The following is a 113841-nucleotide window of genomic DNA, read 5'->3' on the forward strand; positions in this document are numbered from 1 at the left end:
GGAAAGGAAGATGATCATGTTTAAGATCAGTGAATTCTCTAAATTGAGTCAAGTTCCGGCCAAAACATTACGCTTTTATGACCAGCTTGAACTACTCAAACCTGCCTATACAGATCAACAAAGTGGCTATCGTTATTACACGAGTGATCAGCTGCTTCGTTTGCATCGGATTTTAGCGTTTAAGGATCTTGGCTTTACACTGGAGCAAATTAAGCCGCTTCTGAGTGATGATGTGTCTCCTACGGAAATTCGCGGTATGTTTCGACTCAAGCAGGCAGAAGTACAGTCGCTGATTCAGTCGGAAATGGAGCGTTTGAGACGTATAGAGGCAAGGCTGGAACAGATTGAACGGAGAGGAGACGGTGTGCCCCGTCATGAAGTTCTGGTTAAGAAGGTCGAACCGTTACTGGCTGTATCGATTAGAGAGACTACAAGCAGAGCAAATATCCCCAGGTTGTTCGAAGAGATCGATGAATATTTAAAGTGGAATGGGCTACCGTTTCCAGTTTCTTACATGGTGGTATGGCACAGTTGTCCAGAATGCGAAAGCAGCATCCATCTGGAAATTGCCTGCCAAACTCCACGCACATTGCCGGACACAGCCCGGTTTCAGACAAAAATACTCCCGGAAATGACCGTTGCGTCAGTGACTCACATGAGTCGTCCAGACTCCGATTCGCCAGTGAGTATTGATCTTGGTTCATGGATTGAGAGGAATGGCTATCAAATAAGTTCAGAAATGCCAAGCAGGGAAGTTTATTTATCGCCCCAAGAAGGTAGCGAATTTCTGTATGTAACCGAAAGTCAAATGCCGATTGTCGGAGGCAACAAATGATGCCGGGTCAAAGGATCTGTACGACTGACAGGATAAATGATCTTACCAGCCGAGAAAGAACGTTTGCGTTATGGCTCTTAATGCTAGCTGTATTTGCGATTGGCACCGCTGAGCTGCTCCCGATGGGGCTCTTGTTGCCTATTGCAAACGAGACCGGTGTATCGATTTCGACTACGGGAATGCTTGTTACTGGGTACGCACTTGGCGTCGTATTTGGCGGACCGATTTTAACAGCTGTGACCAGCACGCTTCCTCGTAAGACACTGCTGAGCCTGTTTTTAGGTATATTCATTGTTGGTGGTATCCTTTGTACGTTAGCCCCTTCTTATGAGGTACTGCTAATAGGGAGAATCATTAGTTCTTTCGCACATGGGACTCTTTTCGGCATCATCGTCGTCACCGCTAAGGACTTGGCTGAGCCCGGTAAGGAGGGAAGAAGCATCGCGATGATTGGAGCAGGGCTGACAGTAGCGGTGATACTTGGTGCTCCGCTCGGTACGTTCATTGGTCAACAGCTCGGCTGGCGCTTTCCTTTTCTTTTGATCACGTTGCTTTCAGCTGTGGTATTGCTAGGGATTATAAAACAGATTCCAGAACTGCCGCGTGCGAGAGGTGTTTCTTTGCAAGAACAAATGGGCATTGTAAGCCGTCCTGCCTTCCTTTTGATTCTTCTGGTGACAGTGTTCGGAACCGGAGGAACATTTGCTGGGTTTACCTACATTACGCCCATTTTAGAGCGGATATCGGGCTTTTCTAGTGGGTCAATTTCCGTCATTTTGCTTATTTTCGGTGTTGGCTCTATGATCGGCAACTTACTAGGAGGTAAGTTGGCTGATAGAAAGCTTTTACCCACTTTATTTGGCGGTATGGCATTACTTTCGGTGTCTATGGCGATTTTTACTTTGACGAGTCATCACAAAGCCGCTGCTGTTGTCACTGTATTCGTCTGGGGTATTGGCGCTTACAGCATTATTGCGCCGCTCAACATGCGAGTGCTACAGAAAGCGGGGGACGCACAAGAGCTAGCGTCAACGCTTAATATTTCTGCCTTCAATATGGGTAACGCAATCGGCGCTTTCGTCGGTGGATTGGTGGTTGATAGTCCTCTAGGGTTATCGGCTATACCATGGTCAGCTTCGCTTATTACGCTCGTTGGTATTATACTGACTGTTTGGAGCGTGATGCTGGATCGACGTACTGCACGTACGGTGTGATTCTCTGAATAAGAATGAGGTATCAGCTATCCTTTTGTGAAGGTTCACAGAAAGGATAGCTGATTTTTATTATGATTTGCACAGCTCCGTGTATATTGGAAACGTGGCGCAAAGTTCCGTGACATGGTTACGAACGTTATGTTTAATCGTGTCATTACATGGATTCTTAAGAGCTTGCTCCATTAAACTAGCAATTTCCTTCATAGCTTGCTTGTTCATTCCTCGTGTTGTTACAGCTGGTGTACCAACACGTATTCCGCTTGTTACGGATGGGCTTAGTGTATCAAACGGTACTGAATTTTTATTAGTGGAAATCCACACCTCATCTAATATCTTTTCTGCCTCTTCACCTGTGAGGTGGTAGTTTCGTAAATCAATAAGAATGAGATGATTATCAGTACCTCCAGATACCAAATTAAAATCTCTTCCTGTTAATTCTTCAGCTAATGTTTGAGCATTAACGATGATATTTTTTGCATATTCCTTAAAGCTTGGCTGTGATGCTTCGCCAAGTGCAACAGCTTTACCAGCAATGACGTGCATTAAAGGACCACCTTGCATCCCAGGGAAAATAGATTTATCAATCGCTTTCGCGTGTTCTTTTTTACAGAGAATCATTCCCCCGCGAGGCCCGCGCAATGTTTTATGTGTTGTGGTTGTTACAAAATCTGCGAAGGGAACAGGACTTGGGTGAAGTCCTGCCGCAACAAGCCCAGCAATATGAGCCATATCTACTAGTAAAAGTGCTCCGGATTCTTTTGCGATTGAACCAAATATTTCAAAGTCAATAATCCGAGAATATGAGCTTGCTCCGGCAACAATTAACTTTGGTCGATGTTTTAGCGCTAAATGTCGTACTTGATCATAGTCGATTCGCATCGTTTCTGGATGTAGGCCATATTCGATGAAGGTAAATTGCTTACCAGAAAAGTTTACAGGGCTGCCATGTGTAAGGTGGCCGCCATGGGACAAATTCATTCCTAACACCGTATCTCCTTGTTGTAAACATGCGAAGTAAACGGCCATATTTGCCTGTGATCCGGAATGTGGCTGGACGTTTGCATATTCGGCACCAAACAAATCTTTTGCTCTTTCCTGTGCTATATTCTCGATCACGTCTACAAATTCGCATCCCCCATAATAACGCTTGGCTGGATACCCTTCTGCATACTTATTCGTTAAAATACTTCCTACAGCTTCTAATACAGCTTTACTAACAAAGTTTTCTGAGGCAATTAATTCAATACGAGATTGCTGGCGTTCAAATTCTTTTTGGATGATTTCTGAAACCTGTACATCACATGAAGTAAGTGTATTCATGATTGGCCCCCCTGTTTTGTAGATTTATGTGCAATATAGCATTTGGGGTAGCAGAACAGTAAACTATAAAATAGAACAGTGGTGGGGAGATTACTATGCATATACCTATTAACCGAGAAGACAGTGAATCCCTGATTAGTCAAATTGTATCGGGATTTCAGGATCGCATTCGATCGAATATGATAGCTCCTGGACAAAAGCTTCCATCAGTAAGACAACTTGCTAAGCAGCTGCATGTCAGTCAGATGACCGTAGTAAACGCTTATCATCAATTACAAGCGGAAGGCTGGATTGTTCAGCATCACGGAAAAGGCACATACGTACAATCCAATATAGAAGATCGCTCTACGCCTAATGAATGGGACTGGCAAAGTATGTTGGTAGATTATGTTCCGCGGGCGCAATTTCACAAAACTAGCAGGCTGCTTGTTCCTGATCAATTAATTTCGCTATCTTTTTCTTCTCTTCATCCTGATCTTCTTCCGTCTGACGATCTGATAAAAGGAGTTCAGGAAGAACTGATACAAAATCCATCCATGTTGTTGTCGTATGGGAATGTTCAAGGGGAGGAACAGGTTCGAAATATTGTTGGTGATTATTTGAATCAAAATCCGCAAGAAATTATATTAACGGGAGGATCACAACAAGCTATAAATCTTTGTGCCCGCACATTTGTTGGTTCAGGAGATGTTGTTTTCATGGAGGCTCCGACTTATCCGGCAGCGATCGATGTTTTCCGCGTGCAGGGGGCTAGAATTATACAGATCCCTACGGATAACAAGGGGATTCAATTTAATAAATTAATTAAATTATGTGACAAAGTGACGCCGAAGTTATTTTATATCATCCCTTCTTTTCATAATCCAACTGGAAGAGTCATGAGTGAAGCTGAACGAGAAAAATTATTACATATTGCTGAATCGTATCAATGCCTCATACTTGAAGACGATCCCTGGAGTGATATTTATTATAATGCTCCACCTCCTGTACCTATTTATGAAATGGATACGAGAGGCACTGTTATTTATATTAAGGGCTTCAGTAAAACGATTGCTCCCGGCGCTCGTATTTCAACCCTTTCGGCGAAGGGGCGAATATTTGATCGGTTATTAGCGATGAAATCACTACATGATTCAGGTACATCATTGTTATCGCAATATACATTAGCTGCCTACTTACGATCAGGTTTAGCAGATAAAAATTTCAGTATTGTAAGAGAAAAATTAGGGCAGCGCCTGAAAGTAGCTCTGAATACTTTGGATAAATATGGGCCTTGCGATCTGAAGTGGGGAAATGTAGAAGGGGGTCTTAATATTTGGCTAACATTGCCGAAAGGGAAAAATGCTGATGAGGTTGTAAGAAAATCTTACGAAAAAGGTGTTTCTGTTCTATCTGGTACTGCTTTCTTTCCTAATGAAGTAACACAACAACATATTAGAATGACTTTTTCGTATACAAGTATAGAAGATATGAAAACCGGAATTAAAATACTTTGCGATACGGTAATGTGAACGTGATTTTTAGAAACGAAGGTGGAAGGCATCTTTAATTTGGATAAGTGAATGAGGAGGGAAAATGATGCCGTACATAAACATTAAACTGGCTAAAGGCCGAACAGTAGAGCAAAAACAGGCGTTTGCAGAAACAATTACAAGGGAAGCAGCTCGTTTGCTCGATGTCGCGCCGGAATGGGTAACAGTCGTATTTGATGAATATGATCGGGAGAACTGGGCAACCGGTGGGAAGCTGCATTCAATTAAGTTCGGTGAGGGATGTGGCAAGCAAGGAACAGCAGGGAAATAAGGTTACGATTACAAAAGTAGGGATACAATTATTTACAAAGCAACAGGATGCAATAAGGCTCCATTTATTTTATAATGATTATGACAGAAAACTTTTTTTGGGGGGTGTAAAGATGGCAAATCAGATTAGATTGCCAGAGTCTGCAGCGTCTCATGCAAAGCCCAGTATTGGAAAGGCGATACTTTGCATGGGGTGGATAAAATAAAATCGCCCAGGTAAGCTTATATCAAATTTCTAGTATTCGGCTTTGCACCTTATTTTTATTCTAAAAAAAGAATAAGGGGCGAGCAGAAATGAAATATGTAAAAGCAACCGCTATTTTACCCGAAAAGCTACTAGTAGAAATTCAAAAGTATGTTCAAGGACAAACCATATATATTCCTAAACCAGAAACAACTTATCAAAAGTGGGGTGCGCGTTCTGGTGGGAGAAAGTTAATTGATGACAGAAATACCTTGATTAAAAGCGCGTTTAAAAGTGGCAGCACGATTCATCAATTAGCGGAGGAACATTGCCTCGCAATCGAAACGATTAAAAAAATTGTTTATTCTAAATAAGTAGGGACTGTAGCACTGATGATGTAAGAATAGATCATCAGTGCTTTTTATATGGTGATTTCATTTCCTAATCATTTTCTACATTTCATAAAATAAGCGAATTCGTTAAAGTAAAGTGAATAGGAGTGATGAACATGGAACCTTTTATTCGAAATCATCAATATAACTTTATTAAGCAACAGACGAAGTTACTACGACATGCTTCCAATACAGTTCTTGATCCAGCGGTAATTGAAGCAGTAAAGTCTAGTGCAGGGTCTAAAATAGTACAATTGTTTCCTGATGCTACGGATATCCAAAAACAAATGATGGAGAAAATTTCTACATTAAAGATCGAGGAAGAGTTTCGGGAGTATCTAGGCTCCTTAGTACCATATTTGGTAGAATTTCCACGAGTTACAGAGAAACAGATCAAGAAATTATTCCCCAAGAATAAGAAACTAAAGATGCCAGATTTAGGAACGATCGATTTCCGTTCGTTAACGTACCTTGGTTGGATAGATATATCTACAAACAAATTGTTCATTATTTATAACTTGAATGGAGAAATAATTGGTGTGGAGGGTAAATACACCCTCACAAATAGGAAAGACATGTGCTCGTTATGTAAAGGATACGGAGAAGTTGCTTTAGTCTCAGCGATATCCAAAGCAAGAGTATCTAATTCGCCTGATTATTATAAAGCCGTTGGTAATTATATGTGTATTAACAGTCATGAATGTAACAAGAATATTACCGATGTTACTGATTTAGAAAGATTTATTCAGAATGTGTTAGGGTGAAAAGGATCTGCGTTTGCAGGTCCTTTTTTTATGAAAATTCTGCATGATCAATGAGAGTAAATTTATTTAGCTTCGTTATATAAGGTGTAAAAGCTTTTACAAAGAAGAAGGGGAACTGTTACATGAGGTCTAATGAAACGAATTTCATAAAACGATTGCAGCTCGGAAAAGAAGATGCTCTAGAGTTTATCGTGGATAAGTATTTACCCTTAGTAAAGGGAGTTACGCACAAGATCCTCTTTCCCATCAAACAGGATGGTGTCATAGAGGAGTGTATCAACGACGTCTTTCTCTCCATTTGGAACAATGCGAACAAGTTTCACGGAGATGCCACCGATTTCAAAAAATGGGTATGTGCCATCACAAAATTTAAGGCAATTGATTACTACAGAAAAGCGACGAAACGCGTAGAGTTGATTTCAGAGCATGTTGAGACAAGTGAAGCAGCATCCATTGAGGACGAGTTGATTGAGCGCGAAGATCGCACCGAGCTTATTCGGCTCATTAACCAGATGGAGCCCGTGGGTCGGGACATTTTTATCATGAAGTATTTTTTAGGATTAAAATCTGAAGAAATATCTGCAAGGCTTGGACTGACAGTCGCTTCTGTGCATAACAGAATCTATCGAGGTAAAAAGAAATTAAAGCAAGAAATCACCAATTTTAAGATGGGAGGCCATCTCGCATGAAAGACATTTATGAATTACTGAATAATATCGATCTCAACGATCAGGATTTTGAAGAGATGGAAGTTAGCGAACTTGAAAAGGCGAAGGTCAAAAAAGCTTTAAGAAGTTCAATCCATAAAAAGCAAACAATTTGGAAGAAGAAGGCTGCAATTGCTTCCATCGCGATGACTCTTTCCGCAACTTTGGCCTGCTTTGCCTATCCTACTTATGCTGAGCGTATTCCATTGATCGGGAATATTTTTAAATTCTTGGACGAGGGGCGGAGCGGTTTATACGACAACTATCAAGAGAATGCACATGAAATGAATATGACTAAGGAAAGAAACGGTATTGGCATCACGATCAAGGATGCTGTTTTTGACGGAAAAACTGTATTTGTAACATATTCCATTGAGAGCGATAGAGATTTAGGCGAGCATCCAAATCTTCTAAATCATTCAGAGATAAAGGGTGCAAATGGAATGACAGGAAGCTCAAAGGTTTCAAGGGTTGATAAGAATTCTTATGTTGGTATAGATACCTACACGAATCAGAACAGTGAGGAAGATAAAGAGATCCATCTTAATTGGAATGTAGAGGGGATCATACCAGATACACAGACAAAGGCCGATGAAATTAAAGGTCCTTGGAACTTCAATCTCTCCGTAAAAGCAAGTCAGAAGAAGATACAACTGGTAAACGATAGCGCTGAGCAAGCTGGCATAAGAGTTAATATTGAAAAGGTAGCCGTGACGCCAATGTCCTTCACTGTGTATTATGACCAAAAAGTCCAACAAGAGATGCAGAGGGATTGGGATGATGTGTATGTGGACTTGACCGTTACAGATGATTTGGGCAACGTTTATGCGGGTCAGGGAAATGGCGGAGGAGGAAAAAGCAAATATGATTTGGCCTGGACAAAAACGTTTCAAAAGCTTGATGAAAAAGCAACAAAACTTATTGTTACTCCTCATATCGAGCTACGGAACTACACCCCTGAAAATCATGGGGAATGGAGAGAGTCAGGAGAGTCCATGGAAAAGAGTGCAACCTCTTCAGCTAAAATACCTGGCGCAGTGAAAAATATTACGTTGCCGGAAATTAAGATTCCGTTGGAGAAATAATCTTCTCATAAGTACAGAACGAGCCAATAATAAAAGAACGCCTGAAACCAGGCGTTCTTTTATTATAAGTTGGATACAAAATCCACGTTGGATGCTTATAAGATATTCAGTTTTGCAATAAGAGCAGCCAGGATTTGTGCGAGCAGTTGGATGTTAACTGAGATATCGGTATCGATTGTATGGACAGTTACCCCTTTGGAATTTTCAACGAGTGTTCTGTGGTGGCTTGCTTGCTTCATGAATGATTTCTGGAACAGCTCTTGCGAGATTTCGTTCGCTACATTACCATCTGCGATTGATACACTAAGGACAGCTGCGATCGCGAATTGGAGAGAGGCTTGCAGGTTGAGAGCGGCTTTTGTGTCGCGAGTTGTTACTTTAACATCGCAGGAATTGCGGACGACAATCACTTCATCAGATGTTTGAATCGTATCGGATTCCTGAACAGCCGCCTGCTCTACTTCTGCTCTTTCACGCTCAAGCGGGTGGAAGCAGTCGCGAAGTGCATTGAATCTACAATCACGTACTACCTCTACAGAACGAATAGCGCGACGATGGCGACGACGGCGGCAAACCGCTTTACGTCTTCTTTTCATTTTTTATCTTCCTCCTTGTTTGGATTTGTTATATCCTATGGGAGTTTTATAGAGTTGGTATAGACAAACAGACTGAGGAAAACGCACAAAAATTACTAGAGTTTACGAAGCAGGGTAATGAGAAAAGCCAGACCTATCAAATTTGATAAGTCTGGCTTTTTTCATTAGGTAGTCTTGTTGTTTGCTTCTTTTTCTTTCTCGATAAACTCGTTAACTTGCTGCTGTAGAACTTCCACCATCCGCTTCATCTGCTCTTTTTGTTCATCCGGAATTTCTCGGTCCGGGCGAATGCCATGCCTCTTGAATATATCTGTTACAAGCAGATCAGCGATCGAGCGTGTAAAATCCATATTCTCGCCTGACGGTTTCTGTTCGTCCATATCGATTCCTCCCTGCATTCGTGTACTACTGTCACGATATGCGAGAGCAGGCAAGAGGTGAAGAGAATAGGCCAGTGCGGAATACTTAGTTGTATTCTACTTCGCCATGCTTCATATCAATCAAAGAGCCGCGGGATAATGACATCATAAGAACAGCGATCATTTCGTGCATAATAATCGTGTGATTGTTGTTAGATTCCTGCATAAAGGTGCGAAGCTGTTCGCGTACAGCAGGAACGCCGGTTACTTCAATAATAATATCCACTTCTTCTCCGCGTGCTACAAGGTCCATAAAGTTCGTTGTAGTCGGGATGTTTTGATTGCGAGCAAATACGATGCCTGGTGCATCTTCTTGCAGGTCTGCCACGCCAAGTACTGTAACAAATGGAGCTTCGGCAAGTTGTTTTAAAAGTGGACTCCCTGTTTCTCCGCCTCCGATGACTACAATGTTAATTTTCCCGTTTTTCATTTTGTTTCCTCCCCTGTAAGTACCTATCTAAATCCCTAAAACATTATATATCCAAGAAGTACCATGCGCAATATGCAAAAAGCGGGTGAGACTCCTAAGAATCTCACCCGCTTTTTTATAATCTGCTATCGCAGATATACAATTACAGTTTTACAACGTTAGCTGCTTGTGGTCCGCGGTTGCCTTCAACGATGTCGAATTGAACGCTTTGACCTTCTTCAAGGGATTTGAATCCTTCGCCTTGGATCGCAGAGAAGTGAACGAATACATCGTTGCCACCTTCAACTTCGATAAATCCAAAACCTTTTTCAGCGTTAAACCATTTTACTGTACCTGTATTCATGTACAAAACCTCCAAAGTGATAACTAGTAGTATGTAGTTCTTTTATCTACCGGAGCAAATAAAAAATTCACATACTTATAAAGAGTGTCTTCCCAAAAATCTCACCCTTTATAAGATGTGAATTGGAAACTTCATCAACTGTTATTCAAGATGAATTCATTATATCATGCCATAACTGGAAATGCAATGTATGAATGTAGAGAGGAATGCAAGGAGCGGGTAAGATATGATAAGCTAGAAAAAAACACGGAAGAGGATGGGGCATGAAGAAAGAAGCAAAATATATTGCAGGCATCTCGCTGGGGATTATGGGAGCGGGTTTTGCCGCAACGCTCCCCTTTCATGATCGGTTGGTGAGCGGAATTATAAATGGGGGATTCGAAGCCGGGTTGGTCGGTGGGCTGGCAGACTGGTTTGCTGTCACAGCACTGTTCCGCCATCCGCTGGGACTTCCGATCCCACATACGGCGCTTTTACCGCGTAACCGTAAACGAATTACGGATGCGCTTGTTCATACACTGGAGAATGACTGGCTTACAAAGGAAAGTATTGAAGCTAAAATTCGTGAAGTTCATATGGTGGACAAGCTGCTTGATTTGCTGGAGAGTGAAATGACAGGTTCAGCCTTTCGGGAAGCTGTGCAAACAATTGCCGTTCGGGTGATTCGCTCGATAGACACAGCGATATTTGTACCGATACTTGCACAGATGGGACGCGACTATATCCGCAGCATCGATACGAAGCAGCTGCTGGATCGCCTGATTGAAGAAGCCATTGCAGGTGAGTATGACAGTAAGCTATTTGATTTTGCTTTAAGTCGGGCGTCGGATTGGGCGGTGCGCACAGAAACAAAGCATAAGCTCGGCTCGATGGCACTTTCTGCGCTGAACAATCTAGAACTTGATGGATTCATGCAGTTCGCACTTAAATCATTTGCGGGCATGGTAAATGAAGAAAAGCTCGGTAGTATTTTACAGACCTTGATTGTACACGGATGCGATAATTTGCGTCGTTCGGGAAACAAAAATCGGCAGGCTGTTCTTCTATATATACGGGAAGAATTAGCGCGAGCAGGCGAGCATGAAGGATTGCAAAAAGCAGTTGAGAATGCGAAGGAAGTGATGGTAACCCGTATTAATCTAGAAGAAAAAATTGCAGATATGCTTACCCAGCTTAAGGAACGGGTTCTTGCGTATGTGCAGACCGAGGCATTCCTGGATAGACAAGCATTGCCTCTTTTATCCTGTCTACTCACGGATATAAAACAAGATCAGGGGCTATGTGATCGCCTCGAAGGGTGGATGAAGCGTCAGCTTGTCATGCTTATTAACCGCAATCATTCTAAAATTGGCACGCTTGTGCGTGAAAATCTGGATCGGCTCACTGATGAGACATTAATTGAGATGATGGAAGATAAAATTGGGAAAGATATTCAATGGATTCGTGTGAACGGGGCTGTATGTGGCTTTTTGATTGGTCTTGTACTAGCGAGTGTCCGCGCATTGGCATCTTGACCGAAGAAGCTCCGGATGGAGCTTCTTTTTCTGCAACAAAGGAGGCTATATACGGTGAAAAGCAAGTTTTCCATGATTTTGTTGCTGGTTGGCGCCACAATGCTGTTCGGAGAGCTCAAGTTTCAGCCATTCCATAGTGAATTTCGTATTAGTTTTGGTAGTGCCTTTTTCTTTTTTGCGCTTATCTGGGTTCGTGAAATTCCGATTTTGCTGACGTCTGTGTTGACAGGAAGTGCCGTAGTCGGATTCCGAATTTTTCTTGATTTTATTTTTCCCGCTCATCCGTTCTCTGTGCACGACAGTGTGCTGACTCATCTGCCTACCCTGGCATTTTATATGGCGTTTGGATTGATTATGTGGTTCGGTCGGGCCTGGCGTTATTTGCAGCAGCCGATTCGTCTAGCTATGATCGGGGTTGCGGCTGATTTTTTAGGAAATGTGACCGAATTAATCGTCCGCAAGAGTTTGACGTACGGCTATTTTTATGTGCCGGTTGTCTGGCAGGATGAATATTTTCTCCTCATTTTGGCTTTTGTCCGTAGTTTTCTCATTGTTGGTTTCTTTAATATTATTGAAATCCGGCATTTGCGAGAAATTCACGAAGAGCAGCAGCTTCGGTTTGAGAAATTGCTGATGATTGGGAGTGATCTCCATGTGGAAGCGCTCTATCTAAAGAAAATGATGGGTCACATTGAACAAGTGACCCGCAACGGCTATCATCTGTATCGCGACGTAAAGCAGTACGAAGCATATGGTGTGCTGCCAAAAGAAGAGCTTCCACTATCACGCCGTGCATTATTTATTGCCGAAGAAGTACATGAGATTAAAAAAGACTCTCAGCGCATCTTAAGCGGCATGAGTAAAATCATTCAACAGGAAGAAGCAGCAAGCAGGCTCGGATTGCGGGATATTCTTCGTCTTGTGCTGAATGCCAATGATAAATATGCTCGTATGTTAGGGAAAAAAATACAGTTTTTTGCAGATATTCAAGTTGCGCTCGTAACAGAGGAAGTATACTCCCTTCTATCAGTGCTAAATAATTTGTTATCCAATGCAGTCGAGGCCATTGAAGAGGAAGGGCGGATTATGCTTCGGATACGACGTGAGGGAAATATGTTTATGTTCGCTGTAACGGACAGTGGGAGTGGGATTGCTGAGGGAGAGGAAGACTATATTTTTAATCCAGGCTATACGACAAAATATGATGAACAGGGCAATGCATCTACAGGGATTGGACTCGCTCATGCCCGACATATTGTCGAGCAGCTTGGTGGTACGCTCACAGTGAACCGTGGACAGGCCCCTGAAGTTACGACATTTATTGTACGCCTTCCAGTTGAAGTGCTGCGCAAAAGAGAGGAAGAAACCGTATGAGATTTCGTTTTTTTATTATCGATGATGATCCATCTTCACGTAAGATGCTGCATAACGCGATTGAGTACGAAGATCTGGGTGACATTGTCGGGGAGGCCGAGGATGGATTTGGGGCAGAACCTACAATTTTAATGAAAAAGTGTGACATTGTCCTCATTGATTTGCTTATGCCCAAGCAGGATGGCATTGAAACGATCGAACGTTTGCGGGAAATGGGCTATGAAGGTAAGTTCATTATGATTTCGCAAGTCGAGCATAAAGATATGGTGGCGGAAGCGTACAGCAAAGGGATCGAATATTTTATTCATAAGCCGATCAATCGGATTGAGGTGCTATCTGTCATTAAAAAAGTGATGGAGCACATTAAGCTTGAACGCTCACTGCAAGGCATTCGGCATACGCTTTCATTTCTGGATATGTCATCGCAGCAGGGTGAACCAAGTCGCAAGGAGCGAGGCGGTCGTTCGTTTACCCAAAGTGTGCTTGCAGATTTTGGAATAGTTGGAGAATCTGGCAGCCGCGATCTTGTTAATTTGATTGAATATTTACTCAAGAAGCATAGACAGGAGAGCATCAGGGATTTTCCGGCACTTAAGGATATGTTTACAGAGTATGCGACCTATATAGAAGCAGAGGATGTGCAGCGGGAAGTAAAGGCGATGGAGCAGCGTATTCGTCGCGCTGTCGCACGGGCACTGCAGAATCTCGCTTCGCTTGGGCTTGAAGATTATAGCAATCCGAAATTCGAGCTGTATGCATCGAAATATTTTGATTTTACCGATGTGCGTCAGAAGATGCGGGAGATTGAGCAGAACGAAGAAGGATCGCGCGTCCGACTGAATGTGAAGAAGTTTATTTTCACGTTATATTTAGAGACAAAAGAGAATGTGTAAAAGCAGTATTTGTCTGTCGTTTGTACGATTTCTGTGAATTCCTTGCCCCCATACATCGAAAAACTGGTATGATAAATACGCAACGAATGTGATTGTTGATATCCATTCGCCCAATCGTTACATACGATGAAGAAAATAGGCACAGGCGTAACCTTGTCCTAGACGTTTAAGGAGGCAATACCCTTGGCAACGAAACAAAGAGTAGGAATCATCTACGGAGGCAAGTCAAGCGAGCATGAGGTGTCGATTCATACGGCGCATTCGATCATTCAAGCGGTCGATAAGGAACGATATGAGGTGTTGCCGATCTATGTAGATGTGACGGGGAAATGGGTGCAGGGACCATGGGTGACGGATGTGCCGGAGAAGGCAGAAGAATTGCGCTATACACTTGATCAGCATCAAGCGCCAGATGTATTTACCCTGGCAGAACAGGTAGACGTAATTTTTCCGGTTATTCACGGCCCGAACGGAGAAGATGGTACGCTACAAGGGATGCTTGAGCTGCTTGATGTACCATATGTTGGTTCTGGTGTTCTCGGTTCTTCCCTTGGTATGGATAAAGTAATGATGAAAGAAGTATTTGCGAGTGCGGGTCTACCGCAGGGCGCATACCGTAGTTTTCTGCGCAGTGAGCTTCATGCAGATATGGACGGTATTTGCGACCGTATCGTAGAAGAACTTGGTCTGCCGTGCTTTGTGAAGCCAGCCAATATGGGATCAAGTGTCGGCATTAGCAAGGCAAAGGACCGGGATGGCTTGATTGAGGCATTGAAATTTGCCGCACGTTTTGACCGGAAAGTGATTGTCGAGGAATTCATCGCTGGCCGCGAATTGGAAATTGCCGTGCTTGGCAACGACAATCCAGCAGCTTCTGTTGTCGGGGAGATTATTTTCGGCAATGAATTTTATGATTATGAAGCGAAATACAAAAGTAACAATACCCGCCTTGATATTCCAGCACTTGTGCCGGATTCAGTGGTGACACGCATGAAGGAGCTGTCTGTGAAGGCGTTTCTTGCTCTTGATTGTAGCGGGTTATCCCGTGTTGATTTCTTCTGGAATGAAGAACGCGATATGCTTTATATTAATGAAATTAATACGCTGCCAGGCTTTACGCCATTCAGTATGTATCCGATGATGTGGAAGGCGGCAGGCGTAGAATATGCTGAACTGATTGATCGTCTGATCGGGTTTGCGATTGAGCGTTATACCGAGAAGAAAGAAAATGAACTGGTAGCTGAGAAGTTTATGGAATAATTGTACACGGGTAAAAAGAGGAGCGGACATCTGTCTGCTCCTCTTTTTTTAGGTTACGAGCATGTCGATTGCTCATGAAGTTCCTGCTTGAGAAATTGATAAAGTTTCAAGCCTGCCGATGTCAACGGATATTCTGATGTGTTACAGAGGATACCGAAAGTCATGTCGATAAAACTGCCGCTTATCGTCCGTACCGTGGTTCCTGGAGGAATTCGTTGCAAAATGATTTTTGGAACAAGGGCGATACCTAATCCACTTGCGACGTAATATTTCAAAGCGGTCATACTTCCTACTTCCATCGTATTTAGTGGCATATTCCCTGATTCCTGTAATGTCATTTCAAGTTTTCGGCGGTACGGGCAGGTTGCTGACGTAATGAGCAGACGATGTTCTTGAATATCATCGGGCACTATCACTGCTTTTTGAGCAAGCGAATGGTTTTCTGGCAGTACGATCGCAAACTCTTCTTTAAATAAAGGTTCAAAATGGAGAGGAGCTCCTAGATCGGGTGTAGAGCATAGTGCTAAATCAATATCACCATTGAGAAGTCGATCGCTTAATGTTGATGTGTTTGCAAAATCAACATCGACACGTATTTTAGGAAAATGAGATAAAAATCGTTCTAAAATACTAGGCAATCGATAGCTGCCAGTTGGCTCCGTCACCCCTAAACGAATATTTCCTGCTTCGCCCAATTGCAAATCCGATAGGTCTGTTTGTAATTGCTCCATGTTCTTAATAATTTGTAGACTTTTTTCATGAAACAATCTGCCAGCTTCCGTTAATCGAATTTTTTTTCCGCGCTCGATCAACTGAACACCTAGGCTGGATTCTAGTTTTTGAATTTGCATCGTGACGGTAGATTGAGCATAATTCATTTCTTCGGCTGCACGATTGAAACTTCCATAATTCACGATCATTTGAAAAGTTTTTAATGTCTTGAGATCCATCGTAGTACCTCTAGTATTTAGTTCATTTTTTTTGAACAAAACATTTCATTAGTTCAATTATACAAATTAGATATGACGATATACAATCATTTATATCAAGTTACAATAGTAGGGAGATGATTGAAAATGATGTTAAACAACAAAGTAGCCCTCGTTACCGGTGGTGGTACAGGGATTGGTAGAGCAACATGCCTTGCACTGGCTAAGCGTGGTGCAACTGTTGTAGTGAATTATTCGCGCTCTACTGTCGATGCAGAAGAAACCGTACAAATTATCAATAACGAGGGTGGGCGAGCGATAGCCATACGAGCCGATGTTTCCAAAGATAAGGAAGTACGGGAGATGGTCGGTATAATTATCGAAAGATTCGGAACAGTAGATTTGCTTGTGAATAATGCGAGCATCACGCGGCACATTCCGTTAGACGATATGGAGGCGGTGACAGAGGAAGCGTGGGATGAGCTTTATAATGTTAATGTCAAAGGAATGTTTTACTGTGCGAGAGCTGTTGCTCCTTTTATGAAGAACAACAAGCAAGGAGCAATCGTCAATCTTGGCAGCATAGCTGGACAAACAGGAGTAGGCTCTTCGCTTCCATATGCGGTATCCAAAGCCGCTGTTCACGGTCTCACTAAATCATTAGCTCGTGCTTTAGCTCCGGACATTAGAGTTTGCTGCATTGTGCCAGGAGCTGTTGCGACAAGATGGTGGGCTGGCAAGGAAGAACAAATGAAGCAGTTAGCACCTAATCTTCTGCTGCAGCGCATTGCATCACCTGAAGATATTGCACAAATGATCTGTGCGGTCCTGGAGCAAGAGGCGATGACAGGTCAAATCATTACAGTAGACAGCGGGCAAACATTGTAACCTAATAGTAGGTTGCAAAAGTCTGGTAGAGGGGAGACAACATGAACGAGCAAGAGGGACATCCGGTTATTTTGTTTGATGGTGTGTGTAATTTGTGTGAGGGTAGTGTCCGGTTTATTATTCAGCGCGATCCAGGGGCCGTGTTTCGATTTGCAGCGCTGCAGTCGAAGGCAGGTACAAGGCTTTTGCAGGCATATCATTCAGATGCTGCTATGCCGGATAGTGTAGTTGTAATCGAGAGCGGGAAGGTGTATACGCATTCGACAGCAGCTCTGCGAATTTGCCGTCATTTATCAGGTCTATGGCCACTTTTGTATGGGTTCATGATTGTTCCCCGAGTATTGCGCGACGGTGTATATCGATGGGTGGCACGCAATCGCTATCGATGGTTTGGCAAAAAAGAAGCGTGCCTGATGCCGACACCGGACATACAAGCACGCTTTCTGGAATAAGTAGATCGTTAGCGGAGTGCGTCGAGCAGCGTCTCCATTTTCATGCCGCGCGATGCTTTCAGGAGCAGTGCATACTGATCGCTTTTGAAGGCTTCAAGGTAGGTGGCAGCATCTTCCTTGGATGCAAAATGATGAGCTTCTTCGCCGTATCCTTCTGCCAGATAGCGGGCAGCATCCCCGATGGCAACGAGTGTGAATGAGGTACCAAGCGAGCGAAGCTTCTCACCTACTTCGCGATGGTAAGCCGTACTTTGTGCACCAAGCTCAAACATATCGCCAAGCACAAGCACCTTCTTCCGTTCTGGATAAACGGATAAGAACGTTTCGACAGCTGCCATCATCGAAGATGGGCTGGCGTTGTACGCATCGTTAATAATAAGCAGCCCATTTGCACCCTCGTTCCGTTCAAAACGCATAGCAGAGATAGACAGATTTGCCAACTGGCGGGTAATTTCGCTTTCGCTTAGACCGAGTTGAAGGGCAATGAAGATGCCAGGAAGTGCATTGGATACATTATAATCGCCAAATAAAGGCATGAAGCAGCGGAACTGGCCGCCCGCGTATGTGACCGTAAAGTGAGTGCCTTTCTCATCAAAAGAAAGGTTAGACGCAGTAACATCCGCTACAGTTGTATCCTCACTATCGCGCTGCACATGATAAAAATAGGTTTTGCCCGGATTAAGAGGGGCGAGTGCGGCTACGAGAGGATTATCCATATTTAAGCAGGCGAAGCCATCCGGGTTGGTATGACCGAGCAGTTCTCCTTTTGCCTGAGCGATTGCTTCGCGTGATTCAAAAAATTCAATATGAGCATCATTCACATTCGTGATGACACTGAATGTCGGGCGTACGATGCCTGCGAGCAGATCAATCTCTCCTGCATGATTCATGCCGAGTTCGAGCACGGCTGCTTCCGTATCCGGTGTGATTTGCAGCAGGGAGAGGGGAACACCGAGATGATTATTGAAGTTTTTGTATGTTTTATACACATGTTTGCTGCCTGATAGCAGATGGGCAAGAATATCTTTAGTCGTTGTTTTTCCGTTGCTACCGGTAATTGCAGCAATCGGGATAGAGAGGCGATTGCGGTAAATACGTGCTAGCTGCTGAAATGCTTTTTCCGTATCCGGCACAAGAATAAGAGCGAATGAAGCTGGTACATCAGCGGCTTTAGCAAGCTCGCGATTGGACACGAATGCGGCAGTCGCGCCTTTTTGGGCGGCAGCAGCCAGGAATTCGTGACCATCGCGCACGCCACTTGTCAGTGCGACAAATAGCGAATGGTTTGTAAGCTGACGTGAATCAAAATGAACGGACGTGATCAGGATTTCGTCATTTCCCTGGATAAGTTCGCCTTCCGTAATGGCTGTGATTTCTTTCACTGTGAACATAAATGTCCCTCCCGCATCAAGTTTCCTTCCCATGCTATCACCATACGGAAGGGGGGGCAAGAATCTATTTTCGCAGAAAAGTAGCACTCAAATATTGACCTGCTCGGATGTGTGTAATATAATGTTTTTTGACGACTTTTCCAGTGCGTTTTTGTGCTGTGTCGTTGTTTATGGTTAAGGCGGAGGGAGGGGAAACAAATGGCAGAAGTTCGTGTACGTAAAAACGAGTCGTTAGACCAAGCGTTGCGCCGATTCAAACGTGACTGCTCCAAAGATGGCGTTCTTGCTGAGGTTAAAAAGCGCAGACACTATGAAAAGCCTAGTATCAAACGCAAGAAAAAGTCCGAGGCAGCTCGTAAGCGCAAGTTTTAGGAGGAATAAGTAATGAGACTCGTCGAACGTCTTACTGATGACATGAAGCAAGCGATGAAAAGCAAAGACAAGCTTAAACTTTCCGTTATCCGCATGGTGAAATCCGCGATCAAGAACGAGGAAATCAACCAGAGCAAGGAATTGTCTGACGATGAAGTTTTAACGGTCTTGACTCGCGAGCTCAAGCAAAGACGCGATTCCCTCCAAGAATTCGAAAAAGCTGGTCGTGACGACCTTGCAGCAGCCTCACGTGATGAGATTGCTGTATTAATGGAATATATGCCTGAACAGCTTGGAGAAGAGGACATTCGTAAGCTAGTCGCGGAAGCGATCGAGCAGACAGGTGCTTCTTCTAAGAAAGACATGGGTAAAGTGATGGGCGTTCTAATGCCGAAGGTTAAAGGACGCGCGGATGGTGCACTTGTCAATAAAGTCGTTCAGGAACTCTTACAGTAGGACGAACTGTTCAAAAAGCCTTCCCAATTTTGGGGAGGCTTTTTGAATATTGTCGAAGATTGCCGTAGAATGTCATTCTACTATCTATTATAATTGATAGGTAATAAAAAGGAATGTAAGGAGAGGGTTACAGAGATATGATGGAAGCCCAACAGAAGGCATATACGCAGAAGGAGGCTCCTTTGCTCCGTACGCAGAAAAAGCCGAAGCGGGTTCTGCGTACGATTGCGGGTTTGCTCTTGATGCTATTTTATTTTACCCTGTCATCGTTTGCACTTGTCCTATATGGTCCGTTTGAGAATATGCGCCGGGCGGTTGTCGGTGCTGTATTGACAAGTCGCCATCCTCAATACATCGAACCGTTCTATTCAGCGGAGACGCTGAATAAATATCGTCCAATTTCCATGGAGACTATGAGCGAAGGAACGATGCATGCAGGGAACTTCTCGCAGGTTCACGATGACGGGATTGATGTGATCCCGATCACGACAACGAAGTATTCCGGTTCACTGCTAGTCATTAAGGACCCGAAGCGGGTGCATGTGGCTGTGACGAAAGAACTTGGCAATGTCGGTGAAACCGTGAGCAGCATGGTGAAGCGGGAGAATGCAATTGCCGGCATTAATGCTGGTGGATTTTATGATGTTAAAGGAAAAGGGACAGGTGGTATGCCGCTTGGTGTTACCTTATCACGTGGCAAATACATCGGTGGTTATCAAGGAGTTGCACAGCCGATGATTGGCTTGACTAAAGAGGGAGCGCTTGTGGTCGGCAAATACAAATATGAAGACTTGCAGAAGCTTGGCGTACAGGATGCTGTATCATTCGGGCCGCAGCTTGTGCGCGATGGGCAACCGTTCCTGAAAGAGGAAGATGATTCATGGGGGATTGCACCGCGCTCGGCGATTGGTCAGCGTGAGGATGGTGCGATTCTTCTGCTGGCTCTCTCAGGACGAGGAAAGAACGGAATTGGCGCGAGCCTAATTGATTGTGAAGAAGTGATGCTTGAGAACGGTGCGACTGTTGCTGCGAATCTGGACGGAGGATACAGTACCGAGTTGTATTATAATAATGAATTTCTTGTTGAGCCATCCAACCCGCTTGGAGAACGCTATGTGGCTACCAGCTTTATTGTGGATGGGGTGAAAAAATAATGCAGCAGAAAAAAAATTCAGGCTTCAAAAGATGGGGAATCGCCTTCGTTGTACTCAGTGTACTTCAGTTTGGATCAATGTATGGCATTGACCTCTTTTTAAAGCCACCATCGCTTGAAGCTGCTATGAAAAAAGCAGGCGGTGCAGTATCGGCTACCGCTACACCTGCTGAAAGTAGGGTTAGTGTCCCGGGGTCTGCTGTGCTCTCGGCACTGACAGAAGATCAGAGACATGTCGCTTACACGACAGCAGATAATCGGCTGCAAATTGAAGATAAAACAGGTCTTCTTTTCGATCAGGACGTTGGGGATGTCACATTTATGAAGTGGCTTGAGCCGTCTGATACGCTGATTTATTTTGTCAAAGGAAAATCGACGCTGACTGGCTATCTCATACGAGCAGGTGCTAACAGTGAGGTGAAGCCGGTAGAGATACACCAGTGGTCTTCGAAACAACGGGAAGTAGAAGCGGTGTATTTCTCGCCGTATCTTGAGTTCGTCTATATCGAGATGAACAATGGTAGTTATGACGAAGTGTATAAATACAAGGCGAGTACAGGGATTCATCGTCTCTCGCTTGCGAATGTTGTGATTGATCACATCGATTACAATCCGACAGAGGACAAGCTAGTGATCACGACCGATAAAGGGAAGGTATGGACATATGAGGGTGACCGTCTTCGCCGTCCAGATGGTTCGAAGGTAATCGACAAAGCCGAACCAACTACTACGGAAAAGAAAAAGTCGTCTTCACAAGTGGATGAACCGAAACGCACGAGTGGGAAGAAATCGGATAGTACGAAGGATGAGCATAAAAAGTCGCGTGAGACGAATGAGAAGTCAACAAATGAATCGCAGAAATCTGACAAATCGAGTAAATCAGATAAATCAAAAACAGAAGAACAGCAGCCGCAGCAGGAGCCAGCCGTGAATGGGGGGGGCGATCCTGCGCCTGTTGAACAAAATAATAAAGTAGGGAGCGAGGCGAAATAAGCCTCGCTCTTTTTTTTAGCTGTGTTTCCTCTCATATTTTGCCTTGCTCACTCATAACGTGAAGAGTAAGAACGAACGACGTTCCTCTTCTGGACGCGAAGAGAGGGGGCCTGGCGCGTGAAAAAATGGAGCGAAAAATGGCGGCGATTTGCAACCGGTGTGCTCGATATGCCGAGTGACCTTACGATGGAAATGCCGCGCATTACCATGATCGGACAGCTGCAGATGTATATTGAGAATCACCGCGGAGTTCTGTGGTTCAGCAATCAGGAACTCCGTTTGCTTTTGACGAAAGGACAACTGCTCATTCGCGGGGAGAATCTTGTAATCCGTGCCATTTTGCCAGAGGAAGTTCTTGTTGAAGGGATCGTCAGCCAAGTGCTATTTATCGATGAATAATAGACGGAAGGGAGATAGACGATGAAAAACGGAGTCAGCTGGTTTCAAGGCTATCTCGTGTTATGTGTACGTGGACGACGCCTGGAGCGTTTTTTGAACCGGGTTGTGGGAGATGGCATACATGTATGGGATATTCAGCGTACAGGCGAAGAAGCATATATGAGTGTACCGCTGGCTAGCTTCTTTGCACTTCGCCCGTTTCTTCGGGAGACAGGCTGTCGGGTGCATGTCGTGCGTCGGGTTGGTCTACCATTTGTGCTGCGCAAATTGCGCACCCGGTTTATGTTTGGCATAGGGATTATTTTGTTTGTTCTCGGTGTGTACATGCTCTCTCAGGTTGTCTGGCGTGTTGATGTGGTGGGAAATGAACGCATTCCTGCGTTTCAAATTCAGGAGATGGCAGCTCGGGCGGGAGTGAAACCGGGCGTATTCACATTCCGCATTCCCGAGCCAAAAGAGATGCAGCGCCGTCTGCTGCTTGATATGCCAGATGTTTCCTGGGTCGGATTTGAGATGAAGGGAACGACCGCGATTATTCGCGTCGTGGAGAAAGTGATGCCAACACCGCGTGACACATCTGGGCCTCGTCATATTATCGCCACCAAAAAAGCAATTGTTCATTCGATCTTCGCAGAAGCTGGGCGCCCCCTTGTACGTCCGCAAAGTTGGGTACAAAAAGGAGATATCCTCATCTCCGGTGCACTGGGCAATGAGGAGCAGACACAGCTTGTGGCAGCGAGGGGCACGGTTGAAGGTGAAACATGGTATGAGTCGGAGGTGACGGTGCCACTCAAGCAGCAGCATCCAGTGCTGACGGGTGAATCGTATACAAGCCGCTATCTCATGCTTGGAACATATCAAGTTAAGATTCAAGGATTTGATGTTCCAGAATATAAGCAGTCTGTTAGAAGTGAGAACACAGACTGGATTCATGCGGGCGATTATATTTTTCCGCTTGGGATGAAAACGGAAGTTGTGCGGCAAAATGAAAGTATTACGAGTACGCTCACAAACAAAGAAGCGCTAGAAATCGGCAAGAAATACGCTAGGGAAACCTTATTAAAAAGCCTGAAAAAGGGTGCGTATATCAAAACGGAAAAAGTTTTGCACGAAAACCAAGAGAATGGTAAAGTTTATATGAAGCTTCATTTTGTTGTAGTAGAAGATATTGCGGCAGAACAGCCGATTACAGAGCAGCCTATTACGAACGAAGGGGACTGAGGTCTTTTGCATGCAGAAGAGACAAGCAAAACGATACGCCTAGAAAGTGCGGAAGAAGCAAGCCTGTTATTTGGACCGCACGACTCACATCTGAAAGAAATTGAAAATACGACTGCTGCCCACATTTTTGCACGCAGTGAAGAGATTACGATTACAGGGCCTGCTGATGAAGTAGAGCGCAGCGTGAAGTTGTTCGGTGTGCTAGCAGGACTTCTCCGGCGAGGAAGTCAGCTTTCGCTACAAGACGTGATGTATGCAATCGAGCTTTCCAAAGAAGATGCATTAGAAGAACTCATCGAATTGTATGACCAGCCGATTGCGATGTCGCTTAAGGGCAAGCCGATTCGCGTCAAAACGCTTGGACAGCGCTATTACGTGACATCGATTAAGAAGAACGATATCGTCTTTGGGATTGGACCAGCTGGTACAGGGAAAACGTACCTGGCCGTAGTAATGGCTGTTACGGCGCTGAAAGCAAATAAAGTGAAACGGATTGTCTTGACACGTCCGGCTGTAGAGGCTGGAGAGAACCTTGGATTTTTACCGGGTGACCTTCAGGAGAAGGTCGATCCGTACTTGCGTCCACTGTATGATGCGCTCGAAGATCTTCTAAGTGCGGAGCAGGTGACGAAGTATAGAGAGCGCGGCATCATTGAAGTAGCCCCGCTTGCTTATATGCGAGGGCGGACACTGGATGATTCCTTTATTATTCTTGATGAAGCGCAAAATACAACACCGGAACAGATGAAGATGTTTCTGACCCGCCTTGGCTTTGGCTCGAAAATGGTGATTACCGGGGATGTAACACAGGTTGATTTACCGCGTGGCAAAAAGTCAGGCTTACAGGAAGCAGCCCGTATTCTGGAAGGATTGAAAGGGATGTCCTTCGTTTACTTAACCGGGCTGGATGTCGTTCGCCATCCGCTCGTACAAAAAATTATTACTGCGTATGAACAGGAAAGCGAAGCATCCCGCTAAAAGGGGTGGTACAAGATGAAAGCGAAATTGCGGCAGTTGTTCCGCGCCGTTCCAGATACATGGAAGACAAGTGCTACAATTCGCAGCTTGTTATTTATAGTGCTTGGTCTGTTGATTTATTTGCCGATCATGAGTGACGTTTTGCCGAAAACATTCGATTTGAATGTGAATACGGTGAGCGGTGTTACTTTGACGGCTCCTGTTACGGTTGAGGATACGGAAGCAACCGAACAGGCTCGTGCTAAGGCAGTCCGAGATATGAGGCCTGTGTATGCACGTAATGATGCTGTTACCGTCCATCAGCTAAAGCTGGTGAACTTTGTTTTTAAGAAGGTGACAGATCTACAAGGGCAGACGGAAACCACGCCGGATGCAAAATTGAAGGATTTGAAGGAAAGCAGCCCGTTCGCACTCCCAGGCGATACAATGCCTGCCTTGCTTGCGATGCCAGCTGCTTCTCTTACTGCAGCAGCACAAGAGACGAATAAAGTTGTAACGGCAGTGATGCAGAAGGGGATTGATCAGAACGTAGCGCGTGAAGAAATACAGCAGCAGGTCAATCAGCAGCTGGTGTTGGCAGATTTAGATAGCCGAACGCGTAAAATCGTGCGGGAAATCGCTATAGCAAGCATTGTACCGAATGTAACGATTGATGAAGAGGCGACAAACGCCCTGAAAGAAACGGTACGCCGCTCAGTCAAGCCAACAATGATTTACAAGGGAGAGGTGCTTGTTGAGAAGGGACAGTACATTTCTGAGCAAGTATACCACAGGCTGGATGCAGCGGGTTTGCTAGAGCGCAACGCCAGCTATCTACCGTTTTTTGGATTAGCAATGTGCGCCGGCTTTTTTGTTTTGTTTCTGGCGTTTTATTTATCACAGGCGCATCGGGATGTGTATTGGGATAATTCTAAAATTTTACTTTTGAGTTCGATTATTTGCCTGACCATTATCGTGATGAAAATCACAAGTATGGGAAAAGGAATAAACTTTTTCCTGCCGGGATATGCTGTGCCGATCGCACTCGGCTCGATGTTGATTGCGATTTTGTTAGATACACAGCTAGCGGTTATATGTAGTGTCCTGTTTGCGTTTATATCTGGAATCGTATTTAACTATGAGAGTCTTCTGCCCGTTGATTTTCGTTATGTGCTGTACGGATTTGTTACCGGGGTTGCAGGTGCGTATTCACTTGGTAAGGCAACCAAACGCACCCGTATTTTGCAGGCGGGCTTTCTGGTAGCGATTATTAATGTGCTTACGATCGTGGCACTGTACCTGCTTCTATCCTCGTCAACTGGCTGGCGGGATGTGCTTAATCAGTCCGTATTCGGCATATTAAGCGGGATGCTTGCAGCTATATTAGCGATTGGGTTTTTACCGTTGTTCGAAGGGATATTCGGGATTTTGTCCCCGATGCGCTTAATTGAGTTGTCCAATCCAAATCAGCCATTGATGCGTCGCCTATTGATGGAGACACCCGGAACGTATCATCATAGCATGATGGTAGCAAATCTATCAGAAGCAGCCTGCGAGGCGGTAGGTGCAGACGGGCTGTTGGCTCGCGTTGGGGCTTATTATCATGATGTGGGGAAAATGAAGCGGCCGCATTTCTTTGTCGAAAATCAAATCAATCGAGATAATCCGCATGATACATTAGCGCCGGGATTGAGCAAGCGCATCATTATTGCGCATGTGGAAGATGGCGTGAAAATGTTGAAGGAATATAACATTCCGAAGCAGATTATCGATTTTGCCCAGCAGCATCATGGTACGACCTTGCTGAAGTTTTTTTATCATAAAGCCTCTCAGTTGTCTGAAACACCAGTTTCTGAAGAGGAATATCGGTATCCGGGGCCGAAAGCGCAGACGCGCGAGACGGCGATTGTCGGTATATGCGATAGTGCGGAGGCGGCTGTGCGTTCGCTTGCAAGTCCTACACCAGAGCGCATCGAGCAGCTCGTGCGGCGCATTATTGCGGATCGGCTTGAAGACGGTCAATTTAACGAGTGTGATCTGACAATGCAGGAACTTGAGAGGGTAACGAAATCAATTTGTGAAACGCTTCAGGGCTTTTTCCATAATCGGATTGAGTATCCTGATGATAAACAGGTGGCGGTGAAACAGGCATGAAAATCGATGTAGAATTCATTCAGGAATATGAGCCGGAAGTGTCGGACGAGCTGCTTGCAACGCTTGCACGCGTGCTTGAGGCAGCGGCGGAGTTAGAGGAAGTAGATGGGGAAGTGACGGTTACGTTTGTGGACAATGAAAGCATTCATGAACTAAATCGTGACTATCGCGGCATCGACCGCCCGACAGATGTGCTTTCCTTTGCGATGAATGAAGAAGGGGAAGACGAGATGGAAATCATCCTCGATGAAGAGATGGATGAGCTGCCAAATATGCTCGGTGACATTGTGATTTCCATTCCGAAAGCTCGTGAACAGGCTGAGGAGTATGGTCATTCCTTTGAGCGCGAGATGGGCTTTTTGGTGGCGCACGGATTTTTGCATTTGCTTGGCTATGACCATGAGACTGAGGAAGATGAGAAAGAAATGTTTGCTCGCCAGGATGAGATTTTGAACCGGGTGCGCCTTGTGCGTGAATAGGACGAATGGATGATGAGAGAGTGGCAGCGATTCATACGAAGTGTTGGGTATGCCATCGCAGGACTCATCTATACAGTAAAGACTCAGCGAAACATGCAGATCCATGTAGCCGCAGCTGTAGCTGTGCTCGGACTCGGATGGTGGCTCGCCATTCCGAAGCGGGATGTTTTGCTGGTCTTTTTTTGTATTTTCTTAGTCCTGGCATTTGAGACGATGAATACGGCGATTGAGAAATGTGTGGACTTGACGGTAGGGGATCGCAGGCATCCGCTTGCACGCATTGCTAAAGACACCGCTGCGGGTGCCGTTCTGTTGACCGCTATTCTTGCAGTGATCGTCGGTCTGGCTGTATTTGCAGAACCACTCTGGTACTGGCTGACAACCGGACAACGGACGTATAATATGAAATAGGGATGAGGGGGGGCATTACATTGAATAACCATACATTGTTGCAGGAGGCGATTGAGGCGCGGGAGAATGCATATGCGCCGTATTCCCGGTTTAAAGTCGGTGCTGTCGTTTTCACGGAAGACGGAGAACTGTTTCATGGCTGTAACATTGAGAACGCAGCCTACCCGCTTTGTAACTGTGCCGAGCGAACTGCATTGTTTGCTGCCTATGCGGCGGGGAAATGTCGCATTAAAAAGCTGGCACTTGTTGCCGATACACCAGACCCGATTACACCATGCGGCGCATGCCGTCAGGTAATTGCCGAGCTTTGTCCACCAGATACGCCGGTTATCATGGGCAATCTATTGGGCAAAATTCGTATTATGACAGCGTCTGAGCTACTACCAGGCGCATTTTCGCAGGAGGACTTGAACCATCATGAATAACAATGGATATAAATCAGGATTTGTGGCGATTATTGGTCGCCCGAACGTTGGAAAATCAACATTGATGAATCACATCGTGGGACAGAAAGTGGCGATTATGTCAGATAAGCCGCAGACAACACGGAATAAAATTCGCGCGGTATATACGTCAGAAGAAGGACAAATTGTCTTTCTAGATACCCCAGGTGTACATAAGCCGAAATCTAAGCTCGGTGATTATATGAACAAGATGGTGGAGACTGCGCTTCGTGAAGTGGATGTCATTTTGTTCCTGGTAGATGCGTCTGAGAAGCTTGGGCCTGGCGACGAATTTATCATCGAGAAACTGAAGCAAGTAAAAACACCTGTCTATCTTGTTATTAACAAAATCGATAAAGTACACCCAGAAGAGCTGCTGCCGTTTATTGACCGGTATAAAGACTTGTATGATTTTGCCCAGATTATCCCGGTATCGGCACTTGAAGGCAACAACGTTAACCGTCTGATGGACACGCTTGTGGACGAAATGCCAGAAGGACCACAGTATTATCCAGCGGATCAAATTACCGATCACCCGGAACGTTTTGTAGTGGCCGAGCTGATTCGTGAGAAAGTGTTGCACCTGACACGCGAGGAAATTCCACATTCGATTGCCGTTGTCATCGATCAGATGAAGCCACGAGACGAGCGTAAAACGTTGATTGATATTTATGCAACGATTTATACAGAGCGTCCGACACAAAAAGGGATTCTTGTGGGCAAGCAAGGTGCGATGATGAAAGAGATCGGTCGCTTAGCGCGGGAAGATATTGAACGTCTTCTTGGTACGAAGGTGTACTTGAATCTATGGATCAAAGTCAAGAAAGACTGGCGCAATCAAGAAAACTTATTCCGTAACTTCGGATTTTACGAAGATGAGGAGTAAAGCACTCTGGTAAAAGTTCCAATGGATAACGTATTTTATCCGGGGTCATGCTAATGGTAAGTTGTCGCTCATGCTCTATCTCTTCCGAAAGGATGGATACAAATGACGAGAGATTTTTATTGGAGTTATTTCACCCGTACAGGCAATATCGAGGCGTATATGTTGTACGCACAAGAGATGGGTGCTGCGGGTGAAGTGCAACATACCGATTCTTTTGAAGATGCTGGCATGGAGGACGCTTTGCGCTTGCCATAAAAAAATGACGACCCGGGCAGAGGAGAGTAGCATATGATTGGAAAAGCGGAAGGCATTGTAGTCCGCACAACCGATTATGGGGAAGCGAATAAAATCGTAACGGTTTATACGCGCGAAGCTGGAAAGATCAGCCTCATGGCCCGTGGCGCCAAAAAAACGAAAAGTCGTTTTACAGCCGTATCGCAGCCTTTTACATACGGCTATTTTCTTTATCATGCCAGCTCAGGAATGGGCTCCCTTCAGCAGGGAGAGTTAATTAGCTCATTCCGGACGATTCGCGAAGATTTAGCGAAGACAGCATACGCTGTGTATCTTATGGAACTGCTTGACCGATTGACGGAAGACAAAGAGGCAAATAGTTATTTGTTTGATATGCTGCTGCATGCACTCAAATGGATTGAAGAGGGGAAAGACCCGGATATTATCGCCAGGCTCTTTGAAATGAAAATGCTGTATGTAGCCGGATGTCATCCGCAGTTTAATGCTTGTGTGTCGTGCGGGGTGCATGATGCACCGTTTTACTTTAGTGTAGTAGAAAATGGATTGATTTGTCCGGCATGCACACGGGATGATCGCTCGCTTATGGCAGTTGGCCCTGGTGCGGTCAAGCTGTTGCGCGTGTTCCAACATATTCATATGCCGCAGCTAGGGAACATTAACGTTAAGCCAGAGACAAAACAGCAACTGCGGCACATTATGTACGCACTGTTAGAAGACTGTACCGGGCTGTATCTTAAATCCCGCCGCTTTCTTGATCAGCTCGAAAATCTTGGCTTTACCACGCCACCGGAGCGTTCCGGGGACGAGAGTTGACAACAGGCAGTACAATCCTTTATAGTATGTAACAAATTCAAGTATGTGCAATGACGGAGAAAAGTACTCAGGTTAGATGCCCTTTATGCAAGCGAGTCGGGGATAGTGGAAGCCCGGTGGCAGCCCCTGACGAATGGCACTCCCGAGCGCTTAGAACGTATGAGTGGACAGGCATATGCCTGTCAAATAGGGTGGAACCGCGGGATCAGCTCCCGTCCCTATGTGCAGAACTTCTGCATATAGGGACGGGAGTTTTTTGCGTTCCTCGCTACAATATCGAACAAGGAAAGAAGGTAAAAACATGAACTTCCAGGATATTATCCTAACCCTGCAGAATTTTTGGGCGAAGCAGAACTGTCTCATCGTCCAGCCATATGATACGGAGAAAGGCGCAGGTACGATGAACCCGATGACATTTCTCCGCTCGATTGGTCCTGAGCCGTGGAATGTTGCGTATGTAGAACCGTCTCGTCGTCCGGCAGACGGACGTTACGGAGAAAACCCGAACCGTCTGTATCAACACCATCAGTTCCAGGTTATTATGAAGCCGTCTCCAGACAACATTCAAGAGCTATACCTTGAGAGCCTTGAGCAGCTGGGCATTAACCCTCTTGATCACGATATTCGCTTTGTAGAAGATAACTGGGAATCACCGACACTCGGTGCCTGGGGACTCGGCTGGGAAGTGTGGCTTGACGGCATGGAAGTTACACAATTTACGTACTTCCAGCAAGTAGGTGGCATTGACTGTAATCCGGTTGCGGTTGAGATCACATACGGCTTAGAGCGTCTTGCATCGTACATTCAAGAAAAAGAGAACGTATTCGATCTGGAATGGGTGACAGGCGTGACATACGGTGACGTGTTCAAGCAGCCAGAATACGAGCATTCTAAATACACATTTGAACTATCTGACGCGAAAATGCTATTTGATTTGTTTAGCACATACGAAACAGAAGCGAAACGCTGCATGGAGCAGAAACTTGTGTTCCCGGCGTATGATTACGTATTGAAATGTTCGCACACCTTTAACTTGCTTGACGCACGCGGTGCGATTAGCGTAACAGAGCGGACAGGCTATATCGGACGTGTGCGCAACCTAGCGCGTGAAGTGGCACACACATACTACCAGGTGCGGGAAGACCTCGGTTTCCCGATGCTGAAAAAGGGGGAATAACGCATGAGCGCAACAAGAACATTGCTGCTTGAAATCGGAACAGAAGAAATGCCAGCCCGCTTTGTAGCAGGGGCATGTGAACAGCTAAAAGACAAGGTTGAAAAATGGTTAGCAGCGAATCGTATCGCATATGGAGAAGTTGTTGGCTATGAAACACCGCGTCGTTTTACCGTTATGGTAACAGATGTAAGTGAAGCACAGGCGGATATTAATGAAGAGCTGCGCGGTCCAGCTAAAAAAATCGCAGTCGATGAAAACGGAGAATGGACCAAAGCAGCGCTTGGTTTTGCACGTGGTAAAGGGCTAAGCCCGGAAGATCTGTACATGCAAGAAGCAGGTGGTGTGGAGTATGTATTTGCTCGCAAGCATCAAGCAGGTGGTGCAACAGCAGATTTACTTCCGCAACTACAAGATGTTATCGCGGGCCTGTCTTTCCCGAAAAACATGCGCTGGGGTGCGTATGATCTCAAATTCGTTCGTCCAATTCGCTGGATGATTGCTCTGTTTGGCGGCGACATCATTCCAATGGAACTGACAGGCATTAAAACAGGTCGTCAGACAGAGGGACACCGCTTCCTCGGCAAGTCTGTTGCAATTGAGACACCAGAGCAGTATGTATCGGCTCTGGCTGAGCAGTTCGTACTCGTTGATCCAGAAGAGCGTAAAGAGCGCATTCTGCGTCAGATGAAAGAACTGGAAGCTGAAAAAGGCTGGGTCATTCCAGTGGATGAAGACTTACTTGATGAAGTTATTCATTTGGTCGAATATCCGACTGTGTTATCCGGCAGCTTCGAAGAAGAATATCTGCATATCCCACGCCAGGTGCTTGTTACATCGATGCGGGAACACCAGCGCTACTTCCCGGTGGAAAACGCGTCAGGAGAACTTCAGCCGCATTTCGTAACAGTGCGCAACGGGGATGCAAGAAGCATCGATGTCGTAGCGAAAGGAAATGAAAAAGTACTTCGTGCACGCTTATCTGACGCTCGCTTCTTCTATGAAGAAGACCAGAAAATGAAAATTGACGATGCACTTGCTCGTTTAGAAAATGTCGTATTCCACGAAGAACTTGGCACAATTGGCGACAAGATTCGCCGCATTCAAGATGGGGCTGCGCAAATCGCGGCGAAAGCCGGTCTGTCCGCTTCGGAAACAGACAAGCTTGCTCGTGCGGCTGCGATCAGCAAATTCGACCTCGTAAGCCAGATGGTATATGAATTCCCAGAACTGCAAGGTATCATGGGAGAACGTTATGCCCGTCTTGCCGGAGAAGATGAGACAGTCGCACAAGCGATTTTTGAACATTATTTGCCGCGCTTTGCTGGTGATATTTTGCCGCAGACAAACGAAGGGGCTGTACTGAGCATGGCAGATAAGCTGGATACAATCGTTGGCTGCTTTGCGATCGGCATCGTGCCAACTGGCTCGCAGGACCCGTATGCACTGCGCCGTCAGGCTTCCGGTATCGTGCAGATTCTGCTCGACAAAAAGCTTGCTGTGTCTCTATCTGACCTGTTTGCAGTGGCGCTTGATATTCTTGCTAGCAAATCACTTCTTAAGCGCGACCGCGCCGAAATCGAGCGTGATCTGCATGACTTCTTTGCGCTGCGCCTGAAAAACATGCTTCAAGAACAGGGTGTACGCTATGATGTCATTGATGCGATTCTAACAGCAGATGCATCACGTGTCACAGAAACACTTGCTCGTGCTGCTGCGCTTATGGCAGACGTAGAAAAAGAGGCGTTCAAAGGCATTGTTGAATCGTTTAACCGCGTGAATAACCTGGCGCAAAAAGCAGCTGGAAGCGAAGTGGATACCGGCTTGTTTGAAACAGATGCGGAGCGCAATCTGTGGAATTCGTTCCAAAGCATCGAAGAGAAAACGGCACCGATGCTGACAGACGGTCAGTTTGCAAATGTGCTTGCGACGATGGCTGAACTGAAACCGGCGATTGATGCGTTCTTTGATCAAGTAATGGTTATGGTTGATAACGAAGCTGTGAAACAGAACCGTCTCGCGTTGCTTGCTACGATTGCGACATTTGTATTTGGCTTTGCTGACTTCAGCAAGATTGTATTTGCTTAATGTTTAAATAAAGAGAGGCTGTCTCGAACGTCATTATATGACGATGAGGCTAGCCTCTTTTTCTTTGCGGGTGAGCTTGTCGGGGTTTCGGAGCGTACAGCTAGTCTATGCTCAGTGAAGTGTAACAAAGTAAACGTTTTCTCTTTTTTCCGCTCTTACTTTCCCATGTTACGAATTTCACTAAATTACTTTATCCGTATAAAATCCACTTGCAGGATCAGATGAATTTTATATAGTATATACTATATAAGAAAAAAACGAAGGTATAGTATAACACTTTATCTCCGGATGGGGGTGAGCGATATCGAACTCACAAAAAGACAAGAACATATTGTCGAAATCGTAAAAAGCGAAGGGCCAATTACCGGAGAGCAAATTGCAGAACGGTTGTCTCTTACACGCGCGACATTGCGTCCGGATCTCGCCATTCTAACAATGGCAGGTTTTTTGGATGCACGCCCGCGTGTCGGATATTTTTATACGGGAAAAGATAGTAACCAGCTGATTAAAGAAGAAGTCAGCCGCAAAATCGTGAAGGACTACAAAGCACCTCCGATTATCATTCAAGAATCGAGTTCCGTATATGATGCGATCTGTACACTGTTTCTCGAAGATGTCGGCACATTGTTTGTTGTAAATAGCAAAAATCATCTGGCCGGAGTCGTCTCCCGTAAAGATTTGCTTCGCGCAGCACTCGGTAAGCAAAATCTTGAGGATATGCCGGTCAGTATCATCATGACTCGGATGCCGAACATTGTAGTGAGTCTGCCGGAAGACAGCTTGCTTGATGCGGCTAAGAAATTGATTGATTACCAGATCGATTCCTTACCGGTTGTTCGTCCAGTACAGGATGGTAGTCGAAGCGCATATGAAGTGGTAGGAAGGGTGACGAAGACGACAATCACACGCGGCTTTGTCGAGTTTGGCAATGAAGTGAGCGTGTAAAACGTAAGGAGGATGTATGTTTTCCCCATTCTTCAATGAAACGACTGTATACGTTGTATCTGACTCTGTAGGTGAGACAGCTGAATTTGTTGTCAAGGCGGCTGCCAGCCAGTTTGCCAGTGAATCGTTACATATTCGCAAGTTTCCATATATTGAGGACGAAGGCACACTGAACGAAATCGTTCGTGCCGCTGTTGAGACGAAAGCGATCATTGTATATACCATTGTGATTCCGCACCTGCGTGCGTATATCGAGCAGAAGGCGGCGGAAGCAGGAATAACAGCGATTGATATTATGAGTCCGATTGTTGGATCTCTTGCGAAGCATTTGCATCAGGAACCGAGCTGTAAGCCGGGATTGGTCCGTCAATTGGATGAAGATTATTTTCGTAAAGTGGATGCCATCGAGTTTGCGGTTAAGTATGATGATGGTCGCGACCCGCGCGGTATTTTGCGAGCGGACGTTATTTTAATCGGGGTATCTCGCACATCCAAGACACCGTTGTCGATGTATCTTGCCAATAAGCGTTACAAGGTGGCGAACGTACCACTTGTGCCGGAAGTAGCACCGCCTGAGGAGCTTTTTCTTGTTCCGAAAGAACGATGCATTGGGTTGATCATTGAGCCCGATCAATTGAATATGATTCGAGCGGAACGGCTGAAGTCACTTGGCCTTACAGCGCAGGCGAACTATGCGAGTATGGAGCGTATCAAGGTGGAGCTGGCGTATTCCCGGACGATTTTGGAGAAGGTTGGCTGCCCGGTACTGGACGTGTCGAATAAAGCTGTCGAAGAGACGGCTGCTTTGATTATTAGTATGCTGAAGAAAAATCAGCAGGGTTCATAAAAAGAACGCAGCTTGCCTGCGTTTTTTGTTTTTTCTGTATTGACAAACTTATTTACCGTGAGCAGGAAAAATAAATAATCATGTAGAATACTACGTTTTATACCACAGACACTGTATAGAGTGCGTTACACGCCTGCTCAACCGGGTATACTAGGGGAAACGGGCGATTTCGACAAAATACGCGAAAAGTTTTAGAGAAACGGCAGGAGAATGCAGAATTTTGCCGAATACTATTATCTCGTTGCTTAAATCCGGTATCAGGTAACGAGATAGAAAGTACAGGTGAAGAACATGGCTGGACGAATTCCGGAAGAAATCATTGAACAAGTACGCACAAAAAGCGACATTGTAGATGTGATCGGACAGTATGTTCATTTAAAAAAGACTGGGCGCAATTATTTCGGTCTCTGTCCGTTCCATTCAGAGAAAAGTCCTTCCTTTGCGGTGCATCCTGATAAGCAGCTGTTTCGTTGTTATGGGTGCGGGGAGGCTGGCAATGTTATTTCTTTTGTGATGAAGGTAGAAGGTCTAGAGTTCCCGGAAGCAGTACGCCAGTTGGGGAGTCGAGTTGGAATTGAAGTTTTACACCAGCAGGACAGACCTGAAGACGACCGGATACGACGCAAGAAAGATGTGATGCTTTCTGCCCACGATTTTGCAGCAAAGCTATATCATCATCTTTTGCGGAATACGGATCATGGTGAGAGCGCACGGAATTATCTCTTGAACAGACAGATACAACTTGCTACAATTGAGGAGTTTGCTTTAGGATACAGTCCGGATAGCTGGAATACGCTTCTGTACCAGCTTGAGAAGCGTGAATATCCCCTGCCCCTAATGGAGGAAGCCGGCCTCCTCGGCCGCAGTGAGAATGGTGAACGGTTATTTGATAAATTTCGGGGCCGCGTCATGTTCCCGATTCATGATTCGCAGGGACAGGTTGTAGCATTTGGCGCTCGTGCGCTTGGGGATGCTCAACCGAAATACTTGAATAGTCCAGAAACCCCTTTGTTTAACAAAAGTCAGCTTTTGTTTAATTTGCATCGCGCCCGTTCGTTTATTCGAAAGCAGCAGGAAGCGGTGCTGTTTGAAGGATATGTCGATGTCATCTCGGCATGGCAGGCAGGCATTCAAAACGGAGTGGCGTCTCTAGGGACATCCCTTACCGAGCAGCAAGCCCGAATTATTCGCCGGAACACGGAGCATGTGATCATCTGTTATGATTCCGATCAAGCTGGGATTGACGCAGCGTTTAAAGCGGCTGACCTACTTGAGAAAGCGGGCTGTATTGTAAAGGTTGCCCAGATGGCAGGCGGGATGGATCCCGATGATTATATTCGTGAGCATGGCGGGGAGCGATTCCGGAGTGACATTCTTTTGAATGCATCGTCCGTCATAGCATTTCGTCTGCAGGTACTTCGCAGTCGTTATGCACTTCAGGATGAGACTGAACGGATGCAGTATATTCATGAAGCACTTACGGAAATTTCACATCTTTCAAGTGCGGTTGAGCGCGACCACTACATGCGACAGCTTGCTGAAGAATTTCATCTTTCTCTAGATGCCCTTAAACTTGAACAAAAGAAAGTGTTCAAAACGCAAAAAAAGCCCAATAACAGGGATAATCTCAAAGAGGGATGGAATAATAGTATAGATAATAGCAGACATGTGGCGGCAAAGCCGCTTCTGCCGGCGTATTTGACTGCAGAGAAACACTTGCTAGCGCTTATGATGCAGAGTGCGGAGATTACGGAGCAGGTACAGGCTCAGATTGGAGCGGACTTCGCGGTGGAAGATCACGCAGCACTGGCTGCACATCTGTACCGCTATTACGCTCAAGGATATGATCCTGATACAGCTCGCTTCGTTTCGTTCTTACAGGACAGACGGCTGATTGACCGGGCTTCTGAGCTGGCCTTACTTGATATGGATGCTTCGGCTGTCACGGCTCGTCAGCTTGCCGATTATGTGCGGCAAGTGCTTACGTATCCAAAACGGATGCAGCTAGAGGAATTAAACAGAGAGAAAATTACACAAGAACGTGCAGGGAATGCGCTTGAGGCAGCACGGATCGGAATGGAAATCATCCGGCTGCAGCAATCTCTAAAATAACAAAAGTCAAGCCCGTTGGAAGGAGGGAACACCATGACGAAAAAAACAGAAAGCAAGCCTGAGGTGGAATTAACCCTCGACCAGGTAAAGGAACAGTTGATTGGCCAGGGTAAAAAGCGGGGCACGCTTACGTATAAAGAAATCATGGAACGCCTCTCTACCTTTGATCAGGATTCGGATCAGATTGATGAATTTTTTGAATATTTAACTGATCAAGGTATTGAGGTCAGCAATGAAACAGAAGAAGATGAAGAACCGATCATCCCACGCGATGAAGAGAATGAGGAAACCGAAGATTATACATTTGATGACTTATCTGTACCACCTGGTATTAAGATTAACGATCCAGTTCGGATGTATTTGAAAGAAATCGGCCGCGTTCCTCTTCTGTCTGCCGAAGAAGAGATTCAACTGGCAAAGCGTATTGAAGATGGTGATGAAGAAGCGAAGCGCCGTCTGGCGGAAGCGAACCTTCGTCTTGTTGTTAGTATTGCGAAGCGTTATGTAGGTCGCGGTATGTTGTTCCTTGATTTGATTCAAGAAGGCAATATGGGTCTGATTAAAGCCGTAGAAAAGTTTGATTACCAGAAAGGCTACAAGTTTAGTACGTATGCAACCTGGTGGATTCGTCAAGCTATTACGCGTGCAATTGCAGACCAGGCCCGCACCATCCGGATTCCGGTGCATATGGTTGAGACGATTAATAAATTAATCCGTGTTTCTCGTCAGCTGCTTCAGGAACTCGGTCGCGAACCATCTCCAGAGGAGATTGCAGAAAAAATGGATCTCACACCTGAAAAGGTTCGTGAAATTATGAAAATTGCACAGGAGCCTGTATCCCTTGAAACACCGATCGGGGAAGAGGATGATTCTCACCTCGGCGATTTCATTGAAGATCAGGATGCACTCGCTCCGTCGGATGCAGCCGCGTATGAGCTGCTTAAAGAACAGTTAGAAGATGTTCTTGATACGCTGACAGAACGGGAAGAAAACGTGCTTCGACTTCGTTTTGGCCTTGATGATGGACGTACGCGCACACTAGAAGAAGTGGGCAAAGTATTCGGCGTAACGCGGGAGCGTATTCGTCAAATTGAAGCAAAAGCACTGCGCAAGCTTCGTCATCCAAGCCGAAGCAAACGGCTGAAAGACTTCTTAGAATAAGCGTCATATGAATTGATACAGCCTGCGTGAATGATGATCGTAGGCTTTTTCTTTTATTTCACCCCAGGGAGGACCTGCTGATGAACGAACAGAAAAAGAAAATCATCATTGGTGAGATCGAATACTGGCGCAGAACGCACTTGCTGCCAGGTAAATATTGTGACTTCCTGCTTAACTTGTATACAGAGGGCGAAAGCGCGGGTCGTCATACTGAGAGTAAGAAGTCGCAGGAGCAAGTCGCTGTCGCATCGGGCACATCTTCGCTTCCCGCTTTTTCCTTACCGACTCTTCGGGTAAATTGGGTATTGAGTGCGCTTCCATTTATCGTGTTGTTGTATCTTGCTTTTCATTTTACCGATTTTACTTTGACAATGCAAATGACACTGATTGGATTTTTTACCCTTTTATTTTACTTGATGGCGTTTTTCACGCGCAGACAGCCACTTTCTAGCCACCTTTTCTTAGGAATTGCGTCTCTTTTGCTTGCGATAGGAGGGATGCACATTCTTAAGTTGCTTGGATATGGTCCTGCTATCATTGTTCTTTTCCTGGGAGGATGCTGCCTTGTCTGGTTCATGAGCGGAATTGTCAGCAAGAAGCGCTATGTCTCGTTCTGTGGATTACTAGGATTGCTTGGGATATATGGCTGGACTACGCAGATGGAGTTGGCCACATGGTTTTCCTGGTGGCGGCTTGAGGCGTTCTGGCTTCCGATAGCAATTGTGCTCATTGCATTCGGTCTCCTATGGAAACGACGTCAGGAGCAGACATCAGCGATGCTATTTTTTGCCGGGATGGCGGCTTTGTTCGGGTCTGAGATTGTGGCGATGTTGATGGATAGTGTCGACAAAAATGCTCTGCTGTATTTTATTTACATAAAGATATTCATTGCGCTGTTTCTCCTGCTTTCCCTGAAAAATTTTTGGTGGAGCTGGGTGAGTAAGCAACCACTCTCTTCGTAGCCGGTCTATTTGACCGGCTTGTTTGTTTTTAGTCAAAAAAAAATGAAACCGTTTGCTTGTTTTAGCAGGAAACCTTGATTGAATATCGAATGTGAATAATTATGAATATTTTAATTAGTTAGAAATGTAAACGGTTTCCGTGTGCTACAAACCTGAGCTACCGCTCAATTACAAACAAGAAAGGTTGGAGAGAGTATGAATTTCACCCTGACAGACGAGCAGAAGATGATTAAAGATACGATTCGTGATTTTGCGGAAGGTGAAGTTGAGCCGGGTGCATCAGAGCGTGATCGTACAGGTGAGTTTCCACTTGAAGCTTTTAAAAAGATGGCGGAACTTGATTTAATGGGACTGCCGTTTCCAGAAGAGTACGGTGGGGCAGGAGCCGACACAATCAGTTTTGCGATTGTTGTGGAAGAACTAAGTCGAGTGTGCGCATCGACAGGTATTACATACTCTGCCCACGTTTCACTTGGCGGTGCACCCATCAATATGTTCGGTACACACGAGCAAAAAGTAAAGTATCTCACGCCAGTTGCGCGAGGTGAATATTTCGGTGCATTCGGGCTAACTGAGCCGAATGCCGGATCTGATGCGGGTGGTACACGTACAGTTGCCATACAGGACGGCAATGAGTGGGTGATTAATGGCTCGAAATGTTACATTACAAATGCTAGCTATGCGAAAAATCTTGCGCTGACTGCTGTCACCGACAAAGAAAAAGGAACAAGCGGCATTACAGCGTTTATCGTTCCGACTGACGCACCAGGATTCTCGGTTGTAGATGATTATGAGAAGCTTGGGCTACATGCGTCTAATACCACCCAACTGTTTATGGAGGACGTTCGTGTTCCAGAAGAGAATATGCTTGGTAAGCGTGGTGAAGGCTTCAAACAGTTCCTGGCTGTGCTGGACGGCGGCCGTATCGGCATCGGCGCCATGGCGGTAGGTGTAGCACAAGGTGCATACGAGAAGGCGCTTGCATATGCGAAGGAGCGGGTGCAGTTCGGACGGAGTTTATCTCAGTTCCAGGCGATTCAATTCAAACTTGCTGATATGGCGATGAACATTGAATTGGCTCGCACCATGGTGTACAAAGCGGCTTGGTTGAAAGATAACGGTCGTAAATTTTCGAAAGAAGCGGCGATGGCGAAGCTGTTTGCTTCGGAGACTTGCATGCGCGTCTGTGATCAGGCGATTCAGATTCATGGTGGCAATGGGTATATGCGCGAATATCAGGTGGAGCGTTTCTTCCGTGATGCTAAGCTACTTGAGATTGGAGAGGGGACATCTGAAGTGCTGCGTATGGTCATTGCCCGCCAAATTGGCTGTCAATAAGTAAATACGATAGAGGAGGAATTATCTTGAGTGAACCGGTATCAATTACGATTGGAGATTTGTTGGATCGGACGGCTGCCCGTTTTCCAGACAAGGAAGCGGTTGTGTATCCAGAATTGGGGCTGCGTTATACGTTTTCTGAGTTCCAGTGCTTGTGTGATCAGGTAGCACGCGGTTTACTCGCTCTGGGAATTCAACCGGGCGAGAATATCGCGGCCTGGACGAGTAATCTGCCGGAGTGGATTACAGTCCAGTTCGGGTCAGCCAAGATGGGAGCAGTGCTTGTAACGGTGAATACGAGTTATCGTACACATGAATTAGAGTACTTGCTTCGCCAGTCTGAGTCCACCACTCTCGTATTGATGGAAGAATTCCGGGGCGTAAGCTATGTGGATATGATACATGAGATTTGTCCAGAGCTTGCAGACTGTGAGCCGGGGCAGCTTAAGGCAAAGAATCTTCCGCATCTACGCAATGTCATTCTAATTGGGAATACACGTAGGCCAGGAATGTATATGTGGTCAGATGTTTTGGAGAAAGCAGCCGCAGTATCGGAAGAGAAGAGAATGGAAGTACAGCGTTCTCTTAAGCCGGATGAAGTGATAAACATGCAATACACATCCGGTACCACGGGTTTCCCTAAAGGAGTTATGCTATCGCATATGAACATCGTCAACAATGCGATTAACGTGGCAGGCTGTCAGAACCTGACGGAGGTAGATCGTATTTGCATTCCAGTCCCGTTTTTTCATTGCTTCGGCTGCGTTATGGGGACGCTGGCATGTGTAGCTACAGGCGCTACGATGGTTCCGATCATCTCCTTTGATCCGCTTGCAGTACTTCGGGCGGTGCAGGATGAGAAGTGTACGGCACTGTACGGCGTACCGACGATGTTTATAGCAGAGCTGAATCATCCAGATTTTGAGCAGTTTGATCTGAGTTCCCTGCGAACCGGTATTATGGCGGGGTCACCGTGCCCGGCTGAAGTAATGAAGAAGGTCGTGGATGTAATGGGTGCCCGTGAGATTACGATTGCATATGGTCAGACGGAATCTGCGCCAGTCATTACGCAAACACGTCCGAATGATACGATTGAACAACGCGTATCGACTGTAGGACGCGTTCTTCCGCATGTGGAAGCGAAAATTGTGGACCCGGCGACAGGTGAGGAGCTTGGAGTTGGAGAACAGGGTGAGCTTTGTACCCGTGGCGTACATGTTATGAAAGGCTATTATAATATGCCGGAGCAGACGACACGGGCCATTGATCATGAGGGCTGGCTGCATACAGGAGACTTAGCGACTATAGATGAGAATGGGTACTATCGAATTACAGGTCGCCTCAAAGATATGATTATTCGTGGCGGAGAAAATGTCTATCCACGCGAGATTGAAGAATTCCTCTACACACATGATACGATTGTAGATGTACAGGTAGTTGGGGTGCCAGACAAACTGTACGGAGAGCAGATTCTTGCCTGCATTAAAGTAAAGGAAGGCGAAACGCTCACGGCGGAAGAAGTAAAAGAATACTGTCGCGGCAAAATAGCTCGTTATAAAATTCCACATTATGTACAGATTTTAGACGAGTATCCGATGACAGCATCCGGTAAAATTCAGAAGTTCCGTTTGCGTGAACAGGCGATTGCGGCGCTGGGGATTCAGTAGATATCGTAAGTTTGTTTAATGAAGGTGATGTCGGCAAAGTGTGGAGGCGGGAAGCGGAGAAGAGAGAAGTTCGTCACTTGATTATGCGCTGCGGGGGAGCGTGACTGTCCGCTCCAGGAGTCAGGCAGACGTGCCCGCAAAGGGGGCCATGATGATCTGCTTCGCTGCTTGCGGGCAAAAGCTCGTCTGCCGGACTCCTTCTGCTGGGTAGGCGCATAAAAGCGTTCTTTACTTTCTCTCTTCTCCGCTCCCGACACACTTTACTGCTCGCACCTTTAAACAAACTAAGTTTCATGCTGTATATGGACAAACCAGGGGATGTCTCGAAAGTCATGTAAGTGACGGATGAGACATCTTTTTTATGTTTCTTGCATAGAAAAGCTTCGCATCTCGATAATGCTTGAAGATATTCAATCAAACTGTGTTAGGAGCGGGATTGGGCGGGGCAGCGGAACGCCTGTACATGATTTCCTAGCGGAAGGAGACAGGCGAATGGGCCTTTGCCCACAATGCTTCGAGGTAACTACATCGTAGGCTTTTTTTGTGGGCGAGTTCGCCTGGCACCTGGAGCGGACAGTTACAGCTTCTCTGTAAGTGTACTAAAGTGACGAGGTCCCGCCCAATCCCACTCCTCAACCACACTTTGTCGAGAACAGCATTTCTCTTCCGATGCCCCATATGGTAAGCTAATGGAGAATGATCCAGACTGAGGAGAGAAACAACGTATGATTGAGATTTCACAGCGATTACAACGAATTGGCGATCGAGTGGAGCAGGGGAGCCGGGTGGCTGATATCGGCTCTGACCACGCGTATTTGCCGACTTATTTAATACAGAAGGGCATTGCCGCTTCATGCATTGCCGGTGAGGTAAATAAAGGGCCGTGGCAGTCTGCCGTACGCCAGATACAATCGGTGGGACTGACAGATCGGATCGAAGCTCGCCTTGGGGACGGACTAGCTGTGCTTGAACCAGGAGAAGTAGACGTAGTATGTATCTCCGGCATGGGTGGAAGCCTGATTGCCTCCATTCTTGGGGCGGGGGAAGCGAAGCTCGTTGGTGTCAGACAGCTTATCTTGCAGCCAAATGTCGCTGCTCCCCTTGTACGCCGCTGGCTCATCGAGCATGGTTGGCAGCTTGTCGCGGAAGACATTCTTGAGGAAGACGGAATTATTTATGAAATTTTGGAGGCGCGACCGGGTGATCCAATGGTTCCGTATGAAAATAGCACACGGACTCCAGCCGATCTTATAGAGCTTGGACCGCACCTGTGGCGTAAGCAGTCTCCAGTGCTGCATAAGAAATGGTCACTTGAGTGTACGAAGCTGCGGTCGGTGCTTGATCAAATGGCGAAAGCGAAAAGTACGGAAGCTGAAAGCCGCAGGCAGGAAATGGAGAAGAGACTGACCTGGATGGAGGAGATGCTGACATGTATGCAAATGGACAACGTATAATCCAATATTTTGAACAATTTGCCCCGAAGCATCTGGCGATGGAAGGGGATAAAATTGGGCTGCAGGTGGGCACGTTACAGAAAGAAGTTAAGAAGGTGATGATTGCCCTCGATATACTTGAGAATGTAGTTGATGAAGCAATCGCAGAAGGGGTAGACTTGATTATTGCCCATCATGCCGTTATTTTTCGTCCGCTCAAAAACTTGCGCACCGACTTGCCAGCGGGCCGTCTGTATGAGAAGCTGATCAAGCACGATATCGCTGTCTATATCGCCCATACAAATCTTGATGTAGCAGAAGGTGGCATTAACGATTTGATGGCCGAAGCACTTGGGCTAACAGATGTGGATACACTAGAGACGTGGCATGAGCAGAAATTGAAAAAAATCGTTGTCTATGTCCCGGTATCGCATGTAGATCATGTACGGAATGCCATGACACAGGCTGGAGCTGGCTGGATTGGCCAGTATAGTCACTGTTCGTTTGGTGTACATGGAACGGGAACGTTTATGCCGCATGAAGGGACGACCCCTTACATAGGTGAGCAAAATCAACTTGAACAGGTAGAAGAAGTGCGGCTCGAGACGATTATGCCGGAAGACATACAAACGCGTGTCGTAAAAGCCATGATGGCCGCCCATCCGTATGAGGAAGTTGCCTATGATATTTACCCGGTTGAGCAGGTGGGGAAAACATGGGGGATTGGTCGTATTGGTAAGCTGCCGCAGGCGATGGAACTTAAAGCATTTGCTGAACAGGTGAAGAAAGCATTCGGCGTATCGGGTGCGCGTGTAGTAGGCGAGCTGGATCGCCCTGTACGTAAGGTAGCTGTTCTCGGCGGAGATGGAAACAGCTTTGTCTCGAAAGCGATGTTTCGTGGTGCAGATGTGCTTGTAACTGGCGATATTTATTATCATACGGCACATGATGCCATGGCAGGAGGTCTCTCGATTGTAGATCCCGGTCATAACGTGGAGAAGATTATGAAGCAGGGAGTACAGAAGGTGCTTGCAAAGCGCTTGCATGAAGACCGTCTGGATACAGAAGTCATTATATCTCGTGTAAACACAGATCCGTTCACGTTTATATAAGAGAAAGAAGAGGAGAGAAAAGAAATACCAATTATGGAAGAAGCACAATCATTGCTTATATGGGATCGAGTACGTCAAGAATGTAGTCAAATTAAAGAAAAGCTTACATCACTCAAAGCGGAAGAACGAGAGCTTATGGAGCGACGACGATCTGCCGAGCAGAAGCTCGAGGCTTTGGGTACACCTGCAGATGACGATATTGACGGTAAAATTAACCTTGCACTAGCACAGCAGGAACTTTGGCTTGTGAACAAAGATGAAGAGCGTTTTTTTGAGCGCCGTTTTACCGAAGAATCGGTCCTTAGGGAAAAGAAACGCGAGAAGGAAGCAGAAGCAGAACGGTACAAGGCCGTGCTGTCTACTGATACTCTGGCGTTGTATCACCGTATTAGTGATCTCATCTCGGATAATCCGGTTGTAGAAGTGCGCCGCCGTTCTTGCATGGGATGCTATCTGCCTTTATCTGCTGTACAGATGGAAGAGTGGGAACGTAAGCAAAGTTTGATTGTATGTGAGGAATGTGGGCGTATTCTCGTCTAGCATATAGGATGTAATCAAACGGAAAACATTTTTTCATACAAAAAGGCTGATATCTTTTTGCGACATGTTATAATGGCGGTACTATGCTTCATACAAATACATTGTGAATATAGAAGAAATAAGCATAAATTTTTTACGAGAAAAGAGGAGTCGCCTTGCTTTTAACAAGTCATTTAGACCATCGTTTGGAAAAAAAGTTCAAAGAGCTGTATGAGACCCATCTAGAGCGTTCGAAAGCGATCGACTGGAGCTACCATGAATTCTTGCCGTGGGATCAAGGGCAAGATTTTAAACGTGTCCCATACGAACCGGGACAGGGGAACCTAACAGAGGGGTTGCGCATCGCTGTCGAAACGGCACTGCTGACTGAAGTGAATCTGCCGTGGTTTACTAGCTACCTGAACGAAACGTTTCGTGGTTCCTTCAGCGTAATGCACGATTTTATCCATACATGGACAGCAGAAGAAGATCAGCACTCTAGTCTGCTGGAGACATATTTGCTGCTGACGCGCAATGGCGACCCGCGTACCATTCACCAGCTGCGTAAGCAGACCGTCGAACACGGCTGGGTTGACCATTTTACGACACCGTTGGAGACGCTTGCATATACAACATTGCAGGAGCTGGCTACAATGGTATTCTATAATAATGTAGCCCGTGTAGCACGAGAAGAGGACCCGATTCTGGCGACACTTCTGCGCCGTCTCTCTAAAGATGAGGTGCTGCACTATGCGTTTTATCGTGATGCGGTAAAAGCGCATCTTGAAGTAGATGAGAATTACGTCTATCATCTTGCTGGGGTTATGGTTAACTTCACGATGCCAGGCACTGTAATGCCAGATTACGATGAGCGGATGAATGTGATTGCCAAGGAAGCATACGGTCCGATTGAATATTTTGACCAGGTTTATGAAGTGCTGATGGAATACTGGGGAATTGAATCTCTCCGTCCAAGTGCACCAGAAGCAGAAGAAGCACGTCAGCGCATCATCACCCATTATGGTCGCTTAAAGCGGGTCTGCGCCCGTCTGCGTGCCGCAAAACAAAAAATTCGCTAAGCAAACAGCATGTTGTACAAGCCCGGAAGCGATTCCGGGCTTTTTCGTAGGGAAAAAAGGGGGAGGAAGAAATGAACAGTGAGATGACCGCTATTGTCGAGAAGATGCGAGAGTTCCGCTTGGATGCAGGGATTACACTGCAGGAGATTGAGCAAGGAACGGGCATCTCGATTCAGCGTTTGAAGCGGATTGAGCAAGGGACAAGCCCGCTCACAGTAGAAGAAATGGAGGCGCTTCTTTCCTTTTATCAACTGGATGCGAATGAAGTGCTCTCTTATGGAAGTTTGCAGGCGCAGAAGGTGCAGAAGCAGAGCCGCCTGACAAAAGGAGTAATCTGGGCTGCAATTTTTGTCGTAGCGGGATATGGAGGCTATCAAGGGTATCAAGTTGTTACAGCAGGGAAAAAGGCGGTAGCTGTTCCGGAGACTATTCCTGCTGTAGCAAAAGAAGAGAAAGTAAACGATCTGCTATCGTCCCAAAAAACGGGAGAGAAACCGACTGCTGAGCCGAAAAAAGCAGTTGCGACTAAAGAGCCCTCCCCTCTTTTTCGGCTAGCTGTCTCGGGTGACACGGCATATCGCAGTGCCTCGGTTCGTCCGGCAGCAGGCGCAGACTTTCATCTGATTCCGGTATACGGATTTACACCAGGTGGTGACATTCCGGCCTGGCTTGTACAAGCGGCGAAGAATGGGGCGGCGGGCATTGATGTGGCCAATAGTGATGTTTTGGCGGGCAAAGCACGTGAACAGGTAACAGCAGAAATAAAACGGCTGCGCAATCAGAATATCCCGGTACTTGGATATGGCACGCAGGCGGAGGCATTTGCCCCGTATATTCGTGAGAAAAATGGAACGAAGTATGGCATGCTTGCCTTCTCGCGCATCGTTCCTTCCGTGGATTGGAAAGCAGAAGCAGGACAAGCGGGGGTGGCAGATGCATATGGTACGCACATTTTGGATGATATTCGGCGTGCCAAAAAGCAGGCAGACGTAGTTGTCGTCAACATGTTTTGGGGAGCATCTGATAGTACGAAGCCTGAGCGCTACCAGAAAGATATGGCGCAGGAGCTTATTGATGCAGGTGCAGACGTCATTATTGGACATCGCGCGCAGGCTGTACAGCCATATGAAGTATATAAAGGGAAATATATTTTTTATAATATTGGTTCACAGCAAGTAGAGCTAGCATTCGAGGGAAAAGTGTTGAAAGAAGCAGCCTTCGTAACCGGCTCCAATAAAAAAATAATTACAATCCAGAAATAAAAGATAATTTATAAAATAAAATACATTGCTCTTTATGTATGAACTATGTATAATTATCACTATATATTAATAATTATACTGTTCGTAAAGGGGAAGTTAGTATGAAGATGTGGAAGAAAGCGAGTATTTTGTTCCTCGTTGTTGCAATGGGAGCATTGACTGCTGCATGCGGGAAAACAGGAGACGCCAAGCAGACTGCTGACGGTAAAAAAATTGTAGCGGTAACACATGCCGTGTTCCCGCCGTTTGAGTATATGAGTCCGGATGGCAAGCCGCAGGGCTTTGATGTGGATGTCATCAAGGCGATTGGGAAAGAAGTTGGGCTTGATGTTGATGTACAGGATGCAAGCTTTGATGGGGCACAAGAGCAAGTGAAAAATGGAAAAGCTCAGATTGCGATTGCTGCGATTACAATTAACGACAAGCGTAAGAAACAATTCGCTTTCTCTGATCCGTATTTTGAAGCGAAACAGCTGATTATGGTTCCAGAAGGCTCGCCTGTAAAATCGCTAAAAGATGTGAAAGACAAGCGTGTAGGTGTTCAACTATCTACAACAGGTGCGCTCATGGCAGAAGGAGTGCTTGGCAAGGGCAGTGCGAATTTGAAGCAGTTTGATGACCTTCCGTCTGCGATGGATGATTTGTACAATAAACGGATTGATGCTGTGATTGGTGATAATGTTCCGATGTTGACGCAGATGAAAAAGACAAACAAATCAGGTTTTGTAACGATTGAGGACCCATCTATGCCGAAGGAAAACTATGGGATCATGATGAATAAGAACGACAAAGAAATGGTTGCCAAAATCAACGAAGGATTGAAAAAGATTAAACAAAACGGCACATATGATGCGCTGTACCAAAAATACTTTAAGCAAAAATAAGCTGGAAATAGAGGAGAGAATCCATGGATTCTCTTTTTTTATTCCCAAATTCCTGTTATTCCTGCTACAATAAAGAATGTCCTATACAGGTAAAGGAGATTGACTTTGACTATGAGAAAAAAATGGACAATGGCGACGACCGCGTTGTTTGTCTCGATCAGTTTGTTAACGACCGGATGTAACACACGGGTCATGGAGCATGAGAACCAGGCGCTAAAAACGGAACTCGATACAGTTAAGAAACAATTGGATACTACCCGCCAGCAAGTAAAAACAGCGGAAGACGCGAAAGCGAAATTGGAAAAAGTAGCGGCACTCACGAAAAGTCCGGATGTAGATGAAACAACACTACCACAGCTTGCCTACATTCAGGCAGAGGCTGTGCAAACAGCATTTTATGGCGCATATGGCACGGGGATGCCGCAAGCTGCGTCGGATGTAGATTCTGTGCGAAAGCTTGCACTTAAGCAGTATCGTAATATGCTGGTGCCGATTGCTGTAGACGACTTTATTAACAGTGAGTCCAAACGTTTGCAGAGTGCCTGGACAAGCCGAACAGCAGCGGCTCCGGTACAAGATCGCTTAAAGCAAGTGTCGTTGAAGGAGAAACAGGACAAATCTGCTGTAGTAGAAGCAATCGTAACGCGAACACCGCTTTCGGCTACTCCGACTCCAGCTCCTACAGGCGATGTATTAATAACGATTACGATGGAAAAAACTCAATATGGATGGAAGCTGAGCTCTATGCAGACAGGTCCGGTTCCACCGGCTCAGCCTGCTGTAACGCCTGCTGATCCAACGCAAAATAAAAACTCTTGAACCATCAGGCTCAAGAGTTTTTTTCGTGAATGACTAGCTGGATACTGAAATCGCTGGAAATAAAATTGATGGTGCACCAAACTGGCTGTGGCCGCTTGGCATGGAGAACTCGAAGTCGTTCGCTTTTACTACGGGTTGACTAAACAGGTCAAAGAAATTGTGGGCGATCGTAATATCTTTGACTGGAGACGCGAGCTGGCCGTTCTCAATTCGATACCCTTGCGCTGCAAGCGAGAAATCCCCAGAGATCGCATTTGTGCCAGAATGAAGGCCCTGTACGTCGGTAATGTAGAGACCGCTGCCCATATCCGCAAACAGTGTCGCTAACTCTTGTGTGCCATTCGGAATTTGCAGGCGGTGCGGTGCGATTTGCACGGTGCCTTTGTAGCTGCGCAGTCCGTGTGCCGTCGGTGTCTGCTTCATCTCCGCTGCTGTTTTCAGGCTGTGCAAGTAGCTCTCGATCACACCATCACGCACGAGATACAAGGAACGAGTATCGACTCCTTCATCATCAAATAAAATGCGCTCATGGCCGGAATGTGGGTCATCGAGCAGATCCAATGAGCCGAAGAATTTCTCTCCGAGCATGCCTTCTAAGCGCGATGTACCTTGAAGGACATTGCGGGCTGAGAAAATGCTGCTATATACACCGAGCAGCGAACAGATGATGCGCCGGTCGAGCACAACTGGGTATGATCCGGTTGGTACAGCCTTGCCGCCGAGCTTACGGCGTGCCTTACCTGCCGCTTCTTCAATGAGAGAATCAAGCGATACGTGTCGCAAATCTCCAATGTAGTAGGAGCTGTCGGTTTCGACATCATCCCCACGTTTTACGATGACAGATAAATACGCCATGCTGTAGTTGGAACGAAACGATTTGTTTAATCCATACGTATTGGCGATGCGGCGCATACCGTCTCCTGAGCTGATCATCGCATAGCTGACATCCGATACGTCAGCTGCCTGCCGCGCTTTGCTCTCAAGTTCGAGAGCCAGTGCGATTTTTTCTTCTTCTGTTATGTCAGGTTGACTGTCATGCCAGCTGCCTTCCTGTTTTTCTGCGAGAAGCGGTTCTTGCTCATGAATAAGGGATGCATTGTCTTTAACCATATCGAGCAATGCTTCCAGCTCAGACGAATGAACACGTTCCGTATACGCATAGCCGGTACCGTCTTGATGCGTTCCGCGTACTCCAATACCTGCTGTATTGGTCTTTTTATACGACTCGATTTTGCCCTCGTATGCCTGAACGCTGAAGTTTGTTGATTCACTGGTCAGTACTTCGAGTTCTGCAATGTGTTTCTTCTGGGCTAGTGCAAATAATTGCTCAATCATTGGCTACCTCCTACTGTCAGCTGAGATACGCGCAGGGCAGGCTGCCCAACATTTACCGGGATAGAGCCGCTGACCGAGCCGCACATGCCCTGGCCTGGCAGGAAGTTATCGCCGACCATATCGACGTCGTACATCGTCTGACGCCCGTTTCCGATTAGGGTGGCCCCTTTAACCGGATAGGTCAGCTTGCCGTTTTCAATCATATAGCCCTCAAGCACGGCAAAGTTAAAATCGCCTGTTGTCGTATTCACGCTGCCTCCGCCCATCGTCTTGGCGTACAGGCCGTGTTCAGTCGAGGTAATCATATCCGCCAGCTTATCCGAGCCGGGGAGAATATACGTATTGGTCATGCGGGAGGTCGGAGCGTAGCGGTACGATTGGCGGCGTGCTGAGCCGGTTGGCGCCATATTCATCCGGCGTCCGTTCAATTTATCAACAAGATATCCTTTGAGAATACCGTTCTCGATCAGAACGTTGCGGTGACTGTGCGTACCTTCATCGTCGACATGAAGTGAGCCCCATTCATTTATAATGGTGCCATCATCTACTGCCGAGATTTTCGAGCTGACGACCTGCTGGCCGAGTTTGCCTGCATATGGGCCTTTGCCTTTAGCAACCGCTGTCGCCTCCATGCCGTGCCCGCATGCTTCATGAAAAATAACGCCGCCAAATCCATTATCGATTACAACAGGCATTTTACCGCCTGGGCAAGGTTTTGCTTCCAGCATGCGCACAGCGATGTCTGCCGCATCTTCGGCAAGAGCACGCAAGTCGATTTCGTTATAAAACTCAAATCCTTTTTGCGCGCCAGGTGCGATATAACCGCGCTGCTTCTGGTTATCTTCTGTCGCGATCGCTTCGACAAACAGCCTTGTTCGCACGCGCTTGTCTTCAGCCCATAATCCTTCTGAGTTGGCGATCAGGACATTTTGTGTTTCGTCAAAATAGCGTGTTTGCACTTGCGTGATCGCGGTATGGTACGCCATCGCGTGGTGGCTAACTTCCGCGAGCACGTCTCGCTTACGATAAATTGAAACAACACGCGGATCAATGAGCGCGATATGGCGGGGGACGATGAGCTCCTTTTGAAATGTGATTGTACGATTCGCCTGTGTGCCTTGCTTCGCAGCTAAGGACAAGCGGCGTGCTGTATCGATCAGGTGAGCCTCGTCTTCGTTGCTTGTATATGTGTACAAGTAATCAAAGCCATGAAAAATCCGAATTCCAATGCCGAAATCCTGGCCTGAGCGGGCTTTTTCGACCTCGCCTTTTACCATTGAGATGTTTTGCTCGATTCGATTCTCAACAAAAACTTCTGCAAAATCTCCTCCGTGCGAAAGCGCAGCTTGTAGAACACGCTCCACAGTACTTGGTGCTAGCATGACGATTCTCCCCTTTCTGTGCGAATATACTGGTAGTATTCTTATTTTATGATATGAAAAGGTTTTACGGAAGGATTTGTGGGAGGATGTATTACGTCTATATCGTACAATGTTGTGACGGAACGCTGTATACAGGTTCCACGAATGATGTCTATGCCCGTCTGCGCAAGCATAACGAAGGCAAGGGGGCAAAGTACACGCGGGGTCGCACCCCGGTAGTACTGGTGTATGTAGAAGAGTTGCCGGATAAAAGTACGGCGCTTAAGCGTGAATACGAAGTGAAAAAATATTCGCGAAAACAGAAAGAAAAATTGATCGCAGCCCATACAGAAAGTGCGGTTATTTTCGCAGGAAACGAGCATCTTAAGTACGGGGAGGTGATACAAATGGCTAAACGTTCTCCAGCAAACACAGACGTAAACCAGGTGCGTCAGCAAAACGCAGCTTCTCAGATGGGAAATTCTGAAACTGAGTTCGCAAGCGAAACAGATGTGCAAGCAGTGCGTCAGGCGAACCAGCAATCTGCTGCGAAAGCGCAGCAGAACAATCAGCAGAGCAATCAGAGCAACCAGTTCTAAGTTCTGCATGACAAACGAGATTCCGGGATATCCCGGGGTCTCGTTTTTTTATAGGTAAAAGTTATATCGATGATAATATCTATATATTTGGATTATGACCCATCTTTTATTATGATGGATGAAGATAGCGAAATGGTTCTATTTCACATAGTGGAGGGGTAGAAGGTGGAACATAAACGAGCGAATGTTATGGCGAAATTTGATGAAATAGCAAGCAAGTATGATGAGCAGCGGAAAAAGTTGATTCCGTGCTTTGATGATTTTTATAGCATTGCAGTCTCAGCTGCCAAGACAGCGAATGATTCTCCGAATATCCTGGATGTAGGGGCGGGTACAGGGCTTCTTTCTGATTTTGTAATGGAGAAATATCCGAAGGCATCCTTGACGCTTGTTGATATTTCTGAGAAAATGCTGGAAATGGCCCGAGTGCGATTTGAGAAGTATCCAAATGTGACATACATTGTGGATGATTATACGAAGCATGACTTTACTGAAAAATTTGATGTCGTGATTTCTTCCCTTTCGATTCATCATTTAACAGATATGGAGAAGAAAAATTTATATGAGCGTATTTTCTCGTTATTGAAGGCAGATGGCGTATTCGTAAATGCGGATCAAGTTTTGGGCAGTACATCGTACATTGATGAGCTTTACAAAACAGACTGGAAGCAAAAAGTAGAGAACAGCGGACTGGCGAGACAGGAAATTATGTCCGCTTATGAAAGAACGAAGCTGGATAAAATGTCAACGCTTGAAGAGCAGATTAGCTGGCTAAAAGAAGCTGGATTTTCGGATGTGGATTGCATGTATAAATATTTTAATTTTGTTGTTTTGTACGGCAGGAAATTAATTGATTAATAAGGAGCAAACATTGGGATGCCTGTAACGTCATTCGTCATAATCAGTTTTCTTGTAGTGGCCGTAAGTACGGTAGCACTGCTGATGAGAAATCCACTTGCTACGAAAGTAACTACCAGTAAAATAGCTGAAAAGTTGAAAGGGGCAGATTGGGTTCAAAATCACTGGAAAGCCGGATTATTTTTGTTCGGCATAAATGCCGGTCTTTTTTTCTTCACAGGCTTTCTGCTCTATTTGCTTATGTATTTTTTGGTTCCACTTTTCCACATTACCATTATGGTGGTGGCTGTAGTGGTAAGCCTTTTGTTTTGGAGTGTAGCTGGCGCATCGTGGAAGGGGACGAAAGGAAATCGGATTAAGGCTAGTGCGGTAGGAAGCAGCTTTTATGCATTGCTCGCTTTGGGATTTGTGTATATGCTGATGACCTTGCAGCCGGCTTATCCAGGTGAAGACACGTTTATGCGTGCGATTGGCGTAATGTTTGGGATCATTGTGGCCGTGACAGCGTTTGTCTCCTGCTTTCTGATTACCGGTTTTGCAGCTGGGAGAAAAACAAACAGCTTGTAGCGGCCTGCAGGTAGTATAGGTTAATAATTTTTAAAAACATTCTTGACTGAGCAGGCTGGCTGATATAAAATGAACCTTGTCGCTGAAATAAAAAACAGCATAAAGGGAGTATAGCCAAGTGGTAAGGCAAAGGTCTGCAAAACCTTTATTCCCCGGTTCAAATCCGGGTACTCCCTCCATACAGCCTGCGGTCGTGGTGGAATTGGCAGACACGCTATCTTGAGGGGGTAGTGATCTATGATCGTGCGAGTTCGAGTCTCGCCGACCGCATCCGTATTCATTTACGGACTCATAGCTCAGTTGGTTAGAGCGCTACGTTGACATCGTAGAGGTCGCTGGTTCGAATCCAGTTGAGTCCATCATATGCAGTAGAGATTAAAGCCTTATTTTATAAGGCTTTTTTTCATGTTTACAAATGTACACCTTTGCAAACAGAAATGGTAGCAGAGGGGCTTTGACTATGAAAACATTCGCTTATATTCGTGTATCCAGTAAAGATCAGAATCCAGACAGACAAAAGTATGGGATGTTGCAGCTAGGAATAAATGAACGTGACATATTCATGACAGAGAGAGTGGAAAAGACTTCAATCGCCAACAGTATCAAGCGTTGAAGCAGTGCCTGCGTGAGGGGGCCTGCTTTATACCAAGTCCATTGATCGATTCGGACGGAACAGTAAAGAGATAAAGCGAGAATGGGAGTACATCACACAGGATATTAAAGCCGACATAAAGGTTTTGGATATACCGCTACTGGACACGACACAGCACAAGGAATTGCGGTTGCGAAGGCACAAGGGAAACATCTGGGCAGACCACAAATGAACCTGGATATACTGAGCAAAGAACAGAGGGAAATGCTAGGACCCAATTATGAGAAATGGCAAAGCAAAGAGATAACCGCTGTCTAGTTTATGGACATGTTAGGGCTGAAAAAATACATTCTACAAAGTCGTGAAGGAATACGGACAGTCGTTGATATAACGGCTGTTTTTTAGTTGGAGAAAGGACGCGGATGCCATAACACATCATAACGGACACCTAGCAAGCCTATAGAACGTTCCGAATTTCTAAGTGTCTCGTTCTTCTATTGAAGTGTACAAGCCATTCTGTGAGACGCTAGATGAAATATAACTTTTATCTACAATAAAGGGTTGAGAAACCCTTATTTTTATTGGCTTTTTAAAGGGTTAATTCCGGAAAAGGGGGGTGTTTTACATTTTTTTAAATGTTTTTATTCCTGCTTATGCTCGAAGTACACCCGTTCCCGCAATCAACTCAAAAATTCCAACTGATTAAATTTCCTATAAATGGTATGATGGTAATTGGATGAAAGGATTGGTTTATTGTGTAAGGTGGTGTGTAGATGTTCAGAAAGAAGTGGCTATTATTTCTTTTCTTCCTTATTCCATTCACTTTTATAGGCATGTCCGCTGATTTCTATTTGGGGTCAGGAATTGGTTATTTTATTGTGTTGTGTGCATTTATAATAATAACCTTTTTTCAATCATCTATTAGAAATATGTTGCTTTTAAATTTCTTATCGTTTTTAAGTTCATTCGTATTTAATAGGTTCTTGCTTCAAGGTACAGAATCTTACTTTAAACCTTTTACATCAGGAACGTTAGTAGTTGTTGAATCATGTCTTTGGTTGATTCCCCAGCTCCTGATTTTTAGTATCAAAACGGTGAAGCAAAATGGATAGAGAATAATTTTATTCGAGATGGGGCAGCTATATGTACATCGTTATATGCAGATGCTTTGATTTATTGGATAAACAACTACAGATTTAAGGAGAGAAAAGCGGTAGCGGAAATTGTAGAGCAGCCTGACGTTGTGTCAAGAAAGACAATTTTCTTTTAGTTGTGAGTAGATAGTACATAGTTTGTAAGGTAAATCTTTATAGGAGAATGTGTACTGTTTTTGGTTTAGATAGTGTAAAGAGATAATAGTGGAAGAATGATTTTATTGAATAACAAAGCTTAGCACCTTATCTACATAAGGGATGGTGATAATTTGATGAATAAAACAAGGGTCATACCTGAGCCACATAGATATGCGGTTTGTGCTCCTGCTGATATACCGATTAAGACTTTTTACAAGGGAGTTTTTGATGAAGTTTTTATTTTTCTTCATCCCTTCATCAAACCAATAACAATTGATATAGAATCATTTTACCCAGATACATATCCCTGTAAAAATGATGTTATTAGAACATGTGAATTGATTACATGGACAGAGTTTTTAAAGTTGTCATGTATTAGAGATTTTCGCCAGTTAGACATTGGATTACGCACAATGATTTTGGGGTTGCGAAAGCAATTTGCAAATGAGCACCTTGCTAAGGTAATCAAAGATACTTGTGAACAAAAGAAATTAGTTCCACCAACAGAAGGTTGTCTACCAGAGTTGTTGACGAATAGATTGTTACAAGCAGTAAAGAATGAGGGGCATGATTGGTTCTGGGTGGGAGATGAGTTTTGCACAGAACGAAAGCTAGAGTACATTGATGATTTAGTTAAGGATAATGACCCATTTGGAAATCAACATTTAAACCTTTTTACACACGATAATAAAATCTTATTTACAACTCATTGGGATAGTCACTTTTCAATGGTATGTTCAGACAAAGACACAATAAATAAAATTGTTGATTACTGTAACTTAGAAGGTTTTTATTGTGATGAGCAAACTGAAATTTATTGGAGTTGTCAAGATGAGCAATAGAAATAATGGAAAAAAGCTCAAAACAAGTCGGTCATATATAGAGGTTGGCTTCTTTATTACCTTTACGTGTTAAGTACCGAATCAAAGCACGATTTTATTAATGATATTAGAGAGGGTCTTATGGGAAAAGAATTTGAGTTAAGAATCTTGAAGCAGTATTGGTTAGGTGACGAATCAGAAGATTTATGCTCACATGGAGAAATAGTTCTGCGTGTAAGAAATTTAATGATTTCAAGTGAAGAAGATGGGGAATGGAATATATCTGAATCTGCACTGGCTTTGTTAAGGACAGTAGTTGCAGATTTTCCATGTGACCAAATTCCAAAGTATTACGTTGAGGGAATACAGGATGAAGAGTACCTTATCTTTCATTGTGGATGCTATATGATGTTTTGTCCAATGAATATAGGGTGGCAAGTCAAGCATGAAAATGCTCATGTATTATTAACAGACTTCAAGAAAAATGAAGGTTCAATTAAATTCCATAATTTAGAGATCAAAGTTCCATTATCTATTTATGCTAATGAGATTTACACCTTCGCAATAGAAGCCAAGCAATTGTATGAAGGTCACCAAAAGAAACTCATAGATAATGAATTGTTTCAAGGGCAATACCATCAGTTTTGGGAAGAATACAATGAACTATTAGAGCAAGTCAAAACGATAGTAAATACATGAAAGAGCAATTTTATGGCGGTGAAAATGAAATGGAAACATGGAAATATTCCACAACGGCTGATTACTTTGATTTACTGGATTTTCATGATGCCTTAGTAGAAAAAATAGAGGTAAATAAAGGTGAAATAACCGTTGATATAGAATCAATCAACATTCTACCGCATCATCCGCTTAATCCCTTTGATGTTGCTAAAAATACTGATAAATGTCGTTTAGTATTTGTCGAACCAATCAAAAATGAAGCTATATACTTTAACAACGATAATATACCACAACGAATCGAATGTACTAATTTCAAAGAATTGGAAATTATGAAATTTGACTGTAAACAGCACTTTGAATACTATTTGTATGAAATATTCGGTTCAGCCAATGGGTTTTGTGAGTGGAAAGTGGTAGCAAAAGGATTTTACCTTTACTGGAACGATTTCGTGGCAGATGCTTGGTTTGTTAATTGGAATAAGGATACATAAAACAAGGATTTTGTTCAACTAACGGGCAGTTTAACTTAATTAGGTAATACCGAAAATGTAGTTATAATAGAGTTTAAATAAAGGTTCATAGGAGTGAAGTGAGATATGAAACCAATTGTATATAATGGGTTTCCACTTATGATGGAAACAGAAACTGATGGATATATTTATGGCGAAATCACTGACCACTTTAATTTTGATTATGAGGAAGATGAGAGTTGTACGTCAGGAGATGGATTTGTTCAAGCACCCGATGGGAGCAGGGCGGGAATTATATGGGGAGTTGAAGAAGAACCATATTTATCAGTTTGTATTGAGTCAGAAGAAGATAGATGGGGAGTTTACAATGTAGGCTTTGTTAAGCCTATAAAAACGATTGATGACTTAATATTCAATTTCAAAACAGTGTTACCATTAATTAAAGGGGCGTACAACAGTGCAAAGTTTGATAAATAAAAATCTGGCGTTAAAGACCAACAGTTAGTTCTAGACAATAAAGATAATAACTTTGTTGAACTAACGGAAATCGATAGTTAAATCAAAGAGCATTTTTATAGGAGACGAAAGAAGCTTTGATTAATATTAAAGATGAATTTTTGAAAAGAACGATTGATTGGCAAAAAAAATTAAATGAAGATGAATGGTTTTTTTCCAGATTATATGAGAATTTAACAAATGACCTAACGCCTGAAGAGTGTTTTAGTTTAATACCGCAGGCAGTTGACCTAACTCTGGAACAAACTGATGAATTTTTATGCGGTGAGTGTTTTGAGTATGTACTTGGTCTAGGTGTGGATTCCAACACAACTGAACTCAATCCTTACTTAGATAAAAATTGGGACACTTTAAATGAGCATGTCTCATCTTTTGGTGATTATCATAAGCATCGAGTTGCAGAATTAAAGCGTTATTACAGAAGGTAACAAGCCATGTAGATAAAACATGGATTTAATTGAAACAGAAGGAAGATGAATATGCGTGGCAATCTGTATTGAATTTAGATTAATTGAAGTCAATGCTACAATAGCGAGATACCAGTACGGTCAATGTATGAAAGAACTTGATGGAACTTTTGAAGTAGATATTCCAAAATTGATTTCAGGGGAAATATCTAAAGACACACCAATGGATGAAGTTGTCCGTTTGTTGCCATCTAAGTATATGAATCAATCAATGGCAAATCGAGCGTTCAGCAAGATATATAAATATTATTTGGAAAACAAAGGTTATCCGTCCGAAGGTGGCTATTATGCTTAAATAAAAGAGAAGTTCTACCCATAAGAAATCCCTACCGCATATAAGAGGGATAGAAGTCAAAATCCTTTAGCGATTCATCAAAGATGCTATTCTCAAAAACGATATAGATTTTTTTAATCCTAACTACTCTTAATGAGTGGCTTTTTTTGTCTTCTATAGCATGGTGGGGGGGGAATGAAGTTTTGATGATATGCTTGATTTTCTTGTATAAGGCATAACAGATGTGTAAACACCTCATGAAAATTTTTTCAATTCGTTTCGATTATAGTATGCTATTTTGATATAAATTGTTTGTGTGTATATCATTTTTTTATATTAGTAACATTTCTTATACTTGCTTAATTAGATTATTTTTAAGAGCGATTTATGGTTACAAATTGGTTACGAACTAAAAATAATAATAAGTAACAAACTAGAAATAATAAAAAGTAAAAGATAGAAAACGTCTTGATATTACTGGATTTATGGAACCTATAAATAATGAGAAAATAATAAAAAAAACGTAGTGTTCGGTTTTGACATCGTAGAGGTCGCTGGTTCGAATCCAGTTGAGTCCATCATACGCAATGGAAAAGGAGCCTACTAGTAGGCTCCTTTTGTTTTTGTGTACTAAATGTGTGGAATCATCGATTCCTGTTAGCGCAATAGCCGTTATCTTAAATACCATTTAATCGCATTCTTATATAAAACATTTTCGGCTTGTTCTTCTTCAAGAGTGTTGTAAATCAGTTCAATATCAGAATGATTATACGGTCTCTTTGCCCTCGTTGATGGTAAGTCCGTTCCAAACATTAAAGCATCTGGATTTACCGAATAAATCGAACGGATAGCCTGTTCTACATGAAGTTCAACCCTACCAAAGCCCGTCGCTTTAACCCTAACACCGTTGTCTACTAAAGCTAGGAGATGTTTAAATCCTTCTTTTGATAAACCCAAATGGTCTATCGAAACAGCAGGAAGAACTTTCAATGTTGATGCAATTTCAGGTAAAGAACTAGAGTCAATATATAATTCTGCGTGCCAGCCTACTAACTCATACACCCTTCTTGCAAAGTAGTCTAAACGAGATATATCTTCTGAGCCTCCTCGCTTGACATTAAAACGAATTGCTCTAACACCATAGTTATCAAGTTTTATGATTTCTTCATCCGATGTATCATGAGGCAATTGAGTTACACCAACAAAATTCACACCGAGTTTTTGTAGGGAGTCAATCAAATAAGATTGGTCAAATCCTTGAAACGAGCCAGATACTATTGCACCCCCTTTACTATGTAGATCCTGCACATTATTTAGATAGTCTTGGCAGGTAAAAGGATTCGGTAAAAATCCTTGATTTTCTAGTAAAGGAAAACGGGGATCAATGATATGCAAATGGGTATCAAATATGGTACGCATAAAACCACCCTTTCTTCTTTCCTTTCAAGGCAATCAACCCATCGTATAAAAAGATAGCTACTGTATGGACTCTGCTTCTTCAAAATGAAACTGCGGCGGTTTATGTCGGAATGCTTTCGTCATATAGACGAGATACAGCAATCCGAGCGTACTCCAGGCAAGACCGAGCATCACTGACTTGGCATCCAGATGCGCCCAGATAAAGCCGATGAAGCTAATTCCGATCAGGGGCAGTGCCGTATAGTTTAGCACGGCTTTCCAGTTGCGTTCTTTACGGCGTACCATATAGTGCACGATAACCGATAGATTAACGAACGTAAACGCCGTCAAAGCACCAAAGTTAATAAAGGATGTAGCAGTAATCAAATCTAGGAACAGTGCTGTTAGCGATGTCAGGCCAATAAGGACTACATTATACACAGGAACACCAAGGCGTGGATGTACATAGCCGAAGATTCGTTCTGGTAGCACGCGGTCACGTCCCATGGCATAAAGCAGACGAGATGCGCTTACACTTGATGCGATACCAGAGGCAAGTGTTGAAGTAAGAGCTGCTGCCAGAAAGATAGCCTGGAATAATGTGCCGCCAATTGTCAATGCGATTTCGGGAGATGCTGCTTCCGGATCATGAAACACGGAAATGTCCGGGAACAACAGCTGGGTAAAATATGAGACAGTCGTAAACAGCACACCACCGATAAGTGCGGCGAGAAACACAGCGCGTGGAATCGTTTGACGCGGATTTGGTGTTTCTTCTGACAGTGTGGTAACAGCGTCGAATCCAAGAAAAGCAAAACAGAGAATCGATGCACCTGACAGAAGAGCTGCTGCTTGCATATCAGGTGCATAAAATGGCTGCATCGAGAAGAGGTGCTCTCCTTTGTTCAGCAAGCCGCGAATAGCGAGCGTAGCGAACAGAATGCAGACAAGAAACTGGAATAAAACAAGAATGGCATTAATCGATACTGTAATCGTTACGCGGGACAGGTTCACAAGCAAAAGCACGGTGATAAATCCAACAATCCATATCCAGCCAGGTACGTTTGGGAATGCGGTAGATAGATAAATTTTAGTTAGCAGGGCATTGATCATCGGTAGAAATATGTAGTCAAGCAGTGCTGCCCAGCCGACAAGAAAGCCTAAATACGGATGCATGGTTTTCTGTGTATATGTATAAGCTGATCCGGCATTCGGATATACCCGTACCATCTTGCCATAGCTAGCTGCGGTAAATAAAATCGCGACAAGTGTCAGCACGTATGCCATCGGTACATGCCCACCGGTCTCGTCCGAAACAATACCGTATGTATCGAAAACAGCCATCGGTGCCATGTAGCCGAGGCCGATGAATACGATTTGCCAGAGTTTTAATGTTTTTTGTAAGTGCTGAGTCTTTCCTTCCAATCGTAAGTTCCTCCTTCGAAAAAAAACGTTTTGCAAAGGATAAGTGTACCATAAAAGCCAAGCATTTTTATGCTCGGCTTTGTGAATTTATACATTCGATCCAATTGTTCGCCCTGGATAAAACATGTTTTCCTCGTTGCGTGGGACCGTCTTGCCTGAGATATGGACAGGGGTAAGGCGGTAGACAAGTGTCGGGCTCCCCATACTGGAGCGATACCCATCTACATGAGCGGAAGCGAGCGCGTTATTGTAGTAGCCGGGCACGTATTTATCAAGCATCGCCTGCATGGCGGCGGTTGCTTCTGTAAGGTCTACCACACGCTCCGGGCATCCGAACACCATGACACTGCGATAAGCGGTGCCGGTATGGGCAGGGACAGGATGTGCAATCGTGCCCCAGTCTTCAACAACGGTAAAGCAGAGTGTGTCTATGTTCGTGTCCAATGCCTCGAATTTCCGGCCACCCTGACTGCCATGAAAATAAATATGGCCGTTATTCCAGGTAAAGTTGAGCGGAACAACGTATGTACCATGTTCGTCTTGCAGGCCGAGAAAACCTGTGCGAGAAGCGGTGAGACAAGCATCAATCTGGGCGGTGTCCTGCAGATCCTTTTGCGAGCGACGCATAGATGGCATAGTAGATGAGTGCGGGTGTTTCATATGGAATTCCTCCTTGAATGATAGGTTGTAGCGGGCGAATTGTTCTGCTAATGTGAATGTACCAGAACAATGCACGCAAATTTTTACGAGTATAAAGAGGAGGAAGAACGTTGTCAATCCCGTATTTTCAGCTGCGACGTAGAAGTTCTGTTCCGCTAGCAGAACAAATAGCAGAACAATTACTTGGAGCCATTCGCACTAGGCGGCTTACGGCGGGTCAGTCACTTCCATCCGTGCGTGAACTGGCAGCGAGTCTTGGTGTGAGCATGGAAACCGCACAAAAAGCGTACCGAATCCTCAAAGATGATGGCTGGATTGAGAGTCGTCCGCGCCACGGTACAGTCGTATCTCATGCACTGCCAAATTCGCTGATTATGCTGCCACCGAAGCATGTGGAAGCACGAGGTGGATTAATGGAGCAAGTGCGGTTACATCGGCAGACGCCTGATTTGATTCCGGTCTCTGGCATATCGCCTACGCCTGCGGATACACGATTTATGCGTGCGTGGAAGCAGGCGATGGGGGAGGTATTTGAGCAAACGTTTTCGCAGGAGAAAGCGGATCCGTTCGGACTTATAAATCTGCGCGAAAAGATTCAAGGAATGATGGCTGGACGCGGGATGTGGGCAGATGTGGAGTCGATTTGCATGGTAAATGGTACACAGCAGGCGCTGTGGCTGCTTGCGGATCAGTTTATAAAACCAGGTGATGTGATCGGAGTGCCGGAGATGTGCTACTTGCCAGCACGGGATATATTTTGTGACAGGGGAGCCCGCATTGTGCCACTCCCGCTCGGACGGAATGGAATCGACATCGATAAATTAGAGGCTGTGTGTCGGAAGGAGAAATTGAGTATGCTGTATGCGATGCCGAATGCTCATTTTCCAACGGGTATGTCATGGCCGCTTGCGATCAAGCATCAGGTGCTTGCATTAGCGTCTGAATACGGATTTTCGATTCTCGAAGATGAGTATTTTGGTGAGTTATATTTTACTCCGCTTCCGCCGCCGACGTTGTACAGTCTGGCACAAGAAGAGCATATCGATGTGGATGTATTCTATATCAGTTCATTCAGTACGATGATTCACCCGAATTTGCGCCTTGGCTATATGGTTACTCCTGAGAAGCATGGACCGCGCATACGTCAGGCTAAATATTTGTTGGATGGAACAACGTCGGTTATGGCGCAGCAAGCGCTGCTTTTGGCATGGGAGAGAGCAGATTTTCCGGACTATGTGGAGCGGCTAAGAATGATGTTAAGAGAGGCCAGGGATGGTGCAATTACAAGTCTGCGGCGCTGGATGCCTGAGCGTTATTCATTTGAAGTCCCGACGATGGGGACATGTACATGGGTGTATGCCCCGCCTGAATTCGACAGCCTGCGCTTTTTTGAACGTTGTCTGGCACGTGGGGTGTATGTCCGTCCTGGCGATGCGTTCGCGGTAGAAGATCCGGTGCCAGGGTTTCAGGTGAAATTCGGGGCGGTAGAACCTCGGATACTGGAGGAAGGACTACGCCGGATCGGAGAAGTGCTGATGCTTCGGTAATCATGTTGTATTTTAAAGATTGATATAATATGGTAAAAGTAGCTTGGGAGCATAAAAAGGAGGAGAAGCAGATGGAAAGCATGCTGCATACAGACATTTGCCGCATACTGGGCATTACATATCCAGTCTTACTGGCCGGAATGGCAGGGGGACCGACTACGCCTGAGCTCGTGGCGGCTGTCTCAAAAGCAGGAGGATTAGGCACGTTTGGGGCGGCATATATGGAGCCGGAAGCGATTCGTCAGGCGATCCGGCGTGTGCGTGAATTGACAGATCAGTCGTTCGCTGTAAATTTGTTCGCAGTGGATCTTACGGATGACACGACACATGTACGTGAGATGCAGGCTGTTCTTGATCCGCTGCGGGAGCAGCTGGGAATTGAACCAGGAGCACAAAATGTACGGACGGCTGACCGATTTGCCGAGCAGTTGAACGTACTGTTTGAGGAGCAGGTTCCGGTAATAAGTACAGCGTTTGGTTTGCTTTCAGCAGAAGCGATGCAGCGAGCACATGATGCTGGAATCAAAGTAATTGCGATGGCAACGACGGTAAAGGAAGCGATGGCAGCGGAAAAGCATGGAGTTCATATCGTAGTGGCACAGGGCAGTGACGCAGGGGGACACCGGGGAACATGGGACACTACCGCACATCCAATGGGCGCAAATATCGGTACATTTTCACTTGTGCCGCAAATGGTAGATGCTGTTCACATCCCGGTCGTGGCGGCAGGTGGCATTATGGATGGGCGCGGACTAGCGGCAGCGCTTATGCTTGGTGCATCTGGTGTACAGTTGGGCACACGCTTTCTAACCGCCGCTGAATCCGGCGCTCATCCTGTTTATCAGCGGGCACTGCTCGGTAGCACAGAAGAAGATACGGTCATCACCCGTGCTTTTTCCGGTCGTCCGGCACGGGGAGTTCGCAATGCATTCATTGAACATGTGGAATCATCCGAGATGGAACCGCTTTCATTTCCGACTCAAAATACAGTGACAGGCGACATTCGACGCGCGGCGGCGGCGCAAAATAATGAACAGTACATGTCGCTTTGGGCCGGACAGGCAACTCGGATGCTTACTGATCAGGAAGAGGCAAGTTCTATTCTGACGCAGATTGTGACAGCAGCGGGTAAGCTGCTCGAAAAATAAAAACAACGAGGCGGTTGTTTATAAAATCGTCAGTTCAAAAATAATAACAACTAGCATGTAAATAATCATCATGATATTGAGATATAGGAACAGATGATGACTTCTGACAACATGCCAGAAGCGGCGTTTTGGACCGCGGGCAGCTTCTGCGAAAGCTGCCTTTTTCTGTTGAGCGCTGCGTCTTGCATTCGCATCACCGGGCTGTCGCATCAGCAGTGCGAGGTCAAGCGCACGCCGATAGTAAAGCTCAGCACGTTCTAGGTCACCATCTTGTTCGGCCTGCCTGGCGAGTGCATAAAGAAACTCGGGACCGGTGTATTGCATAGGGTCAGATTGTTGTACCGGAGGGAGAGGATTGTGGTTACCGGACATGGCAGTTCACCTCCTATAAGGGGTACATGAAGCTTTGTACCTTATACGTTATATATATGCGAGCAGAGTTACTTACTACTGTGCAAAAATTGCTTATCTTTAAAAAAGAGAGAACGCAGGGGAAAAAGAGTGGACAAATCCATTAGATAAATGATACATTTTTCTTGGAAAGTAATACGGATATCAAAGTTCAGGTGCTGGGGTTTTACCCCGGCTTAAAAGGGAAGTCCGGTGTAAATCCGGCGCGGTCCCGCCACTGTAACTGCTGAGTTCTTTCGCATAATGTCACTGTTTCGTATCGGGATGGGAAGACGCGGAAGCGCGATGACGCAGGAGTCAGGAGACCTGCCTGTCTTTTTGTATCGCCATTTGGTTTCTTCGGGGGTGAGAAGCAGAGGCGTGAGCCGGTTTTGGTACAGCCGGACATAGGAACAGGAAACAGCCACCCTTGTGTTAGGGCGGTTTTTTTTATTTGACGCACATATCTACTAAGGTTATGGCATAAAACGTAATATTTACGATTTATAAAAGAGAGGGGATTGCGATGGCAACCTGGGATCTGACAGGGACACAGCATCATCTGTTGATTTGTAATGGGGGAAGCTGTATGCGGGCAGGAGGAGAGGATGTAACGCAGGCGATCCGAAATGAAATTGCTGCACACCATGCTGATGCGTTAATTCATACAACACGCACGCGCTGCAATGGGCGGTGTGAGGATGCGTGTGTCGTTATTTCATATCCAGCTGGTCGCTGGTATAAAGACATGACTCCAGAGGCAGGGCGAGCTCTCGTGCGTGACCATCTTGGAGACGTAAGTACGGACCTACATAACCAAACCGTATATACATATGTAGATAAATGTGGTTTTGTACCGGCAGAAGGTGCTGCGGTAGGACGCTGTAAATTATGAAGGGGTGGACAGAGATGAGAAAAAAACAATGGGGGTCAGGGCTGCTTGCTGTAGCTGGATTTCTACTGTACTTGTTGATTAATGAACCGCAGACCGCATATGGCATGCACATCATGGAAGGGTTTCTTCCGGTGAAATGGGCGGTATTCTGGTGGGTTGTGTTCGTGCCGTTTTTTGTACTTGGCTTGCGCTCGATCAGACGAATTACGAAGGAACGCCCGGAAGCAAAGTTAATGCTTGGATTAGCAGGGGCCTTCACATTCGTATTATCTGCCCTGAAAATTCCTTCGGTCACGGGCAGTAGTTCACATCCGACAGGAACAGGGTTTGGTGCAATCGTGTTCGGGCCGCTTGTGATGAGTGTGCTCGGTGCAATCGTACTGTTATTTCAGGCCCTTCTGCTGGCGCATGGTGGATTGACGACACTTGGGGCGAATGCGATGTCGATGGCGGTTATCGGCCCGTTTGTTGCATATGGCATCTATCGGGCGGTGATGAAAGCGAACGGAAGTCAAAAACTTGCGATTTTTCTGGCCGCAGCACTTGGAGATTTGGCAACATATGTTGTGACATCCTTGCAGTTGGCGCTGGCATTTCCAGCGGCAAGTGGCGGTGTTATGGCATCATTTCTGAAATTTGCGGGGATTTTTGCCATTACACAAATTCCTCTTGCGATTAGTGAAGGGTTGTTGACGGTGCTTGTCTGGAATTGGCTTCAGTCGTATAACCGCACGGAACTGGAAGAAATTCAGTCGCTGCAAAAACGGGGGGCATAGTGATGAAAAAATGGACGAATTGGCTGCTAGTGACAGGCGTAGTGCTGCTGGCAGTTATTCCGCTGCTTCTTGTGAAAAATTCGAATTTTGGTGGGTCTGATGGTGCGGCAGAGGAAGCGATCAGTGAAGTCGCACCGAATTATAAGCCGTGGTTCGCCCCGCTTGCAGAGCCGCCAGGTAGTGAGACAGAAAGTCTGCTATTTGCTGTGCAAGCAGCGCTTGGTGCTGGGGTGGTCGGATATGGAATAGGCTTCTATCGAGGCCGAAGTGAGCAGAGGAAAAAGGGTGAACGGGATGCAGCTTGATGCGTATGCGTATGGCAATCACTTGCGAATGCTACCACCGACGTACAAAGCTGGATTTGCGATGGGCGTATTGTCCATCGCTTTTCTTTCGCATGTGCCGGTTCAGTTGATGATTTTTTGCTGGATGAGCATATGGATTGTAAAGTATGCCGGCATTCCGTCACGATTGTACATACGTTTGATTGGCTTGGCGTTTGTATTTGTTGTACTCAGTCTTCCAGCTTTGCTAGTGGAAGTAACGCAGGGCAAGCATGTGCCAGCTGCAAATGCTGCTTGTGGTTTTGCGGTTGCAGACTGGTATGTTTATGTAAGTAAAAACGGACTGGATCAGGCAGGGAGATTAGCAGCTCGTGCGCTGGCGGCTACGTCCTGCCTGTATTTTTTAATGCTTACTGTACCGTTCAATGAGCTGCTGCATGTGCTGCGCCGACTGCGCATACCCGAAATTGTACTGGAATTGATGCTAGTAATGTACCGCTTTATTTTTGTTTTGCTTGACGTAGCTGCGAATATCCGAGTAGCGCAGCTATCGCGTGGTGGACATAATGGATTTCGGAATACCATGCAGGATATGGGCCGGCTTTTTGTACAAGTATTTGTTTGTGCGATGGAGAAGCAGCGCAAGCTTGCCATTGGACTTGCCGCGCGTGGATTCGAAGGAACGATTCGAGTCTATCAGGTGCGGGATTATAAAATGCCGCCACGTTATCATGTGGAAGTGGTGATTGGGGTGCTCGCTTTAATCGGGATGGAATGGTGGATGAGAGGTGGCCTGTAATGCAGATGATATTGGAGTTTGAAGATGTGAGATATACATATCCGGGCGGTAGGAGCGAAGCGCTCTGCGGGCTTACGCTTCAAGTGCCGGAAGGGAAGAAGTGTGTATTGCTCGGGCATAACGGATGCGGGAAATCTACACTTTTTTTGCATGGAAACGGAATTTATCGGCCAGATGCGGGGGAGGTGCGCTGGCGCGGGCAGGCACTGTCGTATAAGCGAAAGGATCTACTTGAGCTGCGTCGTCAAGTTGGCATCGTATTTCAAGACCCGGAGCAACAAGTAGTGGCAAGTACAGTGTTGGAGGACATCTCGTATGGGATGTGCAATCTGGGCGTGCCAGAGCAGGAGATGAAGGAGCGAATCGAAGCGGTGCTGGATCGGTTTTCTCTACGTGAGTTCGCTGAACGTCCGATTCATCAGCTGAGTCTTGGACAGAAGAAGCGGGTTGCGCTGGCGGGTGTGATGGTACTTGCGCCTGTACTCTTGCTGCTGGATGAGCCGACTGCTTATCTGGATCGGCTACATACGGAGCGTCTGCTGGCTGAGTTAGACGAGATTCATCGTGCTGGTACGACGGTATTGATGGCAACGCATGATTTGGATGTGGCGTATGCGTGGGCAGATTGGATCTTTGTGATGAATAAAGGGCAGCTTGTGTGTGCAGGTACGCCAGATGAAGTGTTTCGTGACCGAGACAGGCTTATGAGCTGGCAACTTGGTCAGCCACAGCTGTATGAAGTGTGGCGGGAAGTGGCTCCGCTTCTACAGGATGAAAAGAGCGTTGCCCCGCGCACAGTGGCGCAGATGATCGAGCGAATACGAAAAATAGGAGAGAAGAAAATATAAAAGCAATCAGAGAATAAAGGCTGTTCCAAAGCCAGAGCATGGCGAATGGGACAGCCTCTTTTTTATCGAATCGACAGCGTTTCAAAATTACTTGCTTGCGATTAGTCTTTCGAACGGGTTATTTTCCCGGTGAGGAGGACGTACCCGGCTCCAACTAAAGCGGCGACAGAGGAGGCACAGCCAAATCCGCAGGAGCCGCAGACACCACTGCATACACTGCCCGTACCGGCTGTCACCGCGGTGGTCATAGTAATGCCAGTGGCTCCTATTCCAGTAGTCCAATTTTTAAGGGAGGTACTCATGTCTAGGCTCCTTCCTTTAATGGATCTAGCTGTGGAGTCGCAGCGGGTGGTGTCGCTGACCAGCCGCGCTCACCTGTTCCATAGCGAATCGCTCCGGTTGGGCAGGCGGATGTACACTGGCGGCATGTGATACAGTTATGGATCGAGTACGAGATTCCGTTCCGTTTGCCATCATTAAGTTTGAGTGCCCCCATTGGACATGTGTTAACGCAGCCTGCGCAAGAGATGCAGGCTGATTTTTTATATGTGAGCTTGTATGTGAACGGCAGACGAGCCCCGATGCTGTGGAGGAAGCTCTGGGCAGCGCCAACCGGACACATGAAATTGCAGTACCCACGTCCGCCTTTCGTAAACACGCCGAACAGACCGAGCCATAGTCCGGCTGTTAGAATTGTCGATGAGCCGAGCACGCCGATGTCTCCCCAGATTCCACCTGTAATCATTCGTTCAAAAAAGCCATACGAACAATAAGCACAGTTCAGCGCACCTGTTACAACCGGGGCGATCACAAAACCGGCAAAGAAACCATAGCGTAGCGGTACTGGATTTACATAGCGTGTCCAGTCAATTTTCACTTTGTCTGGTACGAGGCGACTTATGTATTCACCGAGTGCGCCTGCTGTACAGAGGCGTCCGCAGAAGATGGGACCGACAAGCAGGGCAGAGACAACCAGAATCGTCAGGCTTAGTCCCCAGACTGACATGATATCGAATTTTCCTTTGGTAAATAGTTCTACGATCGGGATACGAAAGCAGGTGGAATGAATATTCGGATCGGCTTTGTCTCCTAGCACCCAGGCAATCCCTTTATTAAATAAAGCAAATGGTGCGTAAAACAAAAGGCAGCCTAGGATGTACCAGGGGAGACGCTTCAGTAGGTACATTTTCTGTCGCTTGTGCACATTAATTTTTTTCGTTCTAGCAGTAGTCACTGTATTTTCATCCTCTCTTGTGGCTATCTTTTTACTAGTGATTGTGTCCGTCTTTTGTTTCTGGTTTGGAAATCGGATGGGCATCTGGGATTTCGGAATTTACAATGTATACCGGAATGCTTGTGAGTTTGGTATGAGTATCCGACCGGTATACATCAATAGCAGCTTCTACCATTCGATAATGATCACGAGCATGAGATGGTAGGGTGATCAGAAGCTTGCAGGAGAATTTTGTTTTTGGAGCAAGTGGTTGTGTCAGTTGCCCGGTTGTTTTATCAAAGATGGACTCGCTGGCATTTAGTCTCGTTCCTTCCGGAAAACCGATGAGCCTAATTTGTAGAGGGATGGGCTGCGTACCAGTGTTATTGAATGATCCGGAAATTTGTACCTGATCCGGTTGGAGCAGCTGTTTTGGTAGTCCTTGACCGGCCACATCGAGCAGAACGGTTTGTTCGTGGCAGGAAGGGAGCGATAGGGTGAAGCTACCGCGTTCATTGGCACGAGCTTTCTGGTAAGAACCGGCCGATAAAGCAACGGTAAGGGCAAGAAGGAAAGCGCTGAGCGTAAGTAGTCGTTTTTTTAGCATGAGAATTCCTCCATTTGTTCAATACGAGTACGCTCTATCCTATAAAGTAAATGTGTGAAATTAGTGAGGATATTAGGGGGGATTTGTGAGTATGTCGTATAATTTTGTACAAAAAAAGAAGCGCATCGATTTATTGCGCTTCTTTTTTATATCGTTTAAATGAGGCGAATGTATACGAATGAGGATTTTTTTCATCGGGTGCATATGTATGGCTGGAGAGCTCTTGCCATTCTGCGCGATTCCAGTCTGGGAAGTGTACATCACCTGGAAATGTATGATGGATAAATGTGAGTTCGAGTTTGTCAGTATATGGCCAGAACAGATCAATAATCTCGGCACCACCGATAATATCCACATCTTGTCCGGAAAACTTCGTAAGGACACTGTCTACATCATGGAGAACGGTGCAGCCAGGTGCTTCGTAATCGGTACGGCGGGTAAGGACGACATTCGTGCGGCCGGGCAGAGGTTTTCCGATGGATTCATATGTTTTGCGACCCATGACAATGACATGACCCATCGTTACCTGTTTAAAGTGTGCCAGGTCAGCAGGCATATGCCATGGGAGTTGATTTTGATAGCCGATGACCTGATTTTCGTCCATGGCCGCGACAATTGTAATCATGTAAAATCCCCCTTCTGCTTGTATCTTTCCACTATACCATGGGCATTATTATATGGTACGATGGATGCGGGTTTTAGAGTGATGGAAGGTAAGGGGGATTTTACCAATGATGAGTGAAAAATTAGAAGCAGCATTAAATGAACAAATTAATTTTGAATTTTATTCATCTAATACGTACTTAGCGATGGCAGCATACTGCGCATCAGAAGATCTGGACGGATTTGCGAATTTCTTTACGGTGCAGGCGCAGGAAGAGAATTTCCATGCGATGAAGTTTTTTCATTTTATGAATGCGAAGGGGAACCGGGTGCTAATTGATAAGCTTCCAGCACCGCGCAATGAATTTACATCAGTCAAGGATGTTTTTGAGGAAGCATACAAGCATGAACAGGAAGTAACGAAGCGTATTTATAACCTGGCAGATGTTGCCCTGCAAGAACGAGAACATGCAACGATGAGCTTTCTGAAATGGTTCATTGATGAACAGATTGAAGAAGAGGCCACATTTAGCAGCATCGTCAAAAAGCTTGAACGCATCGGAGAAGATGGCAATGCGTTGTATATGTTAGATGACGAACTGGGTAAACGGACATTTGTAGTGGAAGATGCTTCTGTATTAAAATAACACCAAATGATACACGCTGTGTGTCAGTACTTGCATTTTACTTGATAGCGTGATAGGATATAGCTACGAATAAGATATGAATTGCCTGCGATGTACGATCATTTTTTATGTTTCGAACCTTACTATTTATTAGGGAGTTCAACATAACGCGGTAGACGCTATGCTCACATAGATGAGACAGCGGAAGCGGCGCTGCGGACACCCACCTGCGAGAGCGGGTTATGAAACATGAGGGTGAAACGGCATAGGCGGGGTTACATAGGACACAGACGCCTTTCGCTTTAGCGAAAGGCGTTTTTTGCGTAAAATTAGACAACTGCTATCCTCATAATCGTTCTGCATTTTATGGGGTTACCAGTGTGCGAATCACCGTTTCTAATTCTTTCGGAGGGAGAACGCCTGTCTCGATCCGAGTGATTTTTCCGTGCTCATCAATAAAGACGTTCGTCGGGTAGCCCTGAACGTGATATAGCTCTGTTACATCCCCTTTCTCATCAAAAACAACCGGATATGGTACCCCGAAAAAATCCGCAAAGGTGCGTGCATTTTGTTTTTTATCATTTAGTGTTACGTTGACTGCTACGATTTCAAACTTTCCTTGATATGCTTTGTACAGCCTGATTAGCTGCGGAGTTTCAATATGGCATGGACCGCACCAGGACGTCCAGAACGAGAGTAAGACCGGCTTTTTAATAGAAGAAAGGCGTAGTGCGTGTCCGGACGCATCCATCAGGGTGAAATCTGGTGCGTAATATCCGACGGCGGCGCGAAATTCTTTTTGAGGAGAACGGAGCGTTTTCTGTTGGGTGTACAGTGTGTAGCTAAGAAGGGCGAGAATAACAGTGAGAGCTACCAGCGCTTTTTTCATAAACGGTTCACCTGCTTTTAGTTAAGATACATAATGGTTTCGCTATTGTATGGATGATTACCTTTTTGGTTTGCGGCGTTTCTCTCCGTGCAGCAGTCGATGGGCAAGAGCGGGCTGTGATGTAATGATGCCGTCTGTTCCAAGCTCGATCATTCGTTTGATTTCCGGTAAGGTATTAACTTGATATGGGACGATTTTAATGCTGTATTCTCGGCAGGCATCTACAAATGGTGCAGTTACTTCGTGGACAGGGGGATGGAGGTAGGTGCAGTTGTATTCGCGGGCGTAGTGCCATGCTTTGCGTAAATGGCCAAAATATAAAAAAGCGGTTTCCACGCCACAATTTATTTGTTGAAGCGATTCAAGACTGAGTGGATTAAATGTCGAAATGACAGTTTTGTCCTGGAGGTTGTGTCGTGTAATCGCTTCACTGACTTTTTGTTCGATGCCGTTGGAAAAGGAGAAGAAATTTTTTAGTTCAATATTGAGCATGATCGGCTTTGTAGCGGCGCGGGCCAGTACATCATCAAGAGTCGGGATGCTTAGCCCGGAAAAACGGGAGTCAAACCAGCTCCCGGCATCGAAGCGGCGGAGCTCAGCCAAGGTGTAATCGCGAATATGTCCAGGTTTCCCAAAAATACGCTTAAGGGACCAGTCATGAAAAACAACGAGCTTATTGTCGCGGGTTAGCTGTACATCGAGTTCAATGCCAGTAGCTCCCTGTCGAAGGGCGGCGGCAAAAGCTGGCATCGTATTCTCTGGGTGGGTAGCCGATGCACCACGGTGGGCATAAATCAAGAAAAAATCCTTCATACGGCAGCCTCGCTTCTGTAAATAGAATTGGTATAAGGTATGCGGATGCACATCGGAAAATGTACGAATGAAAGCAGGACAGTTATACTAAAAAGAAAGAGAATGGAGGGATAGTGTGGGTGGTGAGTGGTTTGTACAATCATTTCAGGAAGATTACTCGACGCTGTACCGGCATCGAGATGAACAGTCTGCGCGTCAGGAGGTAGAAAGTTTGCTGCGGTTGCTGCCGCTGCCGAAGACTGGTCGGGTGCTTGACTTCTGCTGTGGAGATGGACGACATTCACGTGCGCTAGCGCAGCACGGGTATGAAGTTGTTGGGTTCGATCTATCTGCATACTTGCTTTCGGAAGCTCGGTGTAAGACGAAAAAGGAGAATGTAACGTATTATCAATATGATATGCGTGAGGTGCCGTTCAATGAGGAGTTTGATGTTTTATTCAATCTCTTTACGAGTTTCGGCTACTTTGCAGATGATGCGGAAAATGAGAAGGTAATTAAGCGTATGGCGCAAGCGCTGAAACCGGAGGGCAAGCTTGTTATTGATTATTTAAATCCCGAGTATGTGCGTGCTCATCTGGTGCCGGAGTCGGTGCGGGATGTAGACGGTAAGCATATTATAGAGCGGCGTACGATTGAGGATGGATTTGTTGTAAAACAAATTATCATTACCGAGCAGGAAGAAGAGCGGACTTTTTGGGAGCGGGTACGACTGTACAGCGCAGATGAGATGGAAACGATGCTTGATCGGGCTGGGATTAAGCTGCTTGATGTATACGGGGACTATACATTGGCTCCTTATGGCCCAGAGATGAAACGGATGATTTTATTCGGTCAGAAAAAATAAAATAAAATGATGAAAAAGACGGTTTTTAGAGAAAATCGTCTTTTTTCTTTGTTCTCTCTGCGTTATAATGTTAGAAAATATAACACTAAAAGACAGGTGATCTAACATGATAGTGAGTGTTGAGGGAACGGGACAGCAGTATGAGGTGGTGAATGCTGAAGAACTTGCGAACTATTTGTGTGAGATCAAGGCGAAACGGTTATCTTATATTGCAGAGCTGCATGGCCGGATCGAAAGATATGAGAAGCGACGGGCGCAGCAGCAGGCGGCGTATCACAAGATGTCTTCGATTCGCAAGCTATTTAGCGGCAAGGCACCGGATCATCACCTGGCTGTAGAATATATGGTGTATGTCAGACAGCCGATGCAAGAGATTGCTCAGCTAACAGGCGGGAACAATGTTATTGAAGAGATTCTTGTGGTGCTTAGTGGTGGAGCAGACACTGTATGTGTACCAGTCTGGCTGTCGCAAGAAATTTTAAATCGTATGGGGCGGGAGCGGCTATGGTAGGACTCAAACAGTTTACTGCTCTTAGTACGGGCGTAGATACAATCTGGATTGTGTTAACAGCGGCGATGATTATTTTGATGGAGGGTGGCTTTGCGTTACTGGAAGCAGGGTTTGTCCGACGGAAAAATTCTGTCAGTATTATTATGAAAGTATTTGTTGATATTGCATTCGGCACGCTTTGTTTTTATGCGATTGGTTTTGCGTTCATGTACGGGAAAGACTGGTCGTCGTTTATTGGTACAACTGGATTTGGAATGAAAGGGGACTTGTCTCATCTCACATTCCCATTTAGCAAAGAGACATTTTTTATGTTTCAGGCCGCATTTGTCATTGCAGTTATTTCGATTGTATCCGGTGCTGTGGCTGAAAGGATGCAGTTTCGGGCTTATGTGCTGTATGCGGTTGTGATGACGACCGTCATCTATCCGATCTCTGGACACTGGGTGTGGGGTGGTGGTTGGCTTGGGCGGATGGGAATGCTTGATTTTGCTGGTTCGGCTGTTATTCATGCGATGGGGGGATTCAGCGCATTGGCAGCGGCGCAAATGATAGGACCGCGCCTCGATAAGTATAAAGGCAGCGAGACGCATGTTATTATACCAAGTAACATTCCGCTTGCCTCTGTCGGAGCTTTCTTGCTCTGGTTTGGCTGGTTCGGATTTAATGCTGGCTCGACCTTGAGTGCCTCAGATGTACGGATTGGACATATTGCGATGGTTACGATGCTGGCTGCTTCTGCTGGCGGTGCGGTAACGCTTTTGTATACGATGTTTCGCTATGGGCGTGCGGATGCGCCGTCTGTTATTAATGGATCGCTTGCCGGACTTGTTGGCATTACAGCGGGATGTGCGTTTGTAAGTGCAGATGCAGCGATTCTGATTGGTGCTGTGTGCGGACTTGCGATGCTTGCTGCTACGTATTTGCTTGATATATGGAAGATTGATGATCCGGTTGGCGCATTTCCTGTACACGGGGTATCTGGTATTCTCGGTACGTTGGCAGTCGGCTTGTTCGCAACCGATAAGGGGGTGCTATACGGGGGAGGCTGGTCGCTTCTCGGGGTGCAGGCACTTGGACTGCTTGTCATTTGTGTATGGGGATATGCTATGACATGGATAGCCCTTAAAGGGATTAGCTGGCTCGTACCGCTTCGGGTAACGGAGGAAGAGGAGCGGATTGGACTGGATATTTCCGCACATGGTACGATGGCGGTGAATGACAAGGATACGTTAGCGCTTGGAGAGAGGTTTAGAAGTAGATAAAATAGTGTAGGATATAAAGGAAGGTTCTTCCCTTTTCTTTGTATCGTACGTTATTAGTGGTACAATAAAAAGAGGGAGGTGTATTGTTGTGGATTACAGCAAAATGTGCCCGAAGTATGAGTCGGCGATTGAGATATTAGGAAAAAAATGGTCAGGCCTGATTATTCGTGTCCTGTTAGGGGGACCGCGAAGATTCAAGGATATTAAAGCGCAAATTCCGGAGATGAGCGATCGCATGCTGACTGAACGCATCCGTGAATTTGAAGAAGTCGGGATTATGGTACGTAAAGTGTATCCGGAAACTCCGGTACGCATTGAATATGAATTAACCGAGAAAGGTCGTGACCTGGAAGGGGTAATTGGAGCAATTCAAGAATGGGGCGAGAAATGGATGTAATAACAGAAAGCCAGACCTTTACGGTCCGGCTTATTTTGTATCCATGTAATATGTGGTTGGTTATGCGCGACCGCCGAGCTGTTGTTCAGCCATTTGTACAAGGCGTTTCGTAATCTCGCCACCTACAGAACCGTTTTGGCGAGAAGTTGTGTCCGGCCCGAGGTTTACACCGAATTCAGAAGCAATCTCGTACTTCATTTGATCTAGAGCGTTTGCAGCCTGTGGTACGACAAGATTGTTTGTGTTCGAATTTTGAGCCATGTTGTTCATCTCCTTACGAGAATGTGTTAGATTCAAGGATGTTGTGTCCTTGTACGTATATTGTCACAACTTAGATGTATGTTTACGCGTGGTAATGTTTGGAATATTGTCACAAGGGAAAACAGAACATCCGACGCTAGGATTGCGGCTTGAAGTTTGGTACGATGAGAACAAGAAATTAGTTTGGAAGGGAAGATTTTATGAACGAGTTTGTTTGCCCGCACTGTGGAAAATCAGTGGCTGGAAATCATCGTTATGAAGTAAGATGTTATCAGTGTAATCGCTATACGTATCTTACTGAGGGATTATCATTGGAACAGGAAAAAGAGGAGTTGTATAGTGCGGCCGCTCAGTATGCGTATGCGTACGTACCGAAAATCGTACGCGAATATGTGGACAAGTATGGTCTTGCTCAGTCCGGGCCGAATACGCTTCAATGGTTCCGTGACAATGAAGCGGAAGCGCTGACTCTCATCAAGTCGTTCCTTGACGAGAAACTTACGGAAAATACGCTGCATCAGCTGCATGAAGGGTATACACATGATATGCCATTCTTGTTGTATGTGCTGGATACGTTGCATTTCCCTGTGCATCGCGCACCGCTGGAGTGGGATATAGAAGGATCAGATAGTAGCGAATTCTAATGATACAAAACAGATAAAGAGAGGCTGTCCCTAAAGCCAGAACATGGCAACGGGACAGCTTTTTTTGCGATATCGACAGTGCGTAGGAGAAGGGGGGAGATCCTGGCGATCCAGCTCCTCTGCCACGCTTTGAGAGAAACTTGCATTAAGAAAAAGAAGAAAATAGCAGGAATCGGGCTAGGTGATCTGGAACTTATTACCTAGTAGATCTGTAATTTGGAAAGGGGAAGCGATATGTATAACTTGAATCAGTTCGATTTAACCAAAAAACTGGAGTCAAAATCAGACTATAAGGAAATGCTGAAAAAATATCAGTTAGAAATGCTGTCATTGCAGCGGGAATTACACAACAAGGGAATTCCGGTCATTCTTGTCTTTGAAGGTTGGGACGCTGCGGGTAAGGGGGGCGCGATTCGTCGGGTTACGGAGCAAATCGATGCGCGTGGTTTTCAGGTGCATGCGATTGGAGCGCCTAATATGGTAGAAAAACAGTATCATTATTTATGGCGCTTCTGGACGAAGCTTCCAGTCAAGGGACATATCGCAATTTTTGACCGTTCGTGGTATGGGCGTGTCCTTGTAGAACGTGTAGAGAAATTTGCTACTAAGACAGAGTGGAAACGGGCGTATGAAGAAATCAATCGATTCGAACAAATGCTTACAGACGATGGGACTCTCATACTTAAATTCTGGCTTCACATCAGTAAAGAAGAACAGCTCGACCGCTTCGAGGAGCGGCAGAACAATCCGTTTAAAAACTGGAAAATCACGGACGAAGACTGGCGCAATCGTCAGAAGTGGGATGATTATGTGACTGCGGTGGAAGATATGCTCGAACATACAGATAAGCCGAACGCACGCTGGATTGTGGTAGAAGGCAACTATAAGTGGTATGCACGGGTGAAAGTGCTGAAAAGCATCGTGAAAGCAATGCGTGCTCGCTTAGAAGAAGAAAAATAACTTATCGGGAAAGTATTGCCCTCCCTGCGCTTCGATGGTAGATTTAATTCATAAATTGTACACAAATACAGAGAATAGCGGTGAGTGGAATGATTGAAACAGTAGAGGCCCGCACCGGGCAGGAGGAGTACACGCACATCCCGGCGCGTGTGTTATATCGACGTGTGGAAGCGCTAGCGGAGGCGTTCGCAGCAGCGGGCGATGAGAAAAATGCTAGAAAATCCCGACAATTGCTTGAAAAATTATATAAAAAAGAATTTACAGTTGCGTTTTGTGGACATTTTTCTGCTGGGAAATCAAGTATGATCAATGCGCTTATGGGGGACAAGGTACTTCCATCCAGCCCGATTCCGACCAGTGCGAACGTGGTTAGCATCAAGACGGGCAAAAAATCGGCTCGCATTTATTTCAAAGACAGTGAGCCGCTTGAATTCGGGCCGGACTATAATGTGAACGAGCTGAAGCAGTATGCGGTAAACGGAGAAGAGGTTGAGACGATTGAGCTGTATCATCCATCTAATCTGCTTGGAGAAGCGATTAGTATTATGGATACGCCAGGGATTGACTCGACGGATGATGCACACAAAGTATCAACCGAATCGTCGCTTCATCTCTCGGATGCGGTCCTGTATGTGATGGACTATAACCATGTCCAATCTGAAGTGAACTTCCGATTTACGAAGTCGCTGAAAGACCGGGGAGTTCCGGTTTATCTTGTGATTAATCAGATTGACAAACATGTTGATTTCGAATTGAGTTTTGCTCAGTATCGTGAAAGCGTGATTGATGCGTTTCGACACTGGGACATTGAGCCGGATGGTGTGTATTTTACATCGTTGAAAGATGTGGATCATCCAGAAAATCAATGGCCTATGCTGCTTGCTGAGTTAGGTCGTCTGTTTGCAGCTAAAGAAGAACTGCTTATCCCAAGCATTATGCGTGCCGCACATTATTTGATTGATGAGCATGGCAAGTTTCTTGAAGAGAAGCATACTGCTGCGCGAGAGCCACTTATGCAAGTGTTGGCAGAAGCGGATGAGAATGCAGTTACTCGTTATGAAGAACTTACACAACACCTCGTTTCCTTGCGTCAGCCAGCCGATGCATTAGAAACGGAAGCGAAGCGTGAGTTGCATACTATGCTTGATAATGCACCGCTCATGCCATTTACCACCCGGGAGCTGGCACGTCAGTTTTTAGAGAGTCGTCAGTCCAGCTTCAAAGTTGGCTTTTTATTCTCTGCCGGTAAGAAAACGAAAGAAGAAAGAGATAAGCGTCTGCGTGATTTTTACGAAGAGTTGAAAGAGAATGCAGCCAAGCATATTGGCTGGCATGTAAAAGAGTTGTTGCGCAAACTTCCAGAAGCGCATGGTTATGACGATAGTGAGTTCCAAAAGCGGGTGATGGAATTCGACGTATCGTTCGGCCCGGAATTAATCGAGAACGCAGTGAAGCCGGGGGCACTAACGAGCGGCGAGTATATTCTGACCTATTCAAAAGACGTGTCTGATTCGATCAAGCAGCTGTATCGCCGTGCGGCGCAGGATGAATATGAATATGCTGTGCAACAGATGCGTAAGCAAGCCGAAGTAGCTGCTGGTGATGTGCGTGCCGAGCTTGCTACACTTGCTCCGGTAAAAGAAGCCAAGGACAAACTTGCTGCGCTAACCCGTGAAGAAACAGCGGCGGCTGCACGATTTGTAGCCATGATTGATCAAGGGGTTCCAAATGAAGCGAGTGCGCCACCGCTTCCGGGTTACACAGAACCGGAGGCAGAAAAGGTGGAAGGTGCGTCACTTCCGGCAGCAGCAAGCGGTGAAAGAGTTACGTTGCAGACACAGGCGTCTACATCTGGGATGGCTCCATCGTCTTCTGCCATTCAGAAAGACTATCGAGGGTTACGCTTGAATACAGCTGATCTGCTACGTGTAATCGCCGGGGAAACATCGGGTGTACCAGGGCTTGCCGGTGCAGGCCATGCGATGCGTCAGCGCGCAGAACGTCTAGAGAAGAATCGGTTTACCGTTGCGTTATTCGGAGCGTTCAGTGCCGGCAAGTCTTCATTTGCGAATGCCCTGATGGGAGATTTAATCCTGCCTGTATCACCGAACCCGACAACGGCTGCGATTAACAAAATTTTACCGCCTGATGAGCAAAATCCGCACGGCAGTGTGCGAGTGCGCCTTAAGACAGCGGAAGATATGACAAGTGATGTCTTACAGTCACTTGATGTATTTGATATTGCGGCAGGCTCCATCGAGGAAGCCATCCAAAAGAGTACAGCACTTAATGCGGGCGATATTCACCCGACAGCGAAGCCGCACTATAGCTTCCTGCGTGCTGTGCAGAAAGGCTACGCAGAGATTAAGAATGAGCTTGGCACAGACTTAATTATTGGACTTGAAGAATTCCAGGCTTTCGTCGCTAAAGAAGAGAAAGCGTGCTTTGTTGAATGGATTGAGCTGTATTATGATTGCCCGCTGACACAGCAGGGGATTATTCTAGTCGATACACCAGGGGCTGATTCGATCAATGCACGTCATACAGGTGTCGCATTTGAATACATCAAAAATGCGGATGCTGTACTGTTCGTTACGTACTACAATCATGCATTCTCCCATGCAGACCGTGAATTCCTGATTCAGTTGGGTCGGGTAAAAGACACGTTTGCGATGGATAAAATGTTCTTCATTGTCAATGCGGCTGACCTTGCGCATTCGCAGGAAGAGCTCGATGGTGTAGTGAATCACGTTGTACAAAATCTCGGCACATGTGGGATTGTACGTCCGCGTATTTATCCGGTATCAAGCCAGACGGCGCTATTAGCACGCATGGGTGAGAAGAATAAGCTCACCGATTCAGGTGCTGCGATTTTGCGTAAGCGTCTTAGTGTAGGAGAAACAGAGGCGCTGCCGTCAGCGGAGGAAGCACTCACATTCTCCGGGCTGCGTCATTTTGAGAAAGAGTTTATTTCGTTCACATTAGAAGAGTTAACGGGTATTGCGCTGAAAGAAGCGTTCGCTGAAGTAGAGCGTGTGATCGGTACGATGGATGAGTTGATCGTCGCAGCACGCCAGGACGCAGGTGCCCGTGCCGAGCAGTTAAGTCGTACGGAACGGAAGCGAGAGACATCGCTTGCGACCATCCGTGACCTTGATACAGCAGCAGACATTCAGGCGCTGGAGAAAGAAGTAACGGAGCTTGCTTATTACGTGAAGCAGCGTGTCATGCTCCGCTTTAGCGAAGCGTTCCGTTATGCGTTTAACCCAACGAACTTAACAGAAGCGAATGGCCGGAATATGCAGAAGCTGCTCCGGGCAAGTCTCGACGAGTTATCGCGCTTCCTGGCATTTGACTTAGCTCAGGAAATGCGTGCTACTGCTTTGCGGGCGGAAACGTTTATGGCGAAGAACGGAGAGAAGGTTACTGACCGTTTGAACAAGCGATTAGACATTGAACACTTCTTCCTTCGGGCATGGGAGCAGCCGACGTATGATACGCCAGCTTTTGCAAGCCAGCTTCCAGAAGGCACAACCGGAGATCTTGCTGCAGCACTTAGTCTGTTTAAAAATCCAAAGCAGTTCTTTGAGCAGGGTGGACAGGATAAGATGAAAGATACGCTTGAGCAGCGTTATCAGGTGCCGGTACAGGCGTATGTGGATGGTGCAGCGCATGTACTGCATGATTATTATGTTCCTGCTTTCCGTACGCAGCTTGAGCAGCTTGCGGAGCGGGCTGTGCAGGAAGTGGAAGAGCACTTTGCAGGTTTGATTGCGGTACTGAGCACAGACATTGATGTAGAGGGTCTTGCATCTCTTCGTCAAGCTATTGCAGGACGGATTCAGACAGCAAGAGCTGAAATGGACATATAGAAGAGATGTTATAAAAATAACAAAACGAGCGCCTATTTTAGATTCGGGCGCTCGTTTTGTTTGTTCTATACACCGTACTGTCGGGCCAGCATTGTGTCAAATATTGTATCGATTCGATCTTCTTCAGTTGCTTCAGGTACATGAAGTTGTTGTGCAGTCAGTTTATGTGAAGCTGACTGTTTTTCTTGCGGCATAGTACGCGAATGAGGGACCAGATCTGCCAGGTCGTATTTGCACGTTTCAATGATTTCATCCCAATTTGCAAAACTCACGGAATGATTCTCCCTTCTTTATTTGGAATCATGCGTAATACGAATAGGACAAATAGGTGTCTCTTCCCTTTGCTGTTTTTATCATTATAAAGAGATTGCTGACAAATAGCAATTTATATTTCTGAATTTTCTTTTAAATGTAGTGATATAAAATCCCGCTATCACTTATGTGAGAGCGGGATTGGAGAAATATCGTTATGCAATGTCATGAGACTCTGAATAGGTCGGAGATATACGGGAGAAAACTCCACCAATCACTGCGCCTACAAGAGCCGGAATTACCCATCCGAGTCCAAACGTCATGAAGGTGCTCAGAACGGGAATCTGGCTCAATGCGTCTGTGATCGAGGCAACATTTACACCAGTTGCTCCAATTCCATCAAGAAGGGAGAGCGGAGCTGCACCGATAACCGCACCGATGTATACACCACGACGTCCCTGGAAAAGGGAGTTGGATAATGTTAACACGATCAGCACGATGGCGAGTGGATATAGTGTCACAAGAATTGGAACTGAAATTTTCAGAATCGTAGAGAGACCGAAGTTAGCAATAATTAAGCTTGCTACGGTGAATACGACAAGCATTGCACGATAAGATACTTTGTTTTCAGTTAGACGAGAGAAGAATTCTGCACAGCTTGTAATCAGACCAACTGCTGTTGTCAGGCAGGCAAATGTAATGGCCAGTGCAAGAAGAATGAGGCCGACTGAGCCGAGCAGACGCTTAGATAGTATCGTAATAAGTTCACCGCCATTCGCGTATGTACCTACGGCTGGTCCGCTTGTAGCTCCCATATAAGCAAGGCCGACATACAGTAGACCAAGACCAATAACAGCAATGAGACCAGCTTGTACGATCAGTTTAGCCTGCTTACTACGGTTCGTGACTCCGCGCTCGGCTACCGCAGCAGCGATTACACCACCGAATACGAGAGAGGCCAGGGCATCCATTGTATTATATCCTTCTAGGAATCCTTTAGAGAACGGATTTGGCAGGGCGGATGCCTGTGCTTCACTGAGTGGATTTACAGCACCGCGAATTAAGAGAATAGCCAGCAGTACGATCATAAACGGTGTAATAATTTTACCAAAACGGTCAACAAGCTTGCCTGGATTAAGGCACAGCCAGTATGCTACTCCAAAAAACACAAACGTATACAGGAACAACGACCAGGAAGATGTACGGAACGCTTCCGGAAGAAATGGTGCCAGACTAATTTCATACGCTACTGCACCTGTACGTGGAATCGCAAGCAGTGGACCGATTGCAAGATATGTAAGTACAGAGAAAATAATCGAAAAGAGCGGATGAACACGATTAGCGATATACTGGATGCCACCGCCCGCACGTGCGACAGCGGCAACGCCTAAGAGTGGGAGTCCAACGCCTGTAATTAGAAATCCACTTACCGCACGCCACATATCTATGCCGGCGTCATGGCCGAGCGTGGGTGGGAAAATAATGTTGCCAGCGCCAAGGAACAGAGAGAATGTCATAAGTCCGATGGCCAGAATTTCCTTGAAAGATAATGACTGATTCATAATGCCTCCTAAAACAAAAAAGAATATTTGGATAATTTAATCCATGCTGAAAATTCCATTTTCAATAAAGCTTAATTATCATAACACATTTTATTTATAAATAAAATCAAAAATATTACTTTTTAAATCTTTACAATTTTCTTATATAAATCGAAGAGGCCAGCGGGATAAAGAAAAGCTGAGAAATCCACGTTTTTTACGAGTGACGAACTCCAGAAAACCGATCTTTTCATCAGTATCAACGAGGAATGTATTTTTGCGGATCAAGAAGACATCTTCACTTTTTATGTGATAAAAAATATTTTCTTCTTCGTCAAAAAAAGAAATGCTATGGGTAGAGTGACAAATGGCAGCACTACGCAGGCGAATGCATGCTCCTTGATGAATGAGGGGCCACTGAAAAAATCCGAGTGTTGTCTGCTCTGTATACTGACGGTAGGCAGAAAGTGGAACGACCGATAGATAGAGTGTACAAGGTTTATTTTTTTCTTCTAGTATTTGTGCTACCTGGAGTATTTCCGTGACATCGTGCGTAATATTTACAGAGCGGCTGGGAAGCATAAAAGTCTCCTTTATTATGTAGATAATGGGTTTATTCGCAAGTATGTCCGAAGGGAGGAGATCGTAATCAACCTGAATAATTATGAATATTTAAACATTACGAAATCGCATAAATAATGCTAGGTTCACTGTAACAAATTTGTTACAATCGACGTAACAAAGTTGAAAATTTGAATGGTTGGAGGGTTAAATGATGCCAGAGACGCAATTGAAAGAAATCTGTGAGGAAGCATATACGAGGCTGAAAAAAGTTTGTATAGAGTTGGAGAAGTTTTTGAATTCCACTACGCTTGCCAATCTTGTCCAGAACTCGTCAGACCCGGAACAGTATGAAGCTTACTATCGCAGCTACCTATCTGATCTTCGTCACTTACTAGTAAATAGTGAAAACGCTTACGAAAAGCTAGGGATTTGCTTGCGTCGTGCACAATTTAACAAGGAATTTGCTCAAGAAGTGCTGTATCTTGTCTATCATACTTGTGTGAATACATTCTTCTATCCAAAAGGCGAAGTATACGAAGAGGACGGACGTAATTCCTATACAGGTCGTGATGCTATTATCTTCCATAAAGAAGTGACACCGGAATTGAAAAGTCTGACTCTCGGAATGTCTAAAGCGTTTGAATATTTGCGTGATGAACTTCAATATTATGAAACGGATTATGTAACGATGAAGCGGATGAGCGCGGCACGCTAGATCGTAAAAAAACACCCTGTCAATACGATGACAGGGTGTTTTTTGTATGTTATGGCACGAACAGGCGTCTAAGACGCTCGAATAACCCGGATATTGGCTCGGTCGGTTGTAGTGCCGGAATTGGCTGCGCCGGTGACTCAGATGCTGCACCAGTCGGTGGGGGTGGAGTGGCAAGTTTAAGAGCACTAGCGACATCAATAATACCGTATCCATAATCATGGTCCCATCCGGCAGGGCCAGCGTCGCGTGCTGTTGTACGCATGATTTTCATTACCTCTCCATTGCTTAATGAAGGGTTGAGTGAGCGGATTAATCCGGCGAGACCCGTAACGTGGGGGCAAGCCATTGATGTACCAGATAATGCTGCGTATTCACCGGGGAGGTAGGTGCTAGGAATGTCTACGCCGGGAGCTGCCACATCTATGCTAGAACCAAAATTAGAAAAAGGAGCCTGATTTCCGTTCTGATCAACAGCGGCTACGCTGACTACTTCTGGATAGGAGGCTGGAAAGCTTGGCTGAGACGAATGATCGTTGCCGCTGGCCGCTACCATGACGACATCCTTACTGAATGCATATTTGATGGCATCGTGCAGCACGCTGGATGGTTGATAGTTGCCAACACTCATGTTAATGACACGTGCCCCATGGTCAGTTGCCCATATGATACCCTTGGCAATGTCGAAAGAAGAGCCGCTTCCATTACCGCCAATCCCCTTAATCGGCATAAGCTTGTTATTCCATGCTATACCTGCTACACCACGACCGTTATTCGTGCGGGCTGCAATAATGCCGGCTACATGTGTGCCGTGCCCGTTGTCATCTTGTGGCAACGCACCAGGATTTAATACGTTATAGCCATCTACTACCTTGTCTGTGAATTCCGGGTGATGCAAGTCAAGTCCTGTGTCAATGATCGCGATTGGTACAGCATCACTTCCTTTGCTAATATCCCATGCCTGTTCCATATTTATCGCGGGCATATTCCATTGATATTTGGGATAGAGTGAATCGTTTGGTATGGCATTCGGGAGCAGAAGATAATTCGGCTCAGCGAACTGCACATCGTTTCGCTTTGAGAAGTACGCAATAAGTTGATCGGTTGACATGCGACTTGATTTGAAAATATAGGTTGACCCGTGGTGTGACTTGGTTTTCCCATCAATAGTACGCAGGATTGTGGCTAGTTGTGGGCCAGTGAGTGCGGTACGAAACTTAACCGTCACTTCTCGTTTCATGTAGTGACTCGTCTGATTGCTATTGTGGTGAATGGTAACGACATGATGGCTATTTCCGAGATCAGAACGGATTTCCTGGACTTTACTAATGTGGTTGACTTTATAGTACTTTTCTTTGTCTGCTGAACGGATGGACGTTGTTGTGCCGGGTTTTGGAGTGGGCGGAGCCGCTTCTTTTCCCAGGCAAGCAGCTAGTAAAAAAACGGGCAGGATAGCGAGGAGACTAACGGCCCCATATTTATAAAGTCGATTCATGCAGCATCACTTTCCTTTACTTTTGTTACGTATAGCGTTTGGCGGGTCTAGGTAAGATATGAACGGTGGATTTTGACAAAAATTAAAAAAAGAAAATAAAAAAGTCACAATTTTTTGAAGTAAAGCGCTTTAATTCTTGTGCAATTTGTAGTAAAGTGTTGTATAACAAATAAAAAAAGCCTTCTTGAAAGGCTATTAATAATCCAGGATGGGGGCAGAAAACCATGGCTACAACAGAAAGATCAAAAGATATTATGCTGTTAGATAACACAGCGAACCTTAAGGATTATGATGAGGCTGTTCGTACAGCTAATTGGAAAGAAATCGAAAAAAACTTTTCTTGGTATACAACAGGAAAAGTTAACATGGTATACGAAGCGATTGACCGTCATGTAGATAATGGTCAGGGCGAGAAAACCGCACTTCTTTATACAGATGGAGAGCGGGACGAGCAGTACACATATGCACAGCTTCGCGAACTGTCGAGCCGTTTTGCGAATGGTCTTCGTTCCAAAGGTGTTAAGAAAGGTGATCGCGTATTTATTTTTATGCCGCGTAGCCCAGAGTTGTTTATTGCACTTCTTGGTATTGTGCGCATTGGTGCAATTGCAGGTCCGTTATTTGAGGCATTCATGGAAGATGCTGTGCGTGACCGTCTCCAAGATAGCGGTGCGGTAGCTGTTGTGACAACACCAGGACTTCTGTACCGCATCCCGGTACAGGATCTGCCAGAATTGAAACATGTTATTCTGGTTAGTGCTGAAGAGAAAACAGCTGACAATCAAGTATTGTACGAAGAGCTGATGAGTGTATCGGCTGATTATACAATTGAATGGGGAGAACGTGAATCCGGCATGCTGCTTCACTATACATCCGGTTCCACAGGTAAGCCAAAAGGCGTTTTGCAGGTGCATGATGCGATGATCCATCAGTACATGGCAGGCAAATGGGTGTATGACCTGCGCGAAGGTGATGTTTACTGGTGTACAGCGGACCCAGGCTGGGTAACAGGGACATCAGCAGGCATGTGGTCTCCATGGCTTAACGGTGTAACGGTTGTATTGCGCGGTGGACGTTTTAAACCAGCTGACTGGTATGCAACACTTGAGAAATACAAAGTTAACGTTTGGTTCAGTGCGCCAACTGCATTCCGTATGCTGATGGGTGAAGGGGACGAGCTGCCGAAGCGCTTCGATCTGTCTACTCTCCGTCACGTTCTCTCTGCTGGTGAGCCGCTCAATCCAGAGGTAATTCGTTGGGGACTTGATGTACTTGACCGCCGCATCCATGATAACTGGTGGATGACTGAAACAGGTTCTTCGATCTGTGCTAACTATCGGTCTATGCCAATCCGTCCAGGTTCAATGGGTAAGCCGCTTCCGTTTATCAAAATGGCAATTGTCGATGATGAAGGGAATGAACTTCCACCGAACACAATGGGCAACCTGGCAATCATGCCGCCATGGCCAGCGATGATGCGTCAGATCTGGAACAACCCAGCGAAATATGAAGAATACTTCCAGACTGGCTGGTACTTGTCCGGTGACTCTGCTTATATGGATGAAGACGGTTATTTCTGGTTCGAAGGTCGTGTGGATGATGTTATTAACACATCAGGTGAGCGTGTAGGACCATTTGAAGTTGAAAGTAAGCTTGTGGAGCATCCATCAGTAGCGGAAGCGGGCGTTATCGGTGTACCGGATCCGGTACGCGGTGAGATCATCAAAGCGTTCATTACGCTTCGTGCAGGATATGAAGAAAGTGATGAACTTAAAGAAGAGATTCGTGTATTCGTGAAGGAGCGTCTGGCTGCGCATGCCGCGCCGCGTCAGATTGAATTCCGTGACAAGCTTCCGAAGACACGTTCCGGTAAAATTATGCGTCGTGTTTTGAAAGCATGGGAGCTTGGCCTTCCGACAGGAGATTTGTCTACAATGGAAGATTAGTTATAAAAAGAACGGTGCAGGATGTAATCCGCACCGTTCTTTTGTGTGTTTTTTATATAGAAGCATAGCCTGTTTCCTGTCTCTGACGAAGTAAGTGCATCGTCTTAATATAACCTTCAAGGCCGTGCAGGGTCTCGATGCCACGCTTCTCTAATTCATCAAGGAAGCAGAGAAATAGCTCAGCAGTCATTACCGCATCACCAAGCGCAGTGTGGCGCCCTTCGACCTGAATATGATATAGGTCAAGTAAGGTGTCAAGCCCATATGACTTATTGTTCGGAAGTATATGATAGGAGATCGACATTGTATCAATAACGGGGTTGTTTAACTTTGTCTTGCATAGCTTTTTAAGCTTGGTGTTCAGGAAGTTTATATCGAAGTCTGCGCAGTGGGCAACCAGGTAGTCATCTCCGATAAATTGCAGGAATTTATGAAGGACTGGCAGAACGGGAGGAGCATCTGCGACATCTTCATTGGAAATTCCTGTGATTTCTGTCACGATCGCTGGAATCGGTTTGCGTGGTTGGATTAGTTCATGGAAGAGTTTTTCCTGAATGGCACCGTTTTCAACAACGACTGCGCCAATGGAAATAATCTCATCACCTGCATACGGATGAAATCCGGTCGTCTCTGTATCAAACACAATAAAGCGCATCCGTTTTAATAGCTGATCTTCATAAGTATGACGGTTCACGGAAGCAATCATAGTCTGGATGTCCGCGACTAGATCAGGGTCAAGGGCAGGCTTTTCTTTGTACCAGCTGGTTGTGATGTGCTTGATGTATTTACCAAGTGGAAATGAGTACATCTTCTGTCACATCCTTCTCTCCTTAAGAATCTTTTTTCTTAGATTTGCAAGCGTTCTCATTCTTTTATCATACGTCATAAGGAGGATAATGTACAGATTATTTAGAAAATTAGTAAGGAGTATTCAATGATTGACGGAGAGAAGCATTCGGAGTACGATGAAAACAATTCAATACAAAAACGACCACTAGGGGAGCATAGTTGCTGAGAGGGGCAGTCGTCCCGACCCTTATAACCTGATGCGGATAATGCCGATGGAGGGAAGTGGAGCCGATCTGTTTTTATGCTTGCAGACACGCGCCACTCCATAGGAGGGCGCTTTTTCTATGGAAATGGATCGAAGGAGGGAGAGCTAATGCTTGCTGTTCACCAGTTAACATATCAGTATCCAAAGAGCAGTACACCGGTATTGGATCATGTATCGTTTGCTGTACAACAGGGTGAATTCGTCTCGCTGATCGGGGCGAGCGGGTCTGGGAAAAGCACGATCTTTCGGTTGATAGCAGGGCTTGCCGAACCGAATGCGGGCAGCATCCAAATTGGTGGCGTCCAAGAAAAGAATAGACTGGGAAAAGTAGCGCTGATGCCGCAAAAAGATCTGCTCCTTCCGTGGCGCACGGTGCTGGATAATATTTTGCTTCCGGCAGAAATAGCAGGGCAGCCAAGAGAAGAGGCTGTTCGGCAGGCGCAGGAGTGGATCATTCGCGCCGGGCTGTCCGGTTATGCAGATGCGTATCCATCCCAGCTGTCTGGTGGAATGCGGCAGCGGGTATCGTTTTTGCGAACCATTATGACAGGGGCTGATGTTCTGTTGCTGGATGAACCATTCGGGGCACTTGACACGCTAACCCGTCAGGATATGCAGGAATGGCTGCTAAGCATTTGGGAACAGCTTGGCAAAACAGTACTCTTTATTACGCATGATATTGAAGAAGCAGTGCTTGTAAGTGATCGAGTGCTTGTGCTGCGTCCAGGTGAAAATTGCGTGGAGATGCCGATTCAACTGCGTCGTCCACGTACGAAAGAACTGGTCTTCACACCGGAGTTTACCGCGTATCGCCAGCAGTTGACACATATGATCAGCGGGAGGAAGGGAAAATGAGAAGGCAGTTACATACATACTGGCCAGCCGCTGTTTTTTTCGTAGTGCTGCTAGCTGCCTGGGAGATCGGTGTCAAAATGGGCGGCGTTCCGTCTTTCATCCTTCCGGCACCGAGCGAGATTATGGCAGGGCTGATCAGCTACAGCGATGAACTGTTCGGTGTTCACCTGTTGGCTACATTTGAAGAGATGATGATAGGGCTCTTGCTATCCATTCTGCTAGCCGTTGTCCTGTCCGTGCTGATGTTTTTCTCGCCGTTGTTTGAGAAGATGTTTTATCCCGTATTGATCGTGTCCCAGACGGTTCCACTCATTGCGATCGCTCCGGTGTTTGCCCTCTGGTTTGGCTACTCGCTGTCTTCAAAGGTTGCGGTGGTCGTACTTATTTCGTTTTTTCCGCTTGTCGTCAGCTTGTATGACGGATTGAAGTCAGGAGATTCAGAAGTGGTGGATTTGCTGCGGACGTTTGGAGCAAACCGAGCGCAGATTTTCTGGAAAGCTCAAGTACCGATGGCACTGCCGTCGTTTTTCTCCGGATTGAAGGTTGCAGCCGTGTTCAGTGTAACGGGCGCTACAATTGGAGAATGGCTTGGAGCGGAACAGGGGCTTGGTTATTTCGGACGGCGCATGTCTTCTTCGCTGCGAGCAGATGGCGTATTTGCGTCTGTGCTTGTACTAGCACTGCTCGGCGTGCTCATGTTTATTGTTGCGTATGCATTGGAGAAGAGAATCGTAAAACATAAATAAAAGAAAAGAGGAATGGACGATGCAGAAAAGTCGGATAGGTAAGGCATTATTTGTATGTTTATGTGCGATGCTGCTGCTTGCCGGATGCGGCAGTCAGACAGGGCCAGCTAAACAGGAGGGAGCTTCGGACAAGCCGAAGGAAAAACTAACGATTATGCTGGATTGGTACCCGAATGCGGTACATTCGTTCTTGTATACGGCGATGAAAAAAGGATATTTTGCGGAAGAGGGCATTGATCTTGATATTCAGATGCCAGCCGAAACGAATGACCCGCTCCGTATGGCAGCAGCGAACAAAATTGATCTGGCGTTTACGTATCAGCCAGCTGTAGCCATTGCACGTAGCGAAGGGGTACCGGTAAAATCGATTGCGTCTGTTGTTCGCCATCCGTTAAATGTTGTACTGGTGCCGAAGGACAGTCCGATTCATTCGCCAAAAGATTTTGCGGGCAAAAAAATTGGCTATCCGTCCATGCCGCTTGATGAAGTGAATATCCAGACGATGATGGAAAAAGACGGAGCTGATTTTAAACAGGCGAAAATGACAGATATCGGGTTTGATATTGTTTCTGCACTGGCTACAAACCGGGTAGACGCGGTAATTGGTGGCTATAAAAATCATGAGCAACTTTTGCTTGATAAAAAAGGCTTCCCGGTTCGCGCAATTAATCTATCCGACTATGGCGTGCCGGATTCATCTGAGCTTGTTATTGCGGCAAGCGATAAAACGATCGCAGACAAAAAAGATTTACTTGCTCGTTTCTGGAAAGCAGCATCTAAAGGACAGGACTACGTGTTGAATCATAAGCAGGAGGGGCTTGGCTATCTGCTTGCAAACGAAAAGAAAGAATTCCCGCTTGAAAAAGATGTGGAAGAAAAAAGCCTGGATATTCTTCTGCCGCTTATGAATGAGCAAGGACAGCCATTTGGCGCTCAATCTGCAGATCAATGGACGAAAGTAGTAGACTGGCTGAAGAAAAACAAACAGGTTAAGCCGGATGTAAAGCCGGAAGATTGTTTTACTGCCCTGCCGTAGATGTAGGGCAAAGTAACAGGCATATTGAGTAGGAGGAAGACAAAATGGCTGTATACAAAGCACTTACCATCGCAGGTTCAGACAGTGGCGGCGGAGCAGGCATTCAGGCTGATATAAAAACATTTCAAGAACTTGGTGTGTTCGGTATGTCGGTACTAACTGCCTTGACGGCACAAAATACAAACGGCGTGCACGGTGTATTCGCCGTGCCGCCTGAATTCGTTGCGCAGCAGCTGGATGCGGTGCTATCTGATCTTGGAACGGACGCCGTGAAAACAGGTATGCTGTTTGATAGCTCGATTATTCGTACGGTTGCGGATAAGTTGAAGGAGTACAAGGTGAAAAATTATGTACTCGACCCGGTGATGATTGCGAAAGGCGGAGCACCGCTGCTGCTTGAAGAAGCAGTTGCTGCAGTAAAGGAGCATCTGCTTCCGCTTTCGATGGTTGTTACGCCGAATTTGCCGGAAGCAGAGGTGCTGACCGGCATGAAAAGGATTGAAACGATTGAAGAGATGAAAGAAGCTGCTTATATCCTGCATGCAGGTGGAGCGGCAAATGTTGTTATTAAAGGCGGGCATGGAACGGGTCCACAGGTGACCGATCTTTTATATGATGGAGATACGTTCACGGAGATGACGGCAGATCGTTTCGATACACCGCATACACATGGAACGGGCTGTACATTTGCAGCCGCAACCGCAGCGGGTCTGGCGCAGGGGATGTCGGTGTCTGATGCAGTTAAGCAGGCGAAGGCGTTTATTACAGCCGCTATTACGCATCCACTTGGGATTGGAAGCGGACATGGTCCAACCAATCACTGGGCATACAATCGATGTGAGAAATTGTAGAGAAGCATAAAAAAATGACGACCAATTGGTCGTCATTTTTTTTGTGCTGCCGTTTTCGGCTTATCAAGCAAATTTTTTAGTTCATCAAGCTTAGCGAGAATCTCATCATCGACCCGCTCATCAAGCTTCTCTACTTTTTCTTCAAGCTGGATTACAAGCTGGGCAACACGGGCAATCTCTTCTTTATTCGGGAGATTGTTCTCATGTAAAACTTGGTCAATCATTTTCTTATATTGATCCTGGGAGTAGAAGAACCACTTTTGATACTCGCCGATCATCGAGGAGTATTCATTCGTTTTAACGAAGTCGTCCATTGTTTTTCCCCATGTTTTTTCGACGAGATCATACCAGCTTTTCCACATTTGAACCGGATCGAACGTTTGATCAGATGCCAAGTGAATCCCTCCTGTTTTTTAATCCCTCAATCTTTATATTACGTGGAATAGTAAAAATATACAAACAAAAATTGTGAAAAGACTAAAAATTATGCGGTCATATTTTTAATAACGTAACAATATATATAGAATGAATGACATAAACGAGGAGGAGTAGGAATGAGGAATAGCAAATCTGATAAGGTTTTAGAGCGGGTAAACGCTGCTGGTAATCCAAAGACGCTCCTTATTCCATGTGTGCTGCTGTTGCTTCGTAACGTAAATACACACGGATATCAAATCATTCAGGACCTGATGAATTTTGGCTTTTCCTCTCTAGATCATGGACATATTTATCGGATTTTACGTCAGCTAGAGAGTGATAAACTAGTAGAATCATATTGGGAAATTTCGAGTGGAGGGCCACCAAGACGGATGTACTCCCTTACAGAAGCAGGCACAGCGTATCTGGATGTATGGTCAGAAGCGCTAGAACGGTATCAGTATACACTGGATCGTTTTTTTTCTATGTATGAACGACTATTATTCCCGTCAGAAAAATAGTAAGTATAAAGCAGGAAAACGCTATCATAAGGAGAAGGTATTATAAAATGCTATGCTTCATGAATATGGGGGGATATGATTGTTTCAAAAATTAAATGACGTTTCGATTAAAGTTAAGCTCATTGGTACGATGCTATTGATTACGCTTGTACCACTTATGGTGGCAGGCTATTTAAATTATACATCAGCCTATAAAAGTGTGTATGACATGACTGTACAGGATTTGAAATATATGACTGCCATGAAAGCGAGAGAGGTTGAGGTCGCGCTTCCAGGTGAGCCTAATGGCGGGATTTCATCTGATAAGATCAAGCAAATTGTTGATGATGTAAAGAAAAATTACTACGAGAAAAATGGCATTACAGGTTACGCTTACATTATGGATAGCAAAGGTGGAGTGATGTATCATCCAGATCCTGCGATGATTGGGACAAACATCGGGGGGGAGACATTCGCCAAACAAATTCTTGCTGAGAAAAATGGATATATTACATATCCGTGGAAGGGCGAGGAGAAAGTAGCTTCGTTTATTCAATTGTCGAACGGTTGGGAAGTTGTCATCGGTACCTACACCAAGGATATGATGAAACCGCTTTACGTCATTCGAACAGAGATGTTTGTGGTTAGCTTTGGGGCGGCGATTCTGGCTATTATTGCGGGCTATATTATCGTTATGGCTTTGACCAGGCCGATAGAAAAGCTAGTGACCGCCATGAGAAAAGCGGAGACAGGTGATGTAACTATACATGTGAAGCCAAGCTCCAATGATGAAGTGGGTCAGTTGACCCATATGTTTAATAAGATGGTAACTCAATTCCGCAGCATGCTGCATCAGGTACATGAAGTATCCCAGCAGGTAGCAGCTTCTTCACAGGAATTAACAGCGAGTGCTAATGAAAGCACGCGGGCGTCCGAACAGATCTCAGAAGCTTCTCAGGAGATCGCATCGGGATCGGAAGGCCAGATGGAGAGTGTGGAACGTACAACTAGGGCGCTGCATGAAATGAACGCAAACATTCAGGACATTTCCAACAAGATTCATACCGTACGGAATGATTCTTCTGTGGTGATGAAATATGCGCATGAAGGGGAAGACTCGCTTAAGAAGGTTGTATGGGAAATGAATGAAATTTCATGTAAAGTAAATGACACGGAAAAGCAAATTCGTGAATTGGGTGAGCGTTCGGAAGCGATTATGGGCATTATTAGCACGATTCACCAGATCAGTGAACAGACGAACTTACTAGCGCTGAATGCGGCCATTGAAGCTGCACGTGCTGGAGAACAGGGAAAAAGCTTTGCCGTCGTTGCACAAGAGATTCGCAAGCTGGCCGAACAATCAGGTCGCTCCGCCGCAGAGATTGCGACACTGATCTCTGATATTCATAATAAGATTGAAACGGCAGTTCATTCGATGGGGGAAAGCAGCCAGGTTGTGTCAGAAGGCCGGAAAGTAGTAGAAGGAGCCGGGGCAGCATTTGTGTCTATTATGAAAGCGATTGAAGACTTGAATAAGCAGATTGAGCTTGTTACGGCTTCATCGGAGACTATTTCAGACCATACTGGCCGAATTGTGAAGCAGGGAGATGAGGTTTCTAGGCTGGCTTCGATTGCAGCGGCTGATACACAGGAGGTAGCTGCAGCTTCTGAAGAGCAGACGGCTACGATGGAAGAGATCAATGCCGCATCCGAGATGCTGGCGCAAATGGCTGAGCGGTTACAGGAACATGTAAACCAGTTTAAAATTTCGTAATGTATAGAATTCTGCCTCTTGATTCGCTAGAATAAGAAACAGGAGCGGGAGGTGAACATAAATGGATTACGTAGAACGGAATCGTGCTTCTTTTGATAAACTGGCACACCAGTCCGGACTAAAGTGGCGCCATCGGGAATTAACCATACAGTTTATTTCCAGTTTTCAGATGCTGCTTGGCGGCAATCGTGTACTGGACCTTGGGTGTGGGGCTGGACATGATGCATTGCGCCTGAAGCGATACAACCTGCAGGTTCAAGGGCTGGATATTAGTGAAGTGATGCTTGCGGAAGCAAAGCAGCATGTACAGGGTGTTGAGTTTATCCAGGGCGATTTCCGCCATATCCCGACTGATGATGATCTGTATGATGGTGTATGGGCGAATGCATCGCTCATTTATTTAACAAAAGACGATTTTCATAAAGCAGCAGATGAAGTATACCGGGTGTTGAAGCCGGGCGGAGTATTTTTTTCATCGTACCGCATTGGAGAAGGTTCCTGTGTGTCGGAGGGGATTTTTAATCAGCTGTACGGTGAGGAAGAAATTCAAAACATTCTTCGCTCGCATGGTTTCCGCATTTTCGATCGGATGAATACGAAAGATGAAGATGATACATTCTTCAGTTTGTATGCGGTTAAACAATAGCAGTACATATAGAAATCGAACACGGCTGATAGCAAAAGAGAAGGATGAGGGAAAGCAGAATCGATTACAAGGGGAAAAGGCGCAGGTCCTTTTCATCTTCTGATCGTTCGTATGCTTTCTCTCGTCCTTCTTTTTCTTTACCCGCTATTTTTGTGCTACTGTTTGCGTCTTTCTTTTGCTATTGAACGCCTCTGATTACGGATTTCGAAGCGACCAGGAGCTGTTTTATAATTCCAGCGCTCTTCTTCTGTTTCAGGAAGGACAGCTGGGACTTCTGCGGGCTTTCCGTGCTCATCAAGTGCTACAAACGTCAGATAGGCCTGCGATGTAAGGCGTCGCTCGCCGGTCAGCAGATTCTCCGCTTCTACCTTCACATAAACCTCCATAGATGTATGGTGAGTCCATGATACATACCCTTCAAGCAGAATGGCTTCTCCCGTATGAATGGGAGACAGAAAATCCAGACTGTCGCTTGATGCGGTAACAACCTGGCGGCGGCAGTGTCGCATAGCTGAAATGCTTGCTACTTTATCAATGTAAGCCATGACATTTCCCCCGAAGATCGTGCCGTGGTAGTTTGTATCAGGTGGCAGGACAATATCGGCCATTACGGTACGGGATTCATTTGTTTTTTTACCTTGCAAAAAATCACCTTCTTTTAAGATATTCGCCTAAATTGTCAGCTTTATAGGCAAGTGTCGTGGCTTCTTGTACTGGGTATGAATACAGTGTAGCAGATATATACCCAGTATAACGAATGGAGGAAGCACACGTGGATTACTATCATTATCCGGCAGTAGCCGGAACCGGCACAGTGACAGCAGTAGAAGTGGAGAAGTACACGTACCATGTGGAGAAAATGAAGTACTACCATTACAAGTGCCACAAACATTATCACCATAAAAAGCTGTATAAGAGATATTATAAACGTTATTGCTATCACAAAAAAATGTATGAATATTATTACAGCAAAGGTGTATATGCTCCGATGCCGTATTCACCGACAGGACCGATGGCGGGTGGGTATCCAGTCACGACTGCGCCCGGCTATCAGCAACCGTATGGAATGTACCGAGATGATGAATAATTGAATGAAAATCAGTGCAGATGATTCATTGTCTGCGCTTATTTTTTTGGCCATCCTCTGAACTGGTGAGTTGATGTAAAAAGCGTAGGATAAATCAGATGACCAAGCATCATGCTAGTCAGAGCAGCGGAAGAGGCAAGTGAAAACATAATCAAAAGTTGATAGCGTACTGCTTCAATCGGGCTTGCCCCAGCCAGAATCAATCCGGTCATCATACCTGGGAGCTGGACAAGACCGACTGTTTTTAGTGCATCGATCGTTGGGATCATGCCTGCCCGTACTGATTCCCGAAGAAGGGTTACACCAGCCTGACGGGCTGTTGCTCCAAGTGAGAGAGCGACGACAATTTGTTCCTGCATTAACTGTACGCGCTGCCGCATCTGGTTTACGAGCAGAGAGCAGGTCGTCATGCAACTCCCGATCACCATACCGCTAATCGGAATAAGTGCCTGCGGCTTCGGTTCAATTGTATGTAGAATGAGCATAAGTCCAATCGTAATTACAGTTACGGTTGTAATCGTCAGACCGATGTAGGCGGACACGTAGGGAATTCCTTGGCCGCGTGAGGCAGCATTGCGCGTAGCGACAAGTATCATCGTGAAAATCATCAGAACGATGAACAGCCAATGATCGCTTGCAAACACAAACGATAGTACATATCCGACCGCAATTAGCTGAATGGCGGCGCGAATCATGCCAATAAACAGGTCACGCTCCAGTCCGAGCTGCTTCCAGGTAGAGAGAGCTATCGCAAGAAAGATAAAACTAACAGATGCAGCTGTAGCCCAGATGCTCATCGAAGAACCACCTCGGTTAGCTGGCCGTTCTCAATCTGCCAGATGCGGCCTGCGATTCGCTTAGCCTGCTCTGCCGAATGAGTAATCCAGATGATGGTGTTTCCTTTCTGGCAGTACGCTGTAATCTCGGCTTCAATGTGTGCTGTGCTTTTCTCATCCAGAGCGGAAGTTGGCTCATCAAGCATCAGGACATCCGGGCATAGTGACAGAGAGCGAGCCAGATTTACTCGTTGTTTCTCGCCCCCTGACAGATCTTCTACCGCACGGTTCGCATAAGAGGGAGACAGAGCAACTCGGGTAAGCAGATCATGAATGGTGTCATCAGTAAGCATTTGACCTGTCAAACGGGATGGGTATGTGATATTGTCTGCCACAGTGCCTGGAAACAGAACCGGGCTTTGGAATACATAATGAAGACGGCGGCGTAGTTCTGTTGGTTCCCATTCAGTAAGGGGGCGTCCTCGGTATATAACATGCCCTGAGTCTGGGTCTTCTAGCCGGGTAAGCAGGCGCAACAGCGTACTCTTACCGGTACCGGATGGACCGATGATTGTAATGAAGGCTCCCTCTGGAATAGAAGCAGTGACATGATATAGTGGAGTAATGGAATGGTTATCGAGTTCATACGATTTGGAAAGGTTATGTAGTTCAAGTACAGGCTCAATTACGGACAAAGTGTAACCTCCTTCGAAAAGTAGTGTGTAATCTATTATAATAGGGGGAAAGTATTTCAGAAAGGAAGTGACACATGGAGATAACCGTTTTGCATCATTATCTGGGAAAGACAGCGTATAGGTTAGTTGCGGAGCAGGACTATACGTTAATTGGAGCGGAAAAGGATGTCCTGCACTTAGGTCGCCTGAGTAGGCGGACGTATCAATATGTGCAGTTGCGTATATGCGACTTTGTATGGAGTGGGATGGCGGATTATGATCGTAAAGAGATAGCAGCCCGTCTTGATGGTATAAGGCGTCAGACAGGTGCACAGTCAGTCGAGGGTGCTATTATTTATCTTATTATGCAGCCAGCAACAGAAGAGTTACAGGAGGCATTTGTGGGCGGTGCGCTTGATGAGTTCAGTATTGTGCTTACAACGGCAGGATATGTACCGCTTGCACAAAAATGGTTTGGTTCCAATCCGCCGGTGTCCGAAAAGCTGGTGAATCTTTCGGTATTTGATTATGAACCTGCACAGGAAGACGTACGCAGCACGGAATACTGGTTACAAACGATTCAGCAGTGGGAGCAGCGGCGCAAACAAGAGTTACAGCAGGTGTTTTCGTATGGCAAGCCGCGTGTAACGTATGCACTTCTTTCTGTTATGATCGTCATCTTTCTGGCGATGGAAGCGCTTGGCGGGAGTCAGAATGAACAGGTGCTGTTGGCTTTTGGTGCTAAGTATAATCCGCTCATTCTTGCTGGTGAATGGTGGCGGTTTGTGACACCGATTTTCCTACATATTGGATTTATGCATATCTTATTTAATGGCGTGGCGTTGTATTCGCTTGGTGCCATGACGGAGCGGCTATACGGTTCCGGACGGTTTTTCATTATTTTTATGCTGGCTGGCATTAGCGGAGTAGTTGCGAGCTTCGTATTTTCCCCACATATATCCGCCGGTGCATCCGGTGCGCTCTTTGGATTGTTCGGTGCATTTTTGTATTTTGGTATACAGAACCGAACGATGTATAAGCGAGTGTTTGGTAGTAGTATTTTGATTTTGTTAGGAATTAACTTAGCGATTGGTTTTCTTTCTTCCGGTTTGATTGACAATTACGCACATCTTGGTGGATTAGGTGGAGGATTTCTGGCAGCAGCAGCAGTCGGGATGCCAGGACGCCGTGCTCAGATAAGCATACAAATCGCGGCTCTTACAGTTCTGGTGCTTCTTCTATGGTTAGGTATGACATCTGGTGGAGCACCTCTAGACACTTCACTTTTCCGGTAAAGTCTTTTCCACAGCGAACATGTCCGATATAATGAAGAGTGACTATGAGTGATTCTTCACAAAAAGGGGATAGGAGACATGGAACAATTCAAAGATAGCGTGTATAAGCTAATTGTTGAAACATCGACAAACTTGCCGCCAGATGTGCGCCGCGCAGTTGTAAAAGCACGCCAAAATGAAAATGCAGGCACACGCTCTGCGCTGTCACTGGCAACAATCGCACAAAACATCGAGATGGCTGAAACGAATGTATCACCAATCTGTCAGGATACAGGCATGCCAACATTTGAAGTGCACACTCCGGTTGGCGCGAACCAGATCGAGATGAAAAAAGCAATTCGTGAAGCCATCGAACTCGCGACTAAAAACGGTAAACTGCGTTCGAACTCTGTTGATTCACTTACAGGCGAAAACAGTGGTACGAATCTTGGACCAGGAACTCCGGTTATTCACTTCGATCAATGGGAAAAAGATGACATCGAAGTGAAGCTTATCCTCAAAGGCGGTGGCTGTGAGAACAAGAACATTCAGTACAGCCTGCCAGCAGAAATCGAAGGACTTGGCAAAGCAGGCCGTGACCTTGATGGTATTCGCAAATGCATTATGCATAGCGTATACCAGGCGCAAGGACAAGGATGTAGCGCAGGCTTCATCGGCGTTGGTATCGGTGGTGACCGCACAAGCGGGTACGCACTTGCGAAAGAACAGCTGTTCCGCAAAGTCGATGACGTGAATCCGAACCCGGATCTGGCGAAAATGGAAGCATACATCATGGAAAAAGCGAATGAGCTTGGAATTGGAACAATGGGCTTTGGTGGAGAAACGACTCTTCTTGGCTGTAAAATCGGCTCGATGAACCGTCTGCCAGCAAGCTTCTATGTTTCAGTAGCATATAACTGCTGGGCATTCCGTCGCCAGGGTGCACTCATTGACGCACAAACAGGCGAAATTAAAGAATGGTTGTACAAAGATGGAGAAGCCGTTAACCTGCATGCAGGTGTACAACAACCTGCACAACAAGAAGAACGTCGTGAAGTTGTTCTTCAATATCCAATCTCAGAAGAGCAAATCCGCAGCCTCAAAGTGGGTGATGTTGTTATCATCAATGGTCTTATGCACACAGGTCGTGATGCGTTCCATAAATACATGATGGATCATGACTGCCCAATCGATCTGAACGGTGGCGTTATTTACCACTGTGGTCCGGTTATGCTCAAAGACGACAGTGGTGAATGGCATGTTAAAGCAGCAGGTCCGACTACAAGTATTCGCGAGGAACCGTATCAGGCAGATATCATGAAGAAATTCGGTATCCGCGTTGTAATCGGTAAAGGCGGTATGGGACCAAAAACGCTTAAAGGCTTGCAAGAGCATGGCGGCGTATACTTGAATGCAATCGGTGGTGCAGCACAGTACTATGCAGATTGCGTGAAAAAAGTAGAAGGCGTTGACTACATGGAATTCGGTCTGCCGGAAGCAATGTGGCACCTGCAAGTAGAAGGCTTTGCTGCAATCGTAACAATGGATTCACACGGCAACAGCCTGCATGCAGACGTAGAGAAATCTTCTCTTGAGAAGCTGTCGCAACATGCGGAAGTTGTGTTCAAATAAGTAAAAATAAAGAAGTAATGTTTGCACGCTCCGGTATAGCAGCCGGGGCGTTTTTCTAAATATATGAAACAAAGATAAGGGGGAGCGGGATGAGCACATTGAACATCGCCATCTGTCAGATTGATATTGCATTCGGGCAGCCGGAGCAAAACGAAGCAAAAATTCGGGAAAGTTTTGCGAAACTTGCCCTGCAGGAAACAAAGCCGGACATCGTATTGTTTCCGGAATTATGGAACACAGGCTACGACCTGACCCGTTTAGACGAGATTGCAGATGAGGAAGGACAGCGCACCAAAGCGCTGATGGGTGAACTAGCTAGCAAGCATGGTCTGTATATTATTGCGGGTTCCATTGCAGAGAAAAAAGCCGATGGGATCTACAATACGACTTTCGTATTCGCCCCGGATGGTCAGGTGACTCATGAATACCGCAAGGCTCATTTGTTCCGCCTGATGGACGAAGAGAAGTTTTTGGTACCCGGTCAATCACTTGTAGGCTGCACAATTGATGAGATGCCTGCGCTTGTGCAGATTTGCTACGACATTCGCTTCCCAGAAAGCATCCGCAGCGGCGCACTCGCCGGTGCGGAGGTATTGTTCGTCAGCGCCGAGTGGCCGCATCCGCGCCTTGCACACTGGCGTCAGCTGCTCATTGCGCGAGCGATTGAAAATCAGATGTATGTGGTGGCGTGCAACCGAGCAGGAAATGATCCGAAAAACACCTTCTGCGGTCATTCCCTGATTATTGACCCGTGGGGAGAAATCGTAGCAGAAGCAGGAGAAGCAGAAGAAATCATTACCGGCACGATTGATCGTGCGCTTGTAGCAGACGTGCGCAGCCGCATTCCGATTTTTGCAGATCGACGCACTGATTTATATGATCTGAATCGATAAAGAAAAGGCGAGGAGGGGCAGGGAAACACAGCAGTGTTTTCACCCGTACCTCGCCTTTATTCATTCCTTAGCAGAAATCGTCGTCATAGTTGTCGGACATAAGATCAATCGCGCCGAGTACAACATGTGCCAGGCCGAAGCCTGCCACGCCCCAGGCATATGGGTTGTCAGAGCGTATGTCTGTATGACGGCGGTTTAGCATGCTTAAACCGGCTGCGGTAACCGCTGTGCCGAGCGCTACGGGTATGATGCCTTTTTTCATTGCAAACACCTCCTGCTAACAGCATGCCCGACGGTGGCAGGTGCTATGTTGGGAGTGTTTACCCGCAATGGGTGTGCAAGTATATTGGGAAAGTATAGTACAATAAAAAGAGAAACTACAGAGGAAGGAAACAGAATATGTCATACTTTCGTTCCGTGCTGCTTGTGCTGGCCGCTTCTTGCAGCTACGGAGTACTTTCAACGTTTGTGAAATTGGCGTATGCAGAAGGATTTGGACCTGGTGATGTAAGCGGCAGTCAAATGTTTCTGGGAATGCTAATCATGTGGGGGATCGCACTTGCAGTCGGGAGATTCCGGCTGAGTGTAAAACAGTGGGGATTGCTTATTGTGGCAGGAACGACAAGTGGATTAACGGGTTTGTTTTATTACCGGGCGCTTCAATACATCCCGGCTTCTCTAGCCATTATCTTGTTATTTCAGTTCACATGGATGGGTGTGCTTATCGAACTGATCATAGAAAAGCGTAAACTTGGCCTATCACGTCTATTCGCGCTGGTACTTCTGTTTGGGGGGACACTTCTCGCTAGTGGCATCGTAGAAGAAGGACTTCATAAGTTGTCACTTATTGGTACGGTGCTTGGGCTTCTGTCTGCTGTGATGTATGCTTTGTTTATTATTGCGAGTGGGAAAGCTGCTCCGGAGGTAAATCCGTACTGGCGAGCTGCGATTATGCTCATCGGTTCGGTAGCGATCACATTTGCGATTTCACCACCACATTTTCTTGTGAATGGGGCACTTACACATGGGCTGTGGCGCTGGGGCATTTTATTAGCGTTGTTTGGTGCGATTATTCCGCCCCTGTTTTTTGCGATTGGAGTTCCGCGGATAGGAGGTGGCCTTACTTCTATTCTGGGGGCTGCTGAGCTGCCGACTGCGGTGCTGATGTCTCGCTTTGTGCTAGGTGAGCATGTTGGTGGGCTTCAATGGATTGGAGTCATGGTGATTCTTGCGGGCATTATTGTGCCAGAATGGCTGACAGTACGTCGGGCAAAGGCGACGAGGACGACTGCATCATAATGTATAAGGAGGAGAAGAAAATGGATCAGCAGCTTACTTTGTTTAAACGTCTGACAGAAGGGTGTGGGGCTCCTGGGTTTGAAGGAGATATCCGCACGATTATGAAAGAATACATAAGCGATACGACAGATGAGATGGTATATGATAATCTTGGCAGCTTATTTGGCGTACTGCGCGGCGATGAGAATGGACCTACGATTATGGTTGCGGGGCACATGGATGAAGTGGCCTTTATGGTGACTCGAATTACCGACAAAGGGTTTTTACAATTCCAGCCGCTTGGTGGATGGTGGAGCCAGGTGCTGCTTGCTCAGCGCGTGCAGATTATGACGGTAAATGGCCCGGTATACGGTGTGATTAGTTCCATTCCACCGCATGTGCTTCCGGACAATGTAAAGAACAAGCCAATGGATATAAAAAATATGTTTATCGATGTCGGCGCTGACGATAAGGAAGACGCGGAAAAAATGGGCATTCGTCCAGGACAGCCGGTACTGCCAATCTGCCCGTTCACTGTGCTGGGAAATCCGAAGAAGCTGATGGCGAAGGCGTGGGATAATCGCTACGGGTGCGCTTTGGCGGTCGAGATGATGCAGGAGATGAAGAATACAGCGCATCCGAATGTGATTTACGGCGGAGCAACGGTACAAGAGGAGGTTGGCCTGCGCGGTGCGGGAACAGCGGCCAACATGATTAAGCCGGATTTGTTCTTTGCACTTGATGCCAGTCCAGCTGGAGACATTCCTGGAGTGAAAGATGGAATGGGTAAGCTAGGGTCCGGCTTATTGATGCGAATTATGGACCGGACAATGGTGACATTACCAGGATTGCGTGATTTTATGATTGATACAGCAGAAGAGCTGGGTATTCCGTATCAGTTCTTCGTATCACCAGGTGGAACGGATGCGGGTAAGGTGCATTTGACTGGCAATGGCGTGCCGTCTGCTGTGATCGGGATTCCAGCACGCTACATTCACAGTCATGCCGCCATCATTCATCGCGATGACTATGAAGCAGCCAAAAAGCTGTTGCTGGCATTGCTTACGCGAATCGATGGACCAACACTTACGCGCATCAAAGAGCGGTAGGAGGTATATCATGCAGTATTTATATTTGCACCGGGTGCAGGAGCAGGGTACAGCACGATACGTGTATGTATTCGATGAACATAGCTTATCGCCTAATAATCTGGTGCTGCGCAATTTGTTTCGCTGCATGATCGAGGCAGTAGAGGCGGAGATCGATCAGATCGAAATGGAGTACAGCGACACTGTGACAGCGAAGCGGATGGGAGTAGAGCGGGCCGTACAGATGCTGAAGCTGATGGGTGCAAAGGAGGCGGAACAGGCTGAGAATTGGCAGGAAGGTGTTTTGCTAAGTCGAACGTTTGCTGTATCAGCTACAGTTGAACGTATAGAGTATCTTCGCCATATACGAGAACTTGATGAAGTATATCGGATCAAGTTAAGTGGAAACGGGGCGGAAAAGGTACATCTTTATTTTGCGCAAACTCTTACCTGCCTGCTTACGACGGAACAAGAAGGTGTTTTTACAAGCTTACTTGCGCAAAGAAACGTTCCACACAAAATTTTGGGAAATTAGCCACACTTTTTGTCGGTTTTTGTTTAAAAATCGCGCTTTATCCTAAAAATTTCTATTGTCCTTTGGTGTATTTTATATTATTCTTTTAATGACAACTTATTCAATAGGTTGAGAGTTGTTGTTTCTCTTTGCCCCGCCTAGCGGGGTTTTTTTTTGTATAAAAAAGAAATCTAATATATTGAATGTAGAACCAGGCAAGAGATGGAGCAAACTTCTATTATGAAATGTGAAACTTTTATCGGGTTATATTCGTAGGAAATAGTAGGGAGAAGGAGTAGTAGCACACAGAATAGGAGGAAAAGAAATGGATCAGCAGATACGTCGATTATTTGGGGTATGCGTATCCGCCGCTTTATTTATTGGAACACTTGTTGCGATTACCGGAGTTATTAAGGTATCTTTATAAAATAAGCAAAAGAGCTTGGCCCATTTACGGGGCCAAGCTCTTTTTATATAAGACGTTGTTAATTAGTTCACGCGGCGACCGTTCTCCCAGAATGGCTCGCGCAGGACAACCTTTTGAATTTTACCGGAGGCTGTTTTTGGCAGTTCAGCAACGAACTGAACGGATTTTGGACATTTGAAGTGAGCCATACGCTCACGGCAGAAAGAAATAATGTCTTGCTCGGTAGCTGTCTGTCCCTCGCGCAATACGCACACTGCATGCGGAACTTCGCCCCACTTCTCATGCGGGATGGCAATGATCGCAGCTTCCAGAACAGCTGGATGCTCGTACAGCGTTCCTTCTATTTCAATGGAAGAGATGTTTTCGCCACCGCTGATAATAATATCTTTTTTGCGGTCGACAATGTCGATATAACCGTTCTCATCAAGCGTTGCCATATCTCCGGTATGATACCAGCCATTGACGATAGCGCGCGCTGTTTCTTCCGGCTGCAGCCAGTAGCCGTCCATAACGGAATTGGAGCGGCAGATTACTTCCCCTACTTCTTCGCCATTCGGTTCGATATCCTCTCCGTCTTCATTTACAACACGCACTTCCATCATCAGCATGCTCATGCCTGCTTTTGCTTTGAGGCGGTGAATGCGGTCCATGTCATTTTCATCGCGGATCGCTTTTTTGATGTGGGATACGGTCAAGAATGGAGAGACTTCTGTCATGCCATATACTTGAACGAATGTCCAGCCCAGTTCATTTTCTACTGCTTTTACAAAAGACGGAGGTGGAGCAGAGCCTGCAAGTACGACACGAACTGGCTGCTTGATCGTTGCTTGTTTGGCCGAAGGGTCATTAAAGATCATATTTAGCACAGTTGGCGCCATGCAGGCGACCGTTACGCCTTCCTCTACGATCAAACGGGTAATAAGTGGTGGATCAATTTTGCGCAGCATCACATGTGTGGCCCCCATACCGGTAAACGAGAACGGAGTGCCCCAGCCGTTTACGTGGAACATTGGGAGTGTATGTAATAGGACATCCTCATCTTCTGCACGCAAGTGGATGATCGTATTGAGAGCATTGTTATACAGGCTGCGGTGTGTTTGAATAACGCCTTTCGGACGACCTGTTGTACCGCTTGTATATAAGATCGTCGCCATATCTGTTTCTTCCATTTCTTCGTATACAGCATTTTCGGAAGCGCTCTCAATCATGGCATCATAAGAGAGCCAGTCTGCATTTGTTTCAAATCCGTCAACTGGAAGCGTTACATACGTCTGAACTGTGGAGAATTTTTCAAGAACTGGTTCGATAAGAGGTGCCAGTTCTGCATCTACCATAAACATCGCCGCACCGGAGTGGTTTACAATATACTCGTAATCTGCCGGAACGAGACGGGTATTAAATGGAACAACGACCGCGCCGATTTGAAAGGCGGCATAAAATGTTTCATACATTTCTAGGCGGTTAGGTGACAAGACGGCAACCCGGTCTCCTTTGCGGATACCGCGTTCGCGCATTGCATTGGATAAGCGGTTTACACGTTTCTGGATTTCGGTATAGGTAAAGCGGCGTTCGCCATCAATTACGGCTGTTTTCCTTGGATAATGGTATACAGCTCTCTTTAGGAAATCGTGCAATAAAAATGGTACGTGCATATCTTCTCTCCTCCTAAGAAAATTTGGAAACCTACTTAATCAAAATACCATAAAATTTCTGAAAAAAATACATTGCCAGGGAAAAAATGAAAGAATCCGCTTTTGCATGAAGAAAAGCGGATTATATTACTTTACAAATGAAATTTTTTTACTTCGCTTTGCAGTTCTTGGGCTAAGCGACTTAGTGAATCAGAGGAAGCAGTGATTTCTTCGATAGAGGCAAGCTGTTCCTGGGAAGAGGAAGAGATCCCTTGCATACTTCCGTATATTTCTCCGGAAACATAAGTAAGCTGATCGACGGAAGCGGTGATTTGTTGTGTACTGGCTGACATCTGTTCTGTGGCGGCGGAGATTTCCTGAATGTCGCCTGCCACTTCTTCAATCGCATGGAGAATACGCTGGAATGTTTCTCCTACTTCATTGACCACTACAGTGCCTGATTCAACTTCCTCCGTGCCGCGCTCCATTGTATGAACGGCTTTTTCTGTGTTCAGTTGAATTCCTTCAATTAGAACCGCGATTTGTTCGGTAGATTGGCGCGATTGTTCTGCTAGCTTACGCACTTCTTCCGCTACAACGGCGAATCCTTTGCCATGTTCTCCGGCACGAGCCGCTTCGATTGCTGCATTTAACGCCAGCAGATTTGTCTGGTTCGCAATCTGGTTAATAGTTTCTACGATATGTCCGATTTCTGCTGAACTTTCACCAAGTGTACGGATGACAGAAGCAGACTCGTGTACAGCTTCACTGATAGACTTCATCTGATCGATTGTACGTGCAATGACCTGACTGCCCTGCCGTGCATCCTGGAGCACACCACTAGATGATTCAGATACATTTGTTGTTGATTCGGCAATCCGTTGGACAGCGAGGGAGTTCTCCTCAATTGCTTGACGGTTTTCGGACATACTTGCTCTCTGAGAGTCTGCCCCGTTGGCTACGTCTTGAATGGCATTGGCAACAATTGTGGCTGCTTCAGATGACTGTTCTGCACTTGCATACAGTTCTTCTGATGCTGCGGAAACGTGCTCAGAACTCTCGTTTACTTTACTGATAAGTTCGCGTAGATTCGTTTTCATTTCATTAAAAGCTGTTCCAAGTTCACTAATTTCATCTTTTCCTGTGATAGGAATCGCAGCGATAGACAGGTCACCGGTTGCGAGTTGACGGGCTGATTTGGAAACAGCAATGATCGGCCGTGAAATAAGACGGCTGATGAACCAGGAGATGAAGATACCGCCTACAAATGCCAGGATACTCAGGATAAGAATCCAGGTTTTAGATGAATTTGCATGGTCGCTTGTTTGCTGAGTTACGGTTTGCATATGAGCTGTGATAGTGCTGGACAGTTTTTGGGCCTGATTTACAAAGGTATCGATTTGTTGTTTTGCACTTGTGCGGCTGATCTGTTCATATTCTGCTGTTTTGTTTGCTTTTTTTAGTGCGAAGAGCTGCTGGGCTGTGCTATCAAAGTCATCATTTACCTTATTAAGTGAAGTGAGCATAGCTTGGCTTTCATCGGTTGTGAGTAGAGGGCTTAGCTCTTTAACGAGTACTCTATATTCATGATCGGCTTGTTTGTATGCATCAAGTGAACCGACATCCCCAGTAAGCAAATATTTATCAACTTCTTTGGATTGTTTATAGGTATTTGCAACTAATTTCTCTGTTAATACATCAGCATGGGCATCACGATTGAGGAGCTCGGTGTAGTTGGAGTTGACAGCCGAAAGTTGAGAATAACTAATTCCTGCTGTACAGGTTAATAAAAATAGGATAATACCAAATCCTAAAATAAGCTTCGCTCTTATAGTCATAAATACTCACCACCATCTGTTTTTTAGTAATATATATCTAATACAATATTACCATAATATAAGGGTAGGATGTAAGAAAAAGCAAAATAAAAAAAGCTGCAAGATTTACAGCTTTTTCGATATAAAAGTATGTAGTACATCATTAAACAACGGTCAGGGATATAATCTGACGGATCGGACTATCCATATTACGACCGTCTCCGTAATATAAGTATACAGGACCATCTTCACGAATCGGCTTGCCATCAATGGCAAAACAAAGGATGGCCTTTTCTGCCTCTGCAAGGGGGAGGTGATATTCTTCGCCTGTTTCGGTGCGACAAATAAGCGCAATCGCATCCGCCGCTGGTTCAGCATTGCGCAGGAATGGGACGAGCGGCATGCCATAATCGCCGCTGATCTGTTTTTTCTCAACGAATAGCTGCTCACTTTGTTTGGTCGGAGTCGAACCATGTTCTAGTTCTTTATCCCATAGGCGCCCCATTCGAGTGATATCATCTTCTTTTTCTTTCTTTTCCTCCATTTGACCGGCACCGGCGAAGAAGTCTTCCATCTTGAACTTGCGGTCATCAAAAATCCAGATGCTTGGGTCAAGGGTAATGCTATAAGCGACTTTTCCATTAATTGATATAATGTCTGCCATGTGTATATCCTCCAGATTTTGTACTTCAGATAAAATAGAATGCAGTTCCTACTATAATATACACGACCAAAAGTAAAATTCCTTCATACCAGTTTGTACTTCCATCGCGCGCAATCGAAGAAGCGATAAAGACAGCAACCCCGATGGCGGCCAGTTCATAGGACGTGAATACGAGATTCATTTGACTGCCGAACAATAAGCTGACAAATACAAGGGTTGGAGCTACGAACAGGGAAATCTGAAGGCTGCTTCCGACGGCGATCTCAACAGATGCGCCAATTTTGTTTTTCAGCGCCATAAAAACAGCAGCGCTATGCTCGGCGGCATTCCCGACAATGGCAATTACAAATGCCCCGACGAAGATTTCAGACCAGCCAAGCGACTTAGCTACCGCATCAATGCTATGTACGAGCCATTCGCTTGTGATCGCTACAAATACAGTCGCGACGAGCAGAATGAGAATAGATGTGCTTTTGCTCCATATTGGACTCTCCTCTTCATCAGTGGAATCTTGATCAGAGAGAACGTCTTTGTGCGTGACCATGGAGAAGATGAGCCATAAAACATACGCAACAATCAGGAGCCCAGAGATCATAAGGCTGAGCTGATTGATATGTGGAACGTTTAATTGCCGCATAAAGACAGCCGGAATAAACAGAGAAATGACAGCAAGTAGCATAAGAGAAGAGTTATGTCCGGCCAGCAGTGTGTTAAACCGCTGCTCTTTGAATTTAAGTCCGCCTGCAATGACGCTTAAGCCAAGTACAAGCAGCAAGTTGCCAATAATCGAGCCGGTAATACTTGCCTTTACCATATCGAATAGGCCTTCTTTAATTAGGAAAATCGAAATGATCAATTCAGCAGCGTTGCCGAATGTAGCATTTAGAAAGCCCCCGATCCGCTCACCTGCATAATGGGCTACGCTTTCCGTTGCTTTTCCAAGCAGCGCGGCAAGTACGATGATTGCAGCGGCTGCGGTTGCAAACTGCAGGCCCGATGAATGAGTAAAATAGTGGGCCCAGGCACTTAGTGCAGTGAAAAATACGACCAAACTGTAAAACAGTTTTTGATTCACACTCACATCCTCACTTTCTTTATGTATGTTTTCTTACATGAACATACTCTTTTTTAGTCAAAATGAAAAGAAAAACATTGGAAGGGACAAGAAGAAAAGCGGAGTTGTCGCCTTGACACATCCGCTTTTTTGTACAATCAGTTGCAGAAAATATGCTTGCCGATCTTCTTAATCTGTGGTCGGCTCCAAATCCACGCTGATGTCGCGGTGTCTGGATTGAAATAGTACAGCGCACCACCCGTTGGATCCCAGCCATTCAGCGCATCTTGAACCGCTTTAACGGCTGTTTCATTCGGAGTCAGCCATATCTGACCATCCGATACAGCCGTAAAAGCTCCTGGTTCAAAAATAACTGCACTCGGTGAGTTAGGAAAGGATGGGCTTTTCACTCGGTTGAGAATAACGGCGGCTACCGCTACCTGGCCGACATATGGCTCGCCGCGTGATTCCCCGTATACTGCGTTCGCCATCATTTTTAATTCGTTTTGAGAGAAGTTAACATTTGTTTTTGGCAGTTTCTTTGGTGCTGTGGCTGTTTCAGTTTTTGCAGGCGCTGTTTCTGGTGCGCCTGGGCGCCAGTTTTTCGTCGCTTCCCACAGTTTTAACTTTGTTTTCGGTCCAAGTATGCCATCAATAGGTATGCCGAATTCATACTGGAAATTGCGCAGTCCGTTATACGTACGCCACGAGAAAGTACCATCTACCGGTCCGGTATAAAAACCGAGAAATTTGAGCCGTCCCTGCATTTCAGTAACGTCTTTTCCGCTTGATCCGACATATACCGTTTCCTCGCTGAACCCGTGCGCAGGCGATGGCGCAAGCCACGGCATCGTCATGGCAATGGCCAGAATCAGTACCACGGGCCAGATACGATTGTGGCGCATATATTTTTTCATGGGAATCCCTCCTGTAAAAGGTAGTACCCATATTTTGCACGTCTCGATACGAAAACATGTGTATAATAAAAGAGAAGAAACAAAGGAAATGATTGGAGAATCCTTGCTATGGAAATTAAATACGAACAGATCGTATCCATCTGCAAAGCGCTCGGCCACCCGGTACGGTTGCGTATTTTCACCTTGCTGGCAGAGCAAGGTGAGTCATACTGCGGGGATATGGTTTCACTTGTCGGGGTGGCGCAGTCCACAGTGTCGCATCATCTCAAAATTTTAAAAGACAGTGGATTGGTTACAACGGAGGAGCAGGGGACATTCGTTTGCTACCGGGTGCAGCGGGACCGCCTGCGGGAATTGACACACTTACTTCAAGGATTGTAGAAAAAAGTGGGGCAATTGCCTGAAACAAGTTGCCAGCGCCCAGATGAACGAATACAATGAAAATTAATCAGATATAAAGGAGGAATTCCAATGGCTGATGTAAAAGGAAACGGAGTGGTACGGATTGCGGATGATGTCGTGGCAGTAATTGCTGGGATTGCCGCAACAGAAACCGCAGGAATCGCAGGTATGTCAGGTGGAATTACCGAAGGATTAGCTCGTCGTGTAAGTGGAAAAAACGTGCAAAAAGGTGTTTCCGTAGAAGTGGGAGAATTCGAAGCGGCGATTGATCTGCGCGTAATTGTAGCGTACGGCAGTAAGATCGATGAAGCATGTCGCACGCTCCAGCAGAATGTACGAGATGCGGTGGAGTCCATGACGGGCTTACGTGTCGTGGAAGTAAATGTGAAAGTAGAAGGGGTAGAATTCCCGAAACCTGAAAAAGAACAGCTGCCAGAAGCAGCGCAGCGTGTGAAATAAAAACAGAGTCATGTAAAAAGCGCAGGGCATTTATTATGTCACTGCGCTTTTTCGTTTTTACGCAACAGCAATTTCAATAGTCGATGGAACTTTTGGATTTTTTACCCCGAATAACCCAATAATGACAAGTAATCCGAGTAACAGTGATACAGCCAATGGATTATCTGCTGCACT

The 113841-nt window shown here is 45.7% G+C and carries 122 protein-coding genes, 3 tRNA genes, 1 other RNA gene, 1 pseudogene, 2 riboswitches and 1 other annotated feature (1 of these 130 cut by a window edge); of the genes and pseudogenes, 91 read left to right on the forward strand and 36 right to left on the reverse strand.

Features of this window, described 5'->3' with window-relative positions; all coding sequences use genetic code 11:
* Positions 1–16: 16 nt before the first annotated feature.
* Positions 17–835 (forward strand): MerR family transcriptional regulator, encoded by an 819-nt coding sequence (locus tag PO771_RS04925; RefSeq protein WP_272562169.1) that lies wholly within the window; start codon positions 17–19, stop codon positions 833–835.
* Positions 832–2049 carry an MFS transporter gene (locus PO771_RS04930; protein WP_272562170.1) on the forward strand — a complete coding sequence of 406 codons (1218 nt, stop codon included), beginning with the start codon at positions 832–834 and terminating at the stop codon, positions 2047–2049. Before PO771_RS04925 ends, PO771_RS04930 begins: the two co-directional genes overlap by 4 nt.
* Before the next feature lie 69 nt (positions 2050–2118).
* Here PO771_RS04930 and PO771_RS04935 read toward each other — a convergent pair whose 3' ends face one another.
* Positions 2119–3369, reverse strand: a complete 1251-nt coding sequence (locus PO771_RS04935; protein ID WP_272562171.1) for a serine hydroxymethyltransferase — start codon at positions 3367–3369, stop codon at positions 2119–2121.
* Between the two features lie 95 nt (positions 3370–3464).
* Between PO771_RS04935 and pdxR the strand changes: the two genes are divergently transcribed.
* The 6 genes from pdxR (at position 3465) to PO771_RS04965 (ending at position 8303) form a co-directional block, all read left to right on the forward strand.
* Complete coding sequence (gene pdxR / locus PO771_RS04940; RefSeq protein WP_272562172.1) at positions 3465–4880, forward strand: MocR-like pyridoxine biosynthesis transcription factor PdxR; 1416 nt, start codon at positions 3465–3467, stop codon at positions 4878–4880.
* 64 nt (positions 4881–4944) lie between these two features.
* Complete coding sequence (locus tag PO771_RS04945) at positions 4945–5172, forward strand: tautomerase family protein (protein ID WP_272562173.1); 228 nt, start codon at positions 4945–4947, stop codon at positions 5170–5172.
* Between the two features lie 293 nt (positions 5173–5465).
* Positions 5466–5729 carry a CD3324 family protein gene (locus tag PO771_RS04950; protein ID WP_272562174.1) on the forward strand — a complete coding sequence of 88 codons (264 nt, stop codon included), beginning with the start codon at positions 5466–5468 and terminating at the stop codon, positions 5727–5729.
* Between the two features lie 134 nt (positions 5730–5863).
* Positions 5864–6511: a FusB/FusC family EF-G-binding protein gene (locus PO771_RS04955; protein ID WP_272562175.1), complete on the forward strand. Its 648-nt coding sequence runs from the start codon at positions 5864–5866 to the stop codon at positions 6509–6511.
* A gap of 122 nt (positions 6512–6633) precedes the next feature.
* Positions 6634–7200, forward strand: coding sequence for a sigma-70 family RNA polymerase sigma factor (locus tag PO771_RS04960; RefSeq protein WP_272562176.1), 567 nt, complete (start codon positions 6634–6636; stop codon positions 7198–7200).
* Complete coding sequence (locus tag PO771_RS04965; protein WP_272562177.1) at positions 7197–8303, forward strand: DUF4179 domain-containing protein; 1107 nt, start codon at positions 7197–7199, stop codon at positions 8301–8303. The genes PO771_RS04960 and PO771_RS04965 overlap by 4 nt, the downstream gene beginning before the upstream one ends.
* A 95-nt stretch (positions 8304–8398) precedes the next feature.
* Here PO771_RS04965 and PO771_RS04970 read toward each other — a convergent pair whose 3' ends face one another.
* The 4 genes from PO771_RS04970 to cspD all read right to left on the reverse strand — a co-directional run bounded on the left by PO771_RS04970 (position 8399) and on the right by cspD (position 10091).
* Positions 8399–8899 (reverse strand): spore coat protein, encoded by a 501-nt coding sequence (locus PO771_RS04970; RefSeq protein ID WP_272562178.1) that lies wholly within the window; start codon positions 8897–8899, stop codon positions 8399–8401.
* 164 nt (positions 8900–9063) lie between these two features.
* Positions 9064–9279 carry a hypothetical protein gene (locus tag PO771_RS04975; protein ID WP_272562179.1) on the reverse strand — a complete coding sequence of 72 codons (216 nt, stop codon included), beginning with the start codon at positions 9277–9279 and terminating at the stop codon, positions 9064–9066.
* Between the two features lie 85 nt (positions 9280–9364).
* Positions 9365–9748 (reverse strand): hypothetical protein, encoded by a 384-nt coding sequence (locus PO771_RS04980; protein WP_272562180.1) that lies wholly within the window; start codon positions 9746–9748, stop codon positions 9365–9367.
* A gap of 142 nt (positions 9749–9890) precedes the next feature.
* Entirely contained in the window at positions 9891–10091 is a 201-nt protein-coding gene (gene cspD, locus PO771_RS04985; protein ID WP_272562181.1) for a cold-shock protein CspD, read from the reverse strand.
* Positions 10092–10354: 263 nt separating this feature from the next.
* Between cspD and PO771_RS04990 the strand changes: the two genes are divergently transcribed.
* From PO771_RS04990 to PO771_RS05005, 4 genes are all read left to right on the forward strand, one after another.
* Positions 10355–11605 carry a DUF445 domain-containing protein gene (locus PO771_RS04990; protein WP_272562182.1) on the forward strand — a complete coding sequence of 417 codons (1251 nt, stop codon included), beginning with the start codon at positions 10355–10357 and terminating at the stop codon, positions 11603–11605.
* Positions 11606–11659: 54 nt separating this feature from the next.
* The gene (locus tag PO771_RS04995) at positions 11660–12979 is read left to right on the forward strand and encodes a sensor histidine kinase (protein ID WP_272562183.1); all 1320 of its coding nucleotides are present in this window, start codon (positions 11660–11662) and stop codon (positions 12977–12979) included.
* Positions 12976–13872, forward strand: coding sequence for a response regulator (locus tag PO771_RS05000; protein ID WP_272562184.1), 897 nt, complete (start codon positions 12976–12978; stop codon positions 13870–13872). The genes PO771_RS04995 and PO771_RS05000 overlap by 4 nt, the downstream gene beginning before the upstream one ends.
* A 183-nt stretch (positions 13873–14055) precedes the next feature.
* Entirely contained in the window at positions 14056–15132 is a 1077-nt protein-coding gene (locus tag PO771_RS05005; RefSeq protein WP_272562185.1) for a D-alanine--D-alanine ligase, read from the forward strand.
* Between the two features lie 53 nt (positions 15133–15185).
* Here the strand turns inward: PO771_RS05005 and PO771_RS05010 are convergent, their stop codons facing one another.
* Positions 15186–16082 carry a LysR family transcriptional regulator gene (locus PO771_RS05010; RefSeq protein WP_272562186.1) on the reverse strand — a complete coding sequence of 299 codons (897 nt, stop codon included), beginning with the start codon at positions 16080–16082 and terminating at the stop codon, positions 15186–15188.
* A gap of 126 nt (positions 16083–16208) precedes the next feature.
* On the opposite strand from PO771_RS05010, the gene PO771_RS05015 reads away from it, so the two are divergent.
* Together PO771_RS05015 and PO771_RS05020 are read left to right on the forward strand one after the other, a co-directional pair.
* Positions 16209–16949, forward strand: a complete 741-nt coding sequence (locus PO771_RS05015) for an SDR family NAD(P)-dependent oxidoreductase (protein WP_272562187.1) — start codon at positions 16209–16211, stop codon at positions 16947–16949.
* A gap of 41 nt (positions 16950–16990) precedes the next feature.
* Positions 16991–17401, forward strand: a complete 411-nt coding sequence (locus tag PO771_RS05020; RefSeq protein WP_272562188.1) for a thiol-disulfide oxidoreductase DCC family protein — start codon at positions 16991–16993, stop codon at positions 17399–17401.
* A gap of 8 nt (positions 17402–17409) precedes the next feature.
* Here PO771_RS05020 and PO771_RS05025 read toward each other — a convergent pair whose 3' ends face one another.
* Positions 17410–18792 carry a UDP-N-acetylmuramoyl-tripeptide--D-alanyl-D-alanine ligase gene (locus PO771_RS05025; RefSeq protein ID WP_272562189.1) on the reverse strand — a complete coding sequence of 461 codons (1383 nt, stop codon included), beginning with the start codon at positions 18790–18792 and terminating at the stop codon, positions 17410–17412.
* 198 nt (positions 18793–18990) lie between these two features.
* On the opposite strand from PO771_RS05025, the gene rpsU reads away from it, so the two are divergent.
* The 30 genes from rpsU to PO771_RS05175 all read left to right on the forward strand — a co-directional run bounded on the left by rpsU (position 18991) and on the right by PO771_RS05175 (position 49186).
* Positions 18991–19164: a 30S ribosomal protein S21 gene (rpsU, locus tag PO771_RS05030; RefSeq protein ID WP_040301847.1), complete on the forward strand. Its 174-nt coding sequence runs from the start codon at positions 18991–18993 to the stop codon at positions 19162–19164.
* Between the two features lie 12 nt (positions 19165–19176).
* Entirely contained in the window at positions 19177–19620 is a 444-nt protein-coding gene (locus tag PO771_RS05035; RefSeq protein WP_272562190.1) for a GatB/YqeY domain-containing protein, read from the forward strand.
* Between the two features lie 137 nt (positions 19621–19757).
* Positions 19758–20774, forward strand: coding sequence for a phosphodiester glycosidase family protein (locus PO771_RS05040; RefSeq protein WP_272562191.1), 1017 nt, complete (start codon positions 19758–19760; stop codon positions 20772–20774).
* A complete protein-coding gene (locus PO771_RS05045) occupies positions 20774–21766 on the forward strand; it encodes a hypothetical protein (RefSeq protein WP_272562192.1) in 993 nt (330 codons plus the stop codon). Before PO771_RS05040 ends, PO771_RS05045 begins: the two co-directional genes overlap by 1 nt.
* Before the next feature lie 117 nt (positions 21767–21883).
* Positions 21884–22165 carry a sporulation protein YqfC gene (gene yqfC, locus PO771_RS05050; protein WP_272562193.1) on the forward strand — a complete coding sequence of 94 codons (282 nt, stop codon included), beginning with the start codon at positions 21884–21886 and terminating at the stop codon, positions 22163–22165.
* 21 nt (positions 22166–22186) lie between these two features.
* Entirely contained in the window at positions 22187–23386 is a 1200-nt protein-coding gene (gene yqfD / locus PO771_RS05055; RefSeq protein WP_272562194.1) for a sporulation protein YqfD, read from the forward strand.
* 6 nt (positions 23387–23392) lie between these two features.
* On the forward strand, positions 23393–24364 hold the full coding sequence (locus PO771_RS05060) for a PhoH family protein (RefSeq protein ID WP_272562195.1): 972 nt from the start codon (positions 23393–23395) through the stop codon (positions 24362–24364).
* A 15-nt stretch (positions 24365–24379) separates the two neighbouring features.
* Complete coding sequence (locus tag PO771_RS05065; RefSeq protein ID WP_272562196.1) at positions 24380–26497, forward strand: HD family phosphohydrolase; 2118 nt, start codon at positions 24380–24382, stop codon at positions 26495–26497.
* The gene (ybeY, locus tag PO771_RS05070; protein ID WP_272562197.1) at positions 26494–26976 is read left to right on the forward strand and encodes an rRNA maturation RNase YbeY; all 483 of its coding nucleotides are present in this window, start codon (positions 26494–26496) and stop codon (positions 26974–26976) included. Before PO771_RS05065 ends, ybeY begins: the two co-directional genes overlap by 4 nt.
* A gap of 9 nt (positions 26977–26985) precedes the next feature.
* Complete coding sequence (locus PO771_RS05075) at positions 26986–27387, forward strand: diacylglycerol kinase family protein (RefSeq protein WP_336297949.1); 402 nt, start codon at positions 26986–26988, stop codon at positions 27385–27387.
* Between the two features lie 20 nt (positions 27388–27407).
* Complete coding sequence (gene cdd / locus PO771_RS05080; RefSeq protein ID WP_272562198.1) at positions 27408–27812, forward strand: cytidine deaminase; 405 nt, start codon at positions 27408–27410, stop codon at positions 27810–27812.
* A complete protein-coding gene (gene era, locus PO771_RS05085; RefSeq protein WP_272562199.1) occupies positions 27805–28716 on the forward strand; it encodes a GTPase Era in 912 nt (303 codons plus the stop codon). The genes cdd and era overlap by 8 nt, the downstream gene beginning before the upstream one ends.
* A gap of 102 nt (positions 28717–28818) precedes the next feature.
* A complete protein-coding gene (locus tag PO771_RS05090; RefSeq protein ID WP_272562200.1) occupies positions 28819–28971 on the forward strand; it encodes a YqzL family protein in 153 nt (50 codons plus the stop codon).
* Positions 28972–29004: 33 nt separating this feature from the next.
* Positions 29005–29784 (forward strand): DNA repair protein RecO, encoded by a 780-nt coding sequence (gene recO, locus PO771_RS05095; protein WP_272562201.1) that lies wholly within the window; start codon positions 29005–29007, stop codon positions 29782–29784.
* A 41-nt stretch (positions 29785–29825) separates the two neighbouring features.
* Positions 29826–30007: a binding site (T-box leader), on the forward strand.
* A gap of 78 nt (positions 30008–30085) precedes the next feature.
* Positions 30086–30961 carry a glycine--tRNA ligase subunit alpha gene (gene glyQ / locus PO771_RS05100; protein ID WP_272562202.1) on the forward strand — a complete coding sequence of 292 codons (876 nt, stop codon included), beginning with the start codon at positions 30086–30088 and terminating at the stop codon, positions 30959–30961.
* Positions 30962–30964: 3 nt separating this feature from the next.
* Positions 30965–33046, forward strand: coding sequence for a glycine--tRNA ligase subunit beta (glyS, locus tag PO771_RS05105; protein ID WP_272562203.1), 2082 nt, complete (start codon positions 30965–30967; stop codon positions 33044–33046).
* 288 nt (positions 33047–33334) lie between these two features.
* On the forward strand, positions 33335–33991 hold the full coding sequence (gene ccpN, locus PO771_RS05110) for a transcriptional regulator CcpN (RefSeq protein ID WP_272562205.1): 657 nt from the start codon (positions 33335–33337) through the stop codon (positions 33989–33991).
* Positions 33992–34007: 16 nt separating this feature from the next.
* The gene (locus tag PO771_RS05115) at positions 34008–34838 is read left to right on the forward strand and encodes a pyruvate, water dikinase regulatory protein (protein WP_272562206.1); all 831 of its coding nucleotides are present in this window, start codon (positions 34008–34010) and stop codon (positions 34836–34838) included.
* Positions 34839–35129: 291 nt separating this feature from the next.
* Entirely contained in the window at positions 35130–36950 is a 1821-nt protein-coding gene (dnaG, locus tag PO771_RS05120) for a DNA primase (protein WP_272562207.1), read from the forward strand.
* A 33-nt stretch (positions 36951–36983) separates the two neighbouring features.
* Positions 36984–38111: an RNA polymerase sigma factor RpoD gene (rpoD, locus tag PO771_RS05125; protein ID WP_272562208.1), complete on the forward strand. Its 1128-nt coding sequence runs from the start codon at positions 36984–36986 to the stop codon at positions 38109–38111.
* Positions 38112–38191: 80 nt separating this feature from the next.
* Entirely contained in the window at positions 38192–39073 is an 882-nt protein-coding gene (locus PO771_RS05130; protein ID WP_272562209.1) for a hypothetical protein, read from the forward strand.
* A gap of 195 nt (positions 39074–39268) precedes the next feature.
* The gene (locus PO771_RS05135; protein WP_272562210.1) at positions 39269–40411 is read left to right on the forward strand and encodes an acyl-CoA dehydrogenase; all 1143 of its coding nucleotides are present in this window, start codon (positions 39269–39271) and stop codon (positions 40409–40411) included.
* A 26-nt stretch (positions 40412–40437) separates the two neighbouring features.
* On the forward strand, positions 40438–42078 hold the full coding sequence (locus PO771_RS05140) for an AMP-binding protein (protein ID WP_272562211.1): 1641 nt from the start codon (positions 40438–40440) through the stop codon (positions 42076–42078).
* Between the two features lie 725 nt (positions 42079–42803).
* Positions 42804–43532 carry a tRNA (adenine(22)-N(1))-methyltransferase gene (locus tag PO771_RS05145; RefSeq protein ID WP_272562212.1) on the forward strand — a complete coding sequence of 243 codons (729 nt, stop codon included), beginning with the start codon at positions 42804–42806 and terminating at the stop codon, positions 43530–43532.
* Entirely contained in the window at positions 43508–44623 is a 1116-nt protein-coding gene (locus PO771_RS05150; RefSeq protein WP_272562213.1) for a Nif3-like dinuclear metal center hexameric protein, read from the forward strand. The genes PO771_RS05145 and PO771_RS05150 overlap by 25 nt, the downstream gene beginning before the upstream one ends.
* 33 nt (positions 44624–44656) lie before the next feature.
* Positions 44657–45163, forward strand: a complete 507-nt coding sequence (locus PO771_RS05155) for a C4-type zinc ribbon domain-containing protein (protein WP_272562214.1) — start codon at positions 44657–44659, stop codon at positions 45161–45163.
* Between the two features lie 155 nt (positions 45164–45318).
* Positions 45319–46221, forward strand: a complete 903-nt coding sequence (locus PO771_RS05160) for an acyl-ACP desaturase (protein ID WP_272562215.1) — start codon at positions 45319–45321, stop codon at positions 46219–46221.
* 71 nt (positions 46222–46292) lie between these two features.
* Positions 46293–47483, forward strand: coding sequence for a CapA family protein (locus PO771_RS05165; RefSeq protein WP_272562216.1), 1191 nt, complete (start codon positions 46293–46295; stop codon positions 47481–47483).
* Between the two features lie 101 nt (positions 47484–47584).
* Positions 47585–48367, forward strand: a complete 783-nt coding sequence (locus tag PO771_RS05170; RefSeq protein WP_272562217.1) for a basic amino acid ABC transporter substrate-binding protein — start codon at positions 47585–47587, stop codon at positions 48365–48367.
* Positions 48368–48478: 111 nt separating this feature from the next.
* Complete coding sequence (locus PO771_RS05175) at positions 48479–49186, forward strand: hypothetical protein (RefSeq protein ID WP_272562218.1); 708 nt, start codon at positions 48479–48481, stop codon at positions 49184–49186.
* Positions 49187–49219: 33 nt separating this feature from the next.
* On the opposite strand, the gene PO771_RS05180 is transcribed toward PO771_RS05175, so the two are convergent.
* Entirely contained in the window at positions 49220–50521 is a 1302-nt protein-coding gene (locus PO771_RS05180; protein WP_272562219.1) for a TldD/PmbA family protein, read from the reverse strand.
* Positions 50518–51903: a TldD/PmbA family protein gene (locus PO771_RS05185; protein ID WP_272562220.1), complete on the reverse strand. Its 1386-nt coding sequence runs from the start codon at positions 51901–51903 to the stop codon at positions 50518–50520. The genes PO771_RS05180 and PO771_RS05185 overlap by 4 nt, the downstream gene beginning before the upstream one ends.
* Positions 51904–51989: 86 nt before the next feature.
* Between PO771_RS05185 and PO771_RS05190 the strand changes: the two are divergent.
* The 13 genes and pseudogenes from PO771_RS05190 to PO771_RS05255 all read left to right on the forward strand — a co-directional run.
* Positions 51990–52220 (forward strand): annotated as a pseudogene (locus PO771_RS05190) (GIY-YIG nuclease family protein); the annotation flags it as partial.
* A 69-nt stretch (positions 52221–52289) separates the two neighbouring features.
* On the forward strand, positions 52290–52481 hold the full coding sequence (locus PO771_RS05195) for a gamma-type small acid-soluble spore protein (RefSeq protein WP_272563099.1): 192 nt from the start codon (positions 52290–52292) through the stop codon (positions 52479–52481).
* Positions 52482–52646: 165 nt separating this feature from the next.
* Positions 52647–53339 carry a class I SAM-dependent methyltransferase gene (locus PO771_RS05200; RefSeq protein ID WP_272562221.1) on the forward strand — a complete coding sequence of 231 codons (693 nt, stop codon included), beginning with the start codon at positions 52647–52649 and terminating at the stop codon, positions 53337–53339.
* An 18-nt stretch (positions 53340–53357) separates the two neighbouring features.
* Complete coding sequence (locus PO771_RS05205; protein WP_272562222.1) at positions 53358–53906, forward strand: hypothetical protein; 549 nt, start codon at positions 53358–53360, stop codon at positions 53904–53906.
* Positions 53907–54010: 104 nt separating this feature from the next.
* A tRNA-Cys gene (locus tag PO771_RS05210) sits at positions 54011–54085 on the forward strand.
* A gap of 8 nt (positions 54086–54093) precedes the next feature.
* Positions 54094–54176: transfer RNA gene (locus tag PO771_RS05215), tRNA-Leu, on the forward strand.
* 15 nt (positions 54177–54191) lie between these two features.
* Positions 54192–54265 (forward strand) — tRNA-Val (locus PO771_RS05220).
* A gap of 1659 nt (positions 54266–55924) precedes the next feature.
* Positions 55925–56632, forward strand: a complete 708-nt coding sequence (locus PO771_RS05230) for a DUF2711 family protein (RefSeq protein WP_272563100.1) — start codon at positions 55925–55927, stop codon at positions 56630–56632.
* Positions 56633–56752: 120 nt separating this feature from the next.
* Positions 56753–57310, forward strand: a complete 558-nt coding sequence (locus tag PO771_RS05235; RefSeq protein WP_272562223.1) for a hypothetical protein — start codon at positions 56753–56755, stop codon at positions 57308–57310.
* The gene (locus tag PO771_RS05240) at positions 57307–57783 is read left to right on the forward strand and encodes a hypothetical protein (protein WP_272562224.1); all 477 of its coding nucleotides are present in this window, start codon (positions 57307–57309) and stop codon (positions 57781–57783) included. Before PO771_RS05235 ends, PO771_RS05240 begins: the two co-directional genes overlap by 4 nt.
* Before the next feature lie 105 nt (positions 57784–57888).
* Complete coding sequence (locus tag PO771_RS05245; RefSeq protein ID WP_272562225.1) at positions 57889–58239, forward strand: 3-deoxy-8-phosphooctulonate synthase; 351 nt, start codon at positions 57889–57891, stop codon at positions 58237–58239.
* Positions 58240–58355: 116 nt separating this feature from the next.
* A complete protein-coding gene (locus tag PO771_RS05250; protein ID WP_272562226.1) occupies positions 58356–58706 on the forward strand; it encodes a hypothetical protein in 351 nt (116 codons plus the stop codon).
* A gap of 55 nt (positions 58707–58761) precedes the next feature.
* Positions 58762–59040: a hypothetical protein gene (locus tag PO771_RS05255; RefSeq protein WP_272562227.1), complete on the forward strand. Its 279-nt coding sequence runs from the start codon at positions 58762–58764 to the stop codon at positions 59038–59040.
* A gap of 651 nt (positions 59041–59691) precedes the next feature.
* Here the strand turns inward: PO771_RS05255 and PO771_RS05260 are convergent.
* The 3 genes from PO771_RS05260 to PO771_RS05270 all read right to left on the reverse strand — a co-directional run bounded on the left by PO771_RS05260 (position 59692) and on the right by PO771_RS05270 (position 62502).
* On the reverse strand, positions 59692–60438 hold the full coding sequence (locus PO771_RS05260) for an amidohydrolase family protein (protein WP_272562228.1): 747 nt from the start codon (positions 60436–60438) through the stop codon (positions 59692–59694).
* Between the two features lie 57 nt (positions 60439–60495).
* Positions 60496–61842 (reverse strand): APC family permease, encoded by a 1347-nt coding sequence (locus PO771_RS05265; RefSeq protein WP_272562229.1) that lies wholly within the window; start codon positions 61840–61842, stop codon positions 60496–60498.
* A gap of 87 nt (positions 61843–61929) precedes the next feature.
* Complete coding sequence (locus PO771_RS05270; protein ID WP_422664981.1) at positions 61930–62502, reverse strand: pyridoxamine 5'-phosphate oxidase family protein; 573 nt, start codon at positions 62500–62502, stop codon at positions 61930–61932.
* A 110-nt stretch (positions 62503–62612) separates the two neighbouring features.
* Between PO771_RS05270 and PO771_RS05275 the strand changes: the two genes are divergently transcribed.
* On the forward strand, positions 62613–64049 hold the full coding sequence (locus PO771_RS05275; RefSeq protein WP_272562230.1) for an aminotransferase-like domain-containing protein: 1437 nt from the start codon (positions 62613–62615) through the stop codon (positions 64047–64049).
* A 71-nt stretch (positions 64050–64120) separates the two neighbouring features.
* Positions 64121–65197 (forward strand): NAD(P)H-dependent flavin oxidoreductase, encoded by a 1077-nt coding sequence (locus tag PO771_RS05280; protein WP_272562231.1) that lies wholly within the window; start codon positions 64121–64123, stop codon positions 65195–65197.
* Positions 65198–65215: 18 nt separating this feature from the next.
* Here PO771_RS05280 and PO771_RS05285 read toward each other — a convergent pair whose 3' ends face one another.
* A complete protein-coding gene (locus PO771_RS05285; protein WP_272562232.1) occupies positions 65216–65569 on the reverse strand; it encodes a hypothetical protein in 354 nt (117 codons plus the stop codon).
* A gap of 175 nt (positions 65570–65744) precedes the next feature.
* A riboswitch (cobalamin riboswitch) is annotated at positions 65745–65936 on the forward strand.
* Between the two features lie 177 nt (positions 65937–66113).
* Here PO771_RS05285 and PO771_RS05290 point away from each other — a divergent pair.
* The 5 genes from PO771_RS05290 to PO771_RS05310 are packed head-to-tail and all read left to right on the forward strand — an operon-like array spanning position 66114 to position 69189.
* On the forward strand, positions 66114–66482 hold the full coding sequence (locus tag PO771_RS05290; RefSeq protein ID WP_272562233.1) for a (2Fe-2S) ferredoxin domain-containing protein: 369 nt from the start codon (positions 66114–66116) through the stop codon (positions 66480–66482).
* 14 nt (positions 66483–66496) lie between these two features.
* Complete coding sequence (locus PO771_RS05295; protein ID WP_272562234.1) at positions 66497–67258, forward strand: energy-coupling factor ABC transporter permease; 762 nt, start codon at positions 66497–66499, stop codon at positions 67256–67258.
* Between the two features lie 2 nt (positions 67259–67260).
* A complete protein-coding gene (locus PO771_RS05300; RefSeq protein ID WP_272562235.1) occupies positions 67261–67563 on the forward strand; it encodes an energy-coupling factor ABC transporter substrate-binding protein in 303 nt (100 codons plus the stop codon).
* Entirely contained in the window at positions 67553–68341 is a 789-nt protein-coding gene (gene cbiQ / locus PO771_RS05305) for a cobalt ECF transporter T component CbiQ (RefSeq protein ID WP_272563102.1), read from the forward strand. Before PO771_RS05300 ends, cbiQ begins: the two co-directional genes overlap by 11 nt.
* Complete coding sequence (locus tag PO771_RS05310) at positions 68341–69189, forward strand: energy-coupling factor ABC transporter ATP-binding protein (RefSeq protein ID WP_272562236.1); 849 nt, start codon at positions 68341–68343, stop codon at positions 69187–69189. The genes cbiQ and PO771_RS05310 overlap by 1 nt, the downstream gene beginning before the upstream one ends.
* Positions 69190–69290: 101 nt before the next feature.
* Here PO771_RS05310 and PO771_RS05315 read toward each other — a convergent pair whose 3' ends face one another.
* The 4 genes from PO771_RS05315 to PO771_RS05330 all read right to left on the reverse strand — a co-directional run bounded on the left by PO771_RS05315 (position 69291) and on the right by PO771_RS05330 (position 71634).
* Positions 69291–69491: a hypothetical protein gene (locus PO771_RS05315; RefSeq protein WP_272562237.1), complete on the reverse strand. Its 201-nt coding sequence runs from the start codon at positions 69489–69491 to the stop codon at positions 69291–69293.
* Positions 69492–69493: 2 nt separating this feature from the next.
* Positions 69494–70423 (reverse strand): 4Fe-4S binding protein, encoded by a 930-nt coding sequence (locus tag PO771_RS05320; RefSeq protein WP_272562238.1) that lies wholly within the window; start codon positions 70421–70423, stop codon positions 69494–69496.
* Positions 70424–70457: 34 nt separating this feature from the next.
* The gene (locus tag PO771_RS05325) at positions 70458–71009 is read right to left on the reverse strand and encodes a hypothetical protein (protein WP_272562239.1); all 552 of its coding nucleotides are present in this window, start codon (positions 71007–71009) and stop codon (positions 70458–70460) included.
* Positions 71010–71139: 130 nt separating this feature from the next.
* Complete coding sequence (locus PO771_RS05330; RefSeq protein ID WP_272562240.1) at positions 71140–71634, reverse strand: dihydrofolate reductase; 495 nt, start codon at positions 71632–71634, stop codon at positions 71140–71142.
* 106 nt (positions 71635–71740) lie between these two features.
* Between PO771_RS05330 and PO771_RS05335 the strand changes: the two genes are divergently transcribed.
* Together PO771_RS05335 and ssrS are read left to right on the forward strand one after the other, a co-directional pair.
* Complete coding sequence (locus PO771_RS05335) at positions 71741–72259, forward strand: ferritin (RefSeq protein WP_272562241.1); 519 nt, start codon at positions 71741–71743, stop codon at positions 72257–72259.
* Between the two features lie 79 nt (positions 72260–72338).
* Positions 72339–72518, forward strand: a non-coding RNA gene (ssrS, locus tag PO771_RS05340) — 6S RNA.
* 84 nt (positions 72519–72602) lie between these two features.
* Here ssrS and PO771_RS05345 read toward each other — a convergent pair.
* A complete protein-coding gene (locus tag PO771_RS05345) occupies positions 72603–73127 on the reverse strand; it encodes a TlpA family protein disulfide reductase (protein ID WP_272562242.1) in 525 nt (174 codons plus the stop codon).
* Between the two features lie 57 nt (positions 73128–73184).
* Positions 73185–73940: a glycerophosphodiester phosphodiesterase gene (locus PO771_RS05350; RefSeq protein ID WP_272562243.1), complete on the reverse strand. Its 756-nt coding sequence runs from the start codon at positions 73938–73940 to the stop codon at positions 73185–73187.
* Positions 73941–74055: 115 nt separating this feature from the next.
* Between PO771_RS05350 and PO771_RS05355 the strand changes: the two genes are divergently transcribed.
* The 4 genes from PO771_RS05355 (at position 74056) to PO771_RS05370 (ending at position 76954) form a co-directional block, all read left to right on the forward strand.
* The gene (locus tag PO771_RS05355) at positions 74056–74784 is read left to right on the forward strand and encodes a class I SAM-dependent methyltransferase (protein WP_272562244.1); all 729 of its coding nucleotides are present in this window, start codon (positions 74056–74058) and stop codon (positions 74782–74784) included.
* A gap of 106 nt (positions 74785–74890) precedes the next feature.
* A complete protein-coding gene (locus PO771_RS05360; protein WP_272562245.1) occupies positions 74891–75295 on the forward strand; it encodes a hypothetical protein in 405 nt (134 codons plus the stop codon).
* A complete protein-coding gene (locus tag PO771_RS05365) occupies positions 75289–76557 on the forward strand; it encodes an ammonium transporter (RefSeq protein WP_272562246.1) in 1269 nt (422 codons plus the stop codon). Before PO771_RS05360 ends, PO771_RS05365 begins: the two co-directional genes overlap by 7 nt.
* Before the next feature lie 88 nt (positions 76558–76645).
* The gene (locus PO771_RS05370; RefSeq protein ID WP_272562247.1) at positions 76646–76954 is read left to right on the forward strand and encodes a winged helix-turn-helix transcriptional regulator; all 309 of its coding nucleotides are present in this window, start codon (positions 76646–76648) and stop codon (positions 76952–76954) included.
* Between the two features lie 60 nt (positions 76955–77014).
* Here PO771_RS05370 and PO771_RS05375 read toward each other — a convergent pair whose 3' ends face one another.
* The gene (locus PO771_RS05375; protein ID WP_272562248.1) at positions 77015–77215 is read right to left on the reverse strand and encodes an alpha/beta-type small acid-soluble spore protein; all 201 of its coding nucleotides are present in this window, start codon (positions 77213–77215) and stop codon (positions 77015–77017) included.
* A gap of 200 nt (positions 77216–77415) precedes the next feature.
* On the opposite strand from PO771_RS05375, the gene PO771_RS05380 reads away from it, so the two are divergent.
* The 3 genes from PO771_RS05380 (at position 77416) to PO771_RS05390 (ending at position 82691) form a co-directional block, all read left to right on the forward strand.
* Positions 77416–77859 (forward strand): hypothetical protein, encoded by a 444-nt coding sequence (locus PO771_RS05380; RefSeq protein WP_272562249.1) that lies wholly within the window; start codon positions 77416–77418, stop codon positions 77857–77859.
* 234 nt (positions 77860–78093) lie between these two features.
* Positions 78094–78819 carry a polyphosphate kinase 2 family protein gene (locus tag PO771_RS05385; RefSeq protein ID WP_272562250.1) on the forward strand — a complete coding sequence of 242 codons (726 nt, stop codon included), beginning with the start codon at positions 78094–78096 and terminating at the stop codon, positions 78817–78819.
* Positions 78820–78908: 89 nt separating this feature from the next.
* Positions 78909–82691: a dynamin family protein gene (locus PO771_RS05390; protein ID WP_272562251.1), complete on the forward strand. Its 3783-nt coding sequence runs from the start codon at positions 78909–78911 to the stop codon at positions 82689–82691.
* Positions 82692–82756: 65 nt separating this feature from the next.
* Here the strand turns inward: PO771_RS05390 and PO771_RS05395 are convergent, their stop codons facing one another.
* The 3 genes from PO771_RS05395 to PO771_RS05405 all read right to left on the reverse strand — a co-directional run bounded on the left by PO771_RS05395 (position 82757) and on the right by PO771_RS05405 (position 85066).
* Entirely contained in the window at positions 82757–82963 is a 207-nt protein-coding gene (locus PO771_RS05395; RefSeq protein WP_272562252.1) for a hypothetical protein, read from the reverse strand.
* 195 nt (positions 82964–83158) lie between these two features.
* The gene (gene brnQ / locus PO771_RS05400) at positions 83159–84505 is read right to left on the reverse strand and encodes a branched-chain amino acid transport system II carrier protein (protein ID WP_272562253.1); all 1347 of its coding nucleotides are present in this window, start codon (positions 84503–84505) and stop codon (positions 83159–83161) included.
* A gap of 141 nt (positions 84506–84646) precedes the next feature.
* Positions 84647–85066 carry a hypothetical protein gene (locus PO771_RS05405; protein WP_272562254.1) on the reverse strand — a complete coding sequence of 140 codons (420 nt, stop codon included), beginning with the start codon at positions 85064–85066 and terminating at the stop codon, positions 84647–84649.
* Positions 85067–85259: 193 nt separating this feature from the next.
* Between PO771_RS05405 and PO771_RS05410 the strand changes: the two genes are divergently transcribed.
* Positions 85260–85763, forward strand: a complete 504-nt coding sequence (locus tag PO771_RS05410; protein WP_272563103.1) for a DUF3907 family protein — start codon at positions 85260–85262, stop codon at positions 85761–85763.
* A gap of 49 nt (positions 85764–85812) precedes the next feature.
* On the opposite strand, the gene PO771_RS05415 is transcribed toward PO771_RS05410, so the two are convergent.
* On the reverse strand, positions 85813–87255 hold the full coding sequence (locus PO771_RS05415; protein ID WP_272562255.1) for a S8 family peptidase: 1443 nt from the start codon (positions 87253–87255) through the stop codon (positions 85813–85815).
* Between the two features lie 224 nt (positions 87256–87479).
* Here PO771_RS05415 and acsA point away from each other — a divergent pair, with 224 nt between their 5' ends.
* A complete protein-coding gene (gene acsA, locus PO771_RS05420; protein WP_272562256.1) occupies positions 87480–89201 on the forward strand; it encodes an acetate--CoA ligase in 1722 nt (573 codons plus the stop codon).
* A 52-nt stretch (positions 89202–89253) separates the two neighbouring features.
* Here acsA and PO771_RS05425 read toward each other — a convergent pair whose 3' ends face one another.
* On the reverse strand, positions 89254–90009 hold the full coding sequence (locus PO771_RS05425; protein WP_272562257.1) for a 3'-5' exonuclease: 756 nt from the start codon (positions 90007–90009) through the stop codon (positions 89254–89256).
* Between the two features lie 178 nt (positions 90010–90187).
* Positions 90188–90288: riboswitch (TPP riboswitch) on the forward strand.
* A 75-nt stretch (positions 90289–90363) separates the two neighbouring features.
* Between PO771_RS05425 and PO771_RS05430 the strand changes: the two genes are divergently transcribed.
* From PO771_RS05430 to thiD, 4 genes are read left to right on the forward strand one after another with little or no spacing between them, the layout of a single operon-like run.
* Positions 90364–91110, forward strand: a complete 747-nt coding sequence (locus PO771_RS05430; protein ID WP_272562258.1) for an ABC transporter ATP-binding protein — start codon at positions 90364–90366, stop codon at positions 91108–91110.
* On the forward strand, positions 91107–91856 hold the full coding sequence (locus PO771_RS05435) for an ABC transporter permease (RefSeq protein WP_272562259.1): 750 nt from the start codon (positions 91107–91109) through the stop codon (positions 91854–91856). Before PO771_RS05430 ends, PO771_RS05435 begins: the two co-directional genes overlap by 4 nt.
* A 19-nt stretch (positions 91857–91875) precedes the next feature.
* Positions 91876–92892, forward strand: a complete 1017-nt coding sequence (locus PO771_RS05440) for an ABC transporter substrate-binding protein (RefSeq protein WP_272562260.1) — start codon at positions 91876–91878, stop codon at positions 92890–92892.
* A 44-nt stretch (positions 92893–92936) separates the two neighbouring features.
* A complete protein-coding gene (gene thiD, locus PO771_RS05445; protein WP_272562261.1) occupies positions 92937–93743 on the forward strand; it encodes a bifunctional hydroxymethylpyrimidine kinase/phosphomethylpyrimidine kinase in 807 nt (268 codons plus the stop codon).
* 32 nt (positions 93744–93775) lie between these two features.
* Here thiD and PO771_RS05450 read toward each other — a convergent pair whose 3' ends face one another.
* Positions 93776–94138: a DUF4349 domain-containing protein gene (locus tag PO771_RS05450; RefSeq protein ID WP_272562262.1), complete on the reverse strand. Its 363-nt coding sequence runs from the start codon at positions 94136–94138 to the stop codon at positions 93776–93778.
* A 159-nt stretch (positions 94139–94297) separates the two neighbouring features.
* On the opposite strand from PO771_RS05450, the gene phaQ reads away from it, so the two are divergent.
* The 3 genes from phaQ to PO771_RS05465 all read left to right on the forward strand — a co-directional run bounded on the left by phaQ (position 94298) and on the right by PO771_RS05465 (position 97080).
* Positions 94298–94681, forward strand: a complete 384-nt coding sequence (gene phaQ / locus PO771_RS05455) for a poly-beta-hydroxybutyrate-responsive repressor (RefSeq protein ID WP_272562263.1) — start codon at positions 94298–94300, stop codon at positions 94679–94681.
* Between the two features lie 79 nt (positions 94682–94760).
* The gene (locus tag PO771_RS05460) at positions 94761–96434 is read left to right on the forward strand and encodes a methyl-accepting chemotaxis protein (protein ID WP_272562264.1); all 1674 of its coding nucleotides are present in this window, start codon (positions 94761–94763) and stop codon (positions 96432–96434) included.
* A gap of 61 nt (positions 96435–96495) precedes the next feature.
* Entirely contained in the window at positions 96496–97080 is a 585-nt protein-coding gene (locus PO771_RS05465; RefSeq protein WP_272562265.1) for a class I SAM-dependent methyltransferase, read from the forward strand.
* Positions 97081–97235: 155 nt separating this feature from the next.
* Here PO771_RS05465 and PO771_RS05470 read toward each other — a convergent pair whose 3' ends face one another.
* Positions 97236–97724 carry an acyl-CoA thioesterase gene (locus tag PO771_RS05470; RefSeq protein WP_422664982.1) on the reverse strand — a complete coding sequence of 163 codons (489 nt, stop codon included), beginning with the start codon at positions 97722–97724 and terminating at the stop codon, positions 97236–97238.
* A 128-nt stretch (positions 97725–97852) separates the two neighbouring features.
* Here PO771_RS05470 and PO771_RS05475 point away from each other — a divergent pair, with 128 nt between their 5' ends.
* Positions 97853–98167: a hypothetical protein gene (locus PO771_RS05475; protein ID WP_272562266.1), complete on the forward strand. Its 315-nt coding sequence runs from the start codon at positions 97853–97855 to the stop codon at positions 98165–98167.
* Between the two features lie 38 nt (positions 98168–98205).
* Here PO771_RS05475 and PO771_RS05480 read toward each other — a convergent pair whose 3' ends face one another.
* Positions 98206–98964 carry an ABC transporter permease gene (locus PO771_RS05480; RefSeq protein ID WP_272562267.1) on the reverse strand — a complete coding sequence of 253 codons (759 nt, stop codon included), beginning with the start codon at positions 98962–98964 and terminating at the stop codon, positions 98206–98208.
* A complete protein-coding gene (locus PO771_RS05485) occupies positions 98961–99638 on the reverse strand; it encodes an ABC transporter ATP-binding protein (protein ID WP_272562268.1) in 678 nt (225 codons plus the stop codon). Before PO771_RS05485 ends, PO771_RS05480 begins: the two co-directional genes overlap by 4 nt.
* A gap of 74 nt (positions 99639–99712) precedes the next feature.
* Between PO771_RS05485 and PO771_RS05490 the strand changes: the two genes are divergently transcribed.
* From PO771_RS05490 to PO771_RS05500, 3 genes are all read left to right on the forward strand, one after another.
* Positions 99713–100912: a rhomboid family intramembrane serine protease gene (locus tag PO771_RS05490; protein WP_272562269.1), complete on the forward strand. Its 1200-nt coding sequence runs from the start codon at positions 99713–99715 to the stop codon at positions 100910–100912.
* 78 nt (positions 100913–100990) lie between these two features.
* On the forward strand, positions 100991–102523 hold the full coding sequence (locus PO771_RS05495; RefSeq protein ID WP_272562270.1) for a fumarate hydratase: 1533 nt from the start codon (positions 100991–100993) through the stop codon (positions 102521–102523).
* 89 nt (positions 102524–102612) lie between these two features.
* Positions 102613–103416 carry a carbon-nitrogen family hydrolase gene (locus tag PO771_RS05500; protein ID WP_272562271.1) on the forward strand — a complete coding sequence of 268 codons (804 nt, stop codon included), beginning with the start codon at positions 102613–102615 and terminating at the stop codon, positions 103414–103416.
* 67 nt (positions 103417–103483) lie between these two features.
* Here PO771_RS05500 and PO771_RS05505 read toward each other — a convergent pair whose 3' ends face one another.
* Positions 103484–103678 (reverse strand): hypothetical protein, encoded by a 195-nt coding sequence (locus PO771_RS05505; protein ID WP_272562272.1) that lies wholly within the window; start codon positions 103676–103678, stop codon positions 103484–103486.
* Between the two features lie 137 nt (positions 103679–103815).
* On the opposite strand from PO771_RS05505, the gene PO771_RS05510 reads away from it, so the two are divergent.
* From PO771_RS05510 to PO771_RS05520, 3 genes are read left to right on the forward strand one after another with little or no spacing between them, the layout of a single operon-like run.
* Complete coding sequence (locus tag PO771_RS05510; protein ID WP_272562273.1) at positions 103816–104715, forward strand: EamA family transporter; 900 nt, start codon at positions 103816–103818, stop codon at positions 104713–104715.
* 20 nt (positions 104716–104735) lie between these two features.
* Positions 104736–105803, forward strand: coding sequence for a M42 family metallopeptidase (locus PO771_RS05515; protein ID WP_272562274.1), 1068 nt, complete (start codon positions 104736–104738; stop codon positions 105801–105803).
* Between the two features lie 10 nt (positions 105804–105813).
* Entirely contained in the window at positions 105814–106317 is a 504-nt protein-coding gene (locus PO771_RS05520) for a hypothetical protein (RefSeq protein ID WP_272562275.1), read from the forward strand.
* A 468-nt stretch (positions 106318–106785) separates the two neighbouring features.
* Here PO771_RS05520 and PO771_RS05525 read toward each other — a convergent pair whose 3' ends face one another.
* The 5 genes from PO771_RS05525 to sleB all read right to left on the reverse strand — a co-directional run bounded on the left by PO771_RS05525 (position 106786) and on the right by sleB (position 112740).
* Positions 106786–108375: a long-chain-fatty-acid--CoA ligase gene (locus tag PO771_RS05525; protein ID WP_272562276.1), complete on the reverse strand. Its 1590-nt coding sequence runs from the start codon at positions 108373–108375 to the stop codon at positions 106786–106788.
* Positions 108376–108506: 131 nt separating this feature from the next.
* Entirely contained in the window at positions 108507–110192 is a 1686-nt protein-coding gene (locus PO771_RS05530) for a methyl-accepting chemotaxis protein (protein ID WP_272562277.1), read from the reverse strand.
* A gap of 142 nt (positions 110193–110334) precedes the next feature.
* Positions 110335–110835, reverse strand: a complete 501-nt coding sequence (locus PO771_RS05535; protein ID WP_272562278.1) for a peptidyl-prolyl cis-trans isomerase — start codon at positions 110833–110835, stop codon at positions 110335–110337.
* A 25-nt stretch (positions 110836–110860) separates the two neighbouring features.
* Positions 110861–111910, reverse strand: coding sequence for a calcium/proton exchanger (gene cax, locus PO771_RS05540; protein WP_272562279.1), 1050 nt, complete (start codon positions 111908–111910; stop codon positions 110861–110863).
* A gap of 137 nt (positions 111911–112047) precedes the next feature.
* Positions 112048–112740 (reverse strand): spore cortex-lytic enzyme, encoded by a 693-nt coding sequence (gene sleB / locus PO771_RS05545; protein ID WP_422664999.1) that lies wholly within the window; start codon positions 112738–112740, stop codon positions 112048–112050.
* Positions 112741–112914: 174 nt separating this feature from the next.
* Here sleB and PO771_RS05550 point away from each other — a divergent pair, with 174 nt between their 5' ends.
* Both PO771_RS05550 and PO771_RS05555 read left to right on the forward strand, forming a co-directional pair.
* Positions 112915–113187, forward strand: coding sequence for an ArsR/SmtB family transcription factor (locus PO771_RS05550; protein WP_272562280.1), 273 nt, complete (start codon positions 112915–112917; stop codon positions 113185–113187).
* A 90-nt stretch (positions 113188–113277) separates the two neighbouring features.
* Entirely contained in the window at positions 113278–113667 is a 390-nt protein-coding gene (locus tag PO771_RS05555) for an Asp23/Gls24 family envelope stress response protein (protein ID WP_096464614.1), read from the forward strand.
* Between the two features lie 57 nt (positions 113668–113724).
* Here PO771_RS05555 and PO771_RS05560 read toward each other — a convergent pair whose 3' ends face one another.
* Positions 113725–113841: the 3' portion of a hypothetical protein gene (locus tag PO771_RS05560; RefSeq protein ID WP_272562281.1), read on the reverse strand. The gene runs 63 nt beyond the window's last position; only the last 117 of its 180 coding nucleotides appear in the window; its start codon lies off the right edge, out of view; it ends in the stop codon at positions 113725–113727.

The organism is Aneurinibacillus uraniidurans, from assembly GCF_028471905.1.
Lineage (GTDB): Bacteria > Bacillota > Bacilli > Aneurinibacillales > Aneurinibacillaceae > Aneurinibacillus > Aneurinibacillus uraniidurans.

What these genes read in the sequence shown, in the direction of transcription:
- PO771_RS04925 (WP_272562169.1), top strand. Translation starts at nt 17, where the DNA reads ATGTTTAAGATCAGTGAATTCTCTAAATTGAGTCAAGTTCCGGCCAAA.
- PO771_RS04930 (WP_272562170.1), top strand. Translation starts at nt 832, where the DNA reads ATGATGCCGGGTCAAAGGATCTGTACGACTGACAGGATAAATGATCTT.
- PO771_RS04935 (WP_272562171.1), bottom strand. Translation starts at nt 3,369, where the DNA reads ATGAATACACTTACTTCATGTGATGTACAGGTTTCAGAAATCATCCAA.
- pdxR (WP_272562172.1), top strand. Translation starts at nt 3,465, where the DNA reads ATGCATATACCTATTAACCGAGAAGACAGTGAATCCCTGATTAGTCAA.
- PO771_RS04945 (WP_272562173.1), top strand. Translation starts at nt 4,945, where the DNA reads ATGATGCCGTACATAAACATTAAACTGGCTAAAGGCCGAACAGTAGAG.
- PO771_RS04950 (WP_272562174.1), top strand. Translation starts at nt 5,466, where the DNA reads ATGAAATATGTAAAAGCAACCGCTATTTTACCCGAAAAGCTACTAGTA.
- PO771_RS04955 (WP_272562175.1), top strand. Translation starts at nt 5,864, where the DNA reads ATGGAACCTTTTATTCGAAATCATCAATATAACTTTATTAAGCAACAG.
- PO771_RS04960 (WP_272562176.1), top strand. Translation starts at nt 6,634, where the DNA reads ATGAGGTCTAATGAAACGAATTTCATAAAACGATTGCAGCTCGGAAAA.
- PO771_RS04965 (WP_272562177.1), top strand. Translation starts at nt 7,197, where the DNA reads ATGAAAGACATTTATGAATTACTGAATAATATCGATCTCAACGATCAG.
- PO771_RS04970 (WP_272562178.1), bottom strand. Translation starts at nt 8,899, where the DNA reads ATGAAAAGAAGACGTAAAGCGGTTTGCCGCCGTCGTCGCCATCGTCGC.
- PO771_RS04975 (WP_272562179.1), bottom strand. Translation starts at nt 9,279, where the DNA reads ATGGACGAACAGAAACCGTCAGGCGAGAATATGGATTTTACACGCTCG.
- PO771_RS04980 (WP_272562180.1), bottom strand. Translation starts at nt 9,748, where the DNA reads ATGAAAAACGGGAAAATTAACATTGTAGTCATCGGAGGCGGAGAAACA.
- cspD (WP_272562181.1), bottom strand. Translation starts at nt 10,091, where the DNA reads ATGAATACAGGTACAGTAAAATGGTTTAACGCTGAAAAAGGTTTTGGA.
- PO771_RS04990 (WP_272562182.1), top strand. Translation starts at nt 10,355, where the DNA reads ATGAAGAAAGAAGCAAAATATATTGCAGGCATCTCGCTGGGGATTATG.
- PO771_RS05000 (WP_272562184.1), top strand. Translation starts at nt 12,976, where the DNA reads ATGAGATTTCGTTTTTTTATTATCGATGATGATCCATCTTCACGTAAG.
- PO771_RS05010 (WP_272562186.1), bottom strand. Translation starts at nt 16,082, where the DNA reads ATGGATCTCAAGACATTAAAAACTTTTCAAATGATCGTGAATTATGGA.
- PO771_RS05015 (WP_272562187.1), top strand. Translation starts at nt 16,209, where the DNA reads ATGATGTTAAACAACAAAGTAGCCCTCGTTACCGGTGGTGGTACAGGG.
- PO771_RS05020 (WP_272562188.1), top strand. Translation starts at nt 16,991, where the DNA reads ATGAACGAGCAAGAGGGACATCCGGTTATTTTGTTTGATGGTGTGTGT.
- PO771_RS05025 (WP_272562189.1), bottom strand. Translation starts at nt 18,792, where the DNA reads ATGTTCACAGTGAAAGAAATCACAGCCATTACGGAAGGCGAACTTATC.
- rpsU (WP_040301847.1), top strand. Translation starts at nt 18,991, where the DNA reads ATGGCAGAAGTTCGTGTACGTAAAAACGAGTCGTTAGACCAAGCGTTG.
- PO771_RS05035 (WP_272562190.1), top strand. Translation starts at nt 19,177, where the DNA reads ATGAGACTCGTCGAACGTCTTACTGATGACATGAAGCAAGCGATGAAA.
- PO771_RS05040 (WP_272562191.1), top strand. Translation starts at nt 19,758, where the DNA reads ATGATGGAAGCCCAACAGAAGGCATATACGCAGAAGGAGGCTCCTTTG.
- PO771_RS05045 (WP_272562192.1), top strand. Translation starts at nt 20,774, where the DNA reads ATGCAGCAGAAAAAAAATTCAGGCTTCAAAAGATGGGGAATCGCCTTC.
- yqfD (WP_272562194.1), top strand. Translation starts at nt 22,187, where the DNA reads ATGAAAAACGGAGTCAGCTGGTTTCAAGGCTATCTCGTGTTATGTGTA.
- PO771_RS05065 (WP_272562196.1), top strand. Translation starts at nt 24,380, where the DNA reads ATGAAAGCGAAATTGCGGCAGTTGTTCCGCGCCGTTCCAGATACATGG.
- ybeY (WP_272562197.1), top strand. Translation starts at nt 26,494, where the DNA reads ATGAAAATCGATGTAGAATTCATTCAGGAATATGAGCCGGAAGTGTCG.
- PO771_RS05075 (WP_336297949.1), top strand. Translation starts at nt 26,986, where the DNA reads ATGATGAGAGAGTGGCAGCGATTCATACGAAGTGTTGGGTATGCCATC.
- era (WP_272562199.1), top strand. Translation starts at nt 27,805, where the DNA reads ATGAATAACAATGGATATAAATCAGGATTTGTGGCGATTATTGGTCGC.
- PO771_RS05090 (WP_272562200.1), top strand. Translation starts at nt 28,819, where the DNA reads ATGACGAGAGATTTTTATTGGAGTTATTTCACCCGTACAGGCAATATC.
- recO (WP_272562201.1), top strand. Translation starts at nt 29,005, where the DNA reads ATGATTGGAAAAGCGGAAGGCATTGTAGTCCGCACAACCGATTATGGG.
- glyQ (WP_272562202.1), top strand. Translation starts at nt 30,086, where the DNA reads ATGAACTTCCAGGATATTATCCTAACCCTGCAGAATTTTTGGGCGAAG.
- glyS (WP_272562203.1), top strand. Translation starts at nt 30,965, where the DNA reads ATGAGCGCAACAAGAACATTGCTGCTTGAAATCGGAACAGAAGAAATG.
- ccpN (WP_272562205.1), top strand. Translation starts at nt 33,335, where the DNA reads ATGGGGGTGAGCGATATCGAACTCACAAAAAGACAAGAACATATTGTC.
- PO771_RS05115 (WP_272562206.1), top strand. Translation starts at nt 34,008, where the DNA reads ATGTTTTCCCCATTCTTCAATGAAACGACTGTATACGTTGTATCTGAC.
- dnaG (WP_272562207.1), top strand. Translation starts at nt 35,130, where the DNA reads ATGGCTGGACGAATTCCGGAAGAAATCATTGAACAAGTACGCACAAAA.
- rpoD (WP_272562208.1), top strand. Translation starts at nt 36,984, where the DNA reads ATGACGAAAAAAACAGAAAGCAAGCCTGAGGTGGAATTAACCCTCGAC.
- PO771_RS05130 (WP_272562209.1), top strand. Translation starts at nt 38,192, where the DNA reads ATGAACGAACAGAAAAAGAAAATCATCATTGGTGAGATCGAATACTGG.
- PO771_RS05135 (WP_272562210.1), top strand. Translation starts at nt 39,269, where the DNA reads ATGAATTTCACCCTGACAGACGAGCAGAAGATGATTAAAGATACGATT.
- PO771_RS05145 (WP_272562212.1), top strand. Translation starts at nt 42,804, where the DNA reads ATGATTGAGATTTCACAGCGATTACAACGAATTGGCGATCGAGTGGAG.
- PO771_RS05150 (WP_272562213.1), top strand. Translation starts at nt 43,508, where the DNA reads ATGTATGCAAATGGACAACGTATAATCCAATATTTTGAACAATTTGCC.
- PO771_RS05155 (WP_272562214.1), top strand. Translation starts at nt 44,657, where the DNA reads ATGGAAGAAGCACAATCATTGCTTATATGGGATCGAGTACGTCAAGAA.
- PO771_RS05165 (WP_272562216.1), top strand. Translation starts at nt 46,293, where the DNA reads ATGAACAGTGAGATGACCGCTATTGTCGAGAAGATGCGAGAGTTCCGC.
- PO771_RS05170 (WP_272562217.1), top strand. Translation starts at nt 47,585, where the DNA reads ATGAAGATGTGGAAGAAAGCGAGTATTTTGTTCCTCGTTGTTGCAATG.
- PO771_RS05175 (WP_272562218.1), top strand. Translation starts at nt 48,479, where the DNA reads ATGAGAAAAAAATGGACAATGGCGACGACCGCGTTGTTTGTCTCGATC.
- PO771_RS05180 (WP_272562219.1), bottom strand. Translation starts at nt 50,521, where the DNA reads ATGATTGAGCAATTATTTGCACTAGCCCAGAAGAAACACATTGCAGAA.
- PO771_RS05185 (WP_272562220.1), bottom strand. Translation starts at nt 51,903, where the DNA reads ATGCTAGCACCAAGTACTGTGGAGCGTGTTCTACAAGCTGCGCTTTCG.
- PO771_RS05195 (WP_272563099.1), top strand. Translation starts at nt 52,290, where the DNA reads ATGGCTAAACGTTCTCCAGCAAACACAGACGTAAACCAGGTGCGTCAG.
- PO771_RS05205 (WP_272562222.1), top strand. Translation starts at nt 53,358, where the DNA reads ATGCCTGTAACGTCATTCGTCATAATCAGTTTTCTTGTAGTGGCCGTA.
- PO771_RS05230 (WP_272563100.1), top strand. Translation starts at nt 55,925, where the DNA reads ATGAATAAAACAAGGGTCATACCTGAGCCACATAGATATGCGGTTTGT.
- PO771_RS05235 (WP_272562223.1), top strand. Translation starts at nt 56,753, where the DNA reads ATGGGAAAAGAATTTGAGTTAAGAATCTTGAAGCAGTATTGGTTAGGT.
- PO771_RS05240 (WP_272562224.1), top strand. Translation starts at nt 57,307, where the DNA reads ATGAAAGAGCAATTTTATGGCGGTGAAAATGAAATGGAAACATGGAAA.
- PO771_RS05245 (WP_272562225.1), top strand. Translation starts at nt 57,889, where the DNA reads ATGAAACCAATTGTATATAATGGGTTTCCACTTATGATGGAAACAGAA.
- PO771_RS05260 (WP_272562228.1), bottom strand. Translation starts at nt 60,438, where the DNA reads ATGCGTACCATATTTGATACCCATTTGCATATCATTGATCCCCGTTTT.
- PO771_RS05270 (WP_422664981.1), bottom strand. Translation starts at nt 62,502, where the DNA reads ATGAAACACCCGCACTCATCTACTATGCCATCTATGCGTCGCTCGCAA.
- PO771_RS05280 (WP_272562231.1), top strand. Translation starts at nt 64,121, where the DNA reads ATGGAAAGCATGCTGCATACAGACATTTGCCGCATACTGGGCATTACA.
- PO771_RS05285 (WP_272562232.1), bottom strand. Translation starts at nt 65,569, where the DNA reads ATGTCCGGTAACCACAATCCTCTCCCTCCGGTACAACAATCTGACCCT.
- PO771_RS05290 (WP_272562233.1), top strand. Translation starts at nt 66,114, where the DNA reads ATGGCAACCTGGGATCTGACAGGGACACAGCATCATCTGTTGATTTGT.
- PO771_RS05295 (WP_272562234.1), top strand. Translation starts at nt 66,497, where the DNA reads ATGAGAAAAAAACAATGGGGGTCAGGGCTGCTTGCTGTAGCTGGATTT.
- PO771_RS05300 (WP_272562235.1), top strand. Translation starts at nt 67,261, where the DNA reads ATGAAAAAATGGACGAATTGGCTGCTAGTGACAGGCGTAGTGCTGCTG.
- cbiQ (WP_272563102.1), top strand. Translation starts at nt 67,553, where the DNA reads ATGCAGCTTGATGCGTATGCGTATGGCAATCACTTGCGAATGCTACCA.
- PO771_RS05310 (WP_272562236.1), top strand. Translation starts at nt 68,341, where the DNA reads ATGCAGATGATATTGGAGTTTGAAGATGTGAGATATACATATCCGGGC.
- PO771_RS05315 (WP_272562237.1), bottom strand. Translation starts at nt 69,491, where the DNA reads ATGAGTACCTCCCTTAAAAATTGGACTACTGGAATAGGAGCCACTGGC.
- PO771_RS05325 (WP_272562239.1), bottom strand. Translation starts at nt 71,009, where the DNA reads ATGCTAAAAAAACGACTACTTACGCTCAGCGCTTTCCTTCTTGCCCTT.
- PO771_RS05330 (WP_272562240.1), bottom strand. Translation starts at nt 71,634, where the DNA reads ATGATTACAATTGTCGCGGCCATGGACGAAAATCAGGTCATCGGCTAT.
- PO771_RS05335 (WP_272562241.1), top strand. Translation starts at nt 71,741, where the DNA reads ATGATGAGTGAAAAATTAGAAGCAGCATTAAATGAACAAATTAATTTT.
- PO771_RS05345 (WP_272562242.1), bottom strand. Translation starts at nt 73,127, where the DNA reads ATGAAAAAAGCGCTGGTAGCTCTCACTGTTATTCTCGCCCTTCTTAGC.
- PO771_RS05350 (WP_272562243.1), bottom strand. Translation starts at nt 73,940, where the DNA reads ATGAAGGATTTTTTCTTGATTTATGCCCACCGTGGTGCATCGGCTACC.
- PO771_RS05360 (WP_272562245.1), top strand. Translation starts at nt 74,891, where the DNA reads ATGATAGTGAGTGTTGAGGGAACGGGACAGCAGTATGAGGTGGTGAAT.
- PO771_RS05365 (WP_272562246.1), top strand. Translation starts at nt 75,289, where the DNA reads ATGGTAGGACTCAAACAGTTTACTGCTCTTAGTACGGGCGTAGATACA.
- PO771_RS05375 (WP_272562248.1), bottom strand. Translation starts at nt 77,215, where the DNA reads ATGGCTCAAAATTCGAACACAAACAATCTTGTCGTACCACAGGCTGCA.
- PO771_RS05380 (WP_272562249.1), top strand. Translation starts at nt 77,416, where the DNA reads ATGAACGAGTTTGTTTGCCCGCACTGTGGAAAATCAGTGGCTGGAAAT.
- PO771_RS05385 (WP_272562250.1), top strand. Translation starts at nt 78,094, where the DNA reads ATGTATAACTTGAATCAGTTCGATTTAACCAAAAAACTGGAGTCAAAA.
- PO771_RS05390 (WP_272562251.1), top strand. Translation starts at nt 78,909, where the DNA reads ATGATTGAAACAGTAGAGGCCCGCACCGGGCAGGAGGAGTACACGCAC.
- brnQ (WP_272562253.1), bottom strand. Translation starts at nt 84,505, where the DNA reads ATGAATCAGTCATTATCTTTCAAGGAAATTCTGGCCATCGGACTTATG.
- PO771_RS05405 (WP_272562254.1), bottom strand. Translation starts at nt 85,066, where the DNA reads ATGCTTCCCAGCCGCTCTGTAAATATTACGCACGATGTCACGGAAATA.
- PO771_RS05410 (WP_272563103.1), top strand. Translation starts at nt 85,260, where the DNA reads ATGCCAGAGACGCAATTGAAAGAAATCTGTGAGGAAGCATATACGAGG.
- PO771_RS05415 (WP_272562255.1), bottom strand. Translation starts at nt 87,255, where the DNA reads ATGAATCGACTTTATAAATATGGGGCCGTTAGTCTCCTCGCTATCCTG.
- acsA (WP_272562256.1), top strand. Translation starts at nt 87,480, where the DNA reads ATGGCTACAACAGAAAGATCAAAAGATATTATGCTGTTAGATAACACA.
- PO771_RS05425 (WP_272562257.1), bottom strand. Translation starts at nt 90,009, where the DNA reads ATGTACTCATTTCCACTTGGTAAATACATCAAGCACATCACAACCAGC.
- PO771_RS05430 (WP_272562258.1), top strand. Translation starts at nt 90,364, where the DNA reads ATGCTTGCTGTTCACCAGTTAACATATCAGTATCCAAAGAGCAGTACA.
- PO771_RS05435 (WP_272562259.1), top strand. Translation starts at nt 91,107, where the DNA reads ATGAGAAGGCAGTTACATACATACTGGCCAGCCGCTGTTTTTTTCGTA.
- PO771_RS05440 (WP_272562260.1), top strand. Translation starts at nt 91,876, where the DNA reads ATGCAGAAAAGTCGGATAGGTAAGGCATTATTTGTATGTTTATGTGCG.
- thiD (WP_272562261.1), top strand. Translation starts at nt 92,937, where the DNA reads ATGGCTGTATACAAAGCACTTACCATCGCAGGTTCAGACAGTGGCGGC.
- phaQ (WP_272562263.1), top strand. Translation starts at nt 94,298, where the DNA reads ATGAGGAATAGCAAATCTGATAAGGTTTTAGAGCGGGTAAACGCTGCT.
- PO771_RS05465 (WP_272562265.1), top strand. Translation starts at nt 96,496, where the DNA reads ATGGATTACGTAGAACGGAATCGTGCTTCTTTTGATAAACTGGCACAC.
- PO771_RS05480 (WP_272562267.1), bottom strand. Translation starts at nt 98,964, where the DNA reads ATGAGCATCTGGGCTACAGCTGCATCTGTTAGTTTTATCTTTCTTGCG.
- PO771_RS05490 (WP_272562269.1), top strand. Translation starts at nt 99,713, where the DNA reads ATGGAGATAACCGTTTTGCATCATTATCTGGGAAAGACAGCGTATAGG.
- PO771_RS05495 (WP_272562270.1), top strand. Translation starts at nt 100,991, where the DNA reads ATGGAACAATTCAAAGATAGCGTGTATAAGCTAATTGTTGAAACATCG.
- PO771_RS05500 (WP_272562271.1), top strand. Translation starts at nt 102,613, where the DNA reads ATGAGCACATTGAACATCGCCATCTGTCAGATTGATATTGCATTCGGG.
- PO771_RS05505 (WP_272562272.1), bottom strand. Translation starts at nt 103,678, where the DNA reads ATGAAAAAAGGCATCATACCCGTAGCGCTCGGCACAGCGGTTACCGCA.
- PO771_RS05510 (WP_272562273.1), top strand. Translation starts at nt 103,816, where the DNA reads ATGTCATACTTTCGTTCCGTGCTGCTTGTGCTGGCCGCTTCTTGCAGC.
- PO771_RS05515 (WP_272562274.1), top strand. Translation starts at nt 104,736, where the DNA reads ATGGATCAGCAGCTTACTTTGTTTAAACGTCTGACAGAAGGGTGTGGG.
- PO771_RS05520 (WP_272562275.1), top strand. Translation starts at nt 105,814, where the DNA reads ATGCAGTATTTATATTTGCACCGGGTGCAGGAGCAGGGTACAGCACGA.
- PO771_RS05525 (WP_272562276.1), bottom strand. Translation starts at nt 108,375, where the DNA reads ATGCACGTACCATTTTTATTGCACGATTTCCTAAAGAGAGCTGTATAC.
- PO771_RS05530 (WP_272562277.1), bottom strand. Translation starts at nt 110,192, where the DNA reads ATGACTATAAGAGCGAAGCTTATTTTAGGATTTGGTATTATCCTATTT.
- PO771_RS05535 (WP_272562278.1), bottom strand. Translation starts at nt 110,835, where the DNA reads ATGGCAGACATTATATCAATTAATGGAAAAGTCGCTTATAGCATTACC.
- sleB (WP_422664999.1), bottom strand. Translation starts at nt 112,740, where the DNA reads ATGCCGTGGCTTGCGCCATCGCCTGCGCACGGGTTCAGCGAGGAAACG.
- PO771_RS05550 (WP_272562280.1), top strand. Translation starts at nt 112,915, where the DNA reads ATGGAAATTAAATACGAACAGATCGTATCCATCTGCAAAGCGCTCGGC.
- PO771_RS05555 (WP_096464614.1), top strand. Translation starts at nt 113,278, where the DNA reads ATGGCTGATGTAAAAGGAAACGGAGTGGTACGGATTGCGGATGATGTC.